At 66.4% G+C, this 115,343-nt stretch carries 95 protein-coding genes and 1 pseudogene (2 of these 96 running past the window's edge); 32 read left to right on the top strand and 64 right to left on the bottom strand.

Annotation, left to right across the window (positions count from 1 at the left end):
* A protein-coding gene (locus tag ACYVN4_RS15985) for a MarR family winged helix-turn-helix transcriptional regulator (RefSeq protein ID WP_460722697.1) crosses the window boundary here: on the bottom strand, window positions 1-249 show its 5' portion. Its footprint begins 186 nt before the window's first position; 249 of the gene's 435 nt are visible here — the first part of the coding sequence; the start codon lies at window positions 247-249; the stop codon falls past the left edge of the window.
* 197 nt (window positions 250-446) lie between these two features.
* Window positions 447-1,625 carry an alpha-hydroxy-acid oxidizing protein gene (locus tag ACYVN4_RS15980; protein ID WP_460721739.1) on the bottom strand — a complete coding sequence of 393 codons (1,179 nt, stop codon included), beginning with the start codon at window positions 1,623-1,625 and terminating at the stop codon, window positions 447-449.
* A 332-nt stretch (window positions 1,626-1,957) separates the two neighbouring features.
* Here ACYVN4_RS15980 and ACYVN4_RS15975 point away from each other — a divergent pair, with 332 nt between their 5' ends.
* Window positions 1,958-2,950 carry an NAD(P)H-quinone oxidoreductase gene (locus ACYVN4_RS15975; protein ID WP_460721737.1) on the top strand — a complete coding sequence of 331 codons (993 nt, stop codon included), beginning with the start codon at window positions 1,958-1,960 and terminating at the stop codon, window positions 2,948-2,950.
* On the opposite strand, the gene ACYVN4_RS15970 is transcribed toward ACYVN4_RS15975, so the two are convergent.
* Window positions 2,947-4,152 (bottom strand): cysteine desulfurase-like protein, encoded by a 1,206-nt coding sequence (locus ACYVN4_RS15970; RefSeq protein ID WP_460721735.1) that lies wholly within the window; start codon window positions 4,150-4,152, stop codon window positions 2,947-2,949. The genes ACYVN4_RS15975 and ACYVN4_RS15970 overlap by 4 nt on opposite strands.
* Window positions 4,153-4,390: 238 nt before the next feature.
* Here ACYVN4_RS15970 and ACYVN4_RS15965 point away from each other — a divergent pair, with 238 nt between their 5' ends.
* The 7 genes from ACYVN4_RS15965 (at window position 4,391) to ACYVN4_RS15935 (ending at window position 11,046) form a co-directional block, all read left to right on the top strand.
* On the top strand, window positions 4,391-4,987 hold the full coding sequence (locus ACYVN4_RS15965; RefSeq protein ID WP_460721733.1) for a bacterial proteasome activator family protein: 597 nt from the start codon (window positions 4,391-4,393) through the stop codon (window positions 4,985-4,987).
* 153 nt (window positions 4,988-5,140) lie between these two features.
* The gene (gene wzm / locus ACYVN4_RS15960; protein WP_379359553.1) at window positions 5,141-5,974 is read left to right on the top strand and encodes a galactan export ABC transporter permease subunit Wzm/RfbD; all 834 of its coding nucleotides are present in this window, start codon (window positions 5,141-5,143) and stop codon (window positions 5,972-5,974) included.
* Window positions 5,975-5,981: 7 nt separating this feature from the next.
* Window positions 5,982-6,797, top strand: coding sequence for a galactan export ABC transporter ATP-binding subunit Wzt/RfbE (wzt, locus tag ACYVN4_RS15955; RefSeq protein ID WP_379359551.1), 816 nt, complete (start codon window positions 5,982-5,984; stop codon window positions 6,795-6,797).
* Window positions 6,794-7,717 (top strand): galactofuranosyltransferase GlfT1, encoded by a 924-nt coding sequence (gene glfT1 / locus ACYVN4_RS15950; RefSeq protein WP_460721730.1) that lies wholly within the window; start codon window positions 6,794-6,796, stop codon window positions 7,715-7,717. Before wzt ends, glfT1 begins: the two co-directional genes overlap by 4 nt.
* A gap of 226 nt (window positions 7,718-7,943) precedes the next feature.
* Entirely contained in the window at window positions 7,944-9,050 is a 1,107-nt protein-coding gene (rsgA, locus tag ACYVN4_RS15945) for a ribosome small subunit-dependent GTPase A (protein ID WP_460721728.1), read from the top strand.
* Window positions 9,051-9,071: 21 nt separating this feature from the next.
* Window positions 9,072-10,370 (top strand): sensor histidine kinase, encoded by a 1,299-nt coding sequence (locus tag ACYVN4_RS15940; protein WP_460721726.1) that lies wholly within the window; start codon window positions 9,072-9,074, stop codon window positions 10,368-10,370.
* A 28-nt stretch (window positions 10,371-10,398) separates the two neighbouring features.
* Window positions 10,399-11,046, top strand: coding sequence for a response regulator (locus ACYVN4_RS15935; protein ID WP_460721724.1), 648 nt, complete (start codon window positions 10,399-10,401; stop codon window positions 11,044-11,046).
* Here the strand turns inward: ACYVN4_RS15935 and ACYVN4_RS15930 are convergent, their stop codons facing one another.
* Both ACYVN4_RS15930 and ACYVN4_RS15925 read right to left on the bottom strand, forming a co-directional pair.
* Window positions 11,047-12,576, bottom strand: a complete 1,530-nt coding sequence (locus tag ACYVN4_RS15930) for an alpha/beta fold hydrolase (protein ID WP_460721722.1) — start codon at window positions 12,574-12,576, stop codon at window positions 11,047-11,049.
* Between the two features lie 11 nt (window positions 12,577-12,587).
* On the bottom strand, window positions 12,588-13,772 hold the full coding sequence (locus ACYVN4_RS15925; protein WP_460721720.1) for a serine hydrolase domain-containing protein: 1,185 nt from the start codon (window positions 13,770-13,772) through the stop codon (window positions 12,588-12,590).
* Window positions 13,773-14,014: 242 nt separating this feature from the next.
* On the opposite strand from ACYVN4_RS15925, the gene ACYVN4_RS15920 reads away from it, so the two are divergent.
* A complete protein-coding gene (locus ACYVN4_RS15920; RefSeq protein ID WP_460721718.1) occupies window positions 14,015-14,863 on the top strand; it encodes an SDR family oxidoreductase in 849 nt (282 codons plus the stop codon).
* Window positions 14,864-14,869: 6 nt separating this feature from the next.
* Here ACYVN4_RS15920 and ACYVN4_RS15915 read toward each other — a convergent pair whose 3' ends face one another.
* A complete protein-coding gene (locus ACYVN4_RS15915; protein WP_460721716.1) occupies window positions 14,870-15,373 on the bottom strand; it encodes an SRPBCC family protein in 504 nt (167 codons plus the stop codon).
* The gene (locus ACYVN4_RS15910) at window positions 15,370-15,750 is read right to left on the bottom strand and encodes a hypothetical protein (protein ID WP_460721714.1); all 381 of its coding nucleotides are present in this window, start codon (window positions 15,748-15,750) and stop codon (window positions 15,370-15,372) included. The genes ACYVN4_RS15915 and ACYVN4_RS15910 overlap by 4 nt, the downstream gene beginning before the upstream one ends.
* 21 nt (window positions 15,751-15,771) lie before the next feature.
* Between ACYVN4_RS15910 and ACYVN4_RS15905 the strand changes: the two genes are divergently transcribed.
* On the top strand, window positions 15,772-16,362 hold the full coding sequence (locus ACYVN4_RS15905) for a TetR/AcrR family transcriptional regulator (RefSeq protein ID WP_460721712.1): 591 nt from the start codon (window positions 15,772-15,774) through the stop codon (window positions 16,360-16,362).
* Between the two features lie 58 nt (window positions 16,363-16,420).
* On the opposite strand, the gene ACYVN4_RS15900 is transcribed toward ACYVN4_RS15905, so the two are convergent.
* A complete protein-coding gene (locus ACYVN4_RS15900; RefSeq protein WP_460721710.1) occupies window positions 16,421-18,313 on the bottom strand; it encodes a glycosyltransferase in 1,893 nt (630 codons plus the stop codon).
* A 126-nt stretch (window positions 18,314-18,439) separates the two neighbouring features.
* Window positions 18,440-18,937: a GtrA family protein gene (locus ACYVN4_RS15895; RefSeq protein ID WP_460721708.1), complete on the bottom strand. Its 498-nt coding sequence runs from the start codon at window positions 18,935-18,937 to the stop codon at window positions 18,440-18,442.
* Between the two features lie 96 nt (window positions 18,938-19,033).
* Between ACYVN4_RS15895 and ACYVN4_RS15890 the strand changes: the two genes are divergently transcribed.
* From ACYVN4_RS15890 to ACYVN4_RS15880, 3 genes are read left to right on the top strand one after another with little or no spacing between them, the layout of a single operon-like run.
* Window positions 19,034-19,996 carry a glycosyltransferase gene (locus ACYVN4_RS15890; RefSeq protein ID WP_460721706.1) on the top strand — a complete coding sequence of 321 codons (963 nt, stop codon included), beginning with the start codon at window positions 19,034-19,036 and terminating at the stop codon, window positions 19,994-19,996.
* Window positions 19,997-20,043: 47 nt separating this feature from the next.
* Window positions 20,044-21,615: a DUF2142 domain-containing protein gene (locus ACYVN4_RS15885; protein ID WP_460721705.1), complete on the top strand. Its 1,572-nt coding sequence runs from the start codon at window positions 20,044-20,046 to the stop codon at window positions 21,613-21,615.
* 56 nt (window positions 21,616-21,671) lie between these two features.
* On the top strand, window positions 21,672-22,649 hold the full coding sequence (locus tag ACYVN4_RS15880) for a glycoside hydrolase family 18 protein (RefSeq protein ID WP_460721703.1): 978 nt from the start codon (window positions 21,672-21,674) through the stop codon (window positions 22,647-22,649).
* Here ACYVN4_RS15880 and rfbB read toward each other — a convergent pair.
* Window positions 22,646-23,650, bottom strand: a complete 1,005-nt coding sequence (gene rfbB, locus ACYVN4_RS15875; protein WP_460721701.1) for a dTDP-glucose 4,6-dehydratase — start codon at window positions 23,648-23,650, stop codon at window positions 22,646-22,648. The genes ACYVN4_RS15880 and rfbB overlap by 4 nt on opposite strands.
* 437 nt (window positions 23,651-24,087) lie before the next feature.
* On the opposite strand from rfbB, the gene ACYVN4_RS15870 reads away from it, so the two are divergent.
* Window positions 24,088-24,792: a hypothetical protein gene (locus ACYVN4_RS15870; protein WP_460721699.1), complete on the top strand. Its 705-nt coding sequence runs from the start codon at window positions 24,088-24,090 to the stop codon at window positions 24,790-24,792.
* Window positions 24,793-24,922: 130 nt separating this feature from the next.
* Here the strand turns inward: ACYVN4_RS15870 and ACYVN4_RS15865 are convergent, their stop codons facing one another.
* Window positions 24,923-25,903: an alpha/beta hydrolase gene (locus tag ACYVN4_RS15865; RefSeq protein WP_460721697.1), complete on the bottom strand. Its 981-nt coding sequence runs from the start codon at window positions 25,901-25,903 to the stop codon at window positions 24,923-24,925.
* Window positions 25,904-26,109: 206 nt separating this feature from the next.
* On the opposite strand from ACYVN4_RS15865, the gene rfbA reads away from it, so the two are divergent.
* Window positions 26,110-26,985, top strand: coding sequence for a glucose-1-phosphate thymidylyltransferase RfbA (rfbA, locus tag ACYVN4_RS15860; protein ID WP_460722695.1), 876 nt, complete (start codon window positions 26,110-26,112; stop codon window positions 26,983-26,985).
* Window positions 26,986-26,988: 3 nt separating this feature from the next.
* Complete coding sequence (locus tag ACYVN4_RS15855) at window positions 26,989-27,552, top strand: dTDP-4-dehydrorhamnose 3,5-epimerase family protein (protein ID WP_460721695.1); 564 nt, start codon at window positions 26,989-26,991, stop codon at window positions 27,550-27,552.
* Window positions 27,553-27,648: 96 nt separating this feature from the next.
* Here ACYVN4_RS15855 and ACYVN4_RS15850 read toward each other — a convergent pair whose 3' ends face one another.
* The gene (locus tag ACYVN4_RS15850; protein ID WP_460722693.1) at window positions 27,649-29,040 is read right to left on the bottom strand and encodes an MFS transporter; all 1,392 of its coding nucleotides are present in this window, start codon (window positions 29,038-29,040) and stop codon (window positions 27,649-27,651) included.
* 161 nt (window positions 29,041-29,201) lie between these two features.
* Here ACYVN4_RS15850 and ACYVN4_RS15845 point away from each other — a divergent pair, with 161 nt between their 5' ends.
* Complete coding sequence (locus tag ACYVN4_RS15845; RefSeq protein WP_460721693.1) at window positions 29,202-29,624, top strand: MarR family transcriptional regulator; 423 nt, start codon at window positions 29,202-29,204, stop codon at window positions 29,622-29,624.
* Between the two features lie 15 nt (window positions 29,625-29,639).
* On the opposite strand, the gene ACYVN4_RS15840 is transcribed toward ACYVN4_RS15845, so the two are convergent.
* Window positions 29,640-30,512 carry a helix-turn-helix domain-containing protein gene (locus tag ACYVN4_RS15840; RefSeq protein ID WP_460721691.1) on the bottom strand — a complete coding sequence of 291 codons (873 nt, stop codon included), beginning with the start codon at window positions 30,510-30,512 and terminating at the stop codon, window positions 29,640-29,642.
* A gap of 107 nt (window positions 30,513-30,619) precedes the next feature.
* Entirely contained in the window at window positions 30,620-31,207 is a 588-nt protein-coding gene (locus ACYVN4_RS15835; protein ID WP_460721689.1) for a DUF4282 domain-containing protein, read from the bottom strand.
* A gap of 349 nt (window positions 31,208-31,556) precedes the next feature.
* Between ACYVN4_RS15835 and ACYVN4_RS15830 the strand changes: the two genes are divergently transcribed.
* The 4 genes from ACYVN4_RS15830 to ACYVN4_RS15815 all read left to right on the top strand — a co-directional run bounded on the left by ACYVN4_RS15830 (window position 31,557) and on the right by ACYVN4_RS15815 (window position 36,247).
* Window positions 31,557-32,021 (top strand): hypothetical protein, encoded by a 465-nt coding sequence (locus tag ACYVN4_RS15830; RefSeq protein WP_379359505.1) that lies wholly within the window; start codon window positions 31,557-31,559, stop codon window positions 32,019-32,021.
* A 326-nt stretch (window positions 32,022-32,347) separates the two neighbouring features.
* Window positions 32,348-34,561: a molybdopterin-dependent oxidoreductase gene (locus ACYVN4_RS15825; protein ID WP_460721686.1), complete on the top strand. Its 2,214-nt coding sequence runs from the start codon at window positions 32,348-32,350 to the stop codon at window positions 34,559-34,561.
* 17 nt (window positions 34,562-34,578) lie between these two features.
* Window positions 34,579-35,241, top strand: a complete 663-nt coding sequence (locus ACYVN4_RS15820) for a Crp/Fnr family transcriptional regulator (protein ID WP_460721684.1) — start codon at window positions 34,579-34,581, stop codon at window positions 35,239-35,241.
* A gap of 388 nt (window positions 35,242-35,629) precedes the next feature.
* Window positions 35,630-36,247 carry a pyridoxamine 5'-phosphate oxidase family protein gene (locus ACYVN4_RS15815; protein WP_460721682.1) on the top strand — a complete coding sequence of 206 codons (618 nt, stop codon included), beginning with the start codon at window positions 35,630-35,632 and terminating at the stop codon, window positions 36,245-36,247.
* Here ACYVN4_RS15815 and ACYVN4_RS15810 read toward each other — a convergent pair.
* On the bottom strand, window positions 36,244-36,699 hold the full coding sequence (locus tag ACYVN4_RS15810) for a GtrA family protein (RefSeq protein ID WP_460721680.1): 456 nt from the start codon (window positions 36,697-36,699) through the stop codon (window positions 36,244-36,246). The two genes, ACYVN4_RS15815 and ACYVN4_RS15810, sit on opposite strands and share 4 nt — an antisense overlap.
* Window positions 36,700-36,770: 71 nt before the next feature.
* On the opposite strand from ACYVN4_RS15810, the gene ACYVN4_RS15805 reads away from it, so the two are divergent.
* Together ACYVN4_RS15805 and ACYVN4_RS15800 are read left to right on the top strand one after the other, a co-directional pair.
* The gene (locus ACYVN4_RS15805; protein ID WP_460721678.1) at window positions 36,771-38,261 is read left to right on the top strand and encodes an FAD-binding oxidoreductase; all 1,491 of its coding nucleotides are present in this window, start codon (window positions 36,771-36,773) and stop codon (window positions 38,259-38,261) included.
* Window positions 38,258-39,019 carry a decaprenylphospho-beta-D-erythro-pentofuranosid-2-ulose 2-reductase gene (locus ACYVN4_RS15800; RefSeq protein WP_460721676.1) on the top strand — a complete coding sequence of 254 codons (762 nt, stop codon included), beginning with the start codon at window positions 38,258-38,260 and terminating at the stop codon, window positions 39,017-39,019. Before ACYVN4_RS15805 ends, ACYVN4_RS15800 begins: the two co-directional genes overlap by 4 nt.
* A gap of 82 nt (window positions 39,020-39,101) precedes the next feature.
* Here ACYVN4_RS15800 and ACYVN4_RS15795 read toward each other — a convergent pair whose 3' ends face one another.
* Window positions 39,102-40,037 (bottom strand): NAD-dependent epimerase/dehydratase family protein, encoded by a 936-nt coding sequence (locus tag ACYVN4_RS15795; RefSeq protein ID WP_460721674.1) that lies wholly within the window; start codon window positions 40,035-40,037, stop codon window positions 39,102-39,104.
* Window positions 40,038-40,197: 160 nt separating this feature from the next.
* Between ACYVN4_RS15795 and ACYVN4_RS15790 the strand changes: the two genes are divergently transcribed.
* Window positions 40,198-42,126: a galactan 5-O-arabinofuranosyltransferase gene (locus ACYVN4_RS15790; protein ID WP_460721672.1), complete on the top strand. Its 1,929-nt coding sequence runs from the start codon at window positions 40,198-40,200 to the stop codon at window positions 42,124-42,126.
* Between the two features lie 157 nt (window positions 42,127-42,283).
* Window positions 42,284-44,149: a glycosyltransferase family protein gene (locus tag ACYVN4_RS15785; RefSeq protein ID WP_460721670.1), complete on the top strand. Its 1,866-nt coding sequence runs from the start codon at window positions 42,284-42,286 to the stop codon at window positions 44,147-44,149.
* 28 nt (window positions 44,150-44,177) lie between these two features.
* On the opposite strand, the gene ACYVN4_RS15780 is transcribed toward ACYVN4_RS15785, so the two are convergent.
* A complete protein-coding gene (locus tag ACYVN4_RS15780) occupies window positions 44,178-45,818 on the bottom strand; it encodes a serine/threonine-protein kinase (RefSeq protein ID WP_460721668.1) in 1,641 nt (546 codons plus the stop codon).
* Between the two features lie 14 nt (window positions 45,819-45,832).
* Window positions 45,833-47,710, bottom strand: coding sequence for a serine/threonine-protein kinase (locus ACYVN4_RS15775; protein ID WP_460721666.1), 1,878 nt, complete (start codon window positions 47,708-47,710; stop codon window positions 45,833-45,835).
* A gap of 130 nt (window positions 47,711-47,840) precedes the next feature.
* On the opposite strand from ACYVN4_RS15775, the gene ACYVN4_RS15770 reads away from it, so the two are divergent.
* Complete coding sequence (locus ACYVN4_RS15770; RefSeq protein WP_460721664.1) at window positions 47,841-51,095, top strand: arabinosyltransferase domain-containing protein; 3,255 nt, start codon at window positions 47,841-47,843, stop codon at window positions 51,093-51,095.
* A gap of 123 nt (window positions 51,096-51,218) precedes the next feature.
* Window positions 51,219-54,572 (top strand): arabinosyltransferase domain-containing protein, encoded by a 3,354-nt coding sequence (locus tag ACYVN4_RS15765; protein ID WP_460721662.1) that lies wholly within the window; start codon window positions 51,219-51,221, stop codon window positions 54,570-54,572.
* A 200-nt stretch (window positions 54,573-54,772) separates the two neighbouring features.
* On the opposite strand, the gene ACYVN4_RS15760 is transcribed toward ACYVN4_RS15765, so the two are convergent.
* The 20 genes and pseudogenes from ACYVN4_RS15760 to glf form a co-directional block, all read right to left on the bottom strand.
* Window positions 54,773-54,979: a DUF5988 family protein gene (locus ACYVN4_RS15760; protein WP_379359477.1), complete on the bottom strand. Its 207-nt coding sequence runs from the start codon at window positions 54,977-54,979 to the stop codon at window positions 54,773-54,775.
* A 72-nt stretch (window positions 54,980-55,051) separates the two neighbouring features.
* Window positions 55,052-55,528: a hypothetical protein gene (locus ACYVN4_RS15755; protein ID WP_460721660.1), complete on the bottom strand. Its 477-nt coding sequence runs from the start codon at window positions 55,526-55,528 to the stop codon at window positions 55,052-55,054.
* 54 nt (window positions 55,529-55,582) lie between these two features.
* On the bottom strand, window positions 55,583-57,127 hold the full coding sequence (locus tag ACYVN4_RS15750; RefSeq protein ID WP_460721658.1) for an acyl-CoA carboxylase subunit beta: 1,545 nt from the start codon (window positions 57,125-57,127) through the stop codon (window positions 55,583-55,585).
* Between the two features lie 52 nt (window positions 57,128-57,179).
* Window positions 57,180-62,321, bottom strand: a complete 5,142-nt coding sequence (gene pks13 / locus ACYVN4_RS15745; RefSeq protein WP_460721656.1) for a polyketide synthase Pks13 — start codon at window positions 62,319-62,321, stop codon at window positions 57,180-57,182.
* Between the two features lie 116 nt (window positions 62,322-62,437).
* The gene (fadD32, locus tag ACYVN4_RS15740) at window positions 62,438-64,360 is read right to left on the bottom strand and encodes a long-chain-fatty-acid--AMP ligase FadD32 (protein WP_460721654.1); all 1,923 of its coding nucleotides are present in this window, start codon (window positions 64,358-64,360) and stop codon (window positions 62,438-62,440) included.
* A 476-nt stretch (window positions 64,361-64,836) separates the two neighbouring features.
* The gene (locus tag ACYVN4_RS15735) at window positions 64,837-65,820 is read right to left on the bottom strand and encodes a cutinase family protein (RefSeq protein ID WP_460721652.1); all 984 of its coding nucleotides are present in this window, start codon (window positions 65,818-65,820) and stop codon (window positions 64,837-64,839) included.
* Window positions 65,817-66,350, bottom strand: a complete 534-nt coding sequence (locus tag ACYVN4_RS15730; protein WP_460721650.1) for a DUF732 domain-containing protein — start codon at window positions 66,348-66,350, stop codon at window positions 65,817-65,819. Before ACYVN4_RS15730 ends, ACYVN4_RS15735 begins: the two co-directional genes overlap by 4 nt.
* 100 nt (window positions 66,351-66,450) lie before the next feature.
* Window positions 66,451-68,580, bottom strand: coding sequence for an alpha/beta hydrolase-fold protein (locus ACYVN4_RS15725; RefSeq protein ID WP_460722691.1), 2,130 nt, complete (start codon window positions 68,578-68,580; stop codon window positions 66,451-66,453).
* A gap of 125 nt (window positions 68,581-68,705) precedes the next feature.
* Window positions 68,706-69,743, bottom strand: coding sequence for an alpha/beta hydrolase (locus ACYVN4_RS15720; RefSeq protein ID WP_460721648.1), 1,038 nt, complete (start codon window positions 69,741-69,743; stop codon window positions 68,706-68,708).
* 146 nt (window positions 69,744-69,889) lie between these two features.
* A pseudogene (locus ACYVN4_RS15715) lies at window positions 69,890-71,224 on the bottom strand (alpha/beta hydrolase-fold protein); the annotation flags it as partial.
* A 94-nt stretch (window positions 71,225-71,318) separates the two neighbouring features.
* Window positions 71,319-72,350, bottom strand: a complete 1,032-nt coding sequence (locus tag ACYVN4_RS15710; protein WP_460721646.1) for an alpha/beta hydrolase — start codon at window positions 72,348-72,350, stop codon at window positions 71,319-71,321.
* Between the two features lie 340 nt (window positions 72,351-72,690).
* Window positions 72,691-73,671, bottom strand: a complete 981-nt coding sequence (locus ACYVN4_RS15705) for an alpha/beta hydrolase (protein WP_460721644.1) — start codon at window positions 73,669-73,671, stop codon at window positions 72,691-72,693.
* 185 nt (window positions 73,672-73,856) lie between these two features.
* Window positions 73,857-74,876, bottom strand: coding sequence for an alpha/beta hydrolase (locus ACYVN4_RS15700; protein ID WP_460721642.1), 1,020 nt, complete (start codon window positions 74,874-74,876; stop codon window positions 73,857-73,859).
* Window positions 74,877-75,088: 212 nt separating this feature from the next.
* Window positions 75,089-76,177 carry an alpha/beta hydrolase gene (locus ACYVN4_RS15695; RefSeq protein ID WP_460721640.1) on the bottom strand — a complete coding sequence of 363 codons (1,089 nt, stop codon included), beginning with the start codon at window positions 76,175-76,177 and terminating at the stop codon, window positions 75,089-75,091.
* Between the two features lie 327 nt (window positions 76,178-76,504).
* A complete protein-coding gene (locus ACYVN4_RS15690) occupies window positions 76,505-77,548 on the bottom strand; it encodes an alpha/beta hydrolase (protein ID WP_460721638.1) in 1,044 nt (347 codons plus the stop codon).
* Window positions 77,549-77,819: 271 nt separating this feature from the next.
* Window positions 77,820-79,763 (bottom strand): flagellar motor control protein ZomB, encoded by a 1,944-nt coding sequence (zomB, locus tag ACYVN4_RS15685; RefSeq protein ID WP_460722689.1) that lies wholly within the window; start codon window positions 79,761-79,763, stop codon window positions 77,820-77,822.
* 46 nt (window positions 79,764-79,809) lie between these two features.
* Window positions 79,810-80,757, bottom strand: a complete 948-nt coding sequence (locus ACYVN4_RS15680) for a decaprenyl-phosphate phosphoribosyltransferase (RefSeq protein ID WP_460721636.1) — start codon at window positions 80,755-80,757, stop codon at window positions 79,810-79,812.
* 26 nt (window positions 80,758-80,783) lie between these two features.
* A complete protein-coding gene (locus ACYVN4_RS15675; protein WP_460721634.1) occupies window positions 80,784-81,368 on the bottom strand; it encodes a phosphatase PAP2 family protein in 585 nt (194 codons plus the stop codon).
* Complete coding sequence (locus ACYVN4_RS15670) at window positions 81,365-83,311, bottom strand: glycosyltransferase (protein ID WP_379359445.1); 1,947 nt, start codon at window positions 83,309-83,311, stop codon at window positions 81,365-81,367. Before ACYVN4_RS15670 ends, ACYVN4_RS15675 begins: the two co-directional genes overlap by 4 nt.
* Complete coding sequence (glf, locus tag ACYVN4_RS15665) at window positions 83,308-84,507, bottom strand: UDP-galactopyranose mutase (protein WP_460721632.1); 1,200 nt, start codon at window positions 84,505-84,507, stop codon at window positions 83,308-83,310. The genes ACYVN4_RS15670 and glf overlap by 4 nt, the downstream gene beginning before the upstream one ends.
* Window positions 84,508-84,815: 308 nt before the next feature.
* Here glf and ACYVN4_RS15660 point away from each other — a divergent pair, with 308 nt between their 5' ends.
* The gene (locus ACYVN4_RS15660) at window positions 84,816-86,048 is read left to right on the top strand and encodes a hypothetical protein (RefSeq protein WP_460721630.1); all 1,233 of its coding nucleotides are present in this window, start codon (window positions 84,816-84,818) and stop codon (window positions 86,046-86,048) included.
* A 17-nt stretch (window positions 86,049-86,065) separates the two neighbouring features.
* Here the strand turns inward: ACYVN4_RS15660 and ACYVN4_RS15655 are convergent, their stop codons facing one another.
* The 3 genes from ACYVN4_RS15655 to ACYVN4_RS15645 form a co-directional block, all read right to left on the bottom strand.
* Window positions 86,066-86,764, bottom strand: coding sequence for a hypothetical protein (locus tag ACYVN4_RS15655; protein WP_460721628.1), 699 nt, complete (start codon window positions 86,762-86,764; stop codon window positions 86,066-86,068).
* 143 nt (window positions 86,765-86,907) lie between these two features.
* The gene (locus ACYVN4_RS15650) at window positions 86,908-87,663 is read right to left on the bottom strand and encodes a MerR family transcriptional regulator (protein WP_460721626.1); all 756 of its coding nucleotides are present in this window, start codon (window positions 87,661-87,663) and stop codon (window positions 86,908-86,910) included.
* An 80-nt stretch (window positions 87,664-87,743) separates the two neighbouring features.
* Window positions 87,744-88,196 (bottom strand): DUF4189 domain-containing protein, encoded by a 453-nt coding sequence (locus ACYVN4_RS15645; RefSeq protein ID WP_460721624.1) that lies wholly within the window; start codon window positions 88,194-88,196, stop codon window positions 87,744-87,746.
* Between the two features lie 293 nt (window positions 88,197-88,489).
* Between ACYVN4_RS15645 and ACYVN4_RS15640 the strand changes: the two genes are divergently transcribed.
* Window positions 88,490-89,221, top strand: coding sequence for a S1 family peptidase (locus ACYVN4_RS15640; RefSeq protein ID WP_460721622.1), 732 nt, complete (start codon window positions 88,490-88,492; stop codon window positions 89,219-89,221).
* A gap of 72 nt (window positions 89,222-89,293) precedes the next feature.
* Here ACYVN4_RS15640 and ACYVN4_RS15635 read toward each other — a convergent pair whose 3' ends face one another.
* Together ACYVN4_RS15635 and ACYVN4_RS15630 are read right to left on the bottom strand one after the other, a co-directional pair.
* Window positions 89,294-89,932, bottom strand: a complete 639-nt coding sequence (locus tag ACYVN4_RS15635) for an NAD(P)-dependent oxidoreductase (RefSeq protein WP_460721620.1) — start codon at window positions 89,930-89,932, stop codon at window positions 89,294-89,296.
* 30 nt (window positions 89,933-89,962) lie between these two features.
* On the bottom strand, window positions 89,963-90,895 hold the full coding sequence (locus ACYVN4_RS15630; RefSeq protein WP_460721618.1) for an EamA family transporter: 933 nt from the start codon (window positions 90,893-90,895) through the stop codon (window positions 89,963-89,965).
* Window positions 90,896-91,002: 107 nt separating this feature from the next.
* On the opposite strand from ACYVN4_RS15630, the gene ACYVN4_RS15625 reads away from it, so the two are divergent.
* Both ACYVN4_RS15625 and ACYVN4_RS15620 read left to right on the top strand, forming a co-directional pair.
* A complete protein-coding gene (locus ACYVN4_RS15625) occupies window positions 91,003-91,503 on the top strand; it encodes a MarR family winged helix-turn-helix transcriptional regulator (protein ID WP_460721616.1) in 501 nt (166 codons plus the stop codon).
* A gap of 442 nt (window positions 91,504-91,945) precedes the next feature.
* The gene (locus ACYVN4_RS15620; protein WP_460721614.1) at window positions 91,946-92,704 is read left to right on the top strand and encodes a helix-turn-helix domain-containing protein; all 759 of its coding nucleotides are present in this window, start codon (window positions 91,946-91,948) and stop codon (window positions 92,702-92,704) included.
* Window positions 92,705-92,860: 156 nt separating this feature from the next.
* On the opposite strand, the gene ACYVN4_RS15615 is transcribed toward ACYVN4_RS15620, so the two are convergent.
* The 19 genes from ACYVN4_RS15615 to ACYVN4_RS15525 form a co-directional block, all read right to left on the bottom strand.
* Window positions 92,861-93,301: a hypothetical protein gene (locus ACYVN4_RS15615; protein WP_460721612.1), complete on the bottom strand. Its 441-nt coding sequence runs from the start codon at window positions 93,299-93,301 to the stop codon at window positions 92,861-92,863.
* Complete coding sequence (locus ACYVN4_RS15610) at window positions 93,301-96,000, bottom strand: EndoU domain-containing protein (RefSeq protein WP_460721610.1); 2,700 nt, start codon at window positions 95,998-96,000, stop codon at window positions 93,301-93,303. The genes ACYVN4_RS15615 and ACYVN4_RS15610 overlap by 1 nt, the downstream gene beginning before the upstream one ends.
* Before the next feature lie 323 nt (window positions 96,001-96,323).
* Window positions 96,324-97,082, bottom strand: coding sequence for a peptidoglycan recognition protein family protein (locus ACYVN4_RS15605; RefSeq protein WP_460721608.1), 759 nt, complete (start codon window positions 97,080-97,082; stop codon window positions 96,324-96,326).
* Window positions 97,083-97,095: 13 nt separating this feature from the next.
* Window positions 97,096-97,554 (bottom strand): hypothetical protein, encoded by a 459-nt coding sequence (locus ACYVN4_RS15600; RefSeq protein WP_460721606.1) that lies wholly within the window; start codon window positions 97,552-97,554, stop codon window positions 97,096-97,098.
* Window positions 97,554-98,858, bottom strand: coding sequence for a hypothetical protein (locus ACYVN4_RS15595; protein ID WP_460721604.1), 1,305 nt, complete (start codon window positions 98,856-98,858; stop codon window positions 97,554-97,556). Before ACYVN4_RS15595 ends, ACYVN4_RS15600 begins: the two co-directional genes overlap by 1 nt.
* Before the next feature lie 55 nt (window positions 98,859-98,913).
* Window positions 98,914-99,246, bottom strand: coding sequence for a hypothetical protein (locus ACYVN4_RS15590; RefSeq protein ID WP_460721602.1), 333 nt, complete (start codon window positions 99,244-99,246; stop codon window positions 98,914-98,916).
* Complete coding sequence (locus ACYVN4_RS15585; RefSeq protein WP_460721600.1) at window positions 99,243-100,298, bottom strand: hypothetical protein; 1,056 nt, start codon at window positions 100,296-100,298, stop codon at window positions 99,243-99,245. The genes ACYVN4_RS15590 and ACYVN4_RS15585 overlap by 4 nt, the downstream gene beginning before the upstream one ends.
* Window positions 100,299-100,311: 13 nt before the next feature.
* Window positions 100,312-101,388: a hypothetical protein gene (locus ACYVN4_RS15580; RefSeq protein WP_460721598.1), complete on the bottom strand. Its 1,077-nt coding sequence runs from the start codon at window positions 101,386-101,388 to the stop codon at window positions 100,312-100,314.
* A gap of 10 nt (window positions 101,389-101,398) precedes the next feature.
* The gene (locus ACYVN4_RS15575; protein ID WP_460721596.1) at window positions 101,399-102,427 is read right to left on the bottom strand and encodes a hypothetical protein; all 1,029 of its coding nucleotides are present in this window, start codon (window positions 102,425-102,427) and stop codon (window positions 101,399-101,401) included.
* A 20-nt stretch (window positions 102,428-102,447) separates the two neighbouring features.
* Entirely contained in the window at window positions 102,448-104,064 is a 1,617-nt protein-coding gene (locus ACYVN4_RS15570) for a Gp37-like protein (RefSeq protein WP_460721594.1), read from the bottom strand.
* Window positions 104,064-104,957: a phage tail protein gene (locus tag ACYVN4_RS15565; RefSeq protein ID WP_460721592.1), complete on the bottom strand. Its 894-nt coding sequence runs from the start codon at window positions 104,955-104,957 to the stop codon at window positions 104,064-104,066. Before ACYVN4_RS15565 ends, ACYVN4_RS15570 begins: the two co-directional genes overlap by 1 nt.
* Window positions 104,954-107,395, bottom strand: coding sequence for a hypothetical protein (locus ACYVN4_RS15560; protein ID WP_460721590.1), 2,442 nt, complete (start codon window positions 107,393-107,395; stop codon window positions 104,954-104,956). The genes ACYVN4_RS15565 and ACYVN4_RS15560 overlap by 4 nt, the downstream gene beginning before the upstream one ends.
* 55 nt (window positions 107,396-107,450) lie before the next feature.
* A complete protein-coding gene (locus ACYVN4_RS15555) occupies window positions 107,451-107,678 on the bottom strand; it encodes a DUF5361 domain-containing protein (protein WP_379359393.1) in 228 nt (75 codons plus the stop codon).
* A gap of 149 nt (window positions 107,679-107,827) precedes the next feature.
* A complete protein-coding gene (locus ACYVN4_RS15550) occupies window positions 107,828-108,118 on the bottom strand; it encodes a hypothetical protein (RefSeq protein ID WP_379359391.1) in 291 nt (96 codons plus the stop codon).
* A 218-nt stretch (window positions 108,119-108,336) separates the two neighbouring features.
* On the bottom strand, window positions 108,337-108,924 hold the full coding sequence (locus tag ACYVN4_RS15545) for a phage tail tube protein (RefSeq protein WP_460721588.1): 588 nt from the start codon (window positions 108,922-108,924) through the stop codon (window positions 108,337-108,339).
* Window positions 108,925-108,999: 75 nt separating this feature from the next.
* Window positions 109,000-109,437, bottom strand: coding sequence for a hypothetical protein (locus tag ACYVN4_RS15540; protein WP_460721586.1), 438 nt, complete (start codon window positions 109,435-109,437; stop codon window positions 109,000-109,002).
* Window positions 109,438-109,496: 59 nt separating this feature from the next.
* Entirely contained in the window at window positions 109,497-110,357 is an 861-nt protein-coding gene (locus ACYVN4_RS15535) for a DUF6881 domain-containing protein (protein WP_460721584.1), read from the bottom strand.
* On the bottom strand, window positions 110,344-113,454 hold the full coding sequence (locus ACYVN4_RS15530) for a hypothetical protein (protein ID WP_460721582.1): 3,111 nt from the start codon (window positions 113,452-113,454) through the stop codon (window positions 110,344-110,346). The genes ACYVN4_RS15535 and ACYVN4_RS15530 overlap by 14 nt, the downstream gene beginning before the upstream one ends.
* A 2-nt stretch (window positions 113,455-113,456) precedes the next feature.
* Window positions 113,457-114,071 (bottom strand): hypothetical protein, encoded by a 615-nt coding sequence (locus tag ACYVN4_RS15525; protein ID WP_460721580.1) that lies wholly within the window; start codon window positions 114,069-114,071, stop codon window positions 113,457-113,459.
* A gap of 384 nt (window positions 114,072-114,455) precedes the next feature.
* On the opposite strand from ACYVN4_RS15525, the gene ACYVN4_RS15520 reads away from it, so the two are divergent.
* On the top strand, window positions 114,456-114,878 hold the full coding sequence (locus tag ACYVN4_RS15520; RefSeq protein WP_460721578.1) for a helix-turn-helix domain-containing protein: 423 nt from the start codon (window positions 114,456-114,458) through the stop codon (window positions 114,876-114,878).
* Here ACYVN4_RS15520 and ACYVN4_RS15515 read toward each other — a convergent pair.
* Window positions 114,871-115,257: a hypothetical protein gene (locus ACYVN4_RS15515; RefSeq protein ID WP_379359377.1), complete on the bottom strand. Its 387-nt coding sequence runs from the start codon at window positions 115,255-115,257 to the stop codon at window positions 114,871-114,873. The two genes, ACYVN4_RS15520 and ACYVN4_RS15515, sit on opposite strands and share 8 nt — an antisense overlap.
* 4 nt (window positions 115,258-115,261) lie before the next feature.
* Window positions 115,262-115,343 carry the 3' end of a hypothetical protein gene (locus tag ACYVN4_RS15510; RefSeq protein ID WP_379359375.1) on the bottom strand. The gene runs 164 nt beyond the window's last position, so only the last 82 of its 246 coding nucleotides appear in the window; its start codon lies off the right edge, out of view — the gene reads right to left on this strand; it ends in the stop codon at window positions 115,262-115,264.

Raw genomic sequence — 115,343 nt, 5'->3', positions numbered from 1 at the left:
GGCGAGCACGCCGCGGCCGTCGTCCTCGCAGGCGATGCGGCGGACCATCCCCTGGGATTCCATGCGCCGGATCTGGTGGGTGAGGCGGCTGCGGGAGGAGAGCACGCCGTCGGCGAGATCGCTCATGCGCAGCGAACGGCCCGGGGCCTCGGAGAGTTTCACGAGGATGCGGTAGTCGGCGAAGGACAGGTCGGCGTCGCGTTGCAGCTGGCGGTTGAGGTCGGTCATGAGGCGCTGGCTGCCGTCCATGTAGGCCCGCCACGCGCGCTGCTGTTCCGGGGTGAGCCAGCGCGCTTCCGCGGCGGCCCGGCCGTTGCCCTCGGCCGGCCCGCGCTTGCCGTCGGCTGCCCCTCGTTCGGTGTCGTGACGGTGTTTGATCGCCCCTCCTCGGTTCGACGACCCGGACAATGCCCTCACCAGCACTGTGTTCCTCACCGCGAGCGGCCTCAAACGCGATACGAGGAGATCATGGTGCGGCTCAGGTCGTGTGGGCCGGTACAACCCGAAAGTCCCATGGCCGCATCGAAATCCGCGAGCAGGCAGCGCAGCGCGTGGCGCACGCCGTCGGCCCCGGCCAGGCCCAGTCCATACACCCAGGGGCGGCCGTAGAGCACCGCCTTCGCACCCAGCGAGAGCGCGATCATGACATCGGAGCCGCTGCGAATTCCGGAGTCGAACAGCACATCCGCGCGATCACCGACAGTGGCGACAATGGTCGGCAGGGCGTCCAGCGCACCGATCGCGCCGTCCACCTGGCGGCCGCCGTGATTGCTCACGATCACCGCGTCGGCGCCCGCATCCACCACCTGGCGGGCATCGTCGGGATGCAGCACGCCCTTCACGGCGATGGGCAGTTCGGTCCAGTCCCGCAGCCGCGCGATATCCGCCGGGCGCAGCGCGTGATTGCCGAACAGTCCCATCCAGGTGAGGATGGCCGCGCGCATCGCCTCCTCGCTCTCCTCGGGCGGGGCGGCGAGCTTGGCGCGGAACACCGGATCGGACAGATAGTTGGCGAGTCCCTGGCCGCGCAGGAACGGCAGGTGACCCAGTTGCAGATCGCGCGGCCGCCAGCCCAGGCTCGGGGTGTCGGCGGTGACGACAATGGCCTTGGCTCCGGCCTTTTCGGCACGCTCGACGAAGGAGCGGGCCAGCTCCGCGTCATTGGGCCAGTACAGCTGATACCACCAGGCCCCGGCCCGCTCCCCGACCTCCTCGATGGTGGAGGAGGCGGCGGTGGAGAGCACCATGCCGATGCCCAGTTCCCGGGTCACGTCGGCGACCAGGGTCTCGCCGCGCTCGTGCAGCAGGCCCAGCACACCCACCGGCGCGGTGAGAATCGGTGCGGCCACCTGGGTTCCGAGCACCTCGATGCTGTGATCGCGCGCCCCCGGACCGCTCGCGCCGCGCAGGATGCGCGGCAGCAGCCGGTACTTCTCGAAGGCGGCGAGATTGGCGTGCGCGGTGCGTTCGGTGGACGCACTGCCCGCCACATAGGCGAAGGCCGCCGGATCCAGAACTTCCCGAGCCCGCTCTTCCAGCCCCGCCGCCGTCATGGGTAGCGCCGGGACGATGCCCGCCAGGCCGGAGAGATAGATCTCGTTCTGGAAATCGACGAAACTACTCATAGCCGGGAACGCTAGTACTTCGTACCCGCACGCGGAGAGGGTCGAAGTTACTTTTTGCGCAGCGGACGGTTACCTCTTGCGCACGCGGACGAGAGCGCGCGGGGCGTACTCCGCGAGGAAACCGGACATCGCCATTGCCGCCAGGACGACCATGCCGCCGAGGGCGGCCAGGGTGGTGATCATGGAATCTCCCTTCGAATGCCTCCACCTACGGTGACGGGCGAAGCTGAGCGGACGCTGTGCCCACCCCGAGTACTTCCCGTGCTCTCGCTGCGCCCTCGCCGAGGAGTGCCTGACACTAAACGGTGAGCTCCGGTCGTACGCTCGTTTTCATGTATGCGGTGACGCTCGACGGTTTCGGTGGGCCAGAGGTCATGAAGTGGGCGCAGGTGGACGACCTGCCCGCGCCCGGACCCGGCGAAGTGGCGATCGATGTGGTGGCCGCGGGGGTGAATCGCGCGGACCTGCTGCAACGGCAGGGTTTCTACCCGCCGCCGCCCGGGGCCAGCGAGATCCTGGGCCTGGAGGTGTCCGGGGTGGTCGCGGAAGTCGGTGCGGGGGTGCGGGATTGGCGGGCCGGGGACAAGGTGTGCGCGCTGCTGTCCGGCGGCGGCTACGCCGAGCGGGTGAATGCGCCGGCCACCCAGGTGCTGCCCGTGCCGGAGGGACTGGATGTGGCCGCGGCGGCCGCGCTGCCCGAGGTGGCGGCCACGGTCTGGTCCAACCTGGTGATGACCGCGGGCCTGCACAGCGGGCAGCTGCTGCTGATCCACGGCGGCGGCAGCGGGATCGGCACGCACGCCATCCAGGTGGCCCGGGCGCTGGGCGCGCGGGTGGCGGTCACGGCGGGTTCGCAGTTCAAACTCGACCGGTGCCGGGAATTGGGTGCGACGGTGCTGATCAATTACCGCGAGCACGATTTCGTGACCACGCTGCACAGCGAATATCCCGGCGCCGACATCATTCTCGACGTCATGGGCGCGGCGTATCTGGAACGCAATGTCGAAGCGCTCGCCGATGACGGGCATCTGGTGGTGATCGGCATGCAGGGCGGAGTGACAGCGGAATTGAATCTCGCTGTGCTGCTGGGCAAGCGGGGTTCCATTCACGCCACGAATCTGCGGCGGCGGCCGGAGCACGGGCGCGGCTCGAAGGCGGAGATCATCACCGAGCTGCGCCGGCACCTGTGGCCGCTGATCTCCGACGGCACCGTGGTGCCCGTGGTGTCGGCGGAGATCGCCGTCACCGATGCCGCCGAGGCGCATCGCCTGCTGGACTCCGACGAGAGCGTCGGCAAGGTGATCCTGCAGATCCGCGAGCTCTAGGTATCGAGGGCAGCGAGGGCGCGGCCCAGCTGCTCGATCTCGAATCTCGTTGTGTAGGGCGCGAGTCCGATGGTCACGGCGCCGCCTTCGTCATTGACGCCCAGGGCGTCGAGGAGGCGGCTGCCGCCGTGTGAGCCGCTGAGCGTGCCGATGCGGGCGTCGGCCAGCTTGGCCGAGACCTTCTCCGCCTGCATGCCCGAGATGGTGAAGCTCACCGTCGGGATGCGGGTGGAGGCGCGGCCGATGATGGTCAGGTTGGGGATGGTGTCCAGCACCGCCATCAACTGCTCGAACAGCGAATCGTGGTAGTCCTGCAGTGAAGTGATGGACATTTCCAGGCGTTCGCGGCGGGTGCCCTTGGCGCGCTCGTCGAGCGACGCCAGGTAGTCGATGGAGGTGGCGAGCCCGGCCAGCAGCGCGTACTGGTGGCCGCCGACCTCGAGCCGTTCCGCGCCCTTGGCATAGGGATTGAGCGACATGGACGGGATCCGGTCCAGGAAAGCGGGATCACGGAAGACCAGCGCGCCGATCTGCGGGCCGCCCCAGGCGGGGGCGCTGAGCGCGATCACGTCGGCATTGAGTTCGTCGATATCGATGAGCGCGTAGGGCGCGGCACCGAAGCAGTCGGCGACCAGCAGGCCGCCGACCTCGTGCACCCGGTCGGCCGCCACCCGGACCGCGGGCGCGGAGCCCACGATGGGTGAGGCGGCGGTCAAGGCCACCAGCCGGGCGGTGGGCCCGATGAGTTCCTCGAACTGCCAGGCGGGCATCTCGCAGGTCTCGATCTCCACCTCGGCCCAGCGCACGTGTGCGCCATAGCGATTCGCGATGCGCAGCCACGGGGCGACATTGGCCTCGTCATCCAGGCGCGACAGCACGATCCCGGTGCCCAGACCCAGTCGGGAGCTCAGCGATTCGGCCAGCCAGGCCAGCAGGACCGCACGGTCCGGTCCGAGTACGACGCCCGCCGGATCCCCGCCGACCAGATCGGCGACGGCCTCGCGGGCGGCCTCCAGGATCGCTGCGCTGCGCTGCGCGGCGCCGTGCCGATTGGTGTGCGAGAAGGCGGAGGTCCGGAAACCCGTTGAGACGGCCCGGGATACCGAATCCGGGACCAGCATGCCCGCCTGCGGGTCCAGGTGGATCCAGCCGTCGCCCAGGGACGGTATGAGGCCCCGCACCCTTGCGACGTCGTAAGTCATGCTGGCCACTCTAAAGGGAGAGGGCACAACTGGGTAACGGTAGGGAGGGAAGTACTGGGACGACCTGCATCTACCGCGCAAACCGGACGGACTGTATTGGTCTGGCCTATCCACGGCTTCGCTTCGAGCCCGCCGGGAGTTACACCGCGACCCCTCATTGCTTGCGAAGTGGCTCCCGAATGCTTGCGAACTGGGGTGGCGCTTAGCGGGTTCGGCGGGGATTCGGCAGGATGGGGGGATGACGCAATCGGATGGGATTCCGGAATCCATCGTCGTGATCGGACCCGAGGGAAAGCCGCTGTTCATCCCGGCGGCTGCGCAGATCGGCGGCGAGCCGGTGGAGATCACCGGACAGTTTGTCGGCGAACACGATTCGGGCGATTCGGATGAGGCTCGGGATCGGGAGTCGCTGGCCGACATGGTGGAGCAGCCCGCCAAGGTCATGCGCATCGGCACCATGATCAAGCAGCTACTCGAAGAGGTCCGGCACGCGCCGCTCGACGACGCCTCCCGTACCCGGCTGCGCGAGATCCACCGCACCTCCATTCGCGAACTGGAAACCGGGCTGGCCCCCGAACTCCGCGAGGAGCTCGAGCGACTGGCGCTGCCGTTCACCGACGACACCGTGCCCTCCGACGCGGAACTGCGCATCGCCCAGGCACAGTTGGTGGGTTGGCTCGAGGGTCTGTTCCACGGCATCCAGACGGCTTTGTTCGCCCAGCAGATGGCGGCCCGCGCGCAACTCGAGCAGATGCGACAGGCCCTCCCGCCGGGCGCGAGCAGCGGCGGCGACCCGCGCGGCGGCCAGGGCTCGGGCGGCGGGCAATACCTCTGAGCAGTGCGTAGGGACACAGCCTGCCGCAGATATGTCGGGGTCGGCGGCAGGTTCTCGTCGCAAAGGGATAGCTATTAGATAAGGTCGGGTGCTGTGCCTGCTGCTGCTCCCCCCGACTCGGTCGAGGCCGAGGCGACCCTGGACAATTCTCCAGTGCCGCTAGTGTCGGACTCCCAGACATTCCGTCGCGCTTTCAAGGACTTCCGCGACGGGTTCTCGCAGCGTGAGCTGTGGCTATCGCTCGGCTGGCAGGACATCAAGCAGCGCTACCGCCGATCGGTACTCGGGCCGTTCTGGATCACCATCGCGACCGGCGTGCAGGCCGCGGCCATGGGTTTCCTCTACGCCACCCTGTTCCATCAGCCGCTGCACACCTATCTGCCCTATGTGACGGTCGGCCTGATCGTCTGGAATGTGATCAATGCCAGCATTCTCGAGGGCTCCGATGTCTTCATCGCCAATGAGGGACTGATCAAACAGCTGCCGTCGGCACTGAGCGTGCACGTGTATCGCCTGGTGTGGCGGCAGTTCCTGTTCTTCGCGCACAACCTGGTGATCTATCTGGTCATGTTGGTGGGCTTCGGGGTCTGGCGGGATCTGCACTGGACGGCGATCCTGGCGATTCCGGGCATCCTGCTGCTGTTCGCCAATGCCATGTGGGTGAGCATCGCGTTCGGCATCTTCAGCACCCGCTACCGCGATATCGCGCCGATCCTCGGCAGCATGACGCTCATGCTGTTCGTGCTGACGCCGGTCATGTGGAGCACCAAGTCGCTGCACGAACAGGGCGGCGCCGTGAGCGAACGCGCCCGGCTGGTCGAACTGGTTCCGACCTACCATTACCTGGAGATCGTGCGCGCGCCCCTGCTGGGCGAGCCGCAGCCGGTGCTGTCCTGGATCGTGGTGCTGGCCATCACCGTGGTCGGCTGGGCCGTCGCGATCCTGGCAATGAAGCAGTTCCGTTCCCGCGTCCCCTACTGGGTGTGAAGGCTCAATGACCGACCATGTGAGTATCGAAACCCAGAACGCGTGGGTCGAGTTCCCGATCTTCGACGCCAAGTCCCGTTCGCTGAAGAAGGCGTTCATGGGCAAGGCGGGCGGCGCCATCGGACGCAATCAGTCCGATGTCGTCGTGATCGAGGCGCTGCGGGATATCAACCTCTCGCTCAAGGAGGGCGACCGCGTCGGGCTGGTCGGCCACAACGGTGCGGGCAAATCGACGCTGCTGCGCCTGCTTTCGGGCATTTACGAACCGACCCGCGGCTCCTCGCGCATTCGCGGCCGCGTCGCGCCGGTCTTCGATCTCGGTGTCGGCATGGATCCGGAGATTTCCGGGTACGACAACATCATCATTCGCGGCTTGTTCCTCGGGCAGACCCGCAAGCAGATGCTCGCCAAGATCGATGAGATCGCCGAATTCACCGAGCTGGGTGAGTATTTGGCGATGCCGCTGCGCACCTACTCCACGGGTATGCGAGTGCGGCTGGCGATGGGCGTGGTGACCTCCATCGATCCGGAGATCCTGCTGCTCGACGAGGGCATCGGCGCGGTCGACGCGGAGTTCATGAAGAAGGCGCGGATCCGGCTGCAGCAACTGGTGTCCCGCTCCGGAATTCTGGTATTCGCCTCGCATTCCAACGAATTCCTGGCGCAACTGTGTGATTCCGCTCTCTGGATCGACCACGGCAACGTGCGGATGCACGGTGGAATCGAAGAAGTCGTGCGAGCCTACGAGGGCCCCGAGGCGGGTGATCACGTGGCGCAGGTGCTGCGGGATCTGGAACGTGAACCGGAACGGAATCCCGTATGAGTGAGCAGTCCACGCCCGTCTATGGCGACGATGCGCGCATTGTCGCCATCGTGGTCACGCACAAACGCCGGGAATTGCTGGCCGAGTCACTGAAGGTGCTCGCGAGCCAGACCCGTCCCCTCGACCATTTGATCGTGGTGGACAACGGCAACGAGGCCGAAGTCGGTGAGCTGGTGAAGCAGCAGCCGATGGAGACCACCTACCTGGGTTCGGAACACAACCTGGGCGGGGCGGGCGGTTTCGCGCTCGGCATGCTGCACGCGCTCACCATGGGTGCGGACTGGGTGTGGCTGGCCGACGACGACGGGCGGCCCGAGGGGCCGGATGTGCTTGCCACGCTGTTCGATTGCGCCAAGCGGCATCACCTGGTCGAGGTGTCGCCGGTGGTCGCGGATATCGACGATCCCGACCGCTTGGCCTTCCCGCTGCGCCGGGGCGTGGTGTGGCGGCGACTGCGCTCGGAGTTGGGCGACGAGGATTTCCTGCCCGGTATCGCATCGCTGTTCAACGGTGCGCTGGTCTCCGCGGAGGCTGTGGACAAGATCGGCGTGCCGGACCTGCGGCTGTTCGTGCGCGGCGACGAGGTGGAAGTGCACCGGCGCCTGGTGCGTTCGGGGCTGCCGTTCGGCACCTGCCTGCAGACCGCCTACCTGCACCCCAACGGTTCCGCCGAGTTCAAGCCGATCCTCGGCGGACGCATGCACACCCAGTACCCGGACGATCCGGTCAAGCGGCACTTCACCTATCGCAACCGCGGGTACCTGATGGCACAGCCGGGGATGCGGAAGCTGTTGCCACAGGAGGTCGCACGGTTCGGGTGGTTCTTCCTGGTCCAGCAGAAGGATCCGGCCGGACTCATGGAATGGCTGCGCCTGCAGCGGATGGGCCGCCGCGAACAGTTCGACAAGCCCAAATCCTGACGCTGGAAAATACGTTGCGCGAACCGGGGACAGCCTGAAAAGGTTGTCCCCGTTCTTGTTGGGCGCGGTCGCTTCGGTGGCGGCATGAGGAGAGATGGGAGGTGGAGTTACGTGACGACGGCAGTGCGGATTGCCGTGCCCGGGCGAATTTTCGTCCCACGCGCATCCACCTCGAATTCTTCTCGCTGAGTCCGTGATTCGGGCTCGGCCCGTCAAAGGACTCCACATGTCTTCGGTCGACTTCGACCTGCTTCTTCCCTACGGCTGGAACTCCACCCTCGCTGCCGATTACCTGCCGCTGCTGGGTGACGATCTGATTCCGGCCCGCGTGATCCGCATGGATCGCAGCGAATGCGATATCGCCGCACCGCTTCCCACCGCCGACTTCCAGAGCCGTTTCAGCGCTGCGGTCGTTCGCGCCCAGCTTCCCCGCTCGGATTCCGAGGTCAGCGGGCTGTGCACGGGTGACTGGGTGGCCATCGATCGTGGCCGCACCGTGCGTGCGCTGCTGCCGCGCCGTACCGCCATCGTCCGGGCCGCCGTGTCCGGGCAACCCGATGCCCGAGCCAAATCCGCACATCAGGTGCTGGCGGCCAATGTCGACACCGTGCTGGTGTGCTCCCCCGCCGACGGCGATATCGATCTCGGGCGTATCGAGCGGCTGCTCGCACTGGCCTGGGAATCCGGTGCACAGCCCACCGTGGTGCTCACCAAAGCCGATCTGGCGCACGATATTCCGATCGATGCGGTGCGGGCCGCCGCACCCGGCGTCACCGCGCTGGCGGTCAGCGCGGACAGCGGTGTCGGCATGGATGTGCTGATGTCGCTGCTCTACGGGACCGTCGCACTGATCGGCCCCTCCGGCGCGGGCAAATCCACCCTCGCCAATGCGCTGCTCGGTGCGGAAGTGTTTGCCACCAACGCGGTTCGCGAGGGCGACAAGCGCGGCCGCCACACCACCGTGCACCGGGAGCTGCGTCCGCTGCCGGGCGGCGGCACCCTCATCGACACGCCTGGCCTGCGCTCGGTGGGTCTCTGGGATGCCGCCGAGGGGATCGGCCGCGCCTTCAGCGATGTCGAATCCCTCTCCGCACACTGCCGTTTCGCCGACTGCGCGCACGAGTCCGAACCGGGCTGCGCGGTCCTCGAGGCGATCGAAGTGGGTGCGCTGCCGCAGCGTCGCCTCGACAGTTACCGCAAGCTCAATCGCGAGAACGACTGGTTGGCCTCCCGCACGGACGCCCGCGCTCGCGCCGAGCGCAGCAAGGTGTGGAAGCAGATCAACAAGGATCAGCGCCGCATGTACAAGGAGCGCGGCGGCAAGCAGCGCTGATCGACTACCTAGGGTGGTGGGATGACCACCGCCCCGCATCGTCCGGCCACGGCGCCCGCCGTGGCCGGACATTCGCGCGGCAGGCTGCGGTCGCTGCCGGGAAGCATCGGGTATCTGCTGGTCGGCGGACTTACCGGGATGGTCGCCACGGTGGCCCTGATGGGTTTGGTGCTGGTGGCGGCCACCAGTGTGATCGGCGTGGGTATTCCGGCGATTCCGGAGTATCTGCGGCTCATCCGGCCGCTGGCCGGGTTCGAGCGGCGGCGGGCCGGGAAGCGGCTGGGTGCGCCGATCGCGGTGACCTATCGGCCGATCACCGGCGGACTGTGGCAGCGGTTGACGACCGCCCTCCAGGATCCGGCCAATGGACGGACCGTCGCGTGGATGGTGCTGCACGGGGTGCCCGGAGTCTTCATCGCGGTGTTCGCGATCGGACTGCCCTTCGGGGTGCTGAATCAGCTGGCGATTCCCGCGTACTGGCAGCTGGTGCGGGTCGACAACTTCGGGTTCGTGGTCGATTCCTGGCCGCTGGCCGGACTCAGCGCGCTCATCGCGATTCCCTTGGCGGTTCTGACACTGCAATTGCCGATCGTGGCACGCTGGCAGGCATTGCTGGCCAGGACGCTGCTCGGTCCGCCGACCGGGGCCGCCTTGGCGGTACGGGTGGCGGAACTGACCGCGACGCGGGCGGCGGCGCTGGACGCGCACGGGGCCGAACTGCGGCGCATCGAACGGGATCTGCACGACGGGGCCCAAGCGCGGATCGCGGCGGTGATCCTGCAACTCGGGCTGGCCGGGCAACTGCGGCAACGGGATCCGGACGCGGCGGACGAACTGATTCGCAAGGCCCAGGACACCGCCGAGGCCGCACTCACCGAACTGCGGGATGTGGTGCGCGATATCTATCCGCCGGTGCTCGCGGATCGTGGTCTGGCGAGCGCCATTTCGGCCTTGGCCGCCCGCTCGCCGATCCCCTGCGAACTCGATATCGCCGGGGGTGATCCGGCCAACGGCGCGTCCGCCGGAATCGGGCGGCGGCCCGCGGCGGTCGAGGCGGCCGCCTACTTCGTCATCGCGGAGGCGCTGACCAATGCCACCAAACACTCTGGGGCCCAGCGGCTTCGGGTCGGGCTCGGCGGCACGGCCGAGCTGCTGATCGTCGAGATCCACGATGACGGGGTCGGTGGCGCGGCCGAGAGCGAGGGTGGCGGGCTGGCCGGGATCCGGCGGCGGGCCGAGGCGTTGGACGGACGGATGCTGCTGAACAGTCCGACGGGCGGACCTACCGTGGTGCGGGTGGAATTGCCGTGTGGTTCATGAGCGAATCGGTGAATGAGGTGTGGGCGCAATGCGTGTGGTGATCGCCGAGGACGATGCGCTGCTGCGGGAGGGGCTGGCGCTGCTGTTGCAGACCGCGGGTATCGAGGTGGTCGCCGCCGTCGACAATGCCGACGACTTCTTGCGGGTGGTCACCGCCGATCGGCCCGATGCGGTGGTCGTGGATGTGCGAATGCCGCCCACCAATACCGATGACGGATTGCGGGCGGCGGTGCGCGCCAGGCAGATTCATCCCGGACTGCCGGTGCTGGTGCTCTCGGCCTGGGTCGAGGACAGCTATGCGGCCGAACTGCTCGGCGACGGCGCGGGCGGGATCGGGTATCTGCTCAAGGAGCGGGTCGGGAAGGTGGATCGCTTTCTCGACTCGCTGCGGCGGGTCGCCGCGGGCGGGACCGCCATGGATCCGGAGGTGATCGCGCAACTGCTGGTGCGGCGCAAGACCGATGATCCGCTCGCGGCGCTCACCCCGCGCGAGCGTGAGGTGCTGGCCTTGATGGCCGAGGGGCTCGACAACGGCACCATTGCCGAGCGCCTCGTGGTCACCGAAGGGGCTGTGCTCAAACACATTCGGAGCATCTTTGCCAAGCTGGGCCTGTTCGCCGACGAGGTCGGGCACCGGCGGGTGCTGGCGGTACTCGCCTACCTGAATGCCGGTTGATCAGTCCTCGCGGCAGGTGAGATCGGCGGCGGGCAGCGTCCCGTCCCGCAGATAGGTGTTCACCGCGCCGTAGACGCAGGTGTTCGGGTAGCGGCCGAAAATGGAGTGGATGGCCACATCCTGCAGGGTCGCCATGCGCGAGGCGGTCAGCGCGCGGTGCATGACCAGTGCGCCGCTGTAGGCGGTGCGGGTGTCTCCGGTCGCCTGGACGATGAGTGCGGGCACAGAATTGCCGATGACCGTGGGTGATTCGATCGGCGGAGCCCAGAACGCGCAAGGCGTGATGTTTTCGGCGAGCGCGCCGAACACCGGCTCGGTGGCGCGGGCCGCCTCGAGATTGCGCCGGTACCAGGCCGGATCGCGCGGCACCCCGACATCACCGCACAGCACGGCCATCTGCGGGGACAGGTCGCGAGGCTGCGCGCGCAGGATGATGGCCAGCTTGCCCGCCAGGTCCTCGTCCGGCTCGACCCGCGTACCGGCGGCGGCATCGGCGAGTTCCCGCATCTGCTGCGCGGCCAGGGCATAGCCGTGCGGTGAGTCGAAGGGGATGTAGAGCACCATCGGCAGGGTGTGCGCGTCGACGTCGAAGTCACCGATTCGGATGGGCCGCTCGGCCGCCCGCGCGATCAGCCGTTCGATGGTGGCACGCACCTCCGGTCCCGTTGCGCCGAGCCGGTATTCGTCCGATCGCCCGGCCACCCAGGCGGCCCAGGCGTCCAACGCCGCCTCGTTGGGCGCTCCCATCGCCTGGACCATCCCCGACGCGCCGTACCGTTCCGGATCCACACTGCCGTCCAGCACGAACCGATCGGAGCGCTCGGGGAACATCTGGGTGTAGACCGCGCCCAGATAGGTGCCGTACGAGGTGCCCAGGTAGCTGATCTGCCGCTCTCCCAATGCCTCTCGAATGACATCCATGTCGCGGGCGGTATTGCGGGTGGTGATGAACGGCAGCCGATCACCCTCGGCCGTGGCGCAGCGGTCCGCTAAATCCTTTTGGGTGGCGACGGATTCGTCGAAACCCTTGGCGTCCACGCCCGCGAATTGCAGCCCGAATCCGGTCGGCCAGTGGCAGTTCACCGGCGTGGAGCGGCCCACGCCGCGGGGATCCATACCGATCAGGTCGTAGCGGGCGCGCACGTCGGCGGTCATGGCCTTGCTGGTGTCCACGAAATAGTCGAGACCGGCTCCGCCCGGCCCGCCGGGATTGGACAGCATGACGCCGTGCCGCTGCGCGGGATCGGTGGCCGGGATGCGGGAGATGGCGACGGTGAGCGTACGACCCTGCGGCTGTGCGTAATCCAGCGGCACGGTGACCTCGGCGCAGCGTGCGCCCGCGTCGTCGAGTTCCGTCTCCCCACAGGCCTTCCAGTCGAGGCGCTGATGGTAGTAGCGGTCCAGGGATTCGGTACGTCCGCCGTCCGAGCGTTCGGTGACCGCGGCGGTACCGACGGCGGCCGCGGCCAGGCCGGTGACCACCAGCGCGGTCAGTCCCCTACGGCTGCGGACGATCTCACGAAATCGCACTGCGGTTCCTTTCATGAGCAGAAGGCGGCGTCGAAGACCTTGCTCACCGCATCGCTGGTGGCCTTGTCGACCGGGAGCTGATTGACCGTCACCACGACCGCGGTGCCGTCGGCGGCGACGCCGGTGTGCGTGCCGAAGCCGGGGATGCTGCCGCCGTGGCCCCACACTTGTACTCCACACGAGATCGCCTGATGGATCAGGCCGAGCCCGTAGCCGGAACCGGGGTCACCACGATCCCATGGGACGGTCTGTTTCATCTGGTCCAGCAGGGCGGGGGGCAGCAGTTTGCCACCGAGCAGCGCGGTGAAGAAGCGGTTCAGGTCGGACGGCGTGGCGACCATCGCGCCCGCGGCATCGGCCCAGGACGGGTCCAGGTCGGTGAAATCGACGCGCTGCCCGGCGGTTTCCTGATATCCGCGCGGATGCGGTCCCCGGATGCCGGTCTCGCGGGCGTCCGGGAAGTAGGTGTCGTGCAGGCCCAGCGGTGTCAGGATGCGGCTGCCGATCTCCGCCGCCACCGGGCGACCGGTCACCTGCTGGACGAGCATGCCGAGCAGGACGTAGTTGGTGTTGGTGTAGACCGAGCGCGCCCCGGGCTCGAAGCGCGGCGGCGAGGACATGGCGAAGTCCACGAGCTGCGCGGGTTCGTAATGCGCCCAGCGGATTTCGTCGGCATCGGCCTTCAACTGCCGAGAACCGGGCTCGGGGGTCAGTGAGGGATCGCCACCCGCCAGATAGTCGGGCAGGCCGCTGGTGTGCTGCAGCAGCTGGCGGACGGTGACGCGATTGCCGTCATTCCCGTTGCCGTGCACCACACCCGGTAGGTAGCGCTCGATCGGCGCGTCGAGTTCGATCCGGCCCTCACCGACCAACTGCAGCACCACGGTGGCGACGAAGGTCTTGGTATTGCTGCCGATCCGGACGCGGCCATCCTCGGGCATGGGCGCGCCGGTGCTCAGATCGCCTTTACCGGCGGTGAGGACGTGGTGGCCCTGCGGACCGTCGATCACGACCTGTGCGCCCGGAAACCCGGCTCGAACGAGGCTGTCGAGAGCGTGGGTGACGGTGGCGTAGAGCTCCTTGCGGGGGGCTTCGCCGCGTCCGGAGTCGGTGCCGCACGCCTGGGCCGCGAGGACGGCCACCACTCCGATACCGGCCAGCACGACCCGGCCACGCGGCCGCCGCATTGCGCTCATGGAAGATGTTCCTCCTGTTCAGGCCGGTTTTCCGGCCGATTCCGAGCCTAGGAACGCGGGCCGCCGTTGCCCATGCCCTGCGCGCCCGAACCGAGGTGGTGCCAGCGCTACCTATATGCACCTTGTTGCATAGCTGGCAATTCCCGCCTACTGTCCGAAGTGAGAGAAATTCCGCCCCACTCGGTCACCGAGGCGCGGATGATCGAACCCGGGGCGACACAACAGCAGACGGGAGCGGACCCATGACCGATGCAGCCAAGCCGCTGGCGGGCCGGACCATGATCATGTCGGGTGGCAGTCGCGGAATCGGGCTGGAGATCGCCAAGCGGGCGGCGGCCGACGGCGCGAACATCACCCTGATCGCGAAAACCGATACGCCACACCCGAAGTTGCCGGGCACCATTCACACCGCGGCGGCCGAGCTGGAGGCGGCGGGCGGCACGGTGCTGAAGTACCTCGGTGATGTGCGTGACGACGAGGCGGTCGCGGACGCGGTGCGGCAGACCGTGGAACGGTTCGGCGGCATCGACATGGTGGTCAACAATGCCTCCGCCATCGATATCTCCCCCACCGAGATCCTGTCCATGAAGAAGTACGACCTCATGCAGGACATCAACTGCCGCGGCAGTTTCCTGCTGTCCAAGCTCAGCATTCCGGCGCTGAAGGAATCCGCGCAGGCCGGGCGGAATCCGCACATCCTGACCCTGTCGCCGCCGCTGAACCTGGACCCGAAGTGGGCCGGCATGGCACTGGGCTACACCATCGCCAAGTACGGAATGTCGCTCACCACACTGGGTTTGAGCGAGGAGCTGCGTAAATACGGCATCGGCGTGAATTCGCTGTGGCCGCGCACCACCATCGCGACGGCGGCGGTCAAGAATCTGCTCGGCGGCGAGGAGATGATCAGCACCTCCCGCACCCCGGATATCTACGCCGACGCCGCCTACCTGGTGCTCACCTCACCGGCCAAGGACACCACCGGCAACTTCTTCATCGATGACGATGTCCTTGCCGCACATGGGATCACCGATCTCGACAAGTACCGCGTGGTGCCCGGCGACGGGCCGCTCACCACCGACCTGTTCCTCTGATCCGGATCAGCCGAGCGCGAGCACCTCGCGCTCGGCCAGTTCCTTCAGCGTGAGCAATTGCTTGCGCATCATCAGGAAATCACCGAATACCGGCAGCGCCAAGAGCCAGGTCGGACCCTTGAACAGCACGCGCGCGTGCAATCGGCTGTGCGAGTCGGATTCCGGATGAGCGATGTAGGTGACTGCAACACCACTGGACCGCAAGGTGATTCGCGCACCGGGCTGGTATTCGACGAGATCGAACAGCGACATGAAGCGTTGCCCGACAGCGAGTTCGGTCAGTTTCGGATCGCGAGCGCGGGGGCTGCGGCGACCGAAATTGTCGAGCAGGTCGTAGCTGTAGGGCGCGACCCGCAGCTGACACAGCCACTCGAACACCGTCGGAGCGGGCGCGTCGACCGAGACGGCCCGATCACACACCACCACGGGTCCGGAAAGCACGCCGTCACAGGGCAATTCCAGCGCCACCTCGGCAGCGGTGACGCCCCAGCGCTGCCCCGGGAGACTCATGCCGGACTCCCCGCCGCGACGGCGAGGCGGCGCAACATGTCCCGCACTATCAGTCGATGCATGCGGCTGTCGATGACCAGTGCGCGATAGATCCGGCCGTGGATGCCGGGGAAAGCGGCATGGCTGATGGCGGTGAGGCGGGTGTGGGCCGGATCGACCTCGTCGAGCCGGAAGGTGAGTGCGTAGCGGGAGAACCAGTGCTGACCCTTGATGGCCAGACGGCTCGGCGGGTCGGCCTCGTCGAGCACGAATCCCCGGGGCAGTGTGTTGAGATCGTCAGGGTTCTTGCAGGTCGTGCGCAGTAGGGCGGCCCATGTCTGCACGCGGTCGGCATTGATTACCCTGGAATGCTCATCGATATAGGGCAAACGCTCCATATAGAAGGAACGTACTAGTTCATGGCACCTCCCCGCAAGCACGACACCGATGTGATCCTCGACGCGGCCCGCACCCTGGTGCTGCGCGAGGGTCCGCGCGCGGCCAGCGTGGCCGCCATCGCCGAGGCCAGCGGCGCACCGGTCGGCACGCTGTATCACCGCTTCGGCAATCGCAACGGCGTGCTCATCGAGGCGTGGATCCGGGCCTTGGATCGCTTCCAATCCCGCGTGCTGGCCGCTGCCACCACCGACGATCCGATCGAAGCGGCCGTGGCCATGACCGCGGGCGCGGCGGCCTTCGGGCGCGAGTGCCTCGAAGACGCCAAACTGCTGCTCGAGCTGCGGCCCAGCGACCTAATCGACGGCACGCCCGACACCGACTTCCGGGATCGCGTGGCCCGCATGAACGAACCCCTGATCGCGCTGCTGCACCGCATCGCGACCGGCGTCTACGGCGCCGACGGCGAGCGCGAGATCGACGCCGTCAGCCGCGCCGTCGTGGACCTCCCCTACGCCGCCCTGCGCCGCCACGCCCACGCCGCCGAACTCCCCGCCTGGCTGGAGGACGATCTCGCCACCGCCGCACGGACCTTGCTGACCGCCCGGCACTGAACGAAACATGGCCCGGGACAGGGTGTCCCGGGCCATGATCAGGCGTTTATCTTGCCCCCTAGTCGATTCCGTAGAGGCGTTCCCAGTTCTCGCGGCTGGTGAGTTCCGGCATGGCGGCGCGCCAGCGGTCCTGCAGGCCGGGCAGGTCCTTGCGGAGCTGCTTGAGCACGCGGTAGGCGCGCAGCAGCAGGCGGCGGGCGGTTGCCTTGTCGCGCACGCGGACTCGGACACCGGACTGCGAGGCATCGGTGACGACCACGTGATTGAACAGGCCGACGTGCCACCAGTGCGCGTCCTCGCGGGTGACCGCGACCGGGCCGGGGATGACGCGGCCGGTCCACTGGTTGAGAGCGCGCTTGTAGAGCACCAGCAGCGGGTGGCTGGGCTCCCCGCCCGCACGGCGAACGTGCAGGTGCGCGTTGGGAACCGGCGAGGTGGCGGCGGGATGCTTGGCGGTCTCGGGGTAGTCCGAGCGCGAGCCGCGAGCCTTGGCCAGCGCCTCGATACCGCCGTCGCGCAGGGTCTCCGGACCCTTCAGATAGTCCTCGATGCCTTGCAGGGTGGTGTGCGCCAGGCCGTACTGCATGCCGACCAGGTATTCGCCGATCTCCCGGAACAGCTGGCGGGTAATGGCCTTCGCGTCCAGGTTGTGGTGCAGGGAGGACACGATGAGCGAATTGCGCGAGGAGAAGTAGCGCGCCCAGTCGTCGAAGTCCTTCCAGTAGAAGTCGGCGTGCCAGACCGCGGCATTGGGGAGCGTGACGGTGACGAAACCGTTCTCCCGCGCGCGCAGGCCGTATTCCACGTCGTCCCACTGGAAGAAGATCGGCACCGGCAGCCCGATCTTCTTGACCACCTCGGCCGGGATCAGGCAGGTCCACCAGGCCTGGTAGCCCGCGTCCACCCGGCGTTCCTGGTGCTTCTTGAGCATGGAGGTGTTGCGCAGCGCCTTGGCGACCTTCTGGCCGTGGCGCAGCTTGCCCAGATTCGTTTCCTCCGCACCGACATTCAGGTAGTCGGGGTTGAACAGGAACAGCATCTGCGCGCCCACCAGGGTGGGTTCCACGGTCAGGTTGGCGAAGGCGTTGAGCCGCAGCACGGTTTCCGGCTCGCACAGGATGTCGTCGTCCATCAGGATGACGTCGGCGTGCTCGTTGGCGCCGGACACCTCGTAGAGGCCGCGCGTGAAACCGCCCGCGCCACCGAGATTCGGCTGCCGGATGTAGCGCAGCTTGTCGCCGAAGCGGGGCTGGGTCTCGGTGAACAGCGCCTGATCCTGGACCAGGTCGGTGCCCTGGTCGACCACGTACACGGCGTCGATGAGCGACAGCACGGTGGCGTCGGAGGCCAGCGCCGCAACGGTATTGGCGCAGTCCACCGCACGGTTGAAGGTGCAGATGGCGATGGCCACCGGGCGCACGTGCTCGGGGGCGGCGGCGGTCCACGCCAGATCGGTGATCACGGCGTCACCACCCAGCGCCTCGATCTCGAGCCAGATCGCGCCGCCGTCGATGTACATGTCCAGCGGTGCGTTGAGCACCACCCGGCCGGTGTCCGCGACCACGGCGGTGTCGACCACGCGACGGTGCCCGGCGATATCGGAGGCGGCCAGCCGCACGCGCACCTTGCCGGTCACCTCGAGGGTCATGCCCACCTCGACCGCGGTGACCTTGGTCCAGCGCTGCCAGTAGGCGGCGGCGAAACGACCGAAGTAGGTGTTGGTGTGGACCGACGCGCCCTTCTCCAGGCGTAGGGTCTGCCGTTCCCGGGTGACCTTGCCCTTGGCGACCGCGTACAGGTCGTCACTGATCTTCGGCGCGGGCCCCATGAAGATCCCGCGCGCCAACACCAACCGCTCCGGCGCGGCGTGGTCGCTACGCAGGGTCGCCGGAGCGGCAGCGCTCTTGCGGTCCTCGTGTTCGGTCACGGCCTGGCCAGCCGACGCATCCATGAATCCCTCGACATCCTTTGAATACTTAGACACCGGCTCATCCGACGTGGTCGCACAGCCACTGTCTCTTGCTCGGCGCTGGCGACAATATCAATCACCCATCATCACGGCAGTACGAACCCGCACTTAGCGTTCGGCCTCGCGTGTTCCGGTGAAGACGAATTTCCCGTAAGCCCAGAATCGGAAGCCCATGGCCACTGCCTGGCCGATGAGCGTGCCGGAAACGTTGTCCGCCAACGGACTGTCCAGTCCGAGAACGTAACGTGAAAATCCGAGGCAGCCCAGTTGCAGCCCGATGGCCATCACATTGAGCGCCGCATAGATCAGGATGTGCTTCGCACCGGTGTCGCCCTCGTGGTCTGAGTAGGTCCACCACTTGTTGCCGAAATAGGTGACGACCGTGGCCACCCCGATGGAAATGATCTTGGCGAGCAGTGGCTGATGAAACAGCGGGCCCTCGCCACCCAGGAAGACCAGCAGGTTGTAGGTGCCCGCGTCGACCACGAAGCCGATCGCGCCGACCACCAGGAATGCGCCGCCACGCTGCAACAGCGCGCGGACCTTCCCGGTCACCGAGGGATTCGGGGTGGAATCGCTCACCGCCATCGACTCATTCGCAGACACCGGGCGACGGTACCCCAACCCGCCGCACCCATATACCTGTGAACGTCGGGTACCCTCCCGGTGTTCATATTCGCCTCCGATCAGAGGATTGACCGGGTGGACTCCACCGAGCTTCGTATTGCCGCCATTGTGCCGTGCCACAACGAAGAGGCCGCCGTCGCGAAGGTTGTCGCCGACCTCAAGGCCGCCGTCCCGGGCATTGCCGTCTACGTCTACGACAACCTGAGCACCGACGCGACCGCCGAGAAGGCGCGCGCGGCCGGGGCGATCGTGCGCACCGAGAACCGCAAGGGCAAGGGCAATGTGGTGCGCCGCGCCTTCGCCGATATCGAAGCCGACGTGTATCTCATGGTCGACGGCGACGACACCTACGATGCCGCCGCCGCGCCCGAGATGATCCGGACGCTGCTCGAGGGCCCGTACGATCACGTGCTCGGCGTGCGCCGCGAGGTCGAGGCCGGTTCGGCCTACCGCGCCGGGCACGAGACCGGCAACAAGGTGCTCAACGGTGTGGTGGGCAAGGTCTTCGGCGAGAACGTCGAGGACATGCTCAGTGGCTACCGCGTCTTCTCCCGGCGTTTCGTGAAGTCCTTCCCGGCCGTGTCGCGGGAGTTCGAGATCGAGACCGAACTGACCGTGCACTCGCAGCATCTCGGGGTCCCGCAGACCGCGGTACCGGTCGGTTTCCGGGATCGGCCGGCGGGCAGCGAGTCCAAGCTGCGCACCTACAGCGACGGCTTCAAGATCCTGCGCCTGATCGTCGGTCTGGCCCGGCACGAGCGGCCGGTCGCCTTCTACGGTCTCTTCGGCACCCTGGCCTGGATCGTGTCGGTCATCCTGATCACGCCGATCGTGATCGAGTTCTATCAGACCCACACCGTGCCGCGGTTCCCGACGTTATTCCTCGGTTTCACGCTGCTACTACTGGGCAGCCTGGCCTGGACGGCCGGTCTGATCCTGGACGGCATCCGCCGCTCCCGGCACGAGGCCGCCCGCCTGATGTACCTGCGTTATTCCGCCGTAGGCGCGGATGACGCGGCCGCCGGTCCGACGCGATGACGGTGCTTGCTGGGCAGGACCCGAACGGCAAAGCAGAATCGGACATCGTGGTTACCGAAGCGAACGAGAAACCCGCCGTCGCCGCACCGGAGAAGATCCCGGCCGCAGCGCCCGACCGGAAGGCCGGACTGCGCCGCGCGGCGATCGGTGTGGAGCGCCGATTCGGCTCGGCCGCACTGACTTTCGTACTGATCGCGGGCATCTTCGGCGCGGTGTGGTCGGTGCTGACCCCGCCGTTCTGGGGCCATGACGAGATCACCCAGTTCGGGCGCGCCTACCAGGTCGCGCACGGCGGTTTCCTGCCCGAGAAGATCCACGACGACCGGGGCCCGGCCTGGGGCGGCGACGTACCCGTCAGCATCGACGCGCTGATGGGCTACGCCATGCACGACTACACGGACACTCCGGACGAGCCGGATCCCATGGTCAAGGACCCGCACGTCTACGACGTGCTGGGCGGCATGCCGGTCTCCGAGCAGACCAAGCCGGTCTGGTTCACCAATACCGCCGCCTACTCGCCGATTCCGTATCTGCCCGCCGCCGCGGGCATCCGGATCGCGGAGGCCCTGGACCTGAACGTCGGCGGCATGACGCTGGCGACCCGCTGGGCCGGGCTCGTCGCCTACCTGGTCATCGTCGCCTTCGCGCTGCGGGTGCTGCGCGGGTATCGGGTGCAGTGGCTGGCGTTCACCGTCGCGGTACTGCCCATCGCGCTGTTCCAGGCGGGCACCGTCACCGCGGACACCGTCACCAATGCGCTGGCGCTGCTGCTGTCGGCGCTGCTGGTCAAGGGCTTGTTCCTCGGTGAGCGGCTGTCGCGGCCGGAGACCGTGGCCGCGCTCGCGACCACCGTGCTGCTGCCGGTGTGCAAGCCGACCTACGTCCTCATCGCCATGCTGACCGTGCTGATTCCCGCACACCGCTGGGGTTTCGGCGGCGACGGTAGCGAAGGCACCGGACGCGTCGCGGTGTGGCAGCGCGCGCTGCCGTGGGCGACCGCGGCCGTCGGCGCGGTGGCGTTCGCGGTGTGGATGAAGATCGCCGCCCCGACCGGCGACGGCATGAGCCTGATGCGGCCCGAGAAGGACTGGGGCAACGTCCGTCCGGGCGATCAACTGCACGGCATCCTCACCGACCCCGCGCATTTCCTGCGGGTGTTCGGCGACAGCATCGCTCGCCGCGACGATCTCTGGTTCACCCAGTTCTTCGGCGCGCTCGGCTTCTCCTACGTGGAGGTGCCCGCGCTGACCATCCTGGCGAGCCTGCTCGCGTTCACCATGAGCATCGGTGCGGCCGAGCGCTTCTCACCGCTCGCCGCCAACCGGACCCGGACCTGGCTGGTGGCAGCCACCGTGGCCGCCAGCGTGGCGATGATCTACGTGACGCTGTACATGTCCTTCACGCCGGTCGGCTACTTCATCATCGACGGCGTCCAGGGTCGCTACTTCGTGCCGCTCGCGGTGCTGGGCCTGGCCGTGGTGCTGCGCTGGCTGCCGCTGCGGTTCACCGATGCGGCGGGCCGGGTTCCGGTGCGCGGCATGGTGATCACGGTGGTGGGGGCGACCACGATCGCGCTGGTGGCGGCCGTGGTCAAGTACTCCACCATCGTCTGGGGCTGAGTCGGCCGGCGGTGCGTGCCCGATGGCGCCGCTGGTCCCGCCAGCGGCGAATTGCCGTGGTGTTGCTGGTTATTGCCTGTCTGCTGCTCTCGCCGCTCGTCGGGGCCGCAGTCTTCCTGCGACTGGAGGACACCGGGACCCCGCCGAGCACCGCGCGGACCCGCGATCGGGACGCCCTCTGGCTCGGGCACGCCTGGGTCGATGGTCGAAAATCCGACACCGATATCGCCCAGCTGGGAATTCGGCTGGCCGGGACCGGAATCAAGGATCTGTACGTCCACACCGGGCCGCTGGAAAATGACGGCACCCTGCCCGCAGCGCTGTATCCACAGGCCCGCTGGTTCATCGACGCGGTGCATCGGACCCTGCCCGGAATTCGTGTGCAGGCGTGGCTCGGAGATGTGCTGGCCCCCGAATTCGACGGCTTGAATGCCGAGGATTCGACAACACGTGATCATGTTGTCACGACATCGACGCAGGTGCTCGATCTCGGATTCGACGGTATTCACTTCGATTTCGAGCCGGTGCGCTCCGGATCAACCGGTTATCTCACCATCCTGGAGCAAGTGCGCGCGGTCACTTCCGCACGCCGCGCACTGCTGTCCGTATCCGCTCCGGTTATCGATCCGCTACCCGGATTGCATTCGCTCGGAGTGGCGCTGTTCGGTCACGGAAAATGGTGGTCGCAAGCCTATTTCGCGCAGGTCGCGCGCCGGGTCGATCAAATCGCGGTCATGTCATACGACACCGCGATGCCGACCCGCCCGCTCTACGGCGGATATCTCGCCCAACAAACCACCCTCGCCCTGCAGGCCACCGGTCCGAACGTGGATCTGCTGATGGGTCTGCCGGCATTCCGCGCCGACGATCTCGGCCATCACGCCGCCGCCGAGACCGTGGCGGCCGCGATCCGCGGCGTCCGTTTGGGATTGGGCCGCACCGATCGCGATCGCCGGGCCTTCGGTGTCGCCATCTATGTGGATTTCACTGCCACCGAACAGGATTGGGCGGACTACCGTTCCGGCTGGTCCTAGAGGACTCTCTCACCGGCTTCGGCATAGGCGGTCTCGGTGGTGACTTTCTGTGACCGCCACCAGGATTCGTTGTCCCGATACCACTGGACGGTGGCCTCCAGGCCCTGACCGAAATCGCGATAGCGCGGCTCCCAGCCGAGTTCGGTGCGCAGCAGCGAGGAGTCGATGGCGTAGCGCAGATCGTGGCCCGGACGGTCGGTGACGTGGTCGAAATCGTCTGCGGCCCGGCCGAATGCGGTCAGGATCAGCTCCACCACGGACCGGTTGTCGCGCTCGCCGTCCGCGCCGATCAGATAGGTTTTCCCGATCTGCCCGCGCTCCAGGATCTCCCACACCGCGCTGTTGTGATCCTCCACGTGGATCCAGTCCCGGACCTGGTGGCCGGTGCCGTAGAGCCGCGGCCGCACCCCGTCGATCAGATTGGTGATCTGCCGCGGGATGAACTTCTCCACGTGCTGGTAGGGCCCATAGTTGTTGGAGCAGTTGGAAATCGTGGCCCGGACCCCGAAGGAACGCACCCAGGCGCGCACCAGCATGTCGCTCGAGGCCTTGCTGGCCGAATAGGGACTCGACGGGTTGTAGGGCGTGCTCTCGTCGAATGCCTTGGGGTCGTCGAGTTCCAGATCGCCGTACACCTCGTCGGTCGAGATGTGGTGGTACCGGACCTGATGCCGGCGCACCGCCTGGAGCAGCGAATAGGTGCCGATGATATTGGTCTGGACAAACGGCCACGGGTCGGCCAGCGAATTGTCATTGTGCGATTCGGCGGCGAAATGCACCACCGCGTCCACCCCGCCGACCAGGCGATCCACCAGCGCGGTGTCGGCGATGTCGCCGTGCACGAACTCGATTCGATCCGCGACCGGGTCGAGGGAGGCGCGGTTACCCGCATACGTGAGTTTGTCCAGCACCGTGACGTGCACGCCGGAACGTTGAGTCACGGTCTGATGAACGAAGTTCGCGCCGATGAAGCCGGCGCCGCCGGTTACGAGCAGTCGCACCGGGTAAACACTACGTCTCCCCGGTCGGGATGCCCTCGCGTGGTCCGGAGAAGTTGCGGTCTTTACACCACCCACCGCACCGACGTGCGCGGAATCGGACATCCGGTTGAAACATATGTACTTAATCGAAAGGCAAGGACCGGGTCCAAATGTCGGAATTTGGTGTCCTCAACGTGACATTCACACGCCAATAGTCACGACTTTCCAAGCCAGAGGTGTGACCTTCGTCACACAGCGCTTCTCAGGTAACGTTCAGGCGGATCGTATATCCGCGCCAAAACCTTTACCACGCTGCGCTTTTGAGCTACCTTGCAGACCGCACGATCGTGATGGTGAACAAAAATTGAACGAACGGTCACGATGGGTTCACCGCTCGTTAGCTGTCCTCCATTTCGATTCGTGTTGTCCCCCCGAGCTCTTGATGAGGTTTCAACACAATGCTGATGAGGAAATTCGCCGCCACCGCGGCGCTGGCCGTCGCTGCCCTGGGCATCACCGCCGGAACCGTGAACGCCGCGCCCGCCGCTGACGAGAGCGCCGCGATCAACTACACCGCCACCACCACCGACACCAGCACCATCGTCCGCACGGACGCCGGTTCGATGGTCGTGGAGAACGGCAACTTCGAGATCAAGGCCGCCAACGGCAACGTCGTCGCCGGCATGCCGCTGAAGTTCCGCGTCGACAACTTCGAGTTCCCGGTCGTGGCCGACATCTCGGACCACGCCGCCACCCTGACCCCGCAGTTCGACGAGGCGCACGCGACCTACGCGCCCGTCCAGGACGTGGCCCTGCCCTACGAGGACCAGGCCCCCTGGAAGTCGGACTACGACCGTGAGCAGGCTGCCTGGAACCGCCTGAAGGACACCATCTCCACCGGTGCCACCATCGGCACCCTGGTCGGTGGCCTCGGCGGCGCGGCCGTCGGCTGCGTCCTCGGCTTCGGCGTCGCGGGTCTGGCCTCCATCCCGCTGGCCACCCTGTTCGGTGCCGGCCCGATCATCGGCTGCATGGTCGGCGCCTCGACCGTCGGCTTCCTGGGCACCCTGGCCGGCCAGCTGTTCGTGACCGCTCCGGTCGCGATCGCCGCCGCGATCCAGTACTTCTCCACCATCAACGAGCCGCACATCTCGTCCAAGTAATACTCGGACCGCAGCTCTACGAAACCCCCGCCCGGCTCAGCCGGGCGGGGGTTTCGCTTGCGTCGGAACAGCTTTGTGTCGGAACAGATGTGAGGCCCGGGGTCGTGCGCCCCGAGCCCCACATCATCAATCACGCGGTACGGGCGACCTGGCCCGCCTCGATGCGCTCGCGGACGAAACGCGCGACATGCGCGAGGGCGGCCCGGCTTTCGGGCATGTTCGGGAAAATGGCCATGAAGGCGTGCACCTGGCCGCGCCAGATCTCCAGCGTGGCAGGCACTCCCGAGGCGGCCAGGCGTTCGGCCATGATCTCGCTGTCGCGGCGCAGCACCTCGTCCTCGGCGATGATGAGCAGCGCGGGCGGCAGGCCCACCAGCACATTGTTGACCGGTGACAGCCGCGGATCGACCCGACCGTCCACCTCGGCGCCCATCCGTACCACCGATTCCAGCGCGGACAGCGGGATCAGCGCGTCGCGGTGGTAGTTGGGGTGATTGCGCTTCTCGGTGCAGTCGAGATCCAGTGCGGGACACAGGCCGACGAGCCCGGCCGGGACCGGCAGTCCGTTGTCGCGGGCCCGCAGTGCGGTCGCGAAGGTCATGTAGCCGCCGGCGGAATCGCCCGCGAACACCACGCGGGAGGCGGGCGCGCCATGCGCCAGCAACCATTTGTAGGCGGTCAGGCAATCGGTCACGGCCCCGGCGATATCGGTCTCGGGCAGCTGCCGGTATTCGACGCTGACCACCGGCAGGCCGGTGCGGCGGGCGAGCGAGGCGACCACGGGCCGATGGGTGTCCAGGCCGCAGAGGAAGAAGCCGCCGCCGTGCATGTAGAGCACCGCGCCGTCGCGCAGGGATTTGCTGGCTCCGGCGGGTCGCACGATCTCCATGCGGAAGCCCTTGAGCTGTACCTGTTCCCGTTCCACGCCGCTGGGTGACGGGCGCAGCTTGGCCAGGTTGTTGATGACGCCGTTGACCATCGGCATGGAAGCGGCGGTGACGGGCATCAATTCGCCCATCGGGCGGATCATGGTGCGGGAGACGAGCTCGAGCATCCGCGCGGCGGCACTGGTCCGGTTCGGGTTCTGGACGGGGACGTCTTCGTGAGCCATCGCGCACCTACCTCGTTGTTGGCGCGCCGAACCGTCGGAGAGTCGGCGCTGACATCTCACATAGTGTTGTTTCAGAACACCATGGGAAGGTGACCTACGCAACAGAAATCGCCGGATCCGCATGGTGGTAAACGGGCGTGATCAATTCGAAGTCCACTCGGAACCTGGCCGTCGCGCCCGCGCACGAACTGGCAGACTCTCGTGACATGCGCGGAATCATCCTGGCCGGGGGCACCGGATCTCGGTTGCACCCGATCACCCGCGGGGTGAGCAAACAGCTGGTCCCGGTGTACGACAAACCGATGGTGTACTACCCCCTCTCCACCCTCATGCTGGCGGGGATCCGGGACATCCTGGTGATCACCACACCCGAGGACAGCGCGGCCTTCGAACGGCTACTCGGCGACGGCAGCCGCTTCGGCGTCTCCATCTCGTATGTGGTGCAGCCGGAACCGGACGGGCTGGCGCGCGCCTTCGTGCTGGGGGCCGACCACATCGGCACCGGCAGCGCCGCACTGGTGCTGGGCGACAACATCTTCCACGGCCCGGGCCTGGGCACCCAGCTGCAGCAGTACCACGACCTCGACGGCGGGGCGGTCTTCGCCTACCGGGTCTCCGATCCGACCGCCTACGGCGTGGTCGAATTCGACGACGGCCGGGCCATTTCCATCGAGGAGAAGCCCAAGCACCCGCGATCCAACTACGCCATCCCCGGGCTGTACTTCTACGACAACGACGTGCTCGCCATCGCCCGCGACCTGAAGCCCTCCGACCGCGGCGAATACGAGATCACCGATATCAACCGGGCCTATCTCGAACAGGGCCGCCTGCACGTGCAGGTGCTGGCCCGCGGCACCGCCTGGCTCGACACCGGCACCTTCGACTCGCTGCTGGACGCCGCCAACTATGTCCGCACCATCGAGGAACGGCAGGGCCTCAAGATCGGCGTGCCGGAGGAGGTGGCCTGGCGGCTGGGCTTCATCGACGATGATCAGCTGACCAGACTGGCCGAACCCCTGGTGCGCTCGGGCTACGGTAAATACCTGCTGGGTCTGCTGGACCACGGCCGAACTTGGGAGTGAGACATGGGGATTCGGGAACTGTCGGTACCGGGCGCGTGGGAGTTCACGCCCCGGCAGTTCGGCGATGAACGCGGCGTTTTCTACGAGTCGTTCAAGGCCTCGGAATTCGAGAAGACCGTCGGTCGGCCCTTCGACCTGTTGCAGGTCAATATCTCCACCTCCGCGGCGGGCGTGCTGCGCGGCATCCACTACACCGAGAATCCGCCCGGCCAGGCCAAATACGTGACCTGCGTGCGCGGGGCGTTCCTGGACGTGGTGGTGGACCTGCGCCGCGACTCCCCCACCTTCGGGACCTGGGACGCGGTCGTCATCGACGATGTGGAGCGCAAGGCGGTGTTCCTGGCGGAGGGGCTGGGCCACGCGCTGCTGTCGCTCGAGGACAATTCGACGGTCAACTACCTGTGCTCGCTGGAGTACTCCCCCGAATTCGACCGGGACCTGGACGCTTTCGATCCCGAACTGGCCATCGAGTGGCCGACCGTCGGCCGCAACGGTGAGCCGCTCACCTTCATCCGCTCCGACAAGGACGCGGCGGCTCCGCGGCTCGCCGATCTGCGCTTGCCCTGACGAGACAAAGGGGCGCACCGCGTGCCGCGGTGCGCCCCTTCTCTTTTCAGGTGACCGGCCGGTCCTGTGTGAGCGGCAGTCCCGGCCGGTGAGTCACTAGCCGACCAGTTCGACCTCCCGCTCGCGGACCTCTTCGCGGCGAGCCCGGAACTTGGGGATGAACACCGTCAGGGCGACCAGGGCTCCGACGATGGAGACACCGGCGGCGAATTCCAGGCCGGGACGGTAGGTGTCGAGCATGGACTGGGGAGTCGGGTTGCTCGGCACGCCCGAGGTGACGATGGCGGTGGTCACCGCGAGCACGATGGCCGCGCCGACCTGCATGGCGGTCTGCAGCACACCGGCCGCCAGGCCCTGCTCGTCATCCTCGATGCCACTGGTTGCCTGAATATTGATGGCCGGGAAGCCGACCCAGCCGATGCCGACCAGCAGCACCGCAGGCAGCAGCACGGTCAGGTACGACGGTGCGGTGTCGATGCGCAGGTACAGCAGGTAGCCGACGGCCATGACCACCATGGTGATCGCGATGATCGGGCCGGTGCCGAAGCGGTCCACCAGCTTGTCGGAGACGAAGGCCGAGGCGACCACCAGTAGACCGACGGGCAGCAGCGCCATCGACAGCTTCAGCGGCGACCAGCCGAGGGTGTCCTGCAGGTACAGGGTGGTGATGAACTGCCAGCTGAAGTACGAACCGGCGACCGCGATGATGGCCAGGCTGGCCCGGACCAAAGTGGGCTTGCGCAGAATGCCCAGGCGGACGAGCGGGTACTTGACCTGGCTCTCGGCGTAGACGAACGAACCACCCAGCACGAGCACCGCGACGAACGATCCGATGGTGCGGGCCGAGCCCCAGCCCGCCTGCGGCGCGGAGACCACGGTGTAGACCAGCAGCAGCATGGTGGCGGTGGACAGCAGCGCGCCGATCAGGTCGTGTCCGCCTTCTTCGGCGGGCTTGTCCTTGGGGACCAGGAAGTACGCGGAGACCAGGGCGGCGACGGCCACGGGCACCGGCAGCAGGAAGGTCCAGCGCCAGCCGAGGCCGGTCATCAGGCCACCGAAGAGCAGGCCCATGGAGTAGCCGCCCGCACCGAAGACGGTGTAGATGGACAGCGCCTTGTTACGGGCCGGTCCCTCGGGGAAATTCGTGGTGATGATGGACAGGCCGGTGGGCGCGGTGAACGCGGCGGCCAGGCCCTTGATGAAGCGGGTCAGGATCAGCAGCGCGGGCGAACTCACCAAAGCGCCTGCGAGCGAGGCGATTGCGAAGACACCCAGGGCGATCAGGAAGACCTTGCGGCGACCCAGCAGGTCGGCGGTGCGACCGCCCAGCAGCAGCAGGCCGCCGTAGCCGAGGACGTAACCGCTGACCAGCCACTGCAGGGTGGAGGTCTGGATGTGGAGTTCGGTACCGATGGACGGCAGCGCGACGCCGATCATCGACACGTCGAGGCCGTCGAGGAACAGCACGATGCACAGGGTGATGAGCATGCCCCAGAGCCGACCGGTCCAGGTGCTGGAGTCGGCCGCATTGCTCACTGCGGGGCGGATCTCGGTGGAAGTCACGAGAGAGGACAGTACATGCGCGCGCATCAAATGCACAAGCATTTAATGCGGTTGCATGCTTCAGTCGCCAGGACTAGGATGGCCGCATGCCGAAGCCGACAGCGCCTGTCGAACGGCCCGAGGTGACGTCTCTCGCGCAGACGGAACCGGCCGGGCTCATTGATCAGTGGCGCGATCTGCTGGCCCGGCACGCGACGACCTCGTGCGCTCTGGAAAAAGAACTGCAAGGCCGCCACCACATCGGGCTCAGCGAATTCGAAACCCTCGACCGCCTCGTCGAAACCGGCAGCGACAGCTGCAAGATGAGCGATCTGGCCAATGACATCTACCTCAGTCAGAGCGCGCTCTCGCGCACGGTGGCGCGGCTCGAACGCGACGGACTGGTGGATCGCACGCTGTGCACCGAGGATCGCCGCGCGATCTTCGTGTGCGTGACGGAGAAAGGGCGCGAACTGCATCGGCAGGCCGCGCCCACGCACCGTGAGGTGCTGGCCCAGAATCTGGGCTAGGTTTCCGGAATCCGGTCAGACCGCGGCGCGCAACGTCTCGATCACCGGGAGTGCTTCCACCGCAACGGCATTCACCGCCGCGACGGCCTCCCGGTAGCGCTCCACCTCGTGTTCCTTGTCGAGGTAGGAGGAGCCGGTGAGGGTTTCCACGTACACCACCGGCGGTTCGGTGGGTTCGCCTGCGGCGGTGGGGAATTCGAGCAGCACGAAGCGCCCGGCATCCATGCCGTGGTGGTAGCCGCACTCGACCGGCAGCAGGCGCAGTCGGACATTGGGCAGTTCGGCGAACTTGCGCAGCCGATCCAGCTGACCGCGGGTGACCTCGTCACCGCCGATGCGATGCCACAGCACCGCCTCCGCGATCACCACGTCCAGGTGCAGCGGCGAGTCGGTGCGGGTGAGCAGCGACTGCCGCGCGGTGCGCACCCGCACCCGGCGGTCGAGCTGTTCGGGCGAGATGCCCGGGTAGGCTCCCGCCAGCACCGCCCGGTAGTACTGCTCGGTCTGCAAAAGCCCCGGGACCAGCTCGTTCTCGTAGCTGACCAGGCGGCTCGCGGCCTCCTCCAGGCCGATGTAGACCTCGTAGCCCTCGTCGATCACGTCACCGAACTCGGTCCACCAGCCGCGGGCCTTGGTTTCCCGAGCCAGCGAGGTGAGCGGTTCGATGGCGTCCTCGGGCGCCCCGTAGATGCGGCACATGGCCTCCACATCCAGGCTGCGCAGCGAGGTCTGACCGGTTTCGATGCGCCAGATCTTGGCCTCGGACCATTCCAATCGCTGCGCCGCCACCCGAGTCGTCATGCGCGCGCGATTACGCAGGTCGCGCAGGTGTCGTCCGAGCTGCCGACGCGGCACGGTCGATCCGGTAATCCCCTGCGGTAGAGCCATTCGTCCCCCTATACCAGTGTTGCGATCGCATTGTTGCACAGGAAAACTCAGCGATCCATGGACGCGGGACGCGGCCTAGTGGTTAGGTTGTCGACCTTCTGTCCAGGTTACTTCCTGGACGAGCGCTTGCGGAAGCGCCAGAACTGCACGGCCTGAACGTCTTTCGAGAGCTGATTGACCGGTTCCGCCACATCGGAGAGGGCCTGGAAAAGATCGTCGGCCATGTCCGCGATATGCGAGACCCGCCCGGCCAACCGGGAGGCATTGAGCACGAACTCCAACAGCAGGCGCACGGTCGCGGCGATCACCAGGCCCAGCGGAATCGCGAAGCACACCCCGAAGACGATGCCCAGCCAGGCCGAAACCCGCCACAGCCCTACGGTTCCCACGACCGGAATGGCGACCGCACCGGCCAGGCCGAGCAGATACGCCAGTGGCAACAGGGTGCGGGTGGCGGCGCGGTGAAACTGCACGTCCAGCAGGGCGCGTGCAGCATCCACGCTCCAGGATCCGAAAGCGCTTGGGCTGGCGAAGGGTTCGACCGGTTCCTCGGCCTCCTCGTCCTCCGCGATGCGGCGGGACATGCGGCGGGTCGCGGACTCCTTGAAAGCGGCCCAGCGGCCCTCGGTGATGATCTCGTCGAACTCCTCGAATTCCTCGAGTTCGGCTGTGTTCCCGCCCGATTGATCGGCCATGCCGCCGATCTCCTCTCCCGCAGACCTTTTCGGCGGATCAAGTGTCGCCCGTAACGCCGGGGCCGGACAGTCCGAGACAGTGTGGTGTAGAACACGTCCCACCGCGCTCCCGGTTCGGGGTTCGTCCCCGGCGTCAGCACCCTTGACGGTGTTGATGCAGGCAGGAAAGCCACCGACCTGCGCTGTCGCTTCTGCGCCAACAGCACTAAAGGGTCAAAACAGACCGGGCATAGGACGTTCTGGGACAGAACCGGACCGTTGGTGAAAAAGGGTGTGTAACGACCCGGACACCTCCGGCCGATACCTCGCACAGAGCAGGAACTAGATCTACCGGGGAATGGAGAAACCAGTGCGTACGACGTTTTCGTCAGCCGTTGCAGAATCAGCGCAGGACTACATCCAGCGCGGCTGGACGGTCGCCGAAACCGCCAATGGCATCTGCCTGGTCACCGACGACGAGGTATCGGGCATCGAGGTCACCGGCGACACCGCCGCCTTCGTGCGCCGCTACCTGCGCGCCAATGATCTGACCGGGCCGGTCATCGAGATCCCGGGCGCCGAGCGCCGCGAGATCCACCTGGTGACCGGACTGCGCAAGGCCGAGCGCGCCATCGAGGCGCTGCGGGCCGCAGGGATTGCCGTTTACACCGACGGCGCGGGCATCCCGCTGCCGCCGAGCAAGCTGTCCGCCGGTGCGGCCTGCTGGGGCGTCGCCCCGCACGAGGCCCGCTGGCTGCCGCCGGTCGTCGCCATCGCCGCCGCGGTGCGCGCGGCCGCCAAGGGCGCTCCGCAGGCGGCTCGTATCGCCTCCTGACACCGGCTCGAATATCGACGCGAAACCCGCGAGTGCACCCCGGCGCTCGCGGGTTTCGCCGTATCCGGGTACAAACGTTGCAAATTCAGAGAGAGCGGACATAACGCCTCGTCATTCCGGCTCGCACGAATCCCTCGCCGCCTAGGGGGGACTTCCGCCGATACGGTTAGATCCTGTCAACCGCAACGACTTTCGCCGATGGTGTGACCCTCCAATATTTCGGTCCTCCGGCTGTGCGGGTCCCCCACAGGGCTGCCGATTCGCCCGCAAGCGAATTCGGCGCGTTCCGGTGTTTCGCCGGGCGGGGTCGCGGGCGATCATTGGGTATGACCCACGTCACGGACAGCCCCCGGACGGTGCTGCGCACCTGCCCGCTCTGCGAGGCCGTGTGCGGCCTCGAGCTCACCCTGGACAGCTCCGACCGCATCGCCGCGGTGCGCGGTGATCACGCCGATCCCTTCAGCCGGGGCTTCATCTGCCCCAAGGGCGCGACCCTCGGACACCTGGACGGCGATCCGGATCGGCTGACCGCGCCCATGATTCGCGATCGCGCCACCGACACCTGGCGGGCGGCGGGCTGGGACGAGGCGTTCGAGGTGATCCGGGAGCGGCTGCCGCGGGTGGCCGCGGAGTTCGGCAACCAGGCGGTCGGGCTGTACCTGGGCAATCCGAATGCGCACACCGTGGCCGGGGCGCTGTACGTGCCGCTGCTGATCCGGGCGCTGGGCACCCGCAGCCTGTTCTCCGCCAGCACCGCCGACCAGATGCCCAAGCAGGTGTCGAGCGGGCTCATGTTCGGCGATCCGCTCACCGTGGCCGTCCCCGACCTGGACCGCACCGACTACCTGCTGATGCTGGGCGCGAACCCGCTGGAATCCAACGGGTCGCTGTGTACCGCACCGGATTTCCCGGGTCGCCTCAAGGCGCTGCGCAAACGCGGCGGGCGGCTGGTGGTGGTGGATCCGCGGCGCACCCGCACCGCCAAGCTGGCCGACGAGCACCTGTTCGTGCGGCCCGGCAGCGACGCCTACCTGCTGTTCGGCATCGTGCACACGCTGTTCGCGGAGAATCTCGCCGAGTTGCGTGTCGAGGTGAACGGGCTGGACGAGATCCGCGCCGCCGCGGCCGATTTCACGCCGGAACTGGCGGCCGCGCGCACCGGGGTGCCCGCCGAGACCATCGTGCGGATCGCCCGCGAGCTGGCCGCCGCGCCCACGGCCGCCGTCTACGCCCGGATCGGCACCTGCACGGCGGAATTCGGGACGCTCACGCAGTGGCTGGTGGATGTGATCAATGCGCTCACCGGCAATCTGGATACGCCCGGCGGGGCCATGTTCGCGACCGGGGCGGCGCTGGGCATCGTGCGGTCGCGGCCCTTCCGGACCGCGCGCTGGGGTAGCCGGGTGCGCGGATTGCCCGAGACCATGGGCGAATTGCCGGTGGCGACGCTGGCCGACGAGATCCTCACGCCCGGCGCCGGGCAGATCCGCGCCATGGTGACGGTGGCGGGCAACCCGGTACTGTCCGCGCCCAGCGGCGCGCGGCTCGACGCCGCCTTCGCGGGCCTGGAGTTCATGGTCAGCGTGGATCGCTACCTCAACGAGACCACCCGGCACGCCGACGTCATCCTGCCGCCGCCGCGGATTCTGCAGTCGCCGCACTACGATTTCGCGCTGCTCAACTTCGCCGTGCACAACTACGCCCGGTATACGCCGCCGGTGGTGCCGTTGGGCCCGGACGAGATGTCGGAGGCCGAGGTGATGGCCCGGCTCGCCCTCGCGGTCTCCGGCCAGGCACCGCAGCCGGGCCTGGATCCGCTCACCGTGGTCGACGAGATCGTCATCGCGGGCACGCTGCACAAGGCGGGCATGGCCGATCGGCGCGCGGAGTTGCTGGGCGACAACACCACCGAGCAGCGCTTGGACATGATGCTGCGCCTCGGCCCGTTCGGCGAGTGGGCCTCGCAGCCCGACGCGGCGAGCGAGTGGCGCGGCAGGCTGAATCTGCAAGTGCTGCTGGATAATCCGCACGGCATCGATCTGGGTCCGCTGGAGTCCCGGCTGCCGGGAGTGCTGCGCACCGCCTCACGCAAGGTCGAGCTCGCGCCCGCCGAGATGTTGGCCGATCTGGAGCGGCTGCGGGCGCGGGCGACGGCCGCGCAGCCGGAGATGGTGCTGGTCGGGCGGCGGCAACTGCGATCCAACAACAGCTGGCTGCACAATGTGGGGCCGCTGATGGGCGGGTCGAATCGCTGCACGCTGCACATCAATCCGGAGGATGCGGCGCGGCTGGGGTTGAACGGGCTGGCGGTGGTGAAGTCCGCGGCGGGCACGGTGACCGTGGAGGTCGAGCCGACCGACGACATCATGCCCGGCGTGGTGAGCCTGCCGCACGGCTGGGGACACGGGGACAGCACGCAGTCCGTGGCGCGCGAGCATGCCGGGGTGAATGCCAATGCGCTGACCGATGATTCGCTGGTGGACGCACCGTCGGGCAACGCCGTGTTCAATGGGGTTCCGGTAACACTGAGTCGGGCGTAAGGGAGAGCTGGCCGGGCGTGACGGAATTCGAACTGCTCGACGGGCTTTCGCCGCAGGAACGGCGCGAGTTCGTGGCGGCCTGCACGCCGCGCCGGTTCCGGCGGCGTGACATCGTCTGCCACGAGGGCGATCCCGGCGACTGCGTGCATCTGATCGTGAGTGGGCGGTTGCTCGTGCGGGTCACCACCCCGCTCGGGCACACCGCCACCCTCACCGTGCTCGGGCCGGGTGAGATGTTCGGCGAGCAGGCGCTGCTGAGCCCGGAGGCGCGGCGCACCGCGACCATCGTGGCCGTCACCGATGTGCAGACGCTGACCCTCAACCGCGCCCAGCTCGAACGGCTGCGGCACGAACACCCGCAGGTGGAGCGGTTTCTCACCACCTCGCTGGCGGCCCAGGTGCGGCGGCTGTCGGCGGCGGTGCTGGAGGCGCTGTACCTGCCGGTGGAGACGCGGGTGCTGCGGCGGCTGGCGTATCTCGCCACCGCGTACGGGGACGGCGTGGGCGCACCGGCCGTGATCCGGCTGACGCAGGAGGATCTGGCGTCGATGGCCGGCACCACCCGGGCAACCGCCAACAAGGTGTTGCGGGAGTTGGAGGATCAGGGCGTGGTGCGGCTGGGGCGGGGCGCGGTGACGGTGCTGGATCGAATGGGATTGGAGCGCAAGGCGCGTAGATAGACCTTTCGGTATTTATGTTTCGTGCACCGAAGATCGGCCTCAGCTAGGGGGATGACATCCGGAGAATGCACGCCGAAACTCTGCAAAATGGACAAATCAGGAATGCGAAATCCCCGCGCCCCCTAGGGATCTCGCATACCCGCGGCCCGTAACCACGGTCAGCATCCCCACAGTTAAGGGACAAACGGCCCTTGTGAGCCCTTCCGTCCGGGAGGATCCTCGCTCGGGAACGTTTGTCCGGCGCCAGTCGAGATTGCCCTACCAGGGCAGATCCGCCGGTTCACGCATTCGCCACACGAAAATAGTTAAACCGTATAGGATTTCGGCTGGCCGTAGTTCGTGGCCGAGCCTCTTCTATCCGGTATTCAGCTACCAAAGGGGACCCGCGATGCCCGGTATCGGAAACGGCAGCGACGGCGAACGGGAACTGCAGGAACGCTACGGTAGCGAGGAGCGGGCGCAGCGCTTCTATAACGATCAAGTGCGGGATCGGCTCAATACCCACATGATCGATTTCATCGGCCGGATGGATATGGCCTTCATCGCGACGTCCGACAAGCACGGCGACTGCGATTCCAGCTTCCGCGCCGGCAAGCCCGGCTTCCTGCACGTGATCGACGATCACACCGTGACGTATCCGGAGTATCGCGGGAATGGCGTGATGGCCAGCCTCGGCAACATTCTCGAAAACCCCCACGTGGGCATTCTCATGATCGATTTCGTGCACGATCTCATCGGTCTGCACATCAATGGCACCGCCCGCATCGTCGACGACGCTCTGATGCGCCGCTGCGTTCCGGACCTGCCCGCCGAGCAGCGCGGGCGGGTGCCCGAACGCTGGGTGGTGGTCGATGTGGAAGAGGCCTATATCCACTGCCGCAAACACATTCCGCACCTGGTCCCGGCGCAGCGCGAGGTACGGCAGTGGGGCACCGACAATGTGCGGGCCAAGGGCGGCGACTACTTCCACGCCAAGGAAGAGAACAACGCCCTGGTCGACTCCTAGTTGATCTTGAAGATCACGGCTCGCTGCACGATGAAATTGATCACGGTGGCGGTGCCCTGCGCGATGCAGAAGGCGAAGAACATGCGCCACCAGGCATCCGGCAGCGCGTAGTAGCAGACCTGGTTGATGCCGACCTGCAGCGCGAAGGTCACCGCGTACAGCGCAATGACCGCGATGAAGCGCTTGCGGCTCGGCTCCGCCTTGAAGGTCCAGCGCCGATTGATCAGATACGCGGTGGTCGTGCCCGCGATGAAGCTGATCGACTTCGCCACCGGCAGCGGCAATCCGACCAGCTGGAACAGCAGCGTGTAGAGGCCGAAGTCGACAATGGCCGACAGCCCGCCGGTGACCGCGAATCGAATGATCTGCGTCTTCAGATCCACGTCCGTACCACCCGGTTCGTCGACGAGGGGCAGCTCGGGCGGCAGGGGCAGATGGGGTTCCGCGGTCACAAAGCAGAAGAGTAATGCCCGGGACAAAGGACACAAGCCTCGAGCCGGTTATGCCTGTAGCCTCTATGCCGATGTCCACGAAAGCTCAGACCACCACCGCGGCCGCCGCGGAGCCCAGCTCCGCAGGCGAGAGCCCGGTCGTCGGCAAAGATCAAGAGGGCACCGCGTCGCAGGTTCTGCCGACGCAGACCCGGCGCTTGACCGGTTGGGGTCGTACCGCAGCCACCACGTCGGAAGTGCTCTCCACCAATGACCCCGAGCTGATCGCCAAGGCGGTCGCCATGGTCGCGGAGGACAACGACGCCAAGCCCGCGCATCTGCGTCGCGGTGTCATCGCCCGCGGCCTGGGCCGCTCCTACGGCGATCACGCGCAGAACGCCGGCGGCCTGGTGGTCGACATGACCGCGCTCAACCGCATCCACCGCATCGACCGGGACTCCCGGCTGGTGGACGTGGACGCGGGCGTGTCCCTCGACCAGCTGATGAAGGCGGCGCTGCCGTTCGGCCTGTGGGTTCCGGTGCTGCCGGGCACCCGGCAGGTGACCGTGGGCGGCGCCATCGGCTCCGACATCCACGGCAAGAACCACCACAGCGCGGGCAGCTTCGGCAATCACGTGCGCTCGCTGGATCTGCTCACCGCCGACGGCAAGGTGCAGACCATCGGGCCGAAGAAGAACGCGAAGCTGTTCTGGGCCACCGTCGGTGGCAACGGCCTGACCGGCATCATCCTGCGCGCCACCATCGAGATGACGCCGACCGAGACGGCGTACTTCATCGCCGACGGCATCAAGACCACCGGCCTGGACGAGACCATCGCGGTCCACAAGGACGGGTCCGAGGAGAACTACACCTACTCCTCCACCTGGTTCGACGCGATCAGCGCGCCGCCGAAGCTGGGGCGCGCCAATGTGTCTCGCGGCCGCCTGGCGAAACTCGATGAGCTGCCGAAGAAGCTGCGCAAGAATCCGCTGAAGTTCGACGCCCCGAATCTGATGACGGTGCCGGATATCTTCCCGACCTTCGCGGTCAACAAGTTCACGCTGGGCATGGTCGGTGAGGCGTACTACGCGCTCGGCGGCAATTACACCGACAAGATCATGAACTTGACGGCGTTCTACCATATGCTCGACGTGGTCTCGGAGTGGAATCGGGCCTACGGTTCGCCCGGATTCATCCAGTACCAGTTCGTGCTGCCGCCCGAGGCGCTCGATGAATTCACCAAGATCATCGTTGATATCCAGCGGTCGGGGCATTACACGGCGCTCAATGTGCTGAAGTTCTTCGGCCCGGGTAACCCGGCCCCGCTGAGCTTCCCCATGGAGGGCTGGAACATCTGCGTCGACTTCCCGGTGCGGCCCGGACTCAACGAGTTCGTGCGCGAACTGGACCGGCGCGTCCTGGAATTCGGCGGTCGCCTCTACACTGCCAAGGATTCGCGCACCGACGCGGAGACTTTCCACCAGATGTACCCGCGGATCGACGAGTGGATCAAGATCCGCCGAAGTGTCGACCCCACAGGCGTTTTCATGTCCGATATGGCGAGAAGGCTGGAGCTTCAGTGATCAATGCGGTAGGGAACCCGCAGTCCATTCTGCTGCTGGGCGGCACCTCGGAGATCGGCTTGGCGATTTGCGCCGAGTATCTGAAGAAGGGCCCCATGCGCATCATCCTGGCCGCGCTGCCGGGTGATCCGCTGCGTGAGGATTCGGTGCAGCAGATGAAGGCGGCCGGTGCCTCCGAGGTGCAGGTCATCGACTTCGACGCGCTCGACACCGAGAGCCACCCCGCCGTCATCGACGCGGCCTGGGCCGGTGGCGATATCGACGTGGCCGTGGTTGCGTTCGGCATCGACGGCGACGGCGAGATCTTCTGGCAGGACCAGCGCAAGGCCGTCCTGATGGCCCAGATCAACTACACCGCCGCGGTTTCCGTCGGCGTGCTGCTGGGCGAGAAGATGAAGGCGCAGGGCTTCGGCCGCATTCTGGCCATGTCCTCGGTCGCCGGTGAGCGGGTGCGCCGCTTCAACTTCGTCTACGGCTCCACCAAGGCCGGCCTCGACGGCTTCTACCTGGGTCTCGGCGAGGCGCTGGCCAAGTTCGGCCCGCGCGTCACCGTCATCCGCCCGGGCATGGTGCGCACCAAGCTCTCCGCGCACGCCAAGGAGAACGGGCTCACGGTCAACAAGGAGGACGTCGCCCTCCTCGCGGTCGCCGCCTCCGAGAAGGGCAAGGAAATCGTCTGGGCCCCGGGCACTTTCCGCTTCGTCATGATGATCCTGCGCCACGTCCCGCGCCCGATCTTCCGCAAGCTGCCTATCTGACTCTCACGAGCTCTCAGGGGTAAACCCCTGAAACCCCAACAGACCAACGCCGCCCCCGGTTCGACCGGGGGCGGCGTTGTCGTTATTCGAGGGACTCGATGATGGTGTCGAGCTCGGAAAGCTTTGGGTGCCAGTCGAGTTCGGTTGCGGCCTTGCTGGCGTCGACAACCAGGGTTGCGGGTTCGGCCGCGGGTGGATTGTGCGTCAACGGAACCCGCAGGCCGGTGACCCGCTCGACGGCGGCCACCACATCGAGAATGCTCGTGCCCCGGCCACTTCCGAGGTTGTAGCGCGCGAACCCGCCCGGCTCCGGGAGCCGGTGCACGGCCGCCACGAACGCGGCGGCGGCATCCTCCACATGTAGATAGTCCCGCACAGCACTGCCATCCCCGTTCACGCCCAGCGGCGTCTGTGACCGCGCGGCGGCCAGCACCCGGGGAATCAGGCGGGTCGGGTCGCGGTCGTCGCCCCCGGCCAGATTCGGCAGGCGCAGCACGATCGCACCCAGGGCACCGCTGCGCGCCTGCGCCTCGACCACGGCCTCGGCAGCCACCTTGCTGCTCGCGTAGGGGTGCGGCGGCACGGCGGGGAGGTCCTCGGTCATCGGCTGCCGATCCGGCGAGCCGTAGACCGCGCAAGTCGAAGAGAACACCAATCCGGCGACGCCCGCCTCGGCCATGGCCCCGAGCAGCGCGACGGTGCCACCGGTGTTCACCTCGAAGTAGCGCAGCGGCTCGTCGAAGGACTCCCGGGCCCGGGTCAACCCGGCCAGGTGACAGATCGCATCGACCCCGGTAACCGCCCGGCGCAGGTCCTTCGGGTCCCGCAGATCGGCAATCCGCGTATCCCAAGCCCCTGGGATATCGGCACGACCCGACCGAATCAGTGCGACCGGTCGGTGCCCAGCGGCGGCCAGTGCCCGCACAACCGCCCCGCCGAGATAACCAGCGGCCCCGGTGACCAGTACCCGAACCGATCGATCCGGCTGGGCGGGTATGGCGGAGGCGGGCTCGGTCATTCCGCGAGGCTACCGGCGAGGTCGAGCCCGGCCACTATCGCGCCGACCACCGGTCATTGCGGGCATCGCTGCCCCGGCAGGCCCGGCGAAGTGTTCGAGGGCGGGGTACTGGCTAGGCTGACGCGCGGTCCATGGACACGAATGCGGAGGCTGGGTGCGGATGAGCGGACGGGCTGGCGGTCGACTGACTCTGGCGGCGCGGCAAGCCGGTGGGACGGCCGGGGAGGCCGTCCTCGCGGCGCTGGTGGCCGCAGTGGTGGCGGGCATCGGGCTGGTGGCCTTCTCGACCGTGCACTGGCCGGCGTTCAACTCGTCCAATGTGACTCGGGCGCTGACCACCGTGGGACAGGTCGTGGCCTTGGTCATGCTGGTGGCGGCCGTTGTGCTGCTGCGGCTGCGCAAGTGGGGGTGGGTGGCGAAACTGCTGTCGTGGGGCGGGATTTCGGCGTTCGTGACGGTGACGTTGGGGATGCCGTTGGCCGCTACGAAGCTGTATCTGTTCGGGATGTCGGTGGATCAGGAGTTTCGGACGCAGTATCTGACGCGGCTGACCGACTCCGCGGCGCTGCACGATATGAACTACATGGATCTGCCGCCGTTCTATCCGGCCGGGTGGTTTTGGATCGGGGGGCGGTTCGCGAGCCTGACCGGGATGGCCGGGTGGGAGGCGTTCAAGCCGTACGCGATCATCGGGCTGGCGGTGGCGGCCGCCATCGCGCTGGTGTTGTGGTCCAAGCTGATTCGCGCCGACTGGGCGGTGGCGGTGGCCGCGGCGACGACGGCGGTGACGCTGGCCTACGGTGCGCCGGAGGCGTACAGCGCGGTGCTGACACTGCTGCTCGGCCCGGCCCTGCTGCTGGCCTGGGGTGCGCTGCACCGGCCCGCCGAGCCGGATGCCGCCGAGCCGACGGCCGGGGGCTGGGGTGCGGTGATCGGAGCCGGGATATTCCTCGGGCTCGCGGCCACCTTCTACAGCTTGTATTTCGGTGTCGCGGTGTTCGCGGTGTGCCTAATGGCGGTGATCGCGGCCGGGCTCGCCGTTCGGGCGCAACGCAGTTGGCGGTCGATCCTGCCGATCCTGCTGCGGCTCATCGGAATCGGCGCGGTCTCGGGCCTGCTGGCCCTGACGGTGTGGACGCCGTTCCTGCTGAAGTTCATGTCCGGCAAGGCTTCCCTGGGCTCCGGCTCGGCCTTCCACTATCTGCCCGAGTCGGGCTCGCGGCTGCCGCTGCCCATGACCGAGTTCAACCTGCTCGGGGCGTTCTGCCTGGTGGGCACCATCTGGTTGGTGCTGCGGGCCGCGAGCTCGCGGCGCGCGCAGGCGCTCGGCATCGGCGTAGTCGCCATCTACCTGTGGTGTCTGCTGTCCATGGCAGCGACGGCGGCCGGCACCACGTTGCTGGCGTTCCGGCTCGAGGCCCCGCTGAAGGCGCTCCTGGCGGCGGCGGGCGTGTTCGGGTTCGCGGAGGGTGCGCGGGCGGTCTACCAGGCATTGAACGAGCCCGGCCGATTCCGGTTGGCCGCCGCGGCGGTCGCTCTGGCGGGTGCGATCGGGTTCAGCCAGGGCATTCCGAACGTGCTGGCAGCGGAGATCACCACTGCCTACACCGATACCGACGGCAATGGCGTGCGCGCGGACAAGCGGGACCCATCGGCGGTTTTCCGCTACCGAGAGATCGACGCGAAACTGCTGGAGCAGACCGGGCGGCCGCGTGATCAGACGGTGGTGCTCACAGCGGACACCAGCTTCCTGGCGGTCTACCCGTACTACGGATTCCAGGCGCTCACTTCGCATTACGCGAATCCGCTGGCCGACTTCGCGGCCCGTACGGCCGAAATCCAGCGCTGGGGCACGTTCAAGACGCCGGACGAACTGGCCGACGCGCTGAACCACTGCCGCTGGCGGGCGCCGGATGCGTTCCTGTTCCGCAGTTCCGGTGACGACTACACGCTGCGCCTGTCGCAGGACGTGTACCCGAACGATCCGAATGTGAAGCGAATCACAGTGGCAATCCCCAAGTCCCTGTTCGACGATGCGCGCTACCGCACCACCGTCATCGGCCCGTTCACCCTCGTGGTGCGTGTCTGAACAAAAGAACGAGACAAGCATCACTTATCCACAGAAAACGGTCGATTTCTGTGGATAGGCACCGGTTTCTGTGGATAACCACGCCACTTGCCAGTGCAATCTCAGCCGAACCCGGTAGCGTGGGCCGCTGATTTGCAAGGCATCAAGGAGTCAGCGCGTGGCACAGGGGCGGGTATTCGACCGGGGGGTTGACAACGGTTCGGCGGTAACGGTTCTCGACCGTCCCGCGCCGGATACCGCTCGCCCCAAGCTCACTCGACCGCGGCGGGTACTGCGCCGCGCCCGGCTCGCCCGCGCCGATCTGATCGTGGCGACGGCGTACCTGTCGCTGGCCGTGCTGGTGCTCTCGGGCCAGTGGCTGCACCCCGGTCGGGGCTATCTGATCAAGAGCGGCCAGGACCAGACCATGTGGGAGTGGTTCTTCGCCGTCACCGCGCACAACATCGCGCATCTCGAGAACCCGCTCGGCACGCTGCTGCAGAACTATCCCGACGGCGTGAACATGATGGCCAATACGGCCATGTTCGGGGTCGGGGTGCCACTCACCCCCGTCACCCTGCTGTTCGGGCCGACGGTGACCTTCGTGCTGGTGCTCACCCTGGGCCTGTTCGGCACCGCCTTCGCCTGGTACTGGCTGTTCTCGCGCGAGGTCGTGAGCTCGAAATTCGCGGCGGCCGTGGGCGGTCTGTTCTGCGGTTTCGCGCCCGCCATGATCTCGCACGCCAACGCGCACCCGAATTTCGTGGTGCTGGCACTGCTTCCGCTGCTGGCATTGCAGCTCATCCGGATGGCCAAGCGCGCGAGCGCCGCCGGGGAAGTCCGCAAGGCCCGGCGCAATCGCGACGCGGTGATCCTCGGTCTGCTGGTGGCCTTGCAGATCGCGCTCGGCGAGGAGCCGCTGCTCATCTTCGCGCTCTCGTTCGGGCTGTTCGCGCTCGTCTACCATCTGCACACCCCGCGCACCGGCTGGCGCGAACTGCGCGCCATCACCCCGACGGTGCTGCTGGCCGCACTGATCACGCTGGGGCTCACCGAGATTCCGCTGTGGTGGCAGTTCTTCGGCCCGCAGTCCTACCGTTCCATCGACCACGGCACGATGCAGAACGACCTCAAGGCGCTGTTCCAGTTCCCGTCCGAATCCCTCGGCGGGCTGGTCGCGCACGGCCAGAACGTGGCCATCAATCCCACCGAGGAGAACGCCTACTTCGGCTGGCCGCTGTGGATCGTGGTCGCGGTGGCCACCGTGCTCATGTGGCGCGAACGAGTGGTGCGCGCGGCCGCGGTGGTGATCGTGACGTTCTCGGTGATGTCGCTGGGCTCGGTGCTGATGATCGGCAAGCACAACACCGGAATCAGCCTGCCGTGGAAGCACTTCGAGAACATGGCGCTGCTGGACACGGTGCTGGAATCCCGCTTCACCATGGCAGCGATCCCGGCCATCGCCGTGATTCTGGCGCTGGCCACCCAGCGGGCCCTGGACTACTGGAAGGTCTCCGCGACCGACTGGCGGCCACTGGCCCTGTTCGCCGCACTCGCCTGCGCCCTGCTGCCGCTCACGCCGACCATCCTGCCCGTGGTGGAGCGACCGGCCACCCCCGCGTTCTTCACCGATGGCACGGTGCGCCAATACGTTTCGCACGGTTCGGTGGTGATCGCGCCGCCGCCGACCCCGCCGGATGCCCGCGCCCTGCAGTGGCAGGTCAATTCCGGTTTCGCCTTCCCGCTCGCCGGAGGCTATTTCGTCGGCCCGACCGGGGCCTCCAAGAAGGGCCGCTACGGCCCGGACGACCGGCCCACCGCGAGCCTGCTGATGAAGGCCCAGCAGTCCAACACGGTTCCGGTGGTGGACGACGCCACCCGCGCACAGGCGCTGGCGGATCTGCGCTACTGGCACGCCGATGTGGTGGTGCTGCCGCCGACCGACAATGGCGACACCCTGCGGCTGACCGTGGATCAACTGCTCGGCTTCCCCGCGACCTACGTCGACGGCGTGTGGCTCTGGGATGTGCGCGGACTCGTCTGAGTCGTCGCTACCGATCTTGTGGGCCTTTTCAACCGGTCTTGTGATAGGTCACGAAGCCGCTGACCGACAGGGCGCGCGTGATCACGCCATTGCTGAGTACCAGTTCGTGCGTGCCCTGCACCTGGCAGCCGCTGACGCCGGAATCGAGCGTGCCCGCGCCGAGCGTGATGTCGCCGGTGCTGGGCACCCCGAGCAGCCGGTAGTCGAAGACGCAGATCACCTGGCCGTTGGTCAGAATCGTCGAGGTCACCACCGGTTGGTTCAGCTCACCCTGCCGGATGCTCAGGCGGTAGTCGTTGGCATTGGCATCGCTGGATCCCGACCAGTCGCCGAGGAATTCCGCCGGTACCCGCCCGGCCGGTGCGGGCGGCGTGGTGGCCGCGGCCGTGGAAGTGATCGGCACGGCCGTGGCCACGGTCGGCACCGCCGCCGACAACGGTGCGCCGCTGGGGGTTCCGTGGCTCTCCAGATCGGCGACCACCCAGACCGCGCTGCCGCCGATCACCGCCGCGGCCAGCACGGCGAGCAGTCCGATCAGGACGCCGCGGCTGGTCCCCGGCGCGGTCCGCACCGGTTCGGGTGCTCGATGCCGGTGTGCCACATCGTCTTCGGCCGGCGGCACACCCGGGCCGTAAACGACACCGTAGGGCCCGGGATCGGCCCGGTAATGCCCCGGTCCGAGCATGGTCGGATCGGTCCGCGGCGAGCGCAGCATCGGCGGATCCGTACGCGGAGAACGCAATACCGTCGGATCCGTCCGCGGTGAGCGCAGCACCGTGGGATCGGCCGGGAAGCCGAGCGGCGGGGTGTCGATCACGGTCGTCGGCGCGGCGGGCGCGCGCCAGGCCGCCCAGGCCGCCTCGGTGAAATCGCTACAGCTGGCGAATCTTTCGTCCGGATACTTGGCCAGTGCGCGATCGAAGACCGCGTCGAAGGCGGGCGGCAGATCCGGCCGGACCTGGGTCACATGCAGCGGCGGCGTGCCGGTATGCGCCAGGATCAGGCCCGCCAGATCGTTGGCCAGGAACGGCCGCGATCCGGTGAGGAGCACGAAAAGCGTGCAGGCCAAGGAGTATTGGTCGGTGCGCGGGTCGAGGTAGCGGCCCGACACCTGCTCGGGCGAGGCGAAGGCGAAGGTGGCCGAGATGTCCCCGGTCTTGGTGACATGGGTGGTCTCGTCGCGCAGCCGGGCAATGCCGAAGTCGGTGAGCAGCGCGCGTTCCGGGCGGCCGTCCTCGGCCAGGGACAGCATGATGTTCGACGGTTTGACGTCGCGATGCAGCACCCCCTTGCCGTGGGCGTAGTCCAGGGCGGCCGCGACCGCCTCGCCGATGCGCAGCGCCCGGTCCGGGGACAGGCCCGAGAGTTCGTCCGCGTCCGGACCTTCCACGTACTGCATGGCGATCCACAGTCGCCCGTCGTCCAGGCCGCGGTCGTAGACCGAGACGATATTCGGGTGATCGAAGCGGGCGGTGATGTCGGCCTCCCGTTCGAAGCGCCGCCACCCTTCCGCGTCGGCGTTCACCTCGTTGCGTTGAAAGACCTTGAGGGCGGCCAGGCGTGGTAGCCGGGGATGGCGGGCCGCGTAGACCGTGCCCGATCCCCCGGCGCCGATCCAGCGCTCGATGACATATCCGGCGATGTCCTCGCCCGGCTTCAGATCGGCCATGGTCGCGCACCTACCTACTTCAAGGGAGCCCTCTCGAGCCAGTCGGTCAGGAGGCTGTTCACCGTGTGCCCGGGCCAGCGCACCACCATCACGAAGCGGGATCGCGGATCCCCGTCCGGGAAGGTGACGGCGGCGAGCGCGCGATGCGCGTCGGTGTCCTGGGTGGCGGACGAATCCACGGCGGCCGCGGTGGTGATGATCAGCTGACCCGCCACATCGTCATGGTCGACGCCGGTGACCTTGATGGCGTTGTTGTCGAAGAACAGCTGTGCCACCGATTGCCCGGGGCGGGTGTCGAAGTCGATGACATCGAAGTGGACCTGGCCGGTGGCGTCGTCGGCATTGCAGCGCACCCGGTGCGCGCCCTGGGCCGCCTCGCCGGGCCCCGGATCGCGGGGTTGGCACGAGCCGCCCTGCCAGCCGACCGCGGTACCGGTGGAGGCGAGTTGGCCGATCAGGCTCGGGAAGGCGCGGGCGATGGCGGTGTCGTCGCGGCCCCAGGACGAGACCACGGCGTCGGCGCTGGTGTACGTGATCAGGCCGCTCACATCGGTTTTGCGGCTGACCCGGCCATCGGGCAGCAGGGTGAGGGTGGTGGGGCCGTTGGCTTTACAGGCATTGGCCGGTTCCCGCACCACGATTTCGGAGGTGCCGACGATCAGCCGATCGCCCTCCTTCGGCACCGCGTCCAAGGGTGCGGAGAACTCGCAGTGGAACGGAAACCCGTTGGGCAGAACGCCGTCCACGCGATTGGACAGCACCGGGTCGCCCGTCTTGGCCTGCTGCACGGTCAGCCGGTAGTTGGTCTGTCCCTCGGTGGCTAGCCAGGTGCCGACGAATCGAGCCGGGACCAGCCCCACGTCGGCCGGGGCGGGCGCGGGGGTGCCGTGATGGAAGGCGAAGCCGACCACCGCGGCGGTCACGGCGGCGACGGCCACCGGAATCAGGGTGCGACGGTGGAGCACACTGCGCCACAGCGGTTTCCGGCCACGCGGACGGCGCGGCGGCGGGTGCGGGAGCAGCCGGGCCGGGGCGGTGCGGGCCAGCGCCGGATCGGAGTAGTACGCCTGGGTGGCGGCGTAGGCGAAGTCCGCGCAGCTCTCGAAGCGATCCTCCGGATCCTTGGCCATGGCCTGCTCGAAGACGGCGTCCAGGGCGGGCGGCAGCTCGGGATTCACCTCGCTGATGGGCAGCGGCCGCTCCTGGGTGTGGGCGTGTACCCAGCCCAGCGGGTTGTCGGCGCGGAAGGGGCGGTGATCGGTGAGGAGCACGAAAAGCGTGCAGGCCAGGGAGTATTGATCGGATCTCGGACCGACCGGTTTGCCGCTGACCTGTTCCGGTGATGCGAAAGCGAAAGTGGCGGAGATATTTCCGGTATGGGTGAGCTTCGTGGTCTCGTCCCGCAGCCGGGCGATGCCGAAGTCGGTGAGCAGGGCGCGCTCCGGGCGGCCGTTGTCCGGATCCGCAATGAGGATGTTGGAGGGCTTCACATCCCGGTGCAGCACGCCCTTGCCGTGCGCGTAGTCGAGCGCGGCCCCGATCTCGGTGGCGATGCGCAGACCCCGCTCGGCCGAGACATGGTGCAGCTCAGCGGCATCCACGCCGTCGATGAACTGCATCGAGATCCAGAAGATGTCATCGGCGACGCCACGGTCGTAGACCTGCACGATATTGGGGTGATCGAAGTGGGCGGCGATGTCCGCCTCCCGCTCGAAACGCCGCCAGACGTCGGCATCCTCGGCGACATCATCGCGCTTCAAGATCTTAAGAGCCGTAAGTCTCGGAAGCCGGGGGTGCCGCGCTGCATACACAACGCCTGACCCCCCGGCACCGATTCGCCGCGCGATCACATACCCGGCGATAACTTCGCCGGGTCGCAGCTCGGTGGTCATGCTCCCTCTTTACGTTCCGGCCCGGCCCCACGCCCAGTTCGGATAACAACCATCCTGACTGACAACGGCGGATTCGGCTACAGACGAGTCGTGGCGGAACCCGCTCCGGGGGCCGTTAGAGTCGGTGCTCGTGCGCGCAGACTCCCGAGCGTTCCACCGCTTCCGACTCATCGCCCTGGTCTCCGGGTTACTGGGATTCCTGCTGGCGGCCATCACGCCGATCCTGCCGGTCAATCAGGACCGGCCGACACTGCAGTGGCCACAAGGGGATACGGCGAACGTCGATGCCCCCTTGGTCTCGTATGTGCCGTTGAACCTCGACGTCAGCCTGCCGTGCCAGCTGCTGCGCGAGTTGCCGACCGGCACGCTCTTCTCGACCGTGCCCGAGGCGTCGGGGCAGGCCGAGTCCAAGGGCCTGGTCGTCAAGGTGACCGACGAGCCCGAGAAGGGGCGCACGGTCTCGGTGCTGGTGCGGCTGATTCCGCTGCTGTCCGCGCCGGTGGCGGAAATCGAGAACTGCACCGCGATCACCGTGCACTCGGACGCCACCGAGACGCGGGTCGAGTTCGCCGGGTCCAACCGCAAGGACGGGACCGCGTTCACCGGCCGGGTCGGCGGGGACACCCGGCCGCAGGTGGTGGGCCTGTTCACCGACCTGAAGCGGGATCAGCTCGGAACCGCCTCGGCCACCGTGCATATCGACGCGCGCTTCACCTCCAGCCCGAACTGGATCAAGCGGGCCGCGACCATCGGCGCGGTGCTGTTCACCCTGCTCGCCATGTACGCGCTGCACATGCTGGATACCTCCGACGGGCGTAAACCGCGCCGCTTCCTGCCCGCGCACTGGTTCCGGGTCCGGCTTGCGGATGTCGCGGTGATCGGCACGCTGCTGGTCTGGCACGTCATTGGCGCGAACACCTCCGATGACGGCTACATCCTGAATATGGCTCGGGCCTCCAAGGATTCGGGCTACATGGCCAACTACTACCGCTGGTTCGGGGTGGCGGAAGCGCCGTTCGGCTGGCCGTACGAGGTGCTGGCCTGGATGACCCGGGTCAGCGATTCCAGCCCGTGGATGCGGCTGCCCGCCCTGCTCGCGGGTATCACCTGCTGGCTGGTGATCAGCCGGGAAGTGCTGCCGCGCTTGGGTTCGCGGGTGCGCCGCGACAATGTCGCCGTCTGGACCGCCGGACTGGTGTTCCTGGCCGCCTGGATGCCGTATGACAACGGCCTGCGCCCCGAACCGCTGATCGCGGCGGGCGCGCTGCTGACCTGGTGCTCGATCGAACGTGCCATCGCCACCGGCCGCCTGCTGCCGGCCGCGGTCGGCGTGCTGATCGCGGCGTTCTCGCTGGCCGCCGGGCCGACCGGGCTCATCTGCCTCGCGGCGCTGTTCGCGGGCGCGCGACCGGTGCTCATGGTGATCATCAAGCGCGCCAAGGAGGGCCCGGGGTCGTGGCTGCTGCGCTACGGCGCGCTGCTCGCACCCGGCGTAGCGGCCGGAACCCTGGTGCTGGTCGTGGTTTTCGGCGATCAGACGCTGGCCTCGGTGATGGAGGCGACCCGGGTGCGCACGCTGATCGGGCCCAATGTGGCCTGGTTCGACGAGCGCACCCGCTGGGACTCGCTGCTCATGCTCTCCCCCGACGGGTCGCTGGCCCGCCGCTTCGGCATTCTCGCCATGCTGCTCGCGCTGGGCGTGTGTGTGATGGTGATGCTGCGCAAGAACGGCCGCATCCCGGGCACCTCGCGCGGGCCGTCGGCGCGCATCCTCGGCATCATCTTCATGTCGCTGTTCCTGATGATGTTCACACCCACCAAGTGGACGCATCACTTCGGCGTGTACGCCGGGCTCGCCGGATCGGTGGCGGCGCTGGCCGCGGTCGCGGTGGGGGTCAACGGGATTCGCTCCCCACGCAACCGCACGCTGTTCACCGCGGCAGTGTTCTTCCTGCTGGCCATCACCTTCACCGGGCCCAACGGCTGGTGGTACGTGTCCAGTTACGGCGTGCCGTGGTTCGACAAGGCTCCGCTCATCGCGGGCAAGGGCTTCTCGACGCTGTTCCTGGGCCTGGCGGTGCTGTGCCTGCTGGTCGCGGCCTACCAGCACTTCCGGGAGCCGTACACGACGCCGAAGCCGGTGCGCGGGTTCGACAAGTTCGCCAGCATGCCGCTCACCCTCGCGGCCGCCGCCCTGGTGCTGTTCGAGGTGCTGTCGCTGGCCAAGGCGGCCATCACCCAGTACCCGGCCTACTCCATTGCCGAGTCGAATCTGCGGGCGCTGACGGGTGATTCGTGCGCGCTGGCCAACGAGGTGCTGGTGGAGACCGATACGCCCGCCTCACTGCTGCACCCGTGGACCGGTTCGGACGCCGACGGATTGGCCGCCGAGAACACCGGATTCACGCCCAACGGCGTCGCCTCCGACCTCACCGCGGACACCGAGGAGACCGTCAGCGGCGGGGCCAACTCGGTGAACGACAAGTCCGGCAACAAGACCTCCAAGACCACCGGTGCGGGCACCGGCGGCGGCAAGAGCGACGAGACCGGGATCAACGGCAGCACGGTGGCCCTGCCCTTCGGCTTGGACCCGGCCAAGACGCCGGTGATGGGCAGTTATACCGAGGGCGAGCAGCAGGTTTCGAAGCTCACCACCCAGTGGTACAACGCCGAGCAGCTGAAGTCGGTACGCAATGATCCGGCCTACCAGGTGCTGGTGGTGACCGCGGCGGGTCGCATCAAGTCCTTCAACAAGGACGGGGTGGAGACCTACGGTCAGGACCTGATCGTCGAGTACGGCACCCGCGCCGCCGACGGCACGGTCACCGACACCGGGCAGATCCGGCCCATCGATATCGGCCCGAGCCCGTCCTGGCGCAATCTGCGCGTCCCGCTGGATCAGATTCCCGCCGGGGCCAATGCGATTCGCCTGGTGCTCAATGACGCCGACATCACCCCCCGCCAGTGGCTGGCGGTCACCCCGCCACGACTGCCGAAGCTGGCGACCCTGAATGACGTTATCCCCCATGACGCCCCGGTCCTAGAGGACTGGCACGTCGGCCTGGCCTTCCCGTGCCAGCGTCCCTTCGACCACCACGACGGCGTCGCCGAGGTACCGCAGTGGCGCATCCTGCCCGACCGCGTGGGCCAGGACGCCTCCAATGCGTGGCAGGACGACATCGGCGGCGGTCCACTGGGCTGGACAGGCCTGCTGCTGAAATCCGAGACCCGCCCGACGTATCTGAAGCACGACTGGAGCCGAGACTGGGGCGCACTCGAGCAATTCACCCCTTATGTCCCGGATGCGAAGAAAGCGCCGACGCTGGACGTGACGGTCCAAACACGCTCGGGCCTGGCCAAGGATTCCCCCATCAAGGCCAAGTAGAACCAGGAAGAGCCCGCTCGAAGCTTTGCTTCGGGCGGGCTTTTTCGATGATTTCGACCATGCATGTCGTGGCGCGGGAGTGAAGAGCGCCACTCTCAGTGACTGCCTATACGATCAGCAACCGTGCCCGACGCCTCCGCAGTCCTCACGAAGCCGAATCCCTCGGCGACCGCACCCGCAACACCGCGCGATTTCCGCATCGCGAAGCTCATCGCCATCGTCGCCGGCCTGCTCGGCGCCGTGTTCGCGCTGGCGACCCCGTTCCTGCCGGTGCAGCAGACGCAGGCGGAGGTGAGCTGGCCGCAGCACAATTCGCTCGATCCGGTGCAGGCGGCATTGGTGTCGCAGGTGCCGATCGACGTGAACCTGAGCATCCCGTGTTCGGCGGTGAGCCAACTGGATCCGCGCGGCGGCATCCTCATGGCAACCGCACCGCCGCAGGGCAAGGGCGCGGACCTGGAGGCCATGTTCGTCCGCGTGTCCGGCGATGCCGTCGACGTGCTGGACCGGAATGCCGTGGTGGCCACCGCGACCCGCGCGGAGATGAGCGAGTGCACCAAGCTCGTCATCACCTCCGACGACAAGCAGACCTACGCCAACTTCGAGGGCGTCACCCGCACCGTCGAGAAGCCGACCGCCGACGGCGGCCGGGAACTCGTCACCGTCCCGGTCGAGGGCCGCCTGCTCGGCGACCTGCGCCCGCAGGTGGTGGGCGTGTTCACCGATATGAAAGGCGCGGTCCCCGAGGGCCTTTCGTTCCACATGACGGTGGACTCCCGGTTCTCCTCCTCGCCGACCGTCATCAAGCTGGTCGCGATCATCGCCGCCGTGCTGCTCACCCTGCTGGCCATGGGCGCGCTGGCGGTGCTGGACACCAGTGACGGCCGCGGCCACCGCCGCTTCCTGCCCGCGCACTGGCTGAAGCCGACCTGGGCCGACGGCGGCATCATCGGCACCCTGCTGCTGTGGCATTTCGTGGGCGCCAACACTTCCGACGACGGCTACATCCTCACCATGGTCCGGGCCGCACCGCACGCGGGCTACCTGGCCAACTACTTCCGCTGGTTCGGCGTCCCGGAGGCCCCGTTCGGCTGGTACTACTACGTCATCCAGGTCTTCGCCGAGATCTCCACGGCCAGCCCGTGGGTGCGCATTCCCGCCCTGCTCTGCGGCATCCTGTGCTGGCTGGTGATCAGCCGCGAGGTGGTGCCGCGACTGGGCAACGCGGTGGCCAAGTCCAATGTCGCGCTGTGGACCGGCGGCCTGGTGTTCCTGGCCTTCTGGCTGCCCTACGACAACGGCCTGCGTTCGGAGCCGATCGTCGCGCTGGGCGCGCTGCTGACCTGGGTGTCCATCGAACGGGCCATCGCCACGTCACGATTGCTGCCCGCCGCGGTCGCGGTGCTGGTGGCGGCGTTCACGCTGGCGGCCGCGCCGACCGGTCTGATGTGTGTGGCGGCACTGCTCGCGGGCATCCGGCCGCTGGTGCGCATCGTGGTGCGCCGCCGCAAGCAGTTCGGTGATCTCGCGCTGCTGGCACCCATCGCGGCGGCCGGATTCCTGGTCCTGGTGGCGGTTTTCGCCGATCAGACCTTCGCCGGAATCATGGAGGCCAACCGGGTGCGGCAGGTGACCGGGCCCAACCTGGCCTGGTACGAGGACTACCTGCGCTACTACTACCTGTTCGTCGAGACCGTGGACGGCTCACTGGCGCGGCGCTTCGCGTTCCTGCTGATGATCCTGTGCCTGATCACCACCATGCTGGTGCTGCTGCGCCGCCGCCAGGTGCCGGGCATCGCGAGCGCGCCGACCTGGCGGCTCATGGGCGTGGTCTTCGGAACCATCTTCTTCATGATGTTCAACCCGACCAAGTGGACCCACCACTTCGGTTCGTACGCGGGCATCGCGGGCTCGCTGGCGGCGGTGACCGCGGTCGCGGTGTCCGCCACCGCACTTCGCTCCCGCAAGAACCGCTCGGTGTTCCTGGCGGGGCTGCTGTTCACCCTCGCCGTCGCCTTCTCCGGCATCAACGGCTACTGGTACGTCTCCAGCTACGGCGTGCCGTGGTTCGACAAGCGGGTGTCGCTGCACGGCTTCCAGTCCAACACCTTCATGCTCATGCTCTTCGGGCTGGCGCTGGCCGTGGTGGCCTGGCAGTCGCTGCGTGAGGGCTATGCCAAGCCGGAGGCGGACGGGAAGACCAAGCGCGGCAAGCGGATCCGCAAGTTCGCGGCCGTCCCACTCACCGTGGTGGCCGCGCTCATGGTCGGCTTCGAGGTGCTGTCGCTGGTCAAGGGTGCGGTGACGCAGTACCCGGCGTACTCGCTGGCCCGCTCCAACTTCGACGCGGTCGCCGGCAAGACCTGTGGGCTGGCCAATGACGTGCTGGTGGAACCCGACGCCAACAGCGGCGACCTGCAGCCGATCATCGACCCGGCGCATCCCCCGGCCAATGGCGATCCGCTCGCCGGTGAGAACCCGAAGGGTTTCTCCCCCAATGGCATCGCCGACAAGCTGGACGCCGACAGCGTCGAGGTGAAGCCGGGCACCGGCAACACCTCCACCCAGACCGTCGGCCCGGCCTTCGAGAAGGGCCAGAACGCGGGCACCGGCGGCGGCAAGGGCGCGGAGGGCGTCAACGGTTCCACCGTGGCCCTGCCCTTCGGCCTGAACCCGGCCACCACCCCGGTCATGGGCAGCTACCAGGACGGCGTGCAGCAGCCCGCCGAGCTCACCTCCAGCTGGTACTCGCTGCCGGCGCGGACCGATGACACCCCGCTGATCGTCATCTCGGCGGCGGGCCGTGTGATGTCCTTCGACGACACCGGCAATATGACCTACGGCCAGGACCTGTTCCTGAAGTACGGCCACCACAACGCCGACGGCAGCGTCACCGAACTGGGCCAGTACCGCCCGCTCGACGTCGGCCCGGCCCCGTCCTGGCGCAACCTGCGCATCCCGCGCTCGGCGCTGCCCGACGACGCCGACGCGGTCCGTATCTACGCCCGCGACCCGATCCTGATCGGCGACCAGTGGCTGGGCTTCACCCCGCCGCGGGTACCGAAGCTGGTGTCGCTCAACAACTATCTGGGCTCCACCCAGCCGATCCTGCTGGACTGGGCCGTCGGCCTGCAGTTCCCGTGCCAGCACCCGTTCGATCACCGCAACGGCGTGGTGGACGCGGCCCCGAAGTACCGCATCCTGCCGGACCGGCCGCTGGCCATCAGCTCCACCAATACCTGGCAGGCCGAGGAATTCGGTGGTCCGCTGGGCTGGGCGGAGATGCTCTCGTCGTCCAAGACGGTCCCGACCTATCTGAAGGACAACTACGCCCGCGACTGGGGTTCGCTCGAACAGTACGAGCCGTTCTACACCGATCCCGCGGACCCGAGCGGCTTCCCCAAGCCCGCCACGATCGACACCCACGAGGTGACTCGCTCCGGGTTCTGGTCACCGGGCAAGATGCGGGTCTTCTGACCCGCGACATGACGTAATCCCGGCCCCGAAATGGGCCGGGATTATCTGTTTTCGTCAGTCAACGTGACCGCTGATTTCGCTGCGACCGGGGTAACTCCCCGGGTACGCCCAAAATTGTTTCGGTGCTCAACCGCCGGCACGGGTGCACGGCGGTCAACGCTTGTCAGCCGTCCGCTGAAGTTCCGGGGAGGCGGGGGAGTTCAGCGTTTGGCGTCGATGTGGGCAACCCACTCGTAGACGGGCAGGCTGCCTTCCGGAGTGTCTTCCCACCTTGGCGTCTGCTTGAACCGTTCGTAACCGCCCCCGAACGCCACTCGCAGCTCGAAGCCCGGTGGGGTGATCGGAACGATCCGCTGTTCGAGGCCATCCGGCCCGCCTTCGAGTAGCGCCAAGGGTGAGGTACTCATAGCTGAAGGCTCTCACATCTGTGCGGGCCACCCGATAGATTCAGCGCAATCGGCGAGCCGCCTGAACAAGCGTCAGGACAGGCCGACGACGCCCAGGAGGCTGCTGAGCAGGCCTCCGATGATCGGGATCTTGGACGCGCTGCCGGTGTTCATGCCACCCACGGGGATCGAGGTGACGCTGACTCCGATGTTCATGGAATTCGCGCTGGAGACGTTGCCGTCGTCGCTGGCGATGATCTTGTAGGTGCCCGCGGTGGACGGCGTCCACGGCACGCTGGCGGTCCCCGAGGAGCTGACCGGGAAGGCACCCAGCAGGGTGGGGGTGCCGCCGGAGGGATCCCCGACCCAGAAGGTCACCTGGGTGCCCGCATTGGTGCCGCCGACATTCGCGGTCACCGTGTAGGTCTGATTGACGTGTGCCAGCGCGGTTCCGGCCGAGAGGCCGGTGATCTGCGCGGACGCGGTCGGCGCGCCGGCCATGACCGCCACGGCGGTGGCGGCGGTGGCCACACCACCGATGATCGATCGTCGAATTCGAGGGGTAGCCATCAGCGGTTCGCTCCAAAGCTCGCATTCCAAAACTGAAATGCGAGCTTTTCATAGCTAGAGCGGGATCAGATGATGTTTGCGCGGATTGCGCGGGATTTTCTTGTCCCGCAGCAGGTGCAGCGCGCGCCGGATCTCCAGCCGGGTGGTGGCCGGATCGATGACGGCATCGATATAACCGCGCTCGGCCGCTACCCACGGCGTCGCGATGGTGGCGTTGTAGAAGTCGATCATCTGCTGGCGCATGGCCGCCCGCTGCTCCTCCGGAGCCGCGTCCAGACTCTTGGCACCGATCAGTGACACCGCGCTCTCCGCACCCATGACCGCGATCCGCGCGGTCGGCCAGGCCAGATTCACGTCCGCGCCCAGCTGTTTGGAGCCCATGACCGCGTACCCGCCGCCGTAGGACTTGCGGATCACCACGGTCACCTTCGGGACCGTGGCCTCCACGAAGGAGAAGATGAACCGGCCGCCGCGCTTGATGACGCCGATCTTCTCCTGCTCCACCCCGGGTAGGAAGCCCGGCGTGTCCACCACGAAGACCAGCGGAATCTCGAACGCGTCGCAGATCCGCACGAAGTGCGCGGCCTTGTCCGAGGCGCGCGCGTCCAGCGCACCCGCGTAGACCATCGGCTGATTGGCCACCACGCCGACCGTACGACCGTCCACCCGGGAGAACCCGCAGATGACGTTCTTGCCCGCGGATTCACCGAATTCGTGGAAGGCACCGTCGTCGAAGATGCGGATCAGGATCTCGTGCATGTCGTAACCGGCATTGTCGGCGTCGGGCACGATGCCGTTGAGTTCCAGATCCGATTCGGTGAGCTCCGGTTCCAGCCCGGGATTCACGATCGGCGGCAGCTCCTGGCAGCTCGACGGCAGATAGCTCAGATACTCGCGCACCCACTCGAACGCGGCATCCTCGGTCTTGGCGACATGGTGGATATTGCCGTACTGCGCTTGGGAATTCGCGCCGCCGAGCTCCTCGAGGCTGACATCCTCACCGGTGACCTCACGAATCACCTTGGGGCCCGTCACGAACATGTAGGCGGCCTCGGTGGCCACCACCACGTCGGTATTGATGGGCGCGTAGACCGCGCCGCCCGCGCAGCTGCCCAGGATCATCGAGATCTGAGGCACCAAGCCGGACAACGGTTCCTGGCGGCGACCCAGCTCGGCGTACCACGCCAGCGAGGTGACCGCCTCCTGCACGCGGGCACCGCCGGAGTCGTTGATGCCGACCACCGGGCAGCCCACCTTGGCCGCGAATTCCATGATGCCGGCGACCTTGCGGCCGAACATCTCACCGACCGAACCGCCGTAGACGGTCTGATCGTGGGAGAAGACGGCCACCGGGCGGCCCTCCACGAGGCCGTGGCCGGTGACCACGCCATCCCCGTAGAGGGCGTTCTTGTCGCCCGGATTGCGCACCAGCGCACCGATTTCCACGAAGGTCCCGGGGTCCAGCAGCATCTTGATGCGGTCGCGGGCCGAAGGGATGCCCTTCCTGGCCCGCTTGGCTATGCCCGCATCTCCCGCCGGTTCCCTCGCGCTGTCGAGCTTGTGTCGAAGGTCGGCGAGTTTCTCGGCGGTGGTGCTCACTGGACTCCTTTCGGCAAAAACCTACTTTCGCAGAACCAATGACGCGGTGGTGCTATTTCGTTGTGGTGTCGATCTCGGCGAGTTTCTTGGTGAGATCGGCACCGATGGTGGCGATCCGGGGCTCATCGATGATCTGGATGTGGTCGCCCGGAATGTGGATGATGTCCAGATTCGGAATGTGCTCGGCCCAGCCGCCGTTCGGCTGCCGCTCGGCGAAACGCGGTTCCAGTTCGATCATTCCGTCGTGGTAGCGATCGGCCAGGTACAGGGTGACCGGGCCGTCGTACTTGGACTGCTCGATCTTCTGCAGTTCCTTGCTGTCGATCCACGAGGTGCGCTGGTGCTCGACCACGCCGCCCGGGATGTCGACCCCGGCGAACTTGATCAGCTCCATGATGATCTCGATCTGCTCGGCGTCCGAGGCCGCGGCCAACTCCGCGAGCTGCTCCTCGTCGAGTTCACCGTTGAAGCCGTAGGTCTTCTGCGCAAAGGACTGGTAGCGACGGAGGCGCTCCACCCGCTCGGCATCGGAATTGTCGTAGGGCGCAACCGGAATGGCCAGATCGATCAGGCCGACCTGACGGACATCCGCGCCCTCGGCACGCATGATCTCGCCGACCTTGAGCGCGAACACCGCACCCAGCGACCAGCCGTAGAAGACGTAGGGGCCCTCCGGCTGCCGCTTACGGATCTCCGGAATGTACTGGCGCGCACGCTCTTCGATGGTGCCCTCGACGCGCTCGAAGCCGTACATCGGCGTGCCCGCCGGGAGACGGTTCAGCAGCGGCTCGTAGACCAGCGTGTTGCCGCCCGAGGCGTGGAACACGAAGACCGGCACCGCATCCGAACCGGCTTCCTTCGCGCGCAGCGTGCGCACGAAGCCCTCGAGATCGGAGCTCTTGCCCTGGTAGCGCACGACCACTTCGGACAGCTGCTCGATGGTCTTGCAGGCCCGCACCTCGGCCGGATCGACCTCGGCCTTGACCCGCTCCGACAGTCGCGCCGCCACCTTGGCAATGGTGTCGTCGTCGACCTCGGGCAGCTGGTTGAAGATGCCGCCCGCGGTCTTGCCGGTCACCATCGCCCAGGTGGCGAAGGCGAGACGCTCCTCGCCGTTGCGCGGGGGCACGTTATCGGCGTCGGTCTCGGCGATCGGCGCGGCCGACTCGAGCACCGCCTCAACGGCTTCGGCCTCGGCGACGATCTCCTCGGCCTCGGCCACCGGGGAGGTGGTCTCGGTCTTGGGCAGCAGCGCCGCCGGATCCTTGCCCTCAGCCATGGCGGCGCGGGCGGCGGAGATGAAGTCGGCGTCGACGGCGACATCCTCACCGGCGGCCTGGCGGGCGGCGATGTCCTCGAGCTGATCACGGTGCTCGACGGCGTAGCGCAGCACCTTGCCGACCTCGAGCAGGCTGGCGTCGCGCACGGCCTGGATCTGCAGCTGCGGGATGTCGAATTCGTATTCGACGCGGTTCTTGATGCGCATGGCCATCAGCGAGTCCAGACCCAGCTCCATGAGCGGGATCTCCATCGGCAGGTCCTCGACCGCGTAGCCCATGGACTCGGCCACGATGATGGCCAGGCGGGCCTCGATGGTCTGGGTGCCCTTGGGGTCCCAGCGCTCACCGGGAGCCGCCTCGATCGCGACGGCCGGGGCCGCCTCGACGACGGCGGCCGCGACCGGCTGTGCCACAACCGATTCCGGCAGGGGGGCGCCGGAGGTGACGACGGCGTCGAACAGCGGGCGGAAGACGGTGCCTTCCTTGGCATGCACCGACACCGACGCGCCGCCCGGGTGCGGGGTGAGCGTGGTGGTCAGGGTGCCCGTAGCCGGAAGTTGGCCGTGCGCCAGCGAAGCGCCGACCGTGACCTCCGAGAGCACCTGTGCGGCAGCGGCATTCACCAGCGCGGCGAGATCGGTGACAGCGGAAGCCTGCACCTCCCACACGTGGCGGCCGTCCGGCAGCGCGACGTGCGCGCCGGGGACGCGGGCATTGCCCGAACCGCCACCGAAACCACCGGAAGTCTTGGGCCAGTACTGCTTACGCAGGAACGCGGTACGCGGGGCGTCACCGTAGTCACCGGCGGGCAGCAGCGAGGGCAGATCCACCTTGTGGCCGTGCACGTAGAGCTGCGCCATGGCGGTGATGATGCCCGCGGCCTCGTCTTCCTTACGCTTCAGCGTCGGGATGAGCGCCGCGTTGTGCACGCCCGCCGCGAAGGTGGTGCCCAGGACCTGCATGAGCGCAACGGAATTCGGCGCGAGCTCCAGGAACGTGGTGATACCGGTGTTCACGGCACCGCGGATGGCATTGGTGAAGTACACCGAGCCACGCATGTTCATGACCCAGTAGTCCACGTCGTGCACCGGCGGGTTGCCCGCCTTGTAGTGGGCGTTCGCGTGCACGGTCGAGTACAGGTCGCGCTTGAGCTTGGTGGGCTCGATGCCCGCCAGCTCGGCGGCGAGTTCGCCCAGCAGCATGTCCATCTGCGAGGTGTGGCCCGCACCGCGGGTCTGCAGCACGCGCGCGAACTTGCCGTCGGCCTCGGCGCGCGCCACGATCGCGTGCACCTGGTCCGGCATGCCGCCGATGACGGTGTTGTTGGGCGCGGCGTACACCGCGACCTCGATATCGGGGAACTCGGTCTCGATGAGCTTGGCGACCTCGTCGGCCGAGTACTCCAGCAGCGCCATATTGCGCACCTGGTCGTCGGTCAGCATGGCCTCGCCCTCGGCCATCAGCCGCGAGCGGGCGCAGATCACGCGGACCGCGTCCTCGAGCGGCAGACCGCCCGAAATGTACGCGGCCGCAACCTCACCCTGCGAGTGGCCGACCACGCCCTCCGGCTCCGCGCCGTGCGCGCGCAGGATCGAGGCCAGACCCACCTGGATGGTGAAGGTGCCGACCTGACCGGTGCCGATGTCCCAGTCCATGGAGTCGTCGAGGATCATCTCCTTGACCGAGTACCCGGCCTCATCGACGACCAGCTCGTCGACCTGGTCGACGGCCTTGCGGAAGATCGAGTTCTCGGTGTAGAGCTGCTTGCCCATCTTGCGGTGCTGCGCACCGAAACCGGCCATCACCCACAGCGCGCCCAGGGGCGCAGGGGAATCCGCGGTGTAGACGCCGTTGCCGGGCTTGCCCTCGGCGATGGCCCGCAGGCCCGCGACGGCTTCCTCGTGCGTCTTGGCGACCACCACACCGCGCGAGCGGCCATGGTTGCGCTTGGCCAGCGTGCGGGCCAGGTCCACCAGCGGAGTCGCCTGTCCCGCTTCGGATTCCAGCCAGTCGGCCAGATCCTTGGCGGCACGCTTACGACGCGAGGGCAGGTAGCCGGACACCGGGATGATGTACGGCATCGGCTCTTCGCGGTTGCCCCACTCCGGTTCCGGCGCAGCGGCTTCCGTGATGGCCTCGGCCTCGGCGACCACCGACGTGGTCTCGTCGTCGAGGTCGGTGGTCTCGGGCAGTTCCAGGGCGGCCGGGGTCGGCACGTACTCCTGCACGACCACGTGCGCGTTGGTGCCACCGAAACCGAAGCCGGAGATGCCGATGGTGGCCTTGCCGCTGTAGCGCGGGAACTCGGTCGCCTCGTCGATGACCTTCAGGTTCGCCTGGTCGAACGCGATGAACGGGCTCGGACCGGCATAGTTGAGGTGCGGCGGAATGACGTTGTGCTGCAACGCCATGATCACCTTCGCCAGGCTGGCGGCACCCGCGGCGGCCTCCATGTGGCCGAAGTTGGTCTTGGCCGAACCCAGCAGTGCGGGCTTGTCGGCGTCCCGGCCGCGGCCGATGACGCGGCCCAGCGCGTCCGCCTCGATCGGGTCGCCGATGGGGGTGCCGGTGCCGTGCGCCTCGATGTAATCGACCTGGGACGGCGGGATTCCGGCATCCCGGTACGCCTGGCGCAGCACCGCGACCTGCGCCTCCGGGTTCGGGGCGAGCAGGCCGTTGGAGCGGCCGTCGCTGTTGACCGCGGAGCCCTTGATGACCGCGTAGACGGTGTCGCCGTCGCGTTCGGCGTCGGCGAGGCGCTTGAGTACCACCAGCGCCGCGCCCTCGGAGCGAACCATGCCGTCGGCGTCGTTCGAGAACGCCTTGATGTGACCGTCTTTGGCCACGCCGCCGTTCGCGTCGAAGGCGATCGTCGCGGCGGGCGACAGCAGCACGTTGGTGCCACCGGCCAGCGCCAGATCGGCCTCGCCATTACGCAGCGCCCGCACCGCCTGGTGCACCGCCACCAGCGAGGACGAGCACGCCGTGTCGATGGCCACCGACGGGCCGCGGAAGTCGTAGAAGTAGGAGACGCGGTTGGGGATGATCGCCGAGACGCTGCCCATGACGCCGTAGCCGTCGGCCGACAGCGGGGTGTTCGGGTCGCCGTTGCCGACCGCCATGCCCGCGATGATCATGAACTCGGTGCTGGTCGAGCCGATGAAGACGCCGACCTGCTCACCCTTGAGGGTGTTGGCGGGAATCCGGGCGTGCTCCAAGGCTTCCCAGGTCAGCTCGAGCGCCCACCGCTGCTGCGGATCCATGCGCTCCACCTCGACCGGCGAGGTGGCGAAGAACTCGGCGTCGAAGCTCTTGAGCACGTCCTGGCCGAGATAGCCGCCCTTGGTCTGGGTCTTGGTGAGCTGCTCCACCAGACGCGGATCGTCGAGGAACTCCGACCAGCGGCCCTCGGGTAGTTCGCTGATCGCGTCACCGCGATTGATCAGGAATTCCCAGGTGGATTCGGGCGTATCGCCCGCACCCGGCAGACGGGTGGACAGGCCGACGATGGCGATATCGTGCGCCTCGCCCGGCTGCAGACCCTGGGTGTAGAACGAGTCGTCGGCCCCCTCGGCCGGAAGTTCGGGCTCCCCGTTGATGATTCGCTCCGCCAGCGAGGCGATGGTCGGGTGCTGGAACACGATGGTCGCGTTCAGCACGACCCCGGTCAGCTCCTCGATGTCGCCACCGAGCGCGAGGGCGTCCCGCGACGCGAGGCCGAATTCCTCCATCGGCCGGTCCACCGTGATGTTCTCGATCGGCTGCCCGGTCGCGCCGGATACCCAGCGGCGCAGCCACTCCTGCATGTCCGCGACCGACATCTCGGTGATCGCGGGCTTGGGAACGGCGGGCGCGCCGTCCGTCGCAGCGTTGTCGGTCGTCTGGGTGGGGTCGGTGCCCTCGTTCTCAGCCATCAGTTCCTCAAGCTACCTGTCTGCGTACGGTGCGCGGCGTGAATCGGGGTTGGTGATCCATGCATGAATGGCGCGAGCCGAACCCGGCTCGCGCCATCCATCGTGAGACGGTCGTCTCACTCCTCGTCTGGTGCATCGGGGAAAGCCTGCTGCGTGTAACCACCACGCAGTGTGCCTTCCAAATAAGCAGCCTTGCAGGCACGACGCGCGATCTTGCCGCTGGAGGTGCGCGGGATCGACCCGGCGGGAACGAGCAGGATGTCACGCGCGGTGACGCCGTGCCGGGTGGAGAGCGCCGCACGAACCGTGTCGGTGATCGGCCCCGGATCGGCCTTGCCCGCACCCGGACCACGCTCGGCCACGATAACCAACTGTTCGCTGGCATCGTCGGCGTCGAACTTCAGACCCGAATGGCTGTCCTGCGCGAAGACTTCGGCGGGCAGCTGGTTCGCCGGGACCGCGAAGGCCGCGATGAAGCCGGGCCGCAGCATGGTCGAGGACTCCTCGGCGGAGTACTCGAGATCCTGCGGGTAGTGGTTACGGCCGTCCACGATCACCAGGTCCTTGACGCGACCGGTGATGTAGAGCTCGCCGTCCACGTAGACGCCGTAGTCGCCGGTGCGCAGCCAGATGCCGTCGGCCGGAACGCCTTCCGCGTGGCTGCCGTCGGCCTGGCGACGGGTCAGCTGGTTGCGGAAGGTGTTCTGGGTCTCGTCGGCGCGACCCCAGTACCCGATCCCGATGTTGTTGCCGTGCAACCAGATCTCGCCGACCTCACCGTCGGCGAGCTCGCGCGCGCCCTCGGGAGAACCGATGGAATCGCCGTCCACGATGGTGGCCCACTGCGACAGCGCGACGTAACCACACGACACCTGCGCGATGGCGTTCTCGGTGCCCTGCTCGACCTTCACCACGCGACCGGCATTGAGCTCGCGGCGATCCACGTAGATGACCTTGGCCTCGTCCTCGTGCCGGGTCGCCGACACGAACAGGGTGGCCTCGGCCATGCCGTAGCACGGCTTGATGGCGGTCTTGGGCAGTCCGTACGGGGCGAAGGCCTCGTTGAACGCCTTCATCGACTTGGTGGTCACCGGCTCGGAGCCGTTGATCAGGCCGATGACGTTCGACAGATCCAGCGACTCGCCCGCCTTCGGCAGACCACGCACGGCGGCGTGCTCGAACGCGAAGTTCGGTGCGGCGGCGAAGGTTCCGGCGCCGTCGGCGACCGCGGCCAGCTCGTTGATCCAGCGCGCGGGGCGCCGCACGAACGAGGCCGGGGACATGATGGTGATGTACTTGCCGCCCACGGCGGGCAGGATCACCGTCAGCAGACCCATGTCGTGGTAGAGCGGCAGCCAGGTGACGCCACGCGAATTCTCGTTCAGATCCAGCGCGTTCACCATCTGCAACACATTGGTGCCGACACCGCGGTGGGTGATCTCGACGCCGGCGGGCACGCGGGTGGAGCCGGAGGTGTACTGCAGATACGCGATGTCGTCCACGCGGATGTCCGGGCGGATCCAGGATTCGCCGACACTGTCGGGAATCGCGTCGACCGCGATGATGCGCGGGCGCTGGGCCGCGGGCAGCGAGCGGAAGAACTGGCGGACACCGGCCGCGGAGGAGCTCGCGGTCAGGATGGCCGACGGCGTGCAGTCGCCGAGCACGGCGTGCAGGCGATCGGTGTGGCCCGGCTCGTCCGGATCGAACAGCGGCACGGAGATGGTGCCCGCGTAGATGGCGGCGAAGAAGGAGATGACGTAATCCAGCCCCTGCGGAGCGAGGATCGCGACCCGATCGCCCCGCTTGGTCACCTGCTGCAGTCGGGCGGCCACCGCGCGCAGCCGCGTGCCGAACTGACTCCAAGTGAGGTCCTGGTACTCACCGTCGCGCTCGCGTGAGTAATCGATGTAGCGGTAGGCCAAGTCATTGGCGTCATTACCGTGGGTGTGCTTCTCGACGTAGTCGACGAGGGTGCGTCCCTCGGGAATCGTGATGTTCCCCGTTTCGTCGAGGTAATCGTCGAAAGTCTCGTCCATTCCTTCTTCTCCTCCGAGGCACACGCGGCATGGAACGGCATGCATTGCCGCTGTTACCTGTGAGGCCCCGACTCTCTTCGCCCGCGGGAGCAGCTCCATGGGAGAGCCAACCTGCAGAATTGTGTTGCGGTCTGCGCGGTGACCGTCTATTGGCTAGATGTTCTCAAACCAGGGACATGTTACAGAGGGGCTGCCCGGCCATGCTTCGGAGCGGCCGAACATCTCCCAGCTCACACCTCTGGGCTAGTGCTTCACCGGCGCGAATGCCTCCAAATGGCTGGGGAGCGCCCCACATAGGACACAACAAGGACGTGAATGTGAGTTGCCGCACGGACCGGGTCTCGGCTGTGTCGCAACCCGGAGCACTTTACCGGGTGACCCCGAAACTGGGGGGTCGGTCGGGTGGGGTCACACACCCGGCGAAGGACCCATCATCCATGGTGCGCCCGATCGCTTGCGGATCGCTGCGCAAAACCTTACGAATGCGCTGGATGCGGGGCGTTTTCGATCAAGCCCGAGGCCCAGTTCACGGTCCACTCGGTGGCGGTGGTGCCGTTGTCGTCGACCTTGTACCCGTTGTAGAGGCTGTGCACCGGATTGCCCGCGGCCCGCACCAGGATGTTGAGGCTGCCCAGGACATTGCCCGGGTTCAGCGCCTGCCGGGGGGCGTCACAGATCAAATCGCCTGCGGCACAGATGGTGAAGGTGCGGCCCGCGAGCTTGCCGTACCCGCCGCGCGGTCCGGTCATGGTGATGCCGGGGACATTGAGGCCCCGCAGTGCCACCTCCGCGCCGACGCCCGGCGGGGTCGGGCCGATCTCGGCGGCCTCGCCCGGGTCACCGACATCGCGGCGGCCGTCGGCAATGGTGGTCACGCCCAGCACCAGGTCCTCGGGTATCGGGCCCTTGCCCGCGCCGATCTGCGCGGCCAGATCACCGACGATCACCCCGCCCTGGGAGAAGCCCGCCAACACATAGGTGGTGAGCGGACATTTGGCGTAGGTCGCGGCCAGGTGATCGGTGGCCCGCTTGGTGCCCTCGGAACGGCTGTTGTTGTAGGAGGATTGGCCGTCCGGCGGAATGGCGATGGGGTTGGAGAACTGCGCCACGTACGGGACGGTGTAGACCTCGAGCCGTTCGTTGGGGAACTTGGCCCGAATCGGGTTGGAGACGTTCAACATCAGCGACGCCGGGTTCGCGGTCGGGTTGTAGGGGTCGTCGTTGCTGTTCGACTCCCACGTACCCGGCACGGACAGCAGCAGCACGTCCGGACAGTCGGCCGGCTGCGAGGTCGGACGTTGCGGGCCCGGCGGTTTGGGGCCGGGCAGCCGCAACCGGCCCGCCAGCAGGTACCACAGCAGCAGCGCCACCACGACCACGATCACGATCGCGGCGATGACGAGCAGCAGGCAACCCGCCGGGCGCGGCCGGCGTCGTCCGATTCGGCGTCGCGTCGTCACTTGCTGCAGTAGCTCTTCGAGGCGACGTCGTAGTAGATCTTGCCGGCCTGCTCGACCGACATCTTGGACTGGTCGAAGGACGGATCGGAACCGGCGATGGCGGTCACGTAGGTGATGATCTGATCCTGCGGGGCGTTCTCCGCCTTGCCCTGGCAGACCAGATCGGCCGCGGTGATGGCGATATCGGAGGAACCGGGGGTGATGCCCGCCTTCTTCAGATCGTCGAGGAAGCCCTTCTGCTTGTCGGTCAGCGCCGGCGAACCGCTGGGGGTGGTGATGAACTGGCTCGGCACCGGCTGCGGGCGCTCGGGCGAGGAGGTCGCGGAATCCGGCGCGGGCTGCGGCGCTTGCTGATCCGTGGTCGAGGGCGTGCCCGCTGCCGGTGTCGTGGGCGCTGCGGCCGCTGCGCTCGTAGTGGTCAGCGTGGGCGTGCTCTTGGCGGTCGAGTCGTTGCTACCGCAGGCGGCGAGCAGTCCGGCAGCGGCGATGGCGGCCACCACGCCGACCAGCTTTCCACGGGTCCCGTGCATCTAATTCGCTTCCTATATCTGTCCAAGGGCAAAAGGTCGCCCCCAGGCTAACCGCAACCCGGGCACTAGTCCCGGGCCACAACGGAACCTCATCCAGTTCTTAGTTGGGACGAACCTCGGGGCCGAGCGCCGGAACCGGCGGCGGACCTGCGGGCTCGGGGTCCGGGACGGGCGCGGGAGCCGCCGCGGGCTGCGGGGCGGGAGCGGGTGCGGCGGACGCGGGCGCGACAGGCGCAGGCGCGACAGGCGCAGGCGCGGCCGGTGCGGGCGCGGCCGGAGCAGCGGGCAGGGGCAGTGCGGGCAGGCCCGGGAGCTGGATCGCGGGCGCCTGGGCGGCAGGCTGCGGCTGTCCCGGAGCCGGTTTGGGCTGCTCGCTGCCGGGGATGGTGATGGGGCGGCCGTCGAGGGTGGCGGCGGTGGCGTGGCCGTCGCGGATGGTGACGGTGCCGCCCTGGAAGGTCTGCTGCGCGCCGCCGGGGATCTCGCCCTCGTCCGAGAGCGGGTAGCCCAGCGGACCGTTCTCGAATCCGGTTGCGCGCCAGGCATCCATGATCGGGCCGTTGCGCACGCCCCACGCACCCGAGAGCGGACTCCAGTAGATATTGCCGCCCTCGAAGGCGCTGTAGCGGCCGAAGTCACGCAGCGGCGCCTCATTCGAGGTCGGGAATCCGTAAGGGCTGTTCTCGAATCCGAGCTGCCCGTACTTACCGAGGATCAGACCCTGCACCAGGTGCGCGCCGGTCTTCGAGCTGAAGTAGACGGGCCCGTTCTCGAAACCCTGCACCACGCCGTCCCGTTGCGGCGTGCGAGCCTCCTGGCCATTGGGGTATCCGGCCGGGCCGCGCTCGTAGCCGCCCTTGGCCCATTCGTCGAAGATCGCGCCGCGCACCGCCTGCGCGCCGGTCTGCGGGGTCCAGTAGACCGACCCGTGCTGGAAGGGCTGCAACCGACCGCGGCCGTCGGGCAGTCCGCCCTCGCCCGCGATCGGGAAGCCCAAACCGCTTGCCGCGCCGCCCAGTCCGGCGTAGCTGCCGCCGATCGCACCGGCGACCGGCTGCGCGCCGGTGGCCTGCGAGTACAGCACCTTGCCGCCCCGGAAGTCCTGGGAGACGCCGCCGGGTACCCCGTATTCACCGGAGAGGCAGTCGCCGAGCCAGTTGTTGCCCTGCACGATCGGCGCGATCGCGCCGGCCACCTTGCAATCCAGGGCGGTGGCATCCACGCCGATCGCGGCGGCGGTCTGCGGCCACGCCTGGCGCATCTCGAAATCCCAGTAGGGCCAGGTGTGGGTGCCCGAGGGGCGGTAGTTCACCGAGACCGGGATGTTCAGCTTGCTCAGCTTGGCCACGAAGTTCTGGGTGCTCAACCGCGACAGCACCTCGAGGCCGAGGCCCGCGTAATTCGTGGTGATGCCCGGAATGTCGGAGAGCGGATCGGTGGTACCCGCCACGCCGTTGCCGCTCGACACGTACAGGGCCACGCCCTTGAGCTTGTCGGCCAGCTCGTACGGGTCGTGTTCCTTCCAGGCCGGGCTGGACGGCGGGCCGAACATCTTGCTGGAGTCGTAGCCGCCCGCGTCGTGCATGGCGAAGTTGACCGCCTGCGGCATGCCCAGCGAGGTCAGCGTGAGGAAGCCGGAGTAGGAGGCCGCCGAGCGCACCCAGCCGGGATTGCGCGCGGCCAGCATCATGGCCGCGGTGCCGCCCATCGAAAGGCCCTCCACCGCACGCACATCGGTGGCCCGGAACTGGCTCTCCAGCAGCGGCGGGAGCTCGCGGACCAGGAAGGTCTCCCACTGGTAGTTGCGGCCGTTGTCGGGGGCCAGCCAGTCGGCGTAGAAGCTGGACTGACCGCCGATCGGCAGCACCACCAGCGCGTTCTTGTCGGCGAAGAAGCCGGCCGCGCCCGCGTCCTTGGTCCAGCCGTTCTCCTCGTCGGTGGCGCGCAGGCCATCGAGCATGTAGACGACGGGGAACCTGGCGTCCGGCTTCGCATTCCAGTCGCGGGGCAGCAGCAACTGGATTTCTACCGGCGCACCGGAGGCGGGCGAGTTCACCCACACGGTGACGCGGCGGTCGCTGACCCACGTCATTTTCTGGATGCTCGCCGGATTCGCGGCGGGGGCATCGGGTGCGGCCGTCGCCGCACCGGTTCCCACGAAAACGCTCGCGGCCAGCGGTAATACCGCTGCCGCGGCGCATGCCACCCAACGCGTACGCCCTCGCTTGATCCCACGGACAACACCAGCCACACAAGTGTTGTACCTCCGGGAGCACTCAACTCCCGGTAGGACACACGGAAACGAACAGGCCTACAGCAAACGACCAGTTTCTACTTGGCGCGCGGCGTGTCGCTCTACGACACCCCGAGAGCCGCCAGGATGTCGGGCCGGGCGCCGGCCAGCTGGTCCTGCCAGTAGCCCCACGAATGGGTGCCCTTCACCGGCAGGCTGTAGTGCGCGCCGATGCCGAGCTGGTTCATCCGGGCCATGAAGGAGATGGTGTTCACCATCGACAGCGCTTCCAGGGCAACGGCATTGACGGTGTTGAAGATGCCGACCGGGCCGTCCGGATTGTCGTGCGCACCCGGCACACCCCACGAGGCGGAGATGTAGAGCGGCAGATTGCGCAGCTGCGGAGCGAAGACGAAGGGGTCCATGCGCAGCCAGGCCGGACTCCACGGCCAGGCCATGGAATCCACATTGAACCGGCCCGCGTCGAGCATGGCGATCCGAATCGCCTCGCGCATACCGGGCGCCGAAATATTGAGGTAGCCGGAGAACGAGGACGCGTGCTTGAACTGGTCGCGGTGATACGCGGCCAATGCCAGCGCCGCCGACCCGCCCATGGACAACCCCGCCACCGCATTGTTGGTGCGGGAGACGCCGAAGCCCTCCAGGAAGGCGGGCAGCTCCTGGGTCAGGAAGGTCTCCCAGCGGTAGGTGAGCTTCTGCCCGTTGGTGCCCGAGGGTGCGCGCCAGTCGGTGTAGAAGCTGGACTGGCCGCCGACCGGCATCACCAGGGTGACGTTGTCCTCGGCGAACTGCTGCAGCGCGTTGGTCTCGAAGGTCCAGGCATTGAAGTCGTCGCGGGCGCGCAGGCCGTCGAGCAGATACAGCGCGGCGTCACCACCGTGGCGGGCCCACTGCACCTGCACCTTGACCGGGCCCATGCTCGAGGGCACCAGCAGTTCCTCGAACCCGCCCTCGGGGGTGCCGCGATGCAGCGGGTGCGTGGGCATGGCGAGCGCGGGTCCGGCCAGGGCGGGCAAGGCCAGCACCGCCGCGGCGGCCGCGAGGACGCGACGCCAGCCCGGCCTGCGCCGGGATTTGCCGTGCTTGATCTTCCGAGCCGAACCGTTCTGCGGGCATGACGAGGCGCCCTGTACTGCCATAGAGATCGATCTCCTGAACCGCAGGGGGAAAGCACACCGACGTGACGGGAGTCACGGACAACGGTGCACTCTACAGTCGGCTCGGAGCTAACCGGCGGGTATCCCGTTCAGCTGGCGTGTATCTCGGCCTTGCCGTCCCGGAAGACGATGGTGCCGTGCTGGAAGACCTGTTGCGCCCCGCCCTGTATGGGCGTTTCGTCGGAGGTGGGAAAGCCGAGTGCCCCAGCGGGTCCCGACGCGCCCTCGTACGTGCCACCGATCATGCCGCCCACCGGATGCGCGCCACCGGCCGCCGACCACAGCACCCGGCCGCCCCGGAAGTCCTGTGCCGCACCGCCCGCCAGCGGATACTCCGCGGTCAGGCAGTCGCCCAGCCACGACTTCGCCAGTGCCACAGGCAGAATCGCACCCGCCGAGGCGCAGTCCGGCTTGGCCGCCTCCACCCCCAGCGCGGACGCCGCCTGCGGCCAGGACTGCCGCATCTCGAAATCCCAGTACGGCCAGGAGTGCGTGCCCGAGGCCCGATAGTTGACCTGCACCGGGATGCTCAGTTTGTTCAGCTTGGCCACGAACTGCTGAGAAGAGAAGCGGGACAACACCTCCAGCGCCATGCCCGACCAGTTGGTACTGACACCCGGGATGCCCGCGGGAAGGTCGTAGACGCCCGCCAGCCCACTGCCGCTGGACACATACAGGCTGAGGCCCTTCAGTTTTTCCGCCAGCGCGTAGGGATCGTGCGCCTCCCACTCCCCGTCTGTGGGTGGCCCGTACATGGCATCGGCGTGGTAGCCGCCCGCGTCCCGCATGGCGTACGCAACCGCCTGCGGCATACCGAGAGTCGTGAGGGTGAGCATGCCGGAGAAGGACGCCGCATAGCGCGCGAAGCCAGGGTTGCGGCCCGCCAGCGTCATGGCCGCGGTCCCGCCCATGGACAGTCCGGCCACGCCGCGCACATTGGTGGTCCGCCAATCACGGTCCAGCAGCGGCGGTAATTCCCTGGTGAGGAAGGTTTCCCACTTGTAGATCTTGCCGTTGTCGGGCTGCTTCCAGTCGGAGTAGAAGCTCGCCGCGCCACCCACCGGTAGCACCACGGTGACGTTCTTGTCGGCGTAGAAGGCCTCGGCCCCAGCGTCTTTGGTCCAACCGCTCTGATCGTCGGTGGCGCGCAGGCCGTCGAGCATGAACAGGGCCGGGAATTTGGCGTCCGGCTTGGTGTTCCAGTCCCGGGCCAGCAGCAGCTGGACCTGGATCTGCGTGCCCATGGCGGGTGAGTCCACCCACAGGGCCACCCGTCTGTTGCTCAGCCACACCACATTTCGGATCTCCGGCTTGGTGGGCTTGGCCGGATCCCCCGTCGGCGGCGCCGCTCCCGGTTCCGCATAGGCCGTCCCCACCGTCAGCACGGCTGTCGTGGCTACCGCGAGCGCGACCAGCACTCTGCGGCCGCCTCTCCCCCATCTACCAATTGCCACAGCTGTCACATACGTTTTCTACCCCGTCGCGGCGAATCATGGGGAGGCATAAAAGAACCGGCCACCCTGTCGGGTGACCGGTTCATTCGTTCACGCTATGAGATCAGGCGAGACCGAGGGCGCTCAGCATCTGCGGACGGGCCTTGATCAGCTCGTCGTGCCAGTAACCCCACTTGTGGGTGCCGGTGACCTCGAAGTCGAACTGCGCCGGAACGCCGATCTGACCCAGCCGCGCCTGGAAGGCACGGGTGTTCACCATCGAGAGCGCTTCCAGCGCAATGGCATTACCGGTGTTGAACGCGTCGCCGAAGGAGCCGACGCCGTCGTACCGGCCGGGGATGCCGCTACCCGCCGAGATGAACATCGGCAGGTTCTTGAGCTGCGGCGAGAACACGAAGGGGTCCATGCGCAGCCAGGCCGGGCTCCACGGCGCGGCCATGGAATCCACGTTGTAGCGACCCGCGTCCAGCATGGCGATGCGGATGGCCTCACGCATGCCCGGCGCGGACAGGTTCAGGTAACCCGACATCGAGGTGGCCTGCTTGAACATGTCGCGGTGGTAGGCGGCCATCATCAGGGCGGCGGAGCCACCCATGGACAGGCCCGCGATCGCGACGTTGTTGCGCGCAACCCCGTATCCGGAAAGGAAATCGGGGAGTTCCTTGGTCAGGAAGGTCTCCCACTTGTAGGTGAACTTCTGACCGTTGGTGTTGGACGGGGAGACCCAGTCGGCGTAGAAGCTGGACTGGCCACCGACCGGCATGATGACGTTCACGTCGTCATTGGCGAAGATGCCGGGGGCGTCGCCCTCGTTGGCATTGGCCCACGCGCTGTGATCGTCCTGGGCGCGCATGCCGTCGAGCATGTAGACCGCGGAGCTGCCGCCGTTCTTGGCCCACTGCACCTGAACCTTGATCGGGCCCATGCTCGAGGGAACCATCAGCTCTTCGAAGCTGCCCGGGGCACCGCGATGAGCGATGCCGAACGCCGGAGCGGCCGAGGCGATGGACGGGGCGGCCAGTGAAGCGGTCGGGACTGCGAGAGCCGCCGCGGTGACGGTGGCGGCGACGAGCCGTGTGCGCCAACCACTCTGCGCACGGCCTACTCCCGGCATGGCGGACCTGCCGAAACGCATGGATACTGCTCCTTCTCTACCGCAGTACTGCGCTACTGCGGTGTTTTAAGTTGTCAATCGCGCACGCGGGCATGACGAAGCCATGCGTGGACATACGCGATCAGCACTCGCAGCGAATCCCGACTCTTCTCTGCGAGCGAAGCGCTACCACGGGTTGGTCACACTTGCGCTCGCTGGAGGGTATTCGACGCTCCGAGCGATTGGCAAGGTCATGCTCAATGGTTAGGGGATTCACACCATCGCATATGACCGTAATGGTGCGGTGACCATATCGCGAATCCTTCGTGATGTCGCGGCAACGTGGAAAACCCTTACGCCGCATCCCTCTTGGCGGAATCGCTCAACCGAGGTTCGCACTCAGGTCCGGCAGCATCTTGTAGACCTGGTCGGCCCAGTACGGCCAGTTGTGCACGCCGTTGTCGGTGAAGTCGAAGACCGCGTTGTTCGCGCCCAGCGAGTCCAGCCGGGCCTGGAACGCGCGGGTATTCGCCAGTGCTATCGCTTCCAGACCCATCGCATTCCCGACGTTGTATGCGTCCAGGGGGCTTCGCACCACATCCCGCTGACCGGGCAGCCCGTTTCCGCTCGAGATCCACAGCCGGGTGCCGTTGTCGCGCAGCCGCGGCGCGAATACGAAAGGATCGTTGCGCAGCCACAATTCGCTCCACGGCGGTCCCCACATGGCGTCGATGTTGTATCCGCCCGCATCCAGCAGCGCGGCGCGCAGGCCCTCCCGCATGCCGGGCGCGGAAATATTCAAATACCCGGAATACGATCCGGCATAACGGAACTGGTCCGGATGATAGGCCGCCAGCACCAGCGCGGCGCTGCCACCCATGGACAGCCCGAACACGCCGTTCCCGCGCGGATTGAAGCCCAGCCGGGCCGCCAGCGCAGTGCGCAGATCCCGGGTGAGGAAGGTCTCCCAGGCATACGGGACGGCCTGGCCATTGGTGTTGCTCGGGGCCACCCAGTCCGAATAGAAGCTGGACTGGCCGCCGACCGGCATCACCACATTGATATTCCACGCGGTGAGCGCGCGCTCGACGTCGGTGTCGTTCTCCCAGCCGGAAAGGTCGTTGCGGGCCCGCAATCCGTCCAGCGCGTACACCACCCGCTGGGTATTGCCGTCCTGGGCGCGGAAGATCCGCGACTTGATCGGGCCCATGCTGGAATCGACCCAGAAGTCGTAGCCGCCCGGATCGAATGCGGCGTGCGCAGTACCCGCCGCGATTGTCCCGGACAGTGAAACGGCAACAGCCACAGCGAGTCCCAGAACGGACCGCCGCAGTACACCGCGAAGCACTCGAACAGACCGCATCGACTCGCCTTTCACGAGTGTGGTCATCATCGACCACCACCGAAATGCAGAAGCTGTTGCCGCTGAATCTTCATAAGCTCCGGTTCGGAGCCGATGGCTATCAAAACACCTCACGCGACCAAAACGTGATGCGAAACGTCGATGGCCGCCACCCCCGCGGGATGACGGCCATCGATTCGTTCGGTCTATCCGATATTTCCGGACATGTCCGGAATCATGCGGTACGCGTCATTGGCCCAGTTGGTCCAGGCGTGCAGGCCGTTGGGCGGGAAGTCGTAGACGACATTCTGCGCGCCCAGGGTGAGCATGCGAACCTGGAAGGCGCGAGAGTTGGCCAGCGCCAAGGCTTCCAGCGGCGCACCGCGGATCAGGCGGTCGGCCGCGGCGCCGAGCGGAATGTCCAGGTCCTCGGGCATGGGCGCACCGCTACCCGCCGAGACCCACACCCGGGTGTTGTTCCCGATGAGGGTCGGCGCGAAGACGAACGGGTCCATCCGCAGCCAGCTCGGCCCCCAGGGCGGAGCCATGCTGTCCACGTTGTAACCACCCGCGTCGAGCATGGCGACCCGGATGGCCTCGCGCATGCCGGGAGCGGAGATGTTCAGGTATCCGGAGTACGAACCGGCGTAGCTGAAGAAGTCGGGGTGGTAGGCGGCCAGCGTCAGTGCCGCACTGCCGCCCATGGACAGGCCGAAGATGCCGTTGCGATTGGGGTTGAAGCCCAGGCGATTCTGCAGTTCCCAGCGCAGATGGTTGGTGATGAAGTCCTCCCAGGCGTAGCGGTAGCTCTTGCCCGGACCACCGCCCATCGCCTCGGTCGCGCCCGAACCGGTGCCGTAGGCCGCCGAACCGGAGCCCGCCGGGACGCCGAAGAACGAGCTCGGCGCGTCCCAGTCCGCGTAGAAGCTGGACTGGCCGCCGACCGGCATCACCACATTGATGTTCCAGTCGGCCAACACCTGCGGCACATTGGTATTGATCTCCCAGCCGTTCAGGTCCTCCTGCGCACGCTGGCCGTCGAGCACATACGCGACCCGCTGGGTATTGCCGTCGCGGGCACGCAGGATGCGGGTCTTGATCGGCCCCATGACCGGGGAGTCGACCCAGAAGTCGAAGATGGCGGGATCGAATGCCGCGGCCGCCGGTGGCGATTCGATCACCGCCACCCCGAATGGCATCAGCAGGGCGGCAGCGGCGACGCCCATGACCTTTCGTGTGAAGCCTCGAACCCGCATCGACCCAGCCCTTCTCGGTTTGAGCAGAACACTGATCACGCAGAACTCATCTTCGCTACCAGACGAGTATCGGATGACCAGGCGGGCGTGTCCCCGGTGGTCACTGCGGCGAGTCGCGAAAGATCATGAAAGAAGCCCCCGTCCGGCAACGGACGGGGGCTTCGTTTCGAGACAGCTCTGGACTACCCGATGTTGTTCGAGAGGTCCGGGATCATCCGGTAGACCTCGGCGTTCCAGTTGTTCCAGTTGTGGACACCGGTGGCCGGGAAGTCGTAGTTCACGTTGTTGGCGCCGATGGAGAGCATCCGGGCCTGGAAGGCACGGGTGTTCACCAGGGCGAGAGCCTCCAGGGGCACACCCTGGATGACCGGCATGATGCCCGTGACGTCACCCGCACCCGGGATGGCGCTCGCGGCGGAGATCCACAGGCGGGTGTTGGCGTCCTTGAGGCGCGGGGCGAACACGAACGGGTCCATGTGCAGCCACTGCGGTCCCCACGGCGGGGCCATCGAGTCCACGTTGTAGCCGCCGGCGTCGATCATCGCGATGCGGATGGCCTCGCGCATGCCGGGGGCGGAGATGTTCAGGTAGCCGGAGTACGAACCGGCGAAGCTGAACTGGTCCGGGTGGTAGGCGGCCAGCGTCAGCGCGCCGGATCCACCCATCGACAGACCGAAGATGCCGTTGCGGGTCTTGCTGAAGCCCAGTCGCGCATTGAGCGCGTTCGGCAGGTCCTGGGACAGGAAGGTCTCCCAGGTGTACCGGTAGCTCTTGCCGGGGCCGCCACCGAGCAGCTGGAAGGCGCCGGAGCCCGAGGACGAACCCGAGGCCGAGCCGGAGGAGGACAGCGAGGAGGAGCCCGCCGAGCCGCTGCCGCCACCCTCGCCGAGGATGCTGCTGGGCGCGTTCCAGTCGGCGTAGAAGCTGGACTGACCACCGATGGGCATGACCACGTTGATGTTCGCGGCGGTCAGCGCGTGGGTGATGTCGGTGTTGATCTCCCAGCCGCTGAGGTCCTGCCCGGCGCGCATGCCGTCGAGGGCATAGACGACGCGGGAGGTGTTCCCGTCGGCCGCGCGGAAGACGCGCGACTTGACCGGGCCCATGGAGGCCGAGTCGACGTAGAAGTCGAAGCCGCTGGGGTCGAGTGCCGCGCTCGCGGTCCCGGCGCCCACCGCCGACACCCCGAACGGCAGTGCAATCGCCAGAGCCAATCCGACCACGGAGTTCTTGAGCCAACCGCGGGATCTCTGACGTCTATCGCCTCGCATTGATTTGTCCGGCCTTTCCTGTGGTTCGGTCTCGCCGAATGCTCGTGACTCCGGCAGAGGTCTCGGCGACCCTATCGCGGATGAGCAAACGGGGTGTTATCCGATCGTGACGAAAGTGACGAGCGCCACGCTCGGCGCGGAATGTGGCGCAGATCAGTGCCTGGATGCGACTCCCGAGTCGAATTCGACCCCCGCAGACTCATACTCAACAGCTATCACTCCAGACTGCACGAACCTCACTGCGCGCCTTCAGCATCCCCTATCACTCGCGGCGAATGACCAAGGCGCGCGCCAACTCTCAGCAAAGTCTAGGCATGGGCTCCGGTATCAACCGATGTTGTTCGACAGGTCCGGAATCATCCGGCCCATCTCGCCTTCCCAGTTCTTCCAGTTGTGCACGCCGATGGCCGGATAGTCGGCGACGATATTGCCGCCGCCGAGCGCGGCCCAGCGCGCCTGGAAGGCCTTGGTGCCCACCAGCGAAACCGCCTCGATCCCCATGGCCTGGATGACGGTGGCATTGATGTCGCCGACCGAACCCGGCAGCCCGCTACCCGCGGAGATGAACAGGTGGGTGCCGTTGGCCTTCAGCTTGGGCGCGAACTGGAAGGGATCGAGGTGCTGCCACTTGAGGTCCTTGGGACCCGCCAGCGCGTCGACGTTGTAGCCGCCGGCGTCGACCATGGCCACCCGGATGGCGTCGCGCATGCCGGGCAGCGACAGGTCCAGCGCGCCGGACATCGAACCGGCGTAGGAGAATTGGTTCGGGTGGAACGCCGCCAGCATGAAGGCGGAGCCGCCGCTCATGGACAGCCCGAAGATGCCGTTGCGGCTCGAGCTGAAGCTGAGGCGATCGCGCAGCGCGTTGGGCAGTTCTTGGCTCAGGTACGTTTCCCACTTGTAGGTGTAGGACTTGCCCGGGCCACCCGAAAGTGCCTGCGTGATACCGGATCCGGACTGCTGCGAGGCGGTGCCCGCGGGCAGCCCGAGGAAGGTGCTCGGCGAGTTCCAGTCGGCGTACCAGCTGGACTGGCCGCCGATCGGCATGACGACATTGATATTGGCGGCCGTCAGGGCATGGGCGACATCGGTATTGACCTCCCAGCCGTTGAGGTCGTCCCGCGCGCGTTCCCCGTCCAGCGCATAGACCACCCGGTTGGTATTGCCGTCGGCCGCGCGGAAGACGCGGTTCTTGATCGGCCCCATCACGGAGTCGACGTAGAAGTCCATGCCGTCCGGACTGTAGGCGGCCTGCGCCGGCGCCGTGCCGAGGACCGAAACCCCCAGCGGCACCATGGTTGCCAGGGCGACGCCCAGCACCGTCTTGCGCAACCAGCTCCGCGCCCCGCCCTTAACCGTCACGCCCCGCATATTCGGCCTTCCATCTGTGCGCCCCGGGCCTCCCTGCTACCCGCCCGGAATCGTATTGCGACAACCGTTGCCGCACAGCGGATTTCTGGGTCGGCAACGGGAGTACTCGCGGAGCTTATCGCGAAACCCACGCCGGGGTGTTACCAAATCGAGACAGCATCCCATATCTCGCGTCCCGACCGTGACGTTTCGGTCAAACCCCCTCACGCGCAAGAGAAAACCCCGCATCCGGTGTGGATGCGGGGCTTCGTATCTCGCTACTCCGGTCGCGCTACTTCGGGGGCGCGGGCGGCGGCAACGTGGGATCCACCAGGTTGCAGCGCTGGATCTCGTACTTCGGCACCCGATCGATGCGGTACTTGGCGAAGGTGAACGCCTGCATCAGATTGTGCCGCCAGCGATCGAACGTCAGCGGGGCCCGCGAGGAGGCCAGCATCGCCTGGGTGTCCGGGCAGGACAGGGCGGTGCGCGCCTCGTCCGACCACTTCTCGTCCAGGAACCACGGCATCCACGGGTGCCGGTCCACCATGCCGGTGTCCACGACCACCCAGTCGGGGTAGAGGTTCTTGTCGTGGCCGATGCGGCCGTCGGTCAACCGATCGGTATGCGACGCAAGCGGATACGCCAGGCCCATCTGATCGATGACCCGCACGTCCAGTGGCACGTTCATGCTGGTCATGCCGAGATTCAGGAAGAAGACGACGTGCTCTTTGTTGCCGTCCGGCACCGGCGCGGGCACCAGGTACCAGTTCATGAACGACGGCGAGTTGAGCAGCAGCGCCCCGTCCGGCGAGTTCGCGATATCGCGGACCATGGCGCGGATGCGCGGGTAGTCCAGGTAGTCCTCGGCCGTGATCGGGTGGTCGTGACCGGTATTGAGCACGTAGTAGATGCGCTCGTCCACAATGCCGTTGGCGCGGATCTTGGTGCCCGCGGTGATGGCGGTGGTGTTGGCCGCGAACAGCGCCCAGACCGCCGTGCCCGCGAAGGCCGCCAGCACGACGACGAAAACCCAATCCAGCCCGCGCATTCCGGACGGCCGCTCGGCCGAGCGCCGCGGCAACCGGATCGGCAGCACCGCCACCGGCAGGGTCAGGCAGAACAGCTGCGGCAGCAGCATGCGGCCGTGCATGAAGTCGCCGCCGACGCGGATCTCGTAGACGGTCAGCACCAGACCGCTGACCAGCATGAGGGTGACCACCGCGGCCGGGGTACGCAGCCAGACGCTGAAACGGTGAATCCGTCCGCGCAGACCCGACTTCGAGGTCTCCTCGGTGACCGCGTGGCGACCGTCGGCCCCGTCCGCGCGGCGCTGACGCGCGAGCGCCAGCCCGGCGATCAGCAGAATCAGCAGCGGCAGCCAGAGCCAGTACGGACCGACCAGATCCCACAGATAGATGAAGCCCTGGTGCCACTTGGCGCCACCGGCGTCCTTGGCCACCGCGGTATTCGGGTAGGGCAGACCGTAGTAGCCCATCCGCCAGATCTGGTACGCGATCGGCACCAGCCCGGCCACTCCCACCACCAGCACTCGAAATAACCAGGCCCTAAGGCGGGTATCCGGCACCGGCGCGCAGAACAGCATGGCCAGCGCGAGCGCGCCGACCAGCGTCATCTCCGGCCGGATCAGCGGAGCCAGTCCGGCGAAGAAGACCAGGGCGAAAAAGGCGGCGGGCCGGACCTTCTCGGCCTGGCTCCAGCGCACCATGCCCCACCAGAGCACCGCCAGCCAGAAGATGACCAGGCAGGACTCGAGGCCCGAGGTGGCGTAGTCGCGGGCCGGCGGCAGCGCGATGTAGACCAGCACGCCCGCGGGCACCAGCAGCGCGGAACGCGTTCCGCCCCACAGCCGCGCGGTGCCGAGCATGGCGAACACGATGGCCAGCACCGACAGCGTGAGCGCGATGCCGAGCACCACATACTCGAGCCGGGCCTGCGTCAGCCAGCTGAAGAAGTAGACGATGAAGGTCCACGCCGTCGAGGTGTTGGCCTCGACGCGTTCGCCCGCATTGAAGACCGGTCCGTTGCCCGCCAGCAGGTTTCGGACCGTGCGCAGCACGATCAGGCCGTCGTCGGCGATCCAGCGGCGCTGCCACGCACCGGCCGCGAACAGCGTCGCGGTCAGCACGATCCCACCGATGAACGTGGCGCGGGATAGTCGCGAGAAGCCGCGCGGCCCATCGTCCGCACGCCGACGGGCGCGACCGAGCGGCAACTGTGCCGTCGGCGCGCCCACCTCTCGCTCTTCTCCCTCTACCACGTCAGGTGAGATAGACAGCGACACCTACCGCTCCGATCAAGGCGATTGCGAGGAACTGGAGGACCCGGTCCCCCAGGGCGATCTCTTCGGGCTCACCCGCTTCGCCGCGATCGACATCCACCGCGTATCGCATGATGGCGATGGTGAACGGGATCATCGAGATGGCGAACCAGATGGTGTCCTTGGTCTTGTCCTGCTCGAATGCCCACAGACCGTAGAACACGACCACCGCGGTGGCGGACAGGGTCCACACGAAACGCAGGTAGGTCGGCGTGTAGTACTCCAGCGACTTGCGGATCTTCGCACCGGTGTCGAGCGCGATCTTCAACTCGGCGTAGCGCTTTCCGGTCGCCATGAACAGCGAGCCGAAGGCCATGATCAGCAGGAACCACTGGGACAGACGGATATCCGAGGACACGCCACCCGCGACCGCGCGCAGCAGGAAGCCCGAGGACACGATGCAGATGTCGAGCACGGCCTGGTGCTTGAGGCCGAAGCAGTAGGCCAGCTGGATACCGATGTAGACCGCCATCACCACGGCCAGATGCCAGTTCGCGACGAAGGACAGCAGGATCGAGCCGGCCAGCAGCACCACCGACAGCACGTAGGCCAGGTTCACCGGCACCACACCGGCGGCGATGGGCCGGAACCGCTTGGTCGGGTGCGCCCGGTCGGCCTCGACATCGAGGGCGTCGTTGACCAGGTAGATGCCCGAGGCGGCCAGGCAGAACACCACGAAGGCGATGCCGACGTGCCACAGCACGGTGAGGTCGGTGATCACCAGATCGCCGGTCGCGGTCTTGCCGGCGGCCAGCGGCGCGGCCAGCACCAGCACATTCTTGACCCACTGACGCGGGCGCATGGCCTTGATCAGGCCGCCGCTCAACGTCTTCGGCGGTCCCTTGATGACCGCCTCGGCTAGGTCGGTGCTGGTGGGCTCTTCGCTCATGTCAACGATGGCTCTTTCCTGGGCGGTCACTTCGAGAGTCTCTTTTCGGCGGCGAGCACGGCGGCCGCCGATGCGGCGCCGAGCGCCGAACCCGCGAGCACGTCGGTGGGGTAGTGCACGCCGAGGACGACCCGGGAGAGCAGCATCGGCGGGACGAGCACCGCAGGCAAGGGTAGCCCGGTCAGTCGGCCGAGCAACACAGCCGCCGCCGTAGTGGATGTCGCGTGCGAGGACGGGAAGCTCAGCTTCGACGGCGTCGACACGTTGACCTGCACGGACGGGTCGTGCGGACGCTTGCGGCGGACGATCCGCTTGATCACGACACTCGCCGCGTGCGCGCCGAACGCGCCGACGGCGACCCCGGCCCACTCCCGGCGGCGCGGCTTGTCAACCAGCGCGCCGACCGCGGCGATGCCGATCCAGCCGAGCGAATGCTCACCGAAGTGCGACATTCCCCGCGCCGCCTTGATGACCTGCGGGTTCTGACCGATGGTGCCCTGCACCAGGTTGATGATCTTGACCTCGGCCGGGGACGCGACCGGGGCCGCCGGTGCGTCCGGGACCACGTGCAGTCCGCGGTCCGGGCTCGAAGTTGGCTGTGCAGCCGTCATTTGGGCTCGTTCCTTGATTCAGTATCGATACCGAAGACGTTCTCCCACGCGGCCTTGCTGGTGAGGTGAGCGTGCGCGCGACGATACTGCTCACGCACCTCCGGGAAGCGCTCGGCCAGCTCCTTGCGCAGGCGCATCGCTTCCTTGAACAGCTCCATGGCCTTTCGCGGATCCCGCTTACGGTAGACGACGCCGCGGCCGTCGGCGGTGGTAACGGTGACGCCGTCCACCTGCGACAGCAGGAACCAGCGCGCGTCCAGCGTGGGGACGTTCAGCTGCGGGGTCTCGTGATGCTTCGGGTTGGCCTTGCGGAAGTTGTGCAGCACGCCCTTGCCGAGGCGAGTCACCTTGGCCAGTGGATTGCCCGGCTCACCGACCGCGCCGACCTCGGCATGCGAGGCCATCGGCAGTTCGGTGGAGGACGGCACGATCACCGCGTCCGGGAATTCCTTGCGCATGGCGTGCACCTTGCCCAGCGCGGACGGCAGCAGCTCGAAGAGCTTGTCCGGGCCCGCCAGGTAGTCGCGGATCGCCTCGTTCTGGATGGCGACCGTCGAATACTCCAGGCACAGCAGGTGTTTCAGGGTCGCCTTGATGGTGTTGACCACCATCGGGCGACCGTCGTTCGGCAGGTGCAGCGAGGCGACTACGAGGCGGTTGCGCAGGTGGAAGTATGCCTGCCAGTCGATGGCGTCGTCCTTGTCGGACCAAGCCATGTGCCACACGGCCGCACCCGGCAAGGTGACGGTCGGGTAGCCGTGTTCGCGTGCGCGCAAACCGTATTCGACGTCGTCCCACTTCAGGAACAACGGCAGCGGCTGCCCGATCTCCTCGGCCACCTGCCGCGGGATCACGCAGGTCCACCAGCCGTTGAAGTCGACGTCGATGCGCCGGTGCAGCAGCTTGGAGTTGTCGCGGTCGCGCAGCGGGTACTTGGAGAAATCGTGGTCGTACTCGACGGTCGCGGGCGCGGTCCACATGAAGATGGAACGGTCCACGATCTCGCCCATGGTGTGCAGGTGCGAACGCTCCTGCAGGTTGAGCATCTGGCCACCGGTCAGGATGGGCGACTTGGCAAAACGCGAGAAGGCCAGCGCGCGCAGGATGCAGTCCGGCTCGATCTCGATGTCGTCGTCCATGTAGACGATGAACTCGGCATCGGTGGTCTTGAGCGCCTCGTACATGACCCGGCTGTACCCGCCGGAGCCGCCGAGATTCGGCTGATCGTGAATCGCCAGGCGACCGCCCAGGCGGGCCGCGGCCTCGGTGAAGCCGGGCTCGTCCACAACCTTGCGGTTGCCCTGGTCGGGAATGATGACGGCCTTGATCTTCTCCAGCACCAAGGGATCCGAGCCGAGCGCGGTCAGCGTCTTCACCGCGTCGGTCGGGCGGTTGAAGGTCGGCATGCCGACGGCGATGCTGCCCTCACCCGGCGCCTCGACCGGCGCGTACCAACCGCCGCTGCGCATTTCGACGTGGCTGTCGGTGGTGATGTCGAACCAGATCCAGCCGCCGTCCTCGAACGGGCCCAGATCCACCTCGAACTCGACGAAGTCCGCGGCCGCCGCGCCGTCGCCGGGCGTGCTGAACTCGCTGCCCTGCACGTGGATTCGGGAGCCGTCGGCCTTGGAGCGGTAGACGTCCACGCGGCCGTGGCCGGACAGCTCCAGCTTCAGCACCACCGTCTTCAGCACGCTCCAGCGTCGCCAGTAGCTGGCCGGGACCGCGTTGAAGTAGGTGCAGAAGGAGACCTCGGACTCCGCGCCGATGGCCAGCGCGGTGCGCGTGATGGCATGCGCGCGCCGGGCATTGGTCTCGGATTCCTCGAGGTACAGCTTGCGGACGTCGAGCGGCTCACCCGGCCGGGGCAGGATGACGCGCTGGAGCAGGGATACGGCGCGGGTCTCGGTGCTCATGTCTTCCCGAGTCAGTTGGGCGGTCATTCGGCGGAGTCCACCAGCGGCGCACCGGTTTCCAGGTGCGGGCGCAGCACGTTGTCGAACATGCTGAGCGCGGCGCCGATGGCCATGTGCATGTCCAGGTACTGGTAGGTACCCAGGCGGCCACCGAAAAGCACCTTGTTCGAGGCGGTTTCGGCCTTGGCGCGCTCGCGGTAGGCGAGCACCTTGGCGCGGTCGTCCGGGGTGTTGATCGGGTAGTACGGTTCGTCGCCGGTCTGGGCGAAGCGCGAGAACTCGCGCATGATGACCGTCTTGTCGTTCGGGTAGCCGGTGCGCTCGGGGTGGAAGTGGCGCGGCTCGATGATGCGGGTGAAGGGGACATCCGCGTCGTTGTAGTTCATCACCGGGATGCCCTGGAAGTCACCGGTCTCGAGCACCTCGGTCTCGAAATCGATGGTGCGCCAGCCGAGTTCGCCCTCGCTGTAGTCGAAGTACTGGTCCAGCGGACCGGTGTAGACGATCGGGGCGTCCGGGTTGGCGGCGCGGATCTCGTCGCGCACGTCGAACCAGTCGGTGTCCAGGCGGACCTCGATGAGGTCGTTGTCGGCCATCTTCGACAGCCACGCGGTGTAGCCGTCCTTGGGCAGACCCTCGTAGGTGTCGTTGAAGTAGCGGCTGTCGAAGGTGTAGCGGACCGGCAGCCGGGTGATGATGCTCGACGGCAGTTCCTTGGGATCGGTCTGCCACTGCTTGGCGGTGTAGTCGCGGATGAACGCCTCGTAGAGCGGGCGGCCGATCAGCGAGATGCCCTTCTCCTCGAGATTGGTCACCTCGGCGCTGTCGATCTCCGCCGACTGCTCGGCGATGAGCGCGCGGGCCTCGTCCGGGGAGTAGTAGCGGCCGAAGAACTGCGAGATCATGCCCAGGCCCATGGGCAGCGGGTACGCCTGGCCCTTGTGCAGGCCGAAGACGCGGTGCTGGTAGTTGGTGAACTCGGTGAACTCGTTGACGTAGTCCCACACCCGCTTGTTGGAGGTGTGGAAGAGGTGAGCCCCGTATTTGTGGATCTCGATGCCCGTTTCCGGGTCGGCTTCGGAGTAGGCGTTACCGCCCAAGTGATAGCGGCGGTCAACCACCAGAACTCGCTTGCCGAGCAGCTTGGCGGTGCGTTCCGCGATGGTCAGCCCGAAGAAACCGGAGCCGACAACAATGAGATCGAACGGGGATGCGACGGTCACGGCTGCCCAGACTACCGGCACGACCTGAAAGCGCGCGTGGGCTCCATCGGGGTGGGTTGGCAGCCTTTGCGAAGGGCCGATGCCAGGGCTTTGCCGGGACCGGGGGCCAACCTCGCGAGAGTAGGCCGCGACGTGATCGGCGTCATCCCGGTGAGCGGGATTGGTCGAGATCTTTTTGCGCAGAGTTCACGAAAGCGCTGCCGGTTGCGTCATCAGAGCCGTATTACATAACGACCCGAACTGATCGGACGACCAGTTTTTGCCGTGTGTTTGCGCGGACGTGACGCCAGCTAGACCCGGAAGACCTGATGACCATGCGCCTCGCTCGCCTCGCCCCACTCGTGGGCGCGCTCTCCATTACGGCCGTGCTCGGCACGGTCGCCCTGGTGCCGGGCGCAGCCCCGGCCCGCGCCGAGGACGGCGACACCCTCGCCGCCGCCGAGATCGCCGATGGGGGCGATCTGTGCGGCAAGCCCGGCGCGGCCACCTTCGACGACATCATCAGCGCGGCCGCCACCGCCATTCGCACGGTCGTGCCGGGTGAGCAGCAGGCGGCCTATGACCAGTCCGTCAACGACTTCCGGCAGAACATCGCGTCGGTGCACGTGCACCGGCAGGGCTTCCTGCCGCTGAGCCCGGACGAGGTGAACGACCGCACCCAGTTCCTCGACGACCCGATCGTCACCTACCTCGTCAACAGCCTCGACGCCGTGCGCACCGGGCAGGTGCACCGGACCATCGCCGTCTCGCAGCTGAAGGTGCGCGATGTGGTCGAGGTGTTCATCCTCGCCACCCGGATCGTGAAGATCCCGTCCCAGTTCGCCGCCAGCCTGGTGCCGACCGTCGGCTTCGTGCTCAAGCCGATCGTGGGCGCGCTGTTCAACGGCGTGAAATCGCTTGCCCGCGCGGTGCAGTCGCAGCTGTCGGTGGGTTGCGACGCGCACACCGTCTATCGGAAGCTGCAGCTGGATCTGCCCGATGAGCATGTCGATCTGCCGCAGCCGCTCGTCGATCTGGCCAATCAGGTGATGAAGGCCGACGGCACCTGCACCCCGATCGCCGAGTTGAAGACCAGCGACCTGGTCGAGCGCACCCGCAACTTCCTCACCACGGCGTCGCTGCCGATCGATCCGGCCGCGGTCAATGCCAATGCCGCTGCGCTGCAAGGCTTCCTGCAGAGCAACCGGGTCGCCGACGTGATGATGCTGCGCCGCACCGAGCAGCTCGGGCCGATCGTGGACGCGCTGGACTACGGCCCGCTCACCTTCCTGGCCAACCTGGGCTTCGACATCTACGAGGGCCGCGCGCTCAACACCGTCGCCCTGGGAGATGTGAAGGTGGAGAACGTCTTCGCGCTCATCACCTTCGCGCTCGACACCACCAGCCTGCTGCTGACCGTCGGCAACACCATCGCGGGCTTCACCGGCGTGGCCTCGACCATCACGACGCCGCTGGGCATCGCCGAGACCATCGCCTTCGCGCCCGCCACCTACGGCGCGCCGATCCTGCGCGGGGTCATGCAGTCGATGTGCGCCGCCTGATCAGTACAACGGCCTGATCAGTAGTAGGGGTAGTACGGCTGCGCCGGGGCAGCCGTCTGCTTGCCCTCCGCGATCCAGCGGCCGGTGAGCGGCACCGCGGCCAGCACCAGAATGGCGAGGGAGAAGATCAGACCGATCGCGCCCGAACCCGGGCGCATCACGAAGCCGATGAGTCCGAGCACCGACGCGATCGCCGACATGACGATCAGGATCCAGCGCCCGGCGGCCTTGCGCAGGAACAGCATGGTGGCCCCGACGCACCACAGCACGCCGATCACCAGCACGAGCACGCCGAGACCGATCAGCACGGCCATCAGCCCCGACTCGTCATCGGCGTAGTAGCGGCCGTTGTCGGTGTAGGACTTGTGGTCGTTCACGACGATTCCGGCGATGCACACGATGATCCCGGCCAGGATGGACAGCACGCCCCCGATCATTGCCAGTACCCCGGCGGTGATCGCGGTGCCGCCGCTCGCCTTGGTCTGCTGGATGGCATACGGCGAATACACCGGCGGCGTGGGATAGGCCGGGTACGCGGCATTGGGCTGCTGGGGATAACCCGCAGGCGGATAGCCGGGCTGCTGGGGATAGCCGGACTGCGGCGGAATCTCGATGGGCGGCAGGCCCGACTGCGGCGGGTATTCCAGCGGCGCGAAGCCCGGTTGCGGCTGATCCTGCGGACCGTTCTGGCCTGACGAACCGTACGGATAACTCATCGGGTCTCCTCCCCTGAAACACTCCCGGCGAACTGTACTCCGGGGCGCTGACATGCACGAACGGGTTATCGGGCGGGTAACCGCAGACGCCCGCAGCCCCTCTCGGCGGGTGCCGAAAGGGGCTGCGGTGCGAGGTTTTCCGGCTACAGCCGCGTGGCGGTGTAGACGCGGATCGCGTCGCGGACGTACTCGACCGTGCCCGCGCCGTGCTTGTCGTAGTTGGCGGCGAAGCGCGGGTCACCGACGTACATGTCGGCGAGGTTGTTGAAGTACTGGCCGGTGATCTCACCGGCCGAGGGTGCCGAGCTGACCCAGTCGTAGTGGCGCTGCACGATGGCCTGCACCTCGTCGCTGTCGACCGGGAGGCCCGCCGCGTGGGCGCGCCCGTAGTCGGCGGCGATGTCGAGATGGGTCTGTTGAAACGACTTCTTCTCGGCGTCGGTCTTGGACGACCACCAGTCGTTGCTGTTGCGCCAGGCGTCCTCGCCCCAGCGCTCGATGACCTCGTCCTTGTACTGGGCGTGGTCGAATCCGTCGAATACCTGTTCTGCCACGAGCTGTTCACCTGCTTCCGTCTTGCGCAATGTGGTTTGCACCGAGGCGATTTGCCGCGCGATCCGGTTCTGCTCCTGTTTCAGCAATTCCAGATGTGCAGCCAAGGCGGTCGCGGTGTCCTTTTGCCCCGCGAGGACTTCGGCGATGGCCGGTAGGCCCAGACCGAGTTCGCGGAGCAAAAGGATGCGCTGCAATCGCACGAGGGATTCCTGGTCGTAATAGCGATAGCCATTGGATCCGATCCGGCTCGGCGGCAGTAACCCGAGGTCACCGTAATGCCGCAGCGTGCGGCTTGTGGTGTGGGCCACTTTCGCTAATTCCTGGATCGACCATTCGGCACTCACGTTCCGGCCTTTCGTATCCCCTCGTTCTCCTCGACGAATTCAGGATGCAAGTTGACGTAGCGTCAAGGTCAAGCGCTAATTTACGCGCCGTCGGTGCACTGGGTGTAGCGGATGTGCACGGACTGCTTGGCGGGCGCGGAGCTACCGAACATGGCGGGCGGGTTCGGCATGAAGTTGGTCAGCCGGTTCATGGCGTCGTTCTCGGCGTCGGCGCGATTGCTGCCCGAACCGCCGTAGTAGTAGGTGTGATCGGCGCTTTCGGCGATGGCGCCGCAGCCGTCGCGGAACTGCGACAGCACCTTGCAGCCGCCGTGCGCGCACTGGTTGATGGCGTCCGCGTCGGAGGAACGCCAGTTCGGGTAGTTCCAGGCCGCGCCGTAGAAGGTCCCCCCGTCGGTGCTCAGCGCGAGCGAGCCGTACAGCGAGCCGTCCGGGCCGCGCTCGGCGTTGGCGGTGCCCGCCCCCAGCGACGTAACCAGCACGGCCGCAGCCGAAACGAACATGGTCAAGGCAAGTTTGCCCGAGAAAGCCATTGAAAATTCTCCCCATTTGGCAGCGGCCGCGCATGAATGGCCGCTCCGGTTGCACTCCGTGGTGCGATCACCACTGTCCGGAGTTCTATCACGGGGCACCGACACGGCCAAGTCCGTTTTCGTCACGTCGGAACCGGTTGGCGGATAATGCCTTCCGAATAGGTCGCCGGATCGGTCGACCGCCGGAGACTTGCTTCTCGGTTACCGGCATGACATGCTCCGCGTGCGCGCTGCCGGACTCCCGATTACCGCGCGCGCACGATTCGATTTTCGGGGGGATGAGGAAAATCCAAATGCTCTCTGCGGGCCGCGCCCGAGTCCTGAACTGGGCGGCCGTCGCCGTCACCGCCGCGAGCGCCGTGCTGGTGTTCGCCGGACCCGCCGACGCGGCCGCGCCGGTGGTGCTGGGCGGTGGTTCCGGGGTGTACGTCGAGGACCTCACGACCACGGACCAGGTCAGCGATTGCACCCTCACCGCCGTGGGCTACGACAACAAGAATCAGCTCGTCGGCCTGACCGCCGGCCACTGCGGTGAGGTCGGCGCGCGCGTCGCGGCCGAGTACACCCGCAGCGGCGGCATCGGTGTCATCGCCGAGAAGAGCGAGCAGATGGACTGGGGCATCATCGTGTTCAACCCGGATCGGGTGAACCCGACCCGGTCGGTCGCGCAGTCGACCATCAATACCATCGGGGCGCCGCCGCAGATCGGTGAGACCGTCTGCAAGAACGGCCGCACCACCGGCTTCACCTGCGGACCGGTCTGGGAATCCAAGGCCCTGTCCTTCCGCAGCCAGGTGTGCGCCAACCACGGTGACTCCGGTGCGCCGGTGCTGCGCGGCGACCAGCTGGTCGGAATGGTGGTGGCGGGCACCGACTTCGACGCCGGGCCGATCAGCATCGAGCTGCCGCTGTGCACCGGTGGCGGCAATCTGATCCACGAGCCGGAACTGGCCACCAACATCACCGCCGTGCTGGCCGATATCGATCGCCACGGCGGGGCGGGCGCGGGCTTCCACATCGCCTGACACTGGAACTACAAGAACGGGGCGTGACCGGATTCGGTCACGCCCCGTTCTCTGTATGTACGGCAGATGTTTTCAGTAACCGACGGTGATCCGGGTGCGATGGTGGCGGGGCTGCTCGATCTCGTCGAGCAGGGCAATCGCCATGTCCTCCATGGAGATCGCGGAATTGCCCTGCTCATCCGAGAGCAGGTCGTCGGCGCCGAGCCGGAAAACACCGGTGCGCTCGCCCGGTTCGAACAGGGCGGCCGGGCTGAGGTAGGTCCAGTTCACCGCGTGCTCGGTGGTTCGGAACACCTCGAGCTGGCGGTTGCCGCCCTCGGCGATGGCGAGCAGTTCCGCCGGGAAGCCGGGCTGTTCGGTGAGGGTCAGGCCGGTGCCGGGGACGATCAAGCTGCCCGCGCCACCGATGACCAGCAACCGGATTCCGCTGTCCGCCAAGCCCTCCAGCAGCGCTGCGGCGACCTCGGCGAGTTCGTGCTCGCGCCCGACGGCCGGGCGGGTCGCGCCGATCACGACATCGCTTCCGGCACTGGCCTTCTCGACGGCGGCGGGATCGGTGGCGTCGGCGGTCCACACCTCGACCTCCGACGGTAGTTCGCGCAACCGGTCGGCGGTGCGGGCGACGGCCCGCACCTGGTGACCGCGGCGCAGGGCCTCGGCGACAACCCGGCTCCCGGCGTCTCCACTGGCTCCGAACACGGTGATCTGCATGGTCTTTCGCTCCTTCGAGAGTGCGGCGGGTCAGGCCGCGAGACTGGTCTTGGGGGTGTCGGTGACCGGCTTGGCCGCGGGCTTCGCCGGGCCGCCGCCGATCTGGCCGAGTAGTAGGCCGCCGAGCACGACGGCGATGCCCAGCAGTTGCAGCGGGGTCAACGACTGGCCCAGCGCGGCCCAGCCGATGATGGTGGCCGACACCGGGCTCAACAGGCCCAGGAAGGTCACCGAGGTGACGCTGGTCCTGGCGATGCCGCGGAACCAGAGGGCGTAGGCGATGGCCGTGCCGATCAGGCCCAGGTAGAGGTAGCCGCCGATATTGCGGGCGTCCAGCGCGGGCGGCATGCCCTCCGCGATGGCCGCCACCGGCAGCAAAAGGATTCCGCCCGTGGTCAATTGCCAGCCCGTCATGGCCAGCGGACTGACCCCGTCCGGACGACTCCAGCGCTTGGTCAGCACGGTGCCGCTGCCCATAGCGACAGCCGCGCCCAATCCGGCGAGGATGCCCCAGGTATCGAGGGCCGCCGTCGCCTTGAGGACGACCAGCGCCACGCCGGCCAATCCGATCACCGCCGCAACGATTTTGCGGAGGGTGAGTTGTTCGAGTCCGGCGAGCGCGGCGAATCCGACCGCGAACAGCGGCGCGGACGCGGCCAGCACCGCCGCCACCCCACCCGGCAGCCGGTAGGCCGCAACGAACAAAAAGGCCGTGAAGACACCGATATTCAGCGCGCCGAGCGCGAAGGCCCGCCAAATCCATTGCCCGTGCGGCAGTTTCCGCGTCATGGCCAGCAGCAGCAGGCCCGCGGGCAGCACCCGCATCACCGCGGTGAACATCGGCCGCTCCGGCGGCAGGAAAGTAGTGGTAACTGCGTAGGTCGACCCCCACACCAGCGGCGCGAGCCCGGTGAGGGCGAGCGTCCCGGCGAGTCCGGCGACTGCAGCGCGTGAGGTGGTCATCGATAGCTCCTCATTGATAATCTCAACGTTGAGATAACACCATCTGAATACCTCAGCGTCAAGTATCTCAATGTTGAGATTTATTCCGCCGCAGCTAGGAGCCCGTCTTGCCCGACGCCGTCGACCAGATCACCGCCGCCTGGCGCGACCAACGCCCCGACGTCGACACCTCCCCCATGGAGATCTTCGGCCGCCTCTCCCGCCTGGGCCGCCTCGTCGACCGCGAACTGACCGACTTCTTCCGAGCCGAGGGCCTGGAACGCTGGGAGTTCGACGTCCTCGCCACCCTCCGCCGCTCCGGCACCGAATCCGGCCTCAGCGCAGGCGCCCTCAACAAGGCCGCCATGATCACCTCCGGCGCCATCACCAACCGCATCGACCGCCTCACCGCCAAAGGCTGGGTAGACCGCGTCCCCGACGCCAACGATCGCCGCGCCATCCGAGTCCACCTCACCGACACCGGCCGCGACCTGATCGACCGAATCCTGCCGTTGCACATGGCAAACGAACAACGCCTCCTCGCCGACCTCACCCCTGCGGACCGCGAAACCCTCATCCCCCTCCTCCGCAAGTTCGCCGAATCCCTCGGCGACCTCACCTTGGACTGAAACAGACCTCACACCCCTTGCCGGGCAAGCAATCAGCGCCCGGAAGCAACTCCTGGACCTCGAGGCCGAGTGCCGCAGCGAGGAGAATGAGCTCACTCGCCCGAAACGAGCCCGGCCGCGCCATCCGACCGGCCAGCGCGCCATCCCGCATCCCCAGTCGTTTCCCGAGGTCCACGGCACTCACCTCCGCCCGCTCCATGGCCCGCCCAACCCGCGCCCCGACACATCTGCCCATCCAGTCCACAAGACCGCCTTCCACCCCTGGCTCGCCTGCCATCGGCCCCGTCATCGCGGCCGTCGGCAGCATTTGAGCTATCGTTCGAACATATGTTCTATTATCCGGAGTGGCGAGCGAGGACTTCAACGAACCCCGCCCGCACAATCCGTGGGAGACATGCAATACAGACCACAATACAAATAGTGGCGGGAGAGGTGACAGCGGTTGACCGGCAACCTGTTCGGTGACTACATACGGCAACGCCGCGAGGACGCCTGGCTGACCCGCACCGACCTCGCCAAACGCGCGAACCTGTCCGTCTCCCTGATCGAAAAGATCGAATTGGGTGCCCGCCCACCGACTCTGCACGCATTGCAGATCCTGTTCGACGAGCTGGATGTGGCCCCGATGTACCGCCGCCACATCCTCGAGCACAGCCTGCCGGAGCTCTACGGCACACCCACGACTCCCCGGCCGCGCCTACCGGACACCCATGACCTGGCCGACCTCGAAACCCTGATCGGCCCGGCCTGCCTCTACACGCTCCCCACCTTCACGATCCTCGCCGCAAACGCCGCCCACCGCCATTCCTTCCCAGGCCTGCACCCCGGCATGAGCTTCATCGAATGGATGTTCCTGACCCCCGCGGCCCGAGACATCATGGTCGACTGGCACAACGAAGCATCTCGCCTCATCCACAGCCTCCGCATGCTCACCCCCAACCTCACCACCAACCCAACCACCGCCGCCATCATCGAAAACTGCAGCCGCACAACAGAATGGAACGACCTCTGGCCCGGCCGCCCCCACCACACCCCCGGCGACGCCCGTCTCGCACTCCGCGACCTTCACCGACGACGAACCAGAACCGTCCAGATCCGCCTGTACTCCCCCGAATACCCCAACCGCCACTGGTGGCTCTGCCGCCTGATCCCAGAGTCATTGCCCACCAGGATTCCGGATTCTCAATCCAGCTCGATGTAGCTCGACCATCTTCTCGCCGACGAGCTCCCCACACATCTATCTGCCGATCAGACGCACCAACCATCGAGTCAGGCCAACCCATCCGAAACCACCCGGTCGATCGTCTCGACAATCTCAGCCGTCACCCTTCGATCATCTTTCATTAGATCGACGGTTTCAGTCCACCGCGAGTGGACGGTCTAATGGCCATGGCAACACTGGAGGATGTCCATGGGAAACCGTAAAAGCACGGACACTTGACTTGAACGGTTCGTCACCATTCAAATCGATCATGCACTGCCAGTATTGCGAGATTACCGCGAGCACATCTTTTCGCGAAAGTCGTCGAGCGCCAATAATGTCATTGACGTACATATTAAGAAGAGAAATATTACTGAAATCCATGACTACAAGCCATGCATTGCCAGCAAACTCACGCTTGCACGCGTCCAGCCCGGCCGGGTCAGAGGCTATCGCGTCTACGATTTCCACAAGGAAATCGCAATCAAATTGCACGTCATCGACAAGCCAGGATGCGACTTGAGAATCGTCGGCGAGATCGCTGATACTTTGCTCGATATAGCCGTTTGCTGATTCGAATAAGTTGTCGCGGACCACTAGGGCGTACCCTTTCCTTGCCATATCGGATATCCGGTGATTATACGCCCGGTCTTAATGTCATAGTACCCTTGAATTTTCAGACTACCGTATACTCCTGACCACTTGCCATTGGGCATGTACGTGGCGTTACGACTTGCACCTTCTATCGCACGCTTCACTTGGATGGTCGTCCAGCCATCGGGGAAGAAACTACTCCTCGCCGATTTTGTTCTCCACTCTCCGCCGGTCCAAATGTCCATGTTGACGGTACCCATATATACGCCGTTGGAGTCTTCTTCTGTCAGCTCGGTAGCCCTGACCCCGAATCGATCTCTTCCATTTGGGCGGTAATGATAGCCTGTCGGCTTACCATATTCATTGATCTCCCCTTTCAGCACATGCAACCACGTCTTCTCGTCTGGCACATGCAACGCAGGTAGCTCTCTTATCTGCGGATGTTCTATGCGCGGATATTCGACACCCATCGCCCTCGCCCTGCTCCCGCGAGTCCAGGAGTAATTTCCGTCGAAATTCTTAGGCCTCCGAACACTAGGGGGAAGGTTGATGTGAAAGGTTCCGTTGCCTACCGGCAGCGAGCTATCGGCGCCAGCAGCAAAGACCTTCTTGGGACCGCTAAATGTGGCAGAGACGTCATGAACAAGATCGATCAATGGCCCTGCAGCAGCGGCCCCGGCCCGCACGACATCGGCGAGCGTGTTTCCGGCGCTGGCCGCCAGAGGACGTGCTGCGGTCTTGATTCCTGCGACCACCGGGCGAGCGACCAGACCGCCGGCCTTGTTGATCGCTGAGGTGGCTGCCAGAGTGCCGAGCAGAGTGCCCAATCCCGCGGCGAAGTTGCCCTGACGGAAGTCCGTGTAGCCGAAGCTGTCAGCGAGATCGGAGACAATCCGATTGGCCTCACCCTTGTTCAGCCCCGGGACCTCTCCACTGTTGGCAACCCGATATCCGGCCGGCCCGAATTGGAGGGTGAGGCCTGCTATTGCTGCGGTCTTCGCCAGATTCTTGGCGAGCGCGCCCCATGCTTCGCCGACTCCAGGGCTGCCTGGGCCGCCGATCCCTGCGAGGGGGAGCATGCCCTGGTAAGTGCCGAGGAACGCGTCGCCGAACTTGCCGGAGAAGGAGGTGTAGTCCTGGCCGTTGGCGCCCTTTTCTGATCCCGCCCAGGGGATTCCAGGAAACTCGCCGTACTGCGTGTTTAGTTCGCGATGACCCTTTTGCTGCCAGTCCTCGCCGAAGATGCTGAAGATCGTGGTCGACTTCTTCTGATCGGCCGACAGAATGATCTCTTGGGTGAGCACGTTATTGGTACGTTCACCGTATGCCTTGGTCGGCTTGAAGACCTTGGTGCCGTCCGCGCTGGTAGTGATCGTTCCTAGGGTGACTCCGTCTTCCTTGACGAATACGCCGCCCGACGGATTCGGTTCCAGGACATACTTGTCGGGCACGACCCGGTTCTCGTCGAACGTATGAACCGCATCGCTGGACTTGTATCCGGGAACCCGCTGCCAGAGCAGTTCGCCGATGGTGCCGTCAGCGTTCTGCCGATAGTGCCCTTCGCCTTCGTGTTCGAGGTCGCTGATGATCACCTCGGTCCACGGGTGGTCCGTGTTCGCGTCCTTGAGGACCTCCGTGACAATCTGTTTGTTGATCGGGTCGATGGTTTGGGTGAACTTCTGATTCCACTGGTCGGTGCCGAAAGTCGATGTGGTGGAATCCAGGCCGCCGCTGATGCTTCCGGAACCGTCTGGGCCCCATCGCTTCGTGGAACCGTCGGTACGGGTGAGGTATCCGGAGTGGTCCGGGCGCGATTCACCGACCAGCCATGGAGTGCTGAATTCAGGGTTGCCGGGGCGGAAGGCTTTCGTGGTGGTACCGCCGCCCGGCAGCGCGTCGGTGACGTAGTACGTTCCGTCCGGCTGCTTTTCGATCGTCTGGTATGCGGGATCGCCGTTGGGTTGAAGCGTTTCTTTGGCCCAGTTGCCTTTTCCATCGCCGATCGTGACGGAGGTGGCTCCGTTGACGGGATCTCCTCCGGCGGGGACGGTGTAGGTCGTCTGTAGGCCGCCACCCACCGGAATGAAGGTGACCGAGTGGGAGCCGTCGGCAAAGGCCGTCCACACGTAAGTGCCTTCGGCTTCAGCGCGAGCGCGGACCTCTGTCGTGGTGTTGTCGGTGTTGTGGATGGTGCTGTCGATGGTTTGACCGTTGGAGCCGGGGACTACGACGCTGGAGGTGTTCGGCGCGGATTGCCATTGGGTGCCGTCGGCGGGGACCGCGAGCGGGGCTGGTGCCGGGACCACCGGTTGCGCGAGTTGTCCCGGCGAGGCCGGGATCGGACCGGTCGGTTGCGTGTCCTGGATTGGCTGCGCTGACTGGGGGTTCTGTGCCGGTGGGGGATTCGATTGAGCGGGTTGGGGGTTCGGTGTCGCCGGGGCTGGGTCGGGGGCGGGTGCCTGCTTGTTCATGCCACCGGTGGGGATCCCGTCGGCATAGATGGACGGGATTGCGGAGATCGGTTTGACAACCGATAGCGGCGGTTGTGGGCTGACAGGCGAGGGGCCGAGGTTGTTCGACGAGGTGAGTTCGTCGGCGCGCATGAGGCGGTCGAAGGTGCGGATGGCGTCGGCCGCGGAGGACACGGTGATGTTGTGGACACGGCTGCCGGAGGGAGGCCCAACGGCGGGGACAATCGGCATGGCGGGCCGTGCCTTTCATGGTGCGGACATGCGAAAGGCCCAATCCCGGTGTGGGATTGGGCCTTTCGCGGATGGTGAACCTGTGGCGAGGGCGGTTATGCCTTCGTCACGGTGCCGGCGGATCTTCGGATGTCACGCCCCAGATTCAGGCGTTTGATCCGACTCGCGGTCTGCTCGTCCAGGTTGTTGAAGTTGTAGATGTTCTGGCGGCGGCCGCTCGACGCGGATCCAACCGGGCTCGCGGTGCCGGGGGTCCAGGGGGTGAGCGGGCGAGTGGAGGCCGAGAAAGCGGATGGCGAAGGCGAATTCGGCATCGGTGACTCCTAGGGTTCGAGTCGTTGCAGTCGGGTGTAGATGTCGGCGAGGGCGTCGACGACGGTGTGGTTGTCGAGTTGGGGCCAACCGGCGTATTGGCCGGTGTCGCGCTGGGCTCGGCCACACAGCTGTTCGCGGATGTCTTTGACGTCGTTGCCGATCGGGCCGCAGAACGCGGTGATGAATGCTTTGAGTTCGGCGACTTCTGATGCGCTCATCGGCGCGTCCTCTCCGTCGATGAAAGCCTGGACATCGCGACGGAACGCGTCCATGTCGATGCCTGCGGGGTCGATTTTTCCTTCGCTGCTGTACTCGCGGTGAGCGACGCAGTCGATGGCGGTGCGGCCGATGCGGTGCAAGATGGCGGCGCAGCCACGCTTGTAGGCGTCGAGTTGGACTGGGGTCCAATCGGTTCCGTCACCGCGGGAGACTGCTTCGATGCCGATCACGTGGTAATTGGCGTTGTTGGTCGGCCAGCCTGGCCACGAGCCGCGCCCGGCGTGCCAGCAGACGCCCGCCGCGATCACTCGGAAGGTGCCGTCACGTTCCAGCACCAGCTGGGCCAGCGGGCCCGGCAGATCTGGCCGCCCGTATTGGACTGTGCGCCAGTCGCTCTGGCCACCGCCGCCGGTGTGGTGGCACAGCACGCCGCGCAGGTCGGCGAAGTCGCCGTGCCCGCGGTCGCGCCAGCCGTCGTGTTCGATGACGCGCAGCCCGGCGGTGCGGAGCACGTCCGCGAGCCAGATCGGGTCTCCGGTCCAAGGCATGCGTGTTCCTCCGTTAGGTGGCGTCGAAGGTGACGTAGGTTCCCGAGCCGCCCTTCAATGTCGCGGTCACACCCCAGATGCTGGTGGTCGTGTTGGTGACGGCGAGCCACAGTCGATCGCCGGGTTGCACATTGATCGCCGTATCGGAGAGCGTGGCGACGGACGCCTGATTCGCGAAATCCGCCCCTTTGATCTCGGTGTTGTTCTGCATGAGCGACACATGGAAACCGCCGCCACCAGCGCTCGGTGACCAGCCCGAGGTCAGGGTTACCTTGCAGCGCGCAATACCCGCGCCAGAGCTGCCGATGAGAATCTCGTTGGCGGCGGAGATGACGGTGTCCGGGTACCCGCTGCGGGCGGTCCATCCGGTCACCTTCAGATTGGCGGTGTCCTTGCCGACCGCAAGATCGGTGGTCTTGTCCATGCCCATCGGTGTCAGCACCGAACCCGCCGCGACCACGACGAGCCCCATCAGAGCGTCACCCCTTTGAGACTCACCTGTAGACCCTTGCCCGCCGAGCTGTCGGCGGTGGTGATATTGACGGTGAGGCGATCACCCGGCGCGAACGTCCACGGGGCGCTCGGCGTGATTACCGTGTCGGTGTTGTGTGCGGCGGCCGCGATGGTCGCGGAACTGCCTGCGACAGCGTTGTTTCCGCTGCCGTTCGTCTTGCGCAACTCCACGATCAGATTGCCGGTGCCCGGCGTCTCACCGCGATAGGTGATCGAGCTGACGCTGATCGCACGCTCGATCCGAAGCCCTTCAGGCATCACGTTTCCGACCCCCTGCACCCGAGTTCCCGTGTGCGACTTGAAGGCGATGTCGTAGACCTGTCCGGCCGCGGTGGGCTGACGCTGATCGCTGAGCCGGTTGTCGGTGGCCGCCACCGCCCCGAGCACGGTACGCGCGGCCGCCGCGTCGGTGGCGGTGAGCAACGCGCGTCCCACCGCGCTCGCATCGGAGAGATGCGCGGTGATGTGCGTGTGCGCGGTCGGCGTTCGGGCGTCGGTGAGCCGCGAATCGTCGCCGGCCACAGCGGTTGTCGAGGTCGATCCGATGGCCGGAGGGAAGGTTGCCGGTTTGCCGGTGACGCCCGCCCAGTCGGTCGCACCGGCCGGGCCGCGGATCACGACTCCCTGTCCGTTGGGCGTCCAGCCGCCAGCCGCAGCACGGTAGACGTACAGCAACCCATCGGCCTTGACGACATACTGCGCGCCATCCTTCGGCGTGGCGGGCAGCGTGGCGTACGTGGCGGCCTGGCCGTCGATCTGGATGCCCGCGCCGCGCTCACCGCGCACCACGGCATTGCCGAGGCTGGCGGGCACCGGTGAGGCCAGGGTCAGGTCGATCAGCCCGGTAGATCCCGCATCCGGATTGGTCTGATCCGGACCTGCGATGTACTCGGGCACCGCGAAACTGAACGGCTCGAGTGGAACCGGCTCGCTCTCGTAGCTGAGGGCAAAGGAGACTCGCCATGTCCAGTCCCGCGGGTTGGTGTCGGCGTTCGGGGCGACCAGCCGAATGCCGCGCTTGCCGCGCCACGTCAGATAGCCGAATTCGTCAAGCTCACAGACGTAATGGTGAGGCAGCTGCACGTAGGTGGTCGGCGCAGGCTGCGCGGCGGCGACCAGGACCTTCGGTGCGTCCGCGGTGAACGTAACGGTGCCTGCAAGGGGCGGAAACTCGGGAAGATCGCCGATGTCGGGGCCGTCGGCGATATTCGCGAGGAAGCGTCCGACGACCTTGCCGTACTTCAATGGGGCCAGATCAGCCATGGGTCAATGCCTTTCGAACAGGGAGCGGCCGTGTGCGGGCCTGCCCCTACAGCAGTTAGGGAGGAGGCGCCGAGCCATCCGCGGGCGCAGCCGGAGGCTGCTTGTACACCCACAGCAACCGATCGCTCGTCACGTAGGGAACCGCGCCCGGGAGGCCGGAGACACCCCGGACCGTGTTGCCCGGATCGGCTCCCGGAGACAGTGGAAGTGAGTCCGTTCGAACTCTGCGGAGCTCGTCGGCCACCGTGGACGGCTCGCCCGGATGGCTCCAGAAGGTGATGAATCGTCCGAATTCGAGCCTGGTCCAGATCAATTCGGCGTCCTTCGGCACCAGCACATCGGTCCACTGCTCGCCGATGTCGACCTGGAGACGGAAGATGCTGGTCACAGCACGCGCTCCGCATAGACGATGAGCTGAGCGCCGGTGTTGTCGACCGAGAACGGCGTGCCGCCCAGCGTGTTCTTCGCGGTGACGTACAGCGTGACGGTCTGATTGGGCTGCACCACACCGAAACTCGCGCTCGGTGAGAGCGGGTACTCGAACTTCGGCCCGATCAGCACCCAGTCCCAGTTGCCCATGTTGTAGCCATAGCCGTAGCCGACGAGCTCCCCCTTCGACGGGTCGCCGATACGGACCTCGACATCGCTGCGTCCGCCCCAGCTGTTGGGATTCGCGGACGCCACTCGCAAGGAACCGCGCACCTGCGGTCGCCACGCCGTCGGCTGACCCGGAATGGTGATTGCCGCAACGGTTTTCGCCACATTGAGGTTCGACCCGCTGCTGAATTGCCCCTTGCCGATCGCCCACGGACCGCCGAGCTTGGGACTCGCGGCCGGTACGAATTTGCCGAGAGTCGTGTTCCACGCCAGCACGTAATCCTGGGCGATCGGATGATCCTGGTCGATGAGTACATCGGCCGCGTCCTGGATCTTCCCTGCACCGCCCGGGTCACCGGCATCTCCCGGAATACCACGCGGGAACGTGATTTCGAGTGTCTGCCCCGGAGACGTGCCGATAATCCGCGCAGCCGCGCTCGATCCGGGTTCGCCGGCGACCGCGGCGCCGGACAGCGCGTTCGCAGGGCCGGGTTTGCCGGGCCGGAGGAAGGCCTTGTCGAAGGCGATCAAATCGAGTCCCGTCCAGTAGTAGACGGCGTTCTCCGAGATCACCCGCCACGCGCTGCGGGCATCGGCGGTGCCCAGGTTCAAGGCTTTCAGAGCCGCAACATCGGCGATGTCGCCGCGCCATTGCCAGGGCCAGGCCGGGTCGCCGTCGGGACCCCTTCCACCGCTGGGTCCTTCGCGCAGCTCGATGAGCGCCTCACGGTCCACCAGTTCCAGGGGGTTCACGGTGTAGGGGAGTCCGACCGAGTCGGAGACTCCACGCATGGTGATCTTGATGTTCTCGTCGTAGACGACGGTGTTCTGCTGGTCGGTCATCTCTTCTTCCCGCTCACGACGCAGTCACCGGCCGGGCCCAGCACAGAATCTGGGAGTCGCCCTGTCGGTACGTATAGTTCGAGTCACCGCGATTTCGTCGCAGCACGACGTACAGCGTCACCGCGCGGCCTGCCGGGATGACGCCGACCGCACCGTCCGGTGTCATGGCCCGGGTGGCATAGTGCGGCTGGAAATAGCAGAATCCATCGGCACCGAAGGGGAATCCGGCGCCCAGAGCGACGATCTGCCCCGAAGCGGAGTCGATCCGCACCTCGGCATCGATGCGGGTGTTGAAATTACCGATCGTCTCGCTGGTGAATACCAGCGCGCCGCCGGCGATGACCGGTCGCCAGTCGACGTCCTGCGCCGGAATGCGCAACTGCGCGATGGTATTCGGCGTTGTGCCCACATTCTGCTGGGTAGGGGCGAAACCGGGTCCGCCGTCCCATGCTTGCGCACCCGCGATCGACCACGGGCCGCGCAGGCCCGGGAACGGGCGTGGCGTCCACTTCTGGCCCGTCGCGTTCCAGGAGGGCACCACACGATCACTGTGCGGGCCGTCCGCGTAGTCCGGGGCCTGCCGGATTGGACCGGGGCTGCCGGGAGCACCCTTCACACCCTTGATGCCCTGCGGCACAGTCAGATTGAGCACCAGGTTGGGTTTGGTGCCGGTGATCGTCGCTTGCAGGTCGGATCCCGCCGGTCCGGTGGCGACGGTGCCGATCGCGATACTGCAGGGTGCGCCGTCCGGCCCGGACGCTCCGAAGGCATCGGTGAAGGAGTCGAAACTCGTTCCGTTCCAGTACATCAGAGTATCGGTCGCGAGCACTCGCCAGGCTTTTCCAGCATGCGCGAGGCCGAGTCGAGGTGCGAGCGCGGCCAGCGCGGCCTGATCGGCGATATCGCCTTCCCAGCGGAAGACTGCACCCGGTTCGCCCTGCGGCCCGGTATCGCCCGGGGTGCCGGTCATCAGCTCCAGGGAGCCATCACGGGGTGTGCCGTGCAGTGCCTGCACGACCCCCGGGGTGCCCACGCCTTCGTCGATGCCGCGAATGAGCGTGGACTCGAAATATTCTCCAACGGTGGACATGTCACCTCTTTCAGATGGGCTGGGCGTGGATGACCAGCGAGGCTTGATTGCGGGAGAAGGCGATCCGGCCGCTGCCGTTCCCCGCACGGTTGAGTACGACCGTGAAGTTCGCCGCCTGTCCCTGCGGCACCACCGCGAAGGTCGAACTGGGCGACAGCGTCGAGACCGAGTCCTCATCGCGATAGGTGGTCAGCAACGGCAGATACAGGTATCCACCGACGGATGGGCGGGTGGCGGCCAGAATCGGGCCGTCCGTGCTGTTCAATCGCACCGTCGCGTCGACCGGCGACGTCGCGCTGAACACGTGGACGTGTCCCTGCGCGATCGGACGCCACGCGAACTGCTGTGCGGGAACGGTGAAGACACCCGCGATGATCTGCGCGACGTCGGCGTCCTGGTCGGCGTTGAAGTCCTCCTGGTACCACGACCAGGGCCCGGTGCCCAGCGGCGGCTGGAGCGGGCGGAACTTCTGCGTGGCACGGTGATACGCGAAGACGGAACCCGGTCCGGGATTGGTGGTGTTGTCGTAGTCGGGTGAATCGGCGATCTTGCCGGAGACACCGGCGGGGCCCCGGGCGCCCGCCAGTCCGGCCGGTACCGTCGCCTTCAGTTGCTGATTCGCGCCCTTACCGACGAATTCCACCGCGGGAACGGTCAGATTGGGATCGGGGGTCGAGGTGACCACGGAGACGGTGTTGGCATCGGCGACCGGACCCTTCGGGCCGACCGCGTGCGGCGAGTGCACCCACTGTGCACCGTCCCACACGTCCATTCCGTCGTCATCCAGCCGATGCCACCACTTCCCGCGGTCGTCCGCACCCAACCCGCTGGGCCGCGCGGCGATGGTGGGGATTTCGCCCATCTTCCGAAAAGTGGTGCGCGGACGCCCCTTCGCACCCTGAGCGCCGACCGGACCGCGCGGCAACGCGAGGTCCGCCATCTCCGTAGGGACTGCCAGCTGTGCATTCAGGACCGGCAGCCCGTCGGTGTCCGGTTGCCGAGTGACCGTGATTCGGGCGGGAAAACTGATGTCCGCCATAGTGTTTCCTCCCAGCGGGATTAGAAGATGAGCAGGTCCAGATCGGCGCCGACATCGGTGGACAGATCCTTGATCGCCGCGGCGACGCGGCCGAGCCGCTGCCAGGCCTTGACGACCGAGTCCTCTTCGTCGGATCCGTCGCCGACGGTGATCTGCCAGACGGACGGGGTCTGCCGGTCGTCGGTGAAGGTCAGTTCGGTCACGTAGTCGGTGAACACGTGCTCGCCGACGGCGAAGCCGATCTGATCGCCGAGCCCGAAATCCCTGCCCAGCAGGTACGGAGCGTTGTCCTCGATGGTCACCTTGTGGCTGGTGTAGCCGCGAGTCAGATGCAGGCCCTGGCGGGCGGCGACCAAGCCGTCGAGGTTGAAGGCCTTGTCACTGCCGGTGATGTACAGCTCACGGAAGGCATAGGGACCGGCACGACGGGCTCGTTCCATATCCCGGTAGACCATCCAGGCCAGGAACACGTCATTGAGCTGACCGCGATACAGCCAGCCCAAGCCGATCAGCGACAAGAGGCCCTTGATGACCACTTCGATGCCGGCGTTGACCCAGCCGGGTGAACGGCCGCCGATGATGACATCGGTCGCCGTCGGCTTGTGCAGCGCGATCTCGGATGCGCCGATACCCGAGTACTCCCCTTCGAAGTACCACACCCACGGGAAGTTCCTGGTGGTGCCGAACTTGCCGGGCTGGCCGTAGACCGCCTCGTACTCGGTCGTGGAATCGAAATTCGGGTAGCGGATCGGCGTGGTGCCGTCATCGGCGAATTCCTCTATCCAGGACTGGATTCCATCCAGGAGGGTGCCGGTGCTGCCGGTCACGCCGGACTTGTCGACGGTGTCGAGCACGACGGTCGGCTTCTCGAGATAGAAGTAGTCCGGGGCGGGCTGCTCGTCCTCGCCAGGCAGGAAGAACCGAGCTGTCAACATGACGCCGGAGTCCTCCAGCATCGGCTGAAACAGCTTGTCCGCCATGTCGAATCGCGCGGAGGCGGCACTCCACCGACTGGTGTCGTGCAGGGGGTCGACCGGAACCACGGCGATCGGGAAGAGGGTGTTGCCCGCATTCCATTTCGGCGTGTTCGCACCGTCGGCGGGCGCCCAACCCGGCGCCTGCAACCGCATCAGGTTCATCGACAAGTACGTGGTCACCAGCGTCCGGACCGGGCCGAACAGGATGTGGTGGCGGGGGAACTGCGCCAGCACCGGCGCGAAAGGCGATGCCCAGCAGCAGATGGTGGCGATGTGATTCCAGGCGTGAATGGCCTCGATGTCGACTGTTTCGACACCGTTGTCATCGCGGACGATCGACGCCTTGGTGATGTACCCGTCCCATCGGAAACCCTTGGTGTTCACGGTGATCGGGATGGTGGCGTCCGCACCGTCCTCGTTGTTGAACAAGTGGTCGAAGTGCACCATGTCGCGTGGGCAGATCATCTTGAGACCACCGGCGGAATTGCGCGGGTAGGTGAACTGCAGGGACAGGTAGCTGTGCTCCTCCCCCACCTCTTCCATGAATTTGTTCCAATAGCGAACCAGCACATCCGGATTGCGCGCCTGTTCCTGATCGGCTTGGAACCGCTCGTCCATCCGCCGCGCTTCGTCGTACGGATCCCAGGTGCCCGCGGTCATCAGAACGGCCTCGAGGATCGGGGCGTGACCGAGGCGATGATGCTGGAGGCGGTGGTGCCGCCGTCCACCGTCACGGTGATCGCGGTGGAGGACCACGGGTCCATCGACTGCATCCACCGGCGACCCGCGAGCTGTGCCCACACGTTGACCGTTTTCGTACTGGCGCTGTCGTAGACCACAGCCGTCCGATGGCGGGGGTGCGTGTCGATCCGCAAGGTTTGCGTTGCGGTCAGCGTCGGGGTCTGCACCATCCGGGGCAGGACACTCGGAAACGGGTCCAGGATCGACCATCTGCCGGGGCCGTTCATCGTGTAGCGCGGCCACACCGGCTGATCGGCTGCATTGCGCAAGCGCACGATGCCCTGGCCGATGCCGGACGTATTGGTCCACACCGAGTTCTCGTCGAAGTGCCGCTCCAGCGGATCCATCGCGGTGGCTGACATCTTGTAGACCGCCAAGGCATTTCGCGCGGGATCCACATCACCGACCGGCTCGGGCGCGGCATCCAACTGCGCCTGCTGGAATCGCCAGCCCTGGTGGCGCGTGTAGTACCCGACCGTCACCGGCTTGTCGGTGGACCAGCCACGAAACCAAGCGTCATGCACGGCGTGAAAGTCCCGGATCGGGTCCGCTCCGCTGTCTTTGGTGGAGGTCGAGATGACTACCAGGAAGTCCCACTCCTTCTTGGAGCGAACCGACCGCATGAAGGTGGCGCCGTCCTGACGCGCGCCCTCGGACACCAGCAACTGCACCGGCGCGAACATGAATCCGTTCTGCTGCGAAAGGCGCACGCCCTCACGGCCGGAGTTCACACCGGACAGATGCCACACTCGTCCGTTGACATCCCACACGACCACCTTCGTGCCGTGGGCTTCCAAAAGTTGGTGGCTCATCGCCCGAAACCTCCTCCACGTTGCTGCGCCACAGCCCGGCGCCGACGGACCCGCTCTGTCGCGATCCCGGCGCTCTTCGGATCCATGCCGTTGAAGTTGTAGATATCGCCGCGGACGGTGTGCCCGCCCGGGCCCGCGGCCAGATCGGTGAGCCCGAATCCGGTGCCCACCAGCTCTTTCACCGCATTGCCCGCCCACTCGATGGGGCGAGTGAATTCCTCGGCGATCGAACCGCCGATCATCGAGCCCACGAACTGACCGATGATCGGACCCAGCGGCGCGGCAGGTCCGAGGAAGGGCGCGGCCAGGGTGCCGAGGAAGTTGCCCGCGAGGCTGCCCAGCGTCGAGCCTGCACCCGAGATCGCTCCCGTCAGGCCGCCGAGTAGGCCGTGTTGCTGCAGGCCTTGGATGCCGGATTTGAAAGCGTCGACGCCGACCTGTTGTTCATTCGTCATCTGCGTCGCAGACGACGATCCCGGGGAGCCCTGGGGGCTCCACTCGATGCCGGTCGCCTGGCTCAACCAACGACCGATCGTGTCGGTCCAGTTGTGGTTGGGGTCGGCGCTGCTGTACGCCTGCCCGATCGGGGCCATGAGGTCCTGGGCCAGCTTGCCCAAGGTGTCCGGAGCTTGATCTCCCAGCACTGGGGACAACAGTGTGCCCAGGTCTTGACCAACTTTGTTGGCGGCCAACGACACCAGATCGGTGAAATTGCCTTCGCTGGGGTTGTACTGATGGATCTCGTCCTGAAGGGTTTGCGCGTCACCGTTTCCGGCCTTGCCGGTCAGGACATCGAGCCAGGTGAGGCCCTTCGGGGTCCGCACGTACCGCTTCCGGGCGTCGGGGGTGTCCTGCACGAAGGTCTGAACATCCATGCCCGGCGTCTTGGCAATACGTACCTCCGGCGTGAGATACGCCCAGCCCGAGGCCAGGGTGCCGTCCTCACTGCCAGGCAGGTACTCCCAATGCGCCTGGGTGCTCGTATCTCCTCCGGCGGGGCTGCCACCGCTCGGCGTGCCTGCCGGACCGGAGTTCTCTACGACGCTGCCGCCGCCGTTGTCATTGGCGGACGGTTCCGGCGCGGAGCCGCCTCCGCTGTAATCCGCTCCCGCCGCACCGGGTGCGGTTCCCGTCGCACCGCCAGAACCGGTCACCGAACTCGCTTGTCCACCACCGAGTCCGGCCTGCACGGTGAGGGACGTGCTCAGCTGAGTACCGAACTGTGAGCCGATGAGGAGGCCCAGCTGTTCGCCGATCACCGGCGCGAGTTCACCGGAGGGGCCGAGGGCGGGCTGAATGGCCGCGCCGAGCATTTCACCCAGCCGGCTGCCCGCAGCGGTCGCCGCACCGCTGATTCCGGAGCCGAGTGCCGCTGCCAGCGAGCCCAGCTCACCGGACGCGCCGGTCGGCGAATTCGGTTGTGCGGTACCGAGAAAACCGAGGGTGGCGGACGGGGTCGCTTGAATCGAGGCCGTCATCGGGACGGCCGATCCGGAATCGGTCAGATCTGCGCCGTTGCGAACCGACGCTGACGCCGCCGATCCGGGACGAGCCGCGAGCAGGCCGCCCGGCCCGAACATGGGGGCCAGGGCGGAGCCCAACGCAGCGCCTGCCCAGGAAGCCGCGTCGATCGCGGCATTCCCCAAGCCGCCCAACGTATCTGCGATGACACCCTGGCCGAGCATGTCTCGCCACTGGTTCGGATTGCTGGGCGCAGTGGTGCGGCTCGCGTCCGCTCCGGTGAGGCTCGGCAGCATGCCCGCCAGGAAGTCGGCCGAGGGCACCCAGCCGGAGTTGATCGCATCGAGCAGTGAGAGCGCTCGCGCGGCCGAATCGGCGTTGACTACGTACTCACCGCGAGAGGCTGCCAGGTGCACCAGGTCAGCGGACGATCCACCGGGGCCCGACACCAGGCCACCGTCCGCGACGGTATCGCCCGGCTTGTAGACCAGGCCGCCGCGGGCACGTCGTACAGGGTTCTGTTCGAAGACCGAATCACCTTGGCCCTCAGTGTCTTCCGGTCCACGCTGTCCGCCTCGCTTGGCAGGGTTGAGCAGCGTGGTCTTGGCGCTGAACTTGACGATCCGGGTTTCCGTCTCGTCGCTCTTCGAGGTGTCCCGCAGCAGGCTCAGGGCCTGCGATGCGACTCGGTCGGCGAAGAAGTTCGGCACATGGCCGAGTACCTCCTCGAAGGCGTGGGCCAGTGCGGTGAAGGGACCGGAGCGGCCGACCAGGGAGTTGGGTGCACCGGATCCGTTGTCGGAGACCAGAATCGGATCCTGGTCGGGGAGCGTGACAAGGGAGGTCCCCGGGGTGGAACCTCCTTCCCAGAGGGCGCCGCTGGGGAGCGTGATCCGCTTCCCTGGAGCCGGCTGCCCGCTGGTCGTCATCGCGAGAATGTCCGGCAGTGTCATCGCCGGTGGGCGTTGCTTGTCCACAATTCACATCCACTTTCTGGGCCGATTGCGCCCGAGCTCGACCACCGGCGAGGAATCACTCACTCCAGCCGAGGAATTCGTTGATCCGCTCGACGCCCATCGCCGTTCCCACGCGTTCCCGGCCGGACTCGACGCCGGGGCGGGTGATCGGCTCGGGCCGGTTGCGCCCGTTGCGGGCGTCGTCGCTCTTGGACCACACCAGCCAGCGCAGGCAGTCGGCCATCTCCGCGAGCAGGTACTGGTCGAGCCGCCAGCGGTGGGCTTCGGGGTGCATGGTGCGCATCAATGCCGAATCAGGCGGCAGGAATTTGACTATGGCCTTCAGATCGCTCCAGCTCAGCGTTTCACCGCCGAGCTGACGCAACCGCAGGCCGAGGGCGATCAGGTCGTATTCGATTGCCTCGGAATGCTCTTCGAGAAGGGCATCGAGGCTCAGGATTCCCCCAGGCTGATCCCCGAGTGCGCGCGCCAGGCCTCCAACATTTCGTGGTAGGCATCCGGATCCATATCGTCCAGGGCCGCAAGCGCTTCGGGGGAAACCGCCAGCTCCAACAGGGTGTACATGGCGTCCACATCGCCCAGGCGGCGAATCCGGCGAACCAGACCCGGCTTGAGATAGGTCAGCGACGGTAGCTCGATGTCGATGCCGTCGACCCGGTAGTGGAAGTCGTCCTTCACCTTGACGGGAGTGGTGATCGCGATGGGGGCTTTCGGGGAAGTCATTGGTACGCAGACCCTTTCGTTGAGAGGTAGTGGTTAGGAGTGACTCGGGCATGACTGAAGGCCCAACGGCGGCGGCGGGCCTGCGCATAGGTTTGGAATGACCGCCGCCGTTGGGGGCTTTGCAGGACGGCCGGGGCCGTCATCGGACAGGGTTCAACCCCGTGAGAAACCCGGGGTTGTCACCCCGTCGTGGTGTTCGACGGTGAATACCGTCGGAATCAGGCGGTCTTGTTGCCGTCGTCCAGGTAGCGGTACGCCTTCACACCGGCGTCGTCCTTGAAGGCTTCGACGGTGATGGTGAAGCCCGCCAGGGCATTCGACACGAACTTCTTCTCGGTAACCGAGGTGATCTTGGCGTTCGGCAGCACGATACGCAGCTTCTTGTCCTCGGTGACCATGTCGAAGACCCACGCGCGCCGCGGCAGCGGGGAACCGGTCTCCTTGACCGTGTACAGCGCACCGGAGGTAGAGGTGGCGGCGGTCGGAACGACATTGCCCGAACCGAACACCTCGCTCAGCACGTCCTTGTCCCAGGCCGCGTACAGGGTCAGACCGAAACGCACCGAGTGCTCGGTCTGCAGCTGCGCGATGATATCGGCGTTCCAGTCCTTCACGGACTCGATCTTGCGCTCACCCATCGATTCGATGCCGTCCTCGGACACATAACCCAGTGCCTTGAACCCGGGATCGATGGTGCCCGCGGCACCGGTCGGCAGCGCGGTAGCCAGCGGCGCGACCAGAACACCGCCGGTAACGGCGATGTTCGGAGTGCCGGCGCCAATGTACTTGCTGGAAGGCAGAGCCATTTTCGTTATCTCCCTTGGGATTTGCGCAGGCCCTAGGGATTGGATCATTCAGTTTCGACTGCGTTGAACCCGCAGTCAGGCGAGAACTTTGCCCCGCACAATCAAGTCGGTGACAATCGTGTACCGCGGAGCGGCAGTCACCGGATCAGTATCGTTCTCCAGGCCGACGTCTTCGACGCGGTCGCACCAGACGGTGCCGATGTAGCCAGGGGCAGCAGCGTTCATGATGCTCCGGATCTTCGAAGCAAGTTCCGCCGCACCACCGGCATCGTCAGCACATTCGAGAACCAGTCGGGGCCGATCGAGCACCAGCTGAGCACCTCGGCGCCCCTCCCGATCCTCCACATCCAACCGCTTCTTGCGATCGTTGCGAGCGACCCGCACCATCCGCGTGGGCCGAGGATCAGGGGCCTTGATCACGACACTCGCTGAGTCCGATACAGCAGCAAGTTTCGCGGACAAGAAATCGACCAGCACTTTCTCGATATCCGAAAATATAACTCTTTCAGGCATTGAATCACCTCCTTTGGTGTAGATCAACTATTCAAGTGACTCTCCAATGGAGAGCCTCCTCACCAGCCACCGGCAGCCAGCCACTCGGTTTGAAACTCCTCCGCACAGATCTCATCAGCTATGAGTCCCGGAGTATTCGCAACCTCTCGCGGTAGCGGCATTGCACCGACGTGAAGTCGAGTGCGTTCGGTCCGGCCTGACACTGCAGCAAGACCGGAGGAACCATCCCGGAACAACTCGACCCGACGCCACTCCTGCCCGGTATCAAGAATTTCGCTGAATACGGCTACCGGACCACCATTGCCCGACTCACCACTGACCTTCATGTAGCGAACTCCCGGGATGTCAGAAACAAACCCTCGCGCCTGAATCGCAGCGCTATCACGATCGATATCATCGGAATCATCGTGGTCACCGGCAACGGCATGACTGTTTTCAGGAGCGATCGCCGGCGCCTCGAGGTCACCGATACCAACCGGGTTGCCGGTGAATTCTTCTTTCATCCAGTCCGCCAGACTTTCCAACGGATAGAATCGCAAGTCATCCAGAAGCGCCGAGCCGAGATCCCCTTCTATATTCGGCTTCCCGTAATCAAAGGAGGTGCTCACGCCCCCTCCTGAATTAATCGCGATATGCATCGAGAACCAAGTTCCACGACCGCTCACATACATAAGATCCCGCAACTCGGCGACAGCATCAGGAATACGGAGTTGAGTGGGATTAGCCCTTACGGGCCCCGGACCGTCGACAACGACCTCAACCCCGACCCTTCGGCCAATCAAACTGAATAGAACATCGATATCGGTCCAACCATCCGCAACCCAATCAACGATCTCTCGAACAATCTCACCAACCAGAAACTGCTGTCGAATAAACCCTGGAGCACCTGAACCAGAATCTCCAAACTCACTTGTTGTCAATTTCCGGCCTCTCCGTCCAGTCACGATCACCCCGCGGTTTATATCCAGCATGGTAGCGGAAAGGCATCCGCGCACCATCCTCGGGCGCCAATCCCGGTTTCGCAGGCATCTCGCTGTACTCCATCGACATCGACCACTCTAACCGCCCAGGCGAGTTGGGCCTAGTTAGGCTTTTGGCCAGCTGTACCGCTCTCCGTTCAAAATTGTAGATAGCGCCGCCACCCTGGTTGACACTCGATACTTGCGGAGTATAGAAAACTAGTTCTGCAGGAGATCCGAGCTGAACGGGAAAAATATGTCCCGCATCGGTCCCAGGCACTGTTCCACGCCGTTGATTGAAGTCACCCTGCTTACTCGTGCTTCGAGTTCTCTTGGGCGCCGATACAACACCAATATCCGGATGGTAGCCTTCGACTATTCGACCCCCCTTGTCGCTACGAAGCCAAAAATCTTTATTCACGCGATAGACGACGTTGGGGATCGGCGTATCCAATATTGGGTTGTAGGCAGTGTACTTCCGGCCGGGAATCCTCAAACTGGCCCAGGTTTCAATGTATTTCGGAGAGCCATCCGCCTTTGTAACTATTGTTGTCTTGAGGTTCCCATGATCATAGAAGACATAGGTAGAATTCGGCTCCAGATCGAATTTTATAAACTTCCCACTCGGATCTATGGGCTGCACAAACTTCATCCGGTCGAGATTGTCAAGTACCTTCGGTACAGGATTGACTCCATTCGGCCGGGTGTAATTCGGCAACTGCAGGCGGGCAGCACCGTTGCTGGTCTGCGGAATAGTTTTCGGCGGTGTTGTACCTCCGCCCCCACCTCCACCACCCAGAGAATGAGTGTTCCAGCGGCCCATAGCCGCCGGCGATGAGCCAGCAGCATTCGCCGCGACTGTTGCCTGATGGCGGCGGTCGGCCTGCAATACGACGTCAGCCGTCGAATCCAGGATTCGTGCGGCGTCGTCGGCAAGATTCCGACCAAATGCTCGAACCCCTCTCGATAGACGGCCGCCGAGCATCGAGCCGATATCTACGGCGCTCGACACACTCCATCGATCCACTGATCCGTATGGAGTTTCTAACCGAGGAGAATTCCGAACCCAGCTCGGAGGTTTGTACGTATACGATTCCGGCTGCAGTAACATTACCCGCTCGCTGGGTAGCGAACTACCAGGAAGATGAGAAGGTGTCTGCAATTCCGCTAGCACACCCCGGCCAGGAATCGCCCGAATCCCTTTTGTTGGTATCGCCCAACTGGCAATTCCGATGGTGGCGGAGGCGAGCACAGCGCCAGGGCTGTCGCGGAATCCGCTCCAGTCGGTGCCGATGAGGAGTTTTGATTCTTCATTCAAGGCGCTGAAGTAGCTAGGGACACTTCTCGTGATTGCATCACCCAGACTCTGACCACCCGCTTTGTATACAGCGAGCTCTTTGATCGCAGTCAGATTGTGGAATATCACTGCGCGTTTGAAGCTATCGACGCCCTGCGAAGTTCCGTCGAGGAACTCCTGTTTGGTGGTGAGGTGGGGGTTGTAGCCGATTACCGTGCCGGCCATGTTGATAACATCGTTGATGCCGGTTATGCCGCCGAAACCCTCGAGTATTCCGCCTGCGGTATGGAGCGCGGTGAGAGCGAACTCTTGGCTTATCCATTCGTTGAATGAGCGGTCGCCTTGGCGGTTGTAGCGTTTGACCTCGGCGCCGAACTTGTTGTACTCGACCGTTTCATAGCCGTCGCCGTAGTAGAGCCGCATACCTCCGCCGGGCAGATAGGAAAGTGTGCCTCTCCGGCTTCGGCCATTGCTCTCGTCTTTGAATGTGTAGTCGAGTTTTCCGTCTTTTCCAGACCGTCCCTCGATGAGGAGACCACCCGCACGCTCCAGCGATCCGATTACATCGCCAGCGGGACCGGTTGTCAGCGAATTCAATAGTCGACCGGAGGCGTCGAACGTCTCGTTTTTCTTGTTCGCACCGTCTTGATAGATGAAACTCCACCCTCGGGTCTGAGGATCGAGGTATCTCTGCGCAGGATTCCCGTTGTCATCCTTGTAGAGTTCCCAGCGGCGGTTCTTTTCGTCCAGCCACCAGCCGCGGCCTTCGATATCAACCTGTCCTGCTTGGATACTTTCGATGCCGCCACCGGGATTTACGATCGTCCGGTTGAACCAAGTATTTCCGTATTGGTCCTGCAACTGATTGTCGTAGAGTCCCTTATCGTTTCGGACTCCGAGACTGATTCCGAGATAGTTTCCATTCTCGTCATATTCAGGCTGATATGTTTTGCTGAAATCGGCATTGGTACCGGATTCACGACTCGGCGCGCCAGAAGTCGACTGCCCGGGGGAGAACGACTGAATATAGGAATCCGCATCCGCCGTGCGCTTGTCGATGTAGGACCCGGCGCCGGTGGAATCGTTGTTCCAACGCTGGTAGCCGCCCAGGCCATTGGCGACTACGCGTGAGCGCGTGATGGTTCCGTCGGCGTTGTAGATGACCTGGTCGACGGTTTGGGTTCCGTTGCCGAAAGGGATCGTGTTTACTCGGCGAATCCCGTTGGGATTGCCGGGCGTTGGAGGTAGGACCTCTTCCCAGGTGTCGCCTTCCTTATGGCCTGTGACGTCGGGCAACCCGAAGACATGTTCATCTGCACCTGCCGGTACGACACTGACGGTCTCCGGCTGTTGTTGCGAGGCGTCAGGTTGCGCCGTCTGGGGCTGGCCTGATTGCACCGCCGGTTGCTGCGAATTCGGTTGCGGCTGCTGAGCCGATTGCGGATTCGCGGGAGGTTGTTTGGCCGGTTCGGGTTGTGGGCGAGGGATGTCCGCAGGGTTGAGTCCGGGGACCATCTGGCCGGTCTCAGGGTCCTTGTGCATCGGGAAGATGGGAATCGGTCCCAAATCGCCACCGGGCGCGTATGGGTCCTGTATCCGAACGCTGATCGGCTGGAGGCCTGGAATAGACTGGCTAGCAGCAGAAGCGAGTAGATCTTGCCCGGCAACTATTCGCGCGAACTGTTGTACGGCGTCAGCGCTCGATCTGACCGAGAGATCGTGAACCTCACCGGTGGCAGCCTTGGGCGAAGTCATCGTCATGATCACTCATCTCGGGCGTGCCGCGCTTGGTCGATGCGCTGGCGGAGTTGGTTGACCAGGGCGGCGTAGGCGTCGGTTTTGGTGGGGGCCTCGGCGGCGAGGCCGCGGGGGTGGGTGGCGGACCAGAAGCCCTCGTCGGTCTTTGTGACCTGGATGTCTTCGAGGTTGTAGAAGTCTTCGGGGTCAGGAGCGGGCCAGTTGCCAGCGGCGTCCTTGGTGATGTGGATGCCGGTGTCGAAGACGCCGGGCTGGCCGCCGGGGGTGGGGGTCCAGCGGATTTCCTCGAGGTCGGGATCGACTCGGACGCCGCGCTTTACGAGGTAGTCAGCAACGCGCACAGCCTGTTTGATGCTGGTCACGGTGGGCTCGGCAAGCTTTCGGCCGACTCCGCTCTGCCATTCCGGGAGGTGGATGACGGAGAGTTCCTCGGCGAGTGCGCGGACTTCCGGGGAGAGTTCCTCGATGTCGCGGTGTTCGGAGAGCTTGCCGGAGAGGGACTGCTGGATCAGGGCGAGGAATTCGGGGGTGACCAGCTGGCCGGTATCGGTTTTCACGTACTCGGTAGCGGGCTGGTGGTTGCCGAAGCGGATGGATTCGAGAACTTCCTTGTCGGGCATCGGATTCGGAGACCTTCCGGTACGAGGGCGTGGCGAAATCCCGGGCCCAATGCGGGCTCGGGTTCGAGAGATGGGGTGGGTCCCGTCCCCGGAGAGGGGAGGTCGGGGACGGGACCCGTTGCGCCCCTTCGGCGTGACGACCGATGTCTGCTACCGCGGACCACCTGCGGGAGACGGGTGCGCCGGAAGGGGCGGGTGTGAGGGGCCGGTATCAGGCCCGGGTATTGACGATTTCGTCGGTGCAGGGGACGTACTGAAAGTTGGTCGGACGGGAAGTTGGGTGCCCCTGCGCTGCGACCGGGCCTGCGACCGTGGGACCACCGACGGGAGGCGCGGGAGCGCAGGGGCGGGCATGCGGCGAGCTCGACCCGCTGTCAGGAACCGATGGAAGGTTTCCGGGGGCTGGCCGCATGGGCTTCGAAACAATCGCTCGATCGAAAATCACTGGTAGAGCCATTGATTCAAGCGATGTTCACAAGGCAGGCTGTTTGCTGGGAGACCCGGCCGGACTTCACAATGTTCCATATGGAACTGCGTGAACTCCACGACGACATCAACCGCGCGGTGGGTGACGAGTTGCGGGCTGCTCGCGCGCGCCGCGATCTGACCCGGCCGCAGCTGGCCGAGGCGTCGGGGGTCGCGATCAGTACGATTCAGCGCTTCGAGAACGGCGAGCGCTCACCGGACATGCATCAGCTGTTCGCGCTGTGCAATGCGCTCGACATCTCGCCGCTCGAGATCATGGATCGGGCGGTACGGATCGTCAAAGGTTCCCTGTCACCGGGCTCGCTCGGTGACGTCAGGTGATGGCCCCGTTGAACTCGACCTCGTCCATCAACTCCCTGGACATATGCAGTTCCGGGATCCGGCCGTGCTGAGCGGCCTCTATCACACCCCGCAATACCGCCAGGGCCTCACGGAAAAGCCCTGTGACTCTGGTCAATTCGCGTATCGAGGCTTCCTGGGCCGCCTCCACGGCGTCGAGGCGGCCGGTGACGTCGCGCAACTCCTGGGAGACTCGCGCGAGCGTCTCCAGCGCGATGTCGTTCACGTTCTTGGCCGCCGCGACCTCGTACCGCAAGCTGGTCATCGGCTGCATGCGACGGGCGCGCAGCCAGCTGAAGAAGGCCGAGGTGCCGGTGCCGCCGAGGAAAGTGGCCACGGCCAGTAGCAGCGTGTCGAACAAGCGATCACCCTGCCTCGGGCGCGACGATCTCGTCGATGGCGGCCACGAGCGCCGGCTCGTTCCTGACGATCCAGACATTGGCGCTG

It is taken from the genome of Nocardia heshunensis (genome assembly GCF_054782115.1).
This window is presented reverse-complemented; position numbering and strand designations above follow the sequence as displayed.

Bases quoted from the DNA above. Each gene is read 5' to 3' on its own strand.
- ACYVN4_RS15695 (WP_460721640.1), bottom strand. From the start codon at position 76,177: ATGCGAGGCGATAGACGTCAGAGATCCCGCGGTTGGCTCAAGAACTCC.
- ACYVN4_RS15855 (WP_460721695.1), top strand. From the start codon at position 26,989: ATGGGGATTCGGGAACTGTCGGTACCGGGCGCGTGGGAGTTCACGCCC.
- wzt (WP_379359551.1), top strand. From the start codon at position 5,982: ATGACCGACCATGTGAGTATCGAAACCCAGAACGCGTGGGTCGAGTTC.
- ACYVN4_RS15965 (WP_460721733.1), top strand. From the start codon at position 4,391: ATGACGCAATCGGATGGGATTCCGGAATCCATCGTCGTGATCGGACCC.
- ACYVN4_RS15780 (WP_460721668.1), bottom strand. From the start codon at position 45,818: ATGGCCGATCTGAAGCCGGGCGAGGACATCGCCGGATATGTCATCGAG.
- ACYVN4_RS15585 (WP_460721600.1), bottom strand. From the start codon at position 100,298: ATGACCGACCAGCAGAACACCGTCGTCTACGACGAGAACATCAAGATC.
- ACYVN4_RS15845 (WP_460721693.1), top strand. From the start codon at position 29,202: ATGCCGAAGCCGACAGCGCCTGTCGAACGGCCCGAGGTGACGTCTCTC.
- ACYVN4_RS15545 (WP_460721588.1), bottom strand. From the start codon at position 108,924: ATGGCTCTGCCTTCCAGCAAGTACATTGGCGCCGGCACTCCGAACATC.
- ACYVN4_RS15530 (WP_460721582.1), bottom strand. From the start codon at position 113,454: ATGACGATGACTTCGCCCAAGGCTGCCACCGGTGAGGTTCACGATCTC.
- ACYVN4_RS15680 (WP_460721636.1), bottom strand. From the start codon at position 80,757: ATGAGCGAAGAGCCCACCAGCACCGACCTAGCCGAGGCGGTCATCAAG.
- ACYVN4_RS15825 (WP_460721686.1), top strand. From the start codon at position 32,348: ATGACCCACGTCACGGACAGCCCCCGGACGGTGCTGCGCACCTGCCCG.
- ACYVN4_RS15605 (WP_460721608.1), bottom strand. From the start codon at position 97,082: ATGCCTTGGACCGGAGACCCGATCTGGCTCGCGGACGTGCTCCGCACC.
- ACYVN4_RS15760 (WP_379359477.1), bottom strand. From the start codon at position 54,979: ATGAGTACCTCACCCTTGGCGCTACTCGAAGGCGGGCCGGATGGCCTC.
- pks13 (WP_460721656.1), bottom strand. From the start codon at position 62,321: ATGGCTGAGAACGAGGGCACCGACCCCACCCAGACGACCGACAACGCT.
- ACYVN4_RS15720 (WP_460721648.1), bottom strand. From the start codon at position 69,743: ATGGCAGTACAGGGCGCCTCGTCATGCCCGCAGAACGGTTCGGCTCGG.
- ACYVN4_RS15805 (WP_460721678.1), top strand. From the start codon at position 36,771: ATGTCCACGAAAGCTCAGACCACCACCGCGGCCGCCGCGGAGCCCAGC.
- ACYVN4_RS15635 (WP_460721620.1), bottom strand. From the start codon at position 89,932: ATGCAGATCACCGTGTTCGGAGCCAGTGGAGACGCCGGGAGCCGGGTT.
- ACYVN4_RS15630 (WP_460721618.1), bottom strand. From the start codon at position 90,895: ATGACCACCTCACGCGCTGCAGTCGCCGGACTCGCCGGGACGCTCGCC.
- ACYVN4_RS15555 (WP_379359393.1), bottom strand. From the start codon at position 107,678: ATGCGCACCATGCACCCCGAAGCCCACCGCTGGCGGCTCGACCAGTAC.
- fadD32 (WP_460721654.1), bottom strand. From the start codon at position 64,360: ATGGACGAGACTTTCGACGATTACCTCGACGAAACGGGGAACATCACG.
- ACYVN4_RS15600 (WP_460721606.1), bottom strand. From the start codon at position 97,554: ATGGGGCTCGTCGTGGTCGCGGCGGGTTCGGTGCTGACACCGATGGGC.
- ACYVN4_RS15775 (WP_460721666.1), bottom strand. From the start codon at position 47,710: ATGACCACCGAGCTGCGACCCGGCGAAGTTATCGCCGGGTATGTGATC.
- ACYVN4_RS15550 (WP_379359391.1), bottom strand. From the start codon at position 108,118: ATGACTTCCCCGAAAGCCCCCATCGCGATCACCACTCCCGTCAAGGTG.
- ACYVN4_RS15790 (WP_460721672.1), top strand. From the start codon at position 40,198: ATGAGCGGACGGGCTGGCGGTCGACTGACTCTGGCGGCGCGGCAAGCC.
- ACYVN4_RS15915 (WP_460721716.1), bottom strand. From the start codon at position 15,373: ATGAGTCTCCCGGGGCAGCGCTGGGGCGTCACCGCTGCCGAGGTGGCG.
- ACYVN4_RS15795 (WP_460721674.1), bottom strand. From the start codon at position 40,037: ATGACCGAGCCCGCCTCCGCCATACCCGCCCAGCCGGATCGATCGGTT.
- rsgA (WP_460721728.1), top strand. From the start codon at position 7,944: ATGTCTTCGGTCGACTTCGACCTGCTTCTTCCCTACGGCTGGAACTCC.
- glfT1 (WP_460721730.1), top strand. From the start codon at position 6,794: ATGAGTGAGCAGTCCACGCCCGTCTATGGCGACGATGCGCGCATTGTC.
- ACYVN4_RS15570 (WP_460721594.1), bottom strand. From the start codon at position 104,064: ATGACCGCGGGCACCTGGGATCCGTACGACGAAGCGCGGCGGATGGAC.
- ACYVN4_RS15690 (WP_460721638.1), bottom strand. From the start codon at position 77,548: ATGCGGGGCGTGACGGTTAAGGGCGGGGCGCGGAGCTGGTTGCGCAAG.
- ACYVN4_RS15840 (WP_460721691.1), bottom strand. From the start codon at position 30,512: ATGGCTCTACCGCAGGGGATTACCGGATCGACCGTGCCGCGTCGGCAG.
- ACYVN4_RS15905 (WP_460721712.1), top strand. From the start codon at position 15,772: ATGGCACCTCCCCGCAAGCACGACACCGATGTGATCCTCGACGCGGCC.
- ACYVN4_RS15580 (WP_460721598.1), bottom strand. From the start codon at position 101,388: ATGTCCACCGTTGGAGAATATTTCGAGTCCACGCTCATTCGCGGCATC.
- ACYVN4_RS15670 (WP_379359445.1), bottom strand. From the start codon at position 83,311: ATGACCGCCCAACTGACTCGGGAAGACATGAGCACCGAGACCCGCGCC.
- ACYVN4_RS15975 (WP_460721737.1), top strand. From the start codon at position 1,958: ATGTATGCGGTGACGCTCGACGGTTTCGGTGGGCCAGAGGTCATGAAG.
- ACYVN4_RS15980 (WP_460721739.1), bottom strand. From the start codon at position 1,625: ATGAGTAGTTTCGTCGATTTCCAGAACGAGATCTATCTCTCCGGCCTG.
- ACYVN4_RS15835 (WP_460721689.1), bottom strand. From the start codon at position 31,207: ATGGCCGATCAATCGGGCGGGAACACAGCCGAACTCGAGGAATTCGAG.
- ACYVN4_RS15920 (WP_460721718.1), top strand. From the start codon at position 14,015: ATGACCGATGCAGCCAAGCCGCTGGCGGGCCGGACCATGATCATGTCG.
- ACYVN4_RS15700 (WP_460721642.1), bottom strand. From the start codon at position 74,876: ATGGGCGTCGCCGCTGCCGCCCTGCTGATGCCATTCGGGGTGGCGGTG.
- ACYVN4_RS15755 (WP_460721660.1), bottom strand. From the start codon at position 55,528: ATGGCTACCCCTCGAATTCGACGATCGATCATCGGTGGTGTGGCCACC.
- ACYVN4_RS15900 (WP_460721710.1), bottom strand. From the start codon at position 18,313: ATGGATGCGTCGGCTGGCCAGGCCGTGACCGAACACGAGGACCGCAAG.
- ACYVN4_RS15660 (WP_460721630.1), top strand. From the start codon at position 84,816: ATGACCATGCGCCTCGCTCGCCTCGCCCCACTCGTGGGCGCGCTCTCC.
- ACYVN4_RS15935 (WP_460721724.1), top strand. From the start codon at position 10,399: ATGCGTGTGGTGATCGCCGAGGACGATGCGCTGCTGCGGGAGGGGCTG.
- ACYVN4_RS15815 (WP_460721682.1), top strand. From the start codon at position 35,630: ATGCCCGGTATCGGAAACGGCAGCGACGGCGAACGGGAACTGCAGGAA.
- ACYVN4_RS15850 (WP_460722693.1), bottom strand. From the start codon at position 29,040: ATGCTCATCACCCTGTGCATCGTGCTGTTCCTCGACGGCCTCGACGTG.
- ACYVN4_RS15870 (WP_460721699.1), top strand. From the start codon at position 24,088: ATGCTGATGAGGAAATTCGCCGCCACCGCGGCGCTGGCCGTCGCTGCC.
- ACYVN4_RS15730 (WP_460721650.1), bottom strand. From the start codon at position 66,350: ATGCACGGGACCCGTGGAAAGCTGGTCGGCGTGGTGGCCGCCATCGCC.
- ACYVN4_RS15645 (WP_460721624.1), bottom strand. From the start codon at position 88,196: ATGGCTTTCTCGGGCAAACTTGCCTTGACCATGTTCGTTTCGGCTGCG.
- ACYVN4_RS15865 (WP_460721697.1), bottom strand. From the start codon at position 25,903: ATGGCTCACGAAGACGTCCCCGTCCAGAACCCGAACCGGACCAGTGCC.
- ACYVN4_RS15710 (WP_460721646.1), bottom strand. From the start codon at position 72,350: ATGCGTTTCGGCAGGTCCGCCATGCCGGGAGTAGGCCGTGCGCAGAGT.
- ACYVN4_RS15970 (WP_460721735.1), bottom strand. From the start codon at position 4,152: ATGACTTACGACGTCGCAAGGGTGCGGGGCCTCATACCGTCCCTGGGC.
- ACYVN4_RS15655 (WP_460721628.1), bottom strand. From the start codon at position 86,764: ATGAGTTATCCGTACGGTTCGTCAGGCCAGAACGGTCCGCAGGATCAG.
- ACYVN4_RS15925 (WP_460721720.1), bottom strand. From the start codon at position 13,772: ATGAGCGCAATGCGGCGGCCGCGTGGCCGGGTCGTGCTGGCCGGTATC.
- ACYVN4_RS15525 (WP_460721580.1), bottom strand. From the start codon at position 114,071: ATGCCCGACAAGGAAGTTCTCGAATCCATCCGCTTCGGCAACCACCAG.
- ACYVN4_RS15565 (WP_460721592.1), bottom strand. From the start codon at position 104,957: ATGAGCCACCAACTTTTGGAAGCCCACGGCACGAAGGTGGTCGTGTGG.
- ACYVN4_RS15640 (WP_460721622.1), top strand. From the start codon at position 88,490: ATGCTCTCTGCGGGCCGCGCCCGAGTCCTGAACTGGGCGGCCGTCGCC.
- ACYVN4_RS15575 (WP_460721596.1), bottom strand. From the start codon at position 102,427: ATGGCGGACATCAGTTTTCCCGCCCGAATCACGGTCACTCGGCAACCG.
- ACYVN4_RS15610 (WP_460721610.1), bottom strand. From the start codon at position 96,000: ATGCCGATTGTCCCCGCCGTTGGGCCTCCCTCCGGCAGCCGTGTCCAC.
- ACYVN4_RS15540 (WP_460721586.1), bottom strand. From the start codon at position 109,437: ATGCCTGAAAGAGTTATATTTTCGGATATCGAGAAAGTGCTGGTCGAT.
- ACYVN4_RS15595 (WP_460721604.1), bottom strand. From the start codon at position 98,858: ATGGCTGATCTGGCCCCATTGAAGTACGGCAAGGTCGTCGGACGCTTC.
- ACYVN4_RS15675 (WP_460721634.1), bottom strand. From the start codon at position 81,368: ATGACGGCTGCACAGCCAACTTCGAGCCCGGACCGCGGACTGCACGTG.
- ACYVN4_RS15940 (WP_460721726.1), top strand. From the start codon at position 9,072: ATGACCACCGCCCCGCATCGTCCGGCCACGGCGCCCGCCGTGGCCGGA.
- ACYVN4_RS15520 (WP_460721578.1), top strand. From the start codon at position 114,456: ATGGAAGGTTTCCGGGGGCTGGCCGCATGGGCTTCGAAACAATCGCTC.
- ACYVN4_RS15705 (WP_460721644.1), bottom strand. From the start codon at position 73,671: ATGCGGTCTGTTCGAGTGCTTCGCGGTGTACTGCGGCGGTCCGTTCTG.
- ACYVN4_RS15910 (WP_460721714.1), bottom strand. From the start codon at position 15,750: ATGGAGCGTTTGCCCTATATCGATGAGCATTCCAGGGTAATCAATGCC.
- rfbA (WP_460722695.1), top strand. From the start codon at position 26,110: ATGCGCGGAATCATCCTGGCCGGGGGCACCGGATCTCGGTTGCACCCG.